This window comes from Amycolatopsis antarctica (assembly GCF_002262875.1).
In the GTDB taxonomy this organism is placed as follows: domain Bacteria; phylum Actinomycetota; class Actinomycetes; order Mycobacteriales; family Pseudonocardiaceae; genus Amycolatopsis; species Amycolatopsis antarctica.
The window spans coordinates 115343-228204 of record NZ_NKYE01000010.1 but is presented as its reverse complement, the minus strand read 5'-3'; the positions used below and the strand labels follow the sequence as shown (position 1 = coordinate 228204).

The 112862-nt window shown below is 71.1% G+C and carries 108 protein-coding genes and 4 pseudogenes (2 of these 112 running past the window's edge); 68 read left to right on the top strand and 44 right to left on the bottom strand.

The window, feature by feature from the left end:
- The 3 genes from CFN78_RS17970 to CFN78_RS17965 all read right to left on the bottom strand — a co-directional run.
- Positions 1-456 carry the start of a cation:proton antiporter gene (locus CFN78_RS17970; RefSeq protein WP_094863974.1) on the bottom strand. It extends 843 nt beyond the left edge of the window, so 456 of the gene's 1299 nt are visible here — the first part of the coding sequence; the start codon lies at positions 454-456; its stop codon lies off the left edge, out of view.
- 70 nt (positions 457-526) lie between these two features.
- The gene (locus CFN78_RS29215; protein WP_165777602.1) at positions 527-679 is read right to left on the bottom strand and encodes a hypothetical protein; all 153 of its coding nucleotides are present in this window, start codon (positions 677-679) and stop codon (positions 527-529) included.
- Positions 676-897, bottom strand: coding sequence for a hypothetical protein (locus CFN78_RS17965; protein WP_133116376.1), 222 nt, complete (start codon positions 895-897; stop codon positions 676-678). Before CFN78_RS17965 ends, CFN78_RS29215 begins: the two co-directional genes overlap by 4 nt.
- A gap of 879 nt (positions 898-1776) precedes the next feature.
- Here CFN78_RS17965 and CFN78_RS17960 point away from each other — a divergent pair.
- From CFN78_RS17960 to CFN78_RS17945, 4 genes are all read left to right on the top strand, one after another.
- Complete coding sequence (locus tag CFN78_RS17960) at positions 1777-4704, top strand: ATP-binding protein (protein ID WP_094863972.1); 2928 nt, start codon at positions 1777-1779, stop codon at positions 4702-4704.
- 101 nt (positions 4705-4805) lie between these two features.
- A complete protein-coding gene (locus CFN78_RS17955) occupies positions 4806-6020 on the top strand; it encodes a S8 family peptidase (protein ID WP_094863971.1) in 1215 nt (404 codons plus the stop codon).
- 118 nt (positions 6021-6138) lie between these two features.
- On the top strand, positions 6139-6729 hold the full coding sequence (locus CFN78_RS17950; RefSeq protein WP_094863970.1) for a DinB family protein: 591 nt from the start codon (positions 6139-6141) through the stop codon (positions 6727-6729).
- A 46-nt stretch (positions 6730-6775) separates the two neighbouring features.
- Positions 6776-7072 carry a hypothetical protein gene (locus CFN78_RS17945; RefSeq protein ID WP_094863969.1) on the top strand — a complete coding sequence of 99 codons (297 nt, stop codon included), beginning with the start codon at positions 6776-6778 and terminating at the stop codon, positions 7070-7072.
- A 63-nt stretch (positions 7073-7135) separates the two neighbouring features.
- On the opposite strand, the gene CFN78_RS29830 is transcribed toward CFN78_RS17945, so the two are convergent.
- The 4 genes and pseudogenes from CFN78_RS29830 to CFN78_RS17930 form a co-directional block, all read right to left on the bottom strand.
- The gene (locus CFN78_RS29830) at positions 7136-7756 is read right to left on the bottom strand and encodes a response regulator (RefSeq protein ID WP_276307339.1); all 621 of its coding nucleotides are present in this window, start codon (positions 7754-7756) and stop codon (positions 7136-7138) included.
- A gap of 23 nt (positions 7757-7779) precedes the next feature.
- Complete coding sequence (locus CFN78_RS29825; protein ID WP_240519522.1) at positions 7780-8397, bottom strand: sensor histidine kinase; 618 nt, start codon at positions 8395-8397, stop codon at positions 7780-7782.
- Between the two features lie 115 nt (positions 8398-8512).
- A pseudogene (locus tag CFN78_RS29820) lies at positions 8513-8977 on the bottom strand (sensor domain-containing protein); the annotation flags it as partial.
- A gap of 36 nt (positions 8978-9013) precedes the next feature.
- Positions 9014-9487 (bottom strand): helix-turn-helix transcriptional regulator, encoded by a 474-nt coding sequence (locus CFN78_RS17930; RefSeq protein WP_094863967.1) that lies wholly within the window; start codon positions 9485-9487, stop codon positions 9014-9016.
- Between the two features lie 75 nt (positions 9488-9562).
- Between CFN78_RS17930 and CFN78_RS17925 the strand changes: the two genes are divergently transcribed.
- The 3 genes from CFN78_RS17925 to CFN78_RS17915 all read left to right on the top strand — a co-directional run bounded on the left by CFN78_RS17925 (position 9563) and on the right by CFN78_RS17915 (position 11611).
- Positions 9563-10180 (top strand): GNAT family N-acetyltransferase, encoded by a 618-nt coding sequence (locus CFN78_RS17925; protein WP_094863966.1) that lies wholly within the window; start codon positions 9563-9565, stop codon positions 10178-10180.
- Between the two features lie 67 nt (positions 10181-10247).
- A complete protein-coding gene (locus CFN78_RS17920) occupies positions 10248-10874 on the top strand; it encodes an ATP-binding protein (protein ID WP_094863965.1) in 627 nt (208 codons plus the stop codon).
- A gap of 137 nt (positions 10875-11011) precedes the next feature.
- Entirely contained in the window at positions 11012-11611 is a 600-nt protein-coding gene (locus tag CFN78_RS17915; RefSeq protein WP_094863964.1) for a DUF6506 family protein, read from the top strand.
- Positions 11612-11618: 7 nt separating this feature from the next.
- On the opposite strand, the gene CFN78_RS17910 is transcribed toward CFN78_RS17915, so the two are convergent.
- A complete protein-coding gene (locus tag CFN78_RS17910; protein ID WP_205660551.1) occupies positions 11619-12113 on the bottom strand; it encodes a MarR family winged helix-turn-helix transcriptional regulator in 495 nt (164 codons plus the stop codon).
- Between the two features lie 188 nt (positions 12114-12301).
- Between CFN78_RS17910 and CFN78_RS17905 the strand changes: the two genes are divergently transcribed.
- Positions 12302-12883 (top strand): dihydrofolate reductase family protein, encoded by a 582-nt coding sequence (locus tag CFN78_RS17905; RefSeq protein ID WP_094863962.1) that lies wholly within the window; start codon positions 12302-12304, stop codon positions 12881-12883.
- Between the two features lie 18 nt (positions 12884-12901).
- Here the strand turns inward: CFN78_RS17905 and CFN78_RS17900 are convergent, their stop codons facing one another.
- Together CFN78_RS17900 and CFN78_RS17895 are read right to left on the bottom strand one after the other, a co-directional pair.
- Positions 12902-13912 (bottom strand): PHP domain-containing protein, encoded by a 1011-nt coding sequence (locus CFN78_RS17900; RefSeq protein ID WP_094863961.1) that lies wholly within the window; start codon positions 13910-13912, stop codon positions 12902-12904.
- Positions 13913-14011: 99 nt separating this feature from the next.
- The gene (locus CFN78_RS17895) at positions 14012-14728 is read right to left on the bottom strand and encodes an NPP1 family protein (protein WP_205660556.1); all 717 of its coding nucleotides are present in this window, start codon (positions 14726-14728) and stop codon (positions 14012-14014) included.
- A gap of 645 nt (positions 14729-15373) precedes the next feature.
- On the opposite strand from CFN78_RS17895, the gene CFN78_RS17890 reads away from it, so the two are divergent.
- Positions 15374-15853: a hypothetical protein gene (locus tag CFN78_RS17890; protein WP_094863959.1), complete on the top strand. Its 480-nt coding sequence runs from the start codon at positions 15374-15376 to the stop codon at positions 15851-15853.
- On the opposite strand, the gene CFN78_RS17885 is transcribed toward CFN78_RS17890, so the two are convergent.
- The 3 genes from CFN78_RS17885 to CFN78_RS17875 all read right to left on the bottom strand — a co-directional run bounded on the left by CFN78_RS17885 (position 15847) and on the right by CFN78_RS17875 (position 19402).
- Entirely contained in the window at positions 15847-17385 is a 1539-nt protein-coding gene (locus CFN78_RS17885; RefSeq protein ID WP_094863958.1) for a hypothetical protein, read from the bottom strand. The two genes, CFN78_RS17890 and CFN78_RS17885, sit on opposite strands and share 7 nt — an antisense overlap.
- Positions 17382-18737: a PQQ-binding-like beta-propeller repeat protein gene (locus tag CFN78_RS17880; RefSeq protein WP_094863957.1), complete on the bottom strand. Its 1356-nt coding sequence runs from the start codon at positions 18735-18737 to the stop codon at positions 17382-17384. The genes CFN78_RS17885 and CFN78_RS17880 overlap by 4 nt, the downstream gene beginning before the upstream one ends.
- 89 nt (positions 18738-18826) lie before the next feature.
- The gene (locus tag CFN78_RS17875; protein ID WP_240519521.1) at positions 18827-19402 is read right to left on the bottom strand and encodes a hypothetical protein; all 576 of its coding nucleotides are present in this window, start codon (positions 19400-19402) and stop codon (positions 18827-18829) included.
- Positions 19403-19833: 431 nt separating this feature from the next.
- On the opposite strand from CFN78_RS17875, the gene CFN78_RS17870 reads away from it, so the two are divergent.
- Both CFN78_RS17870 and CFN78_RS30345 read left to right on the top strand, forming a co-directional pair.
- The gene (locus CFN78_RS17870) at positions 19834-20316 is read left to right on the top strand and encodes a hypothetical protein (RefSeq protein ID WP_094863955.1); all 483 of its coding nucleotides are present in this window, start codon (positions 19834-19836) and stop codon (positions 20314-20316) included.
- A pseudogene (locus CFN78_RS30345) lies at positions 20297-20932 on the top strand (TetR/AcrR family transcriptional regulator); the annotation flags it as partial. The gene CFN78_RS17870 and the pseudogene CFN78_RS30345, both read left to right, overlap by 20 nt.
- 51 nt (positions 20933-20983) lie before the next feature.
- On the opposite strand, the gene CFN78_RS29815 reads toward CFN78_RS30345, so the two are convergent.
- Entirely contained in the window at positions 20984-21790 is an 807-nt protein-coding gene (locus tag CFN78_RS29815) for a nucleotidyltransferase domain-containing protein (protein ID WP_094864009.1), read from the bottom strand.
- A 337-nt stretch (positions 21791-22127) separates the two neighbouring features.
- On the opposite strand from CFN78_RS29815, the gene CFN78_RS17855 reads away from it, so the two are divergent.
- Entirely contained in the window at positions 22128-22607 is a 480-nt protein-coding gene (locus CFN78_RS17855; RefSeq protein WP_094863953.1) for a DUF6194 family protein, read from the top strand.
- Positions 22608-22629: 22 nt separating this feature from the next.
- Here the strand turns inward: CFN78_RS17855 and CFN78_RS17850 are convergent, their stop codons facing one another.
- A complete protein-coding gene (locus CFN78_RS17850; RefSeq protein WP_240519520.1) occupies positions 22630-23298 on the bottom strand; it encodes an anti-sigma factor family protein in 669 nt (222 codons plus the stop codon).
- Entirely contained in the window at positions 23295-23858 is a 564-nt protein-coding gene (locus CFN78_RS17845; protein WP_094863951.1) for a sigma-70 family RNA polymerase sigma factor, read from the bottom strand. The genes CFN78_RS17850 and CFN78_RS17845 overlap by 4 nt, the downstream gene beginning before the upstream one ends.
- 165 nt (positions 23859-24023) lie before the next feature.
- Here CFN78_RS17845 and CFN78_RS17840 point away from each other — a divergent pair, with 165 nt between their 5' ends.
- On the top strand, positions 24024-24905 hold the full coding sequence (locus CFN78_RS17840) for a DUF4394 domain-containing protein (RefSeq protein WP_094863950.1): 882 nt from the start codon (positions 24024-24026) through the stop codon (positions 24903-24905).
- 43 nt (positions 24906-24948) lie between these two features.
- On the opposite strand, the gene CFN78_RS17835 is transcribed toward CFN78_RS17840, so the two are convergent.
- The 4 genes from CFN78_RS17835 to CFN78_RS17825 form a co-directional block, all read right to left on the bottom strand.
- Entirely contained in the window at positions 24949-25521 is a 573-nt protein-coding gene (locus CFN78_RS17835) for a ClpP family protease (protein WP_276307338.1), read from the bottom strand.
- A 283-nt stretch (positions 25522-25804) separates the two neighbouring features.
- Positions 25805-25966 (bottom strand): hypothetical protein, encoded by a 162-nt coding sequence (locus CFN78_RS29210; protein WP_165777600.1) that lies wholly within the window; start codon positions 25964-25966, stop codon positions 25805-25807.
- 2 nt (positions 25967-25968) lie between these two features.
- Positions 25969-26304 (bottom strand): hypothetical protein, encoded by a 336-nt coding sequence (locus CFN78_RS17830; protein WP_094863948.1) that lies wholly within the window; start codon positions 26302-26304, stop codon positions 25969-25971.
- A 61-nt stretch (positions 26305-26365) separates the two neighbouring features.
- Positions 26366-26821, bottom strand: coding sequence for a hypothetical protein (locus CFN78_RS17825; protein WP_094863947.1), 456 nt, complete (start codon positions 26819-26821; stop codon positions 26366-26368).
- Positions 26822-27013: 192 nt separating this feature from the next.
- On the opposite strand from CFN78_RS17825, the gene CFN78_RS17820 reads away from it, so the two are divergent.
- The 3 genes from CFN78_RS17820 to CFN78_RS17810 all read left to right on the top strand — a co-directional run bounded on the left by CFN78_RS17820 (position 27014) and on the right by CFN78_RS17810 (position 29213).
- Positions 27014-27700 (top strand): class I SAM-dependent methyltransferase, encoded by a 687-nt coding sequence (locus tag CFN78_RS17820; protein ID WP_094863946.1) that lies wholly within the window; start codon positions 27014-27016, stop codon positions 27698-27700.
- A gap of 251 nt (positions 27701-27951) precedes the next feature.
- Positions 27952-28452, top strand: a complete 501-nt coding sequence (locus CFN78_RS17815; protein ID WP_094863945.1) for a sigma factor-like helix-turn-helix DNA-binding protein — start codon at positions 27952-27954, stop codon at positions 28450-28452.
- A gap of 230 nt (positions 28453-28682) precedes the next feature.
- Positions 28683-29213 carry a sigma-70 family RNA polymerase sigma factor gene (locus tag CFN78_RS17810; protein ID WP_094864008.1) on the top strand — a complete coding sequence of 177 codons (531 nt, stop codon included), beginning with the start codon at positions 28683-28685 and terminating at the stop codon, positions 29211-29213.
- Positions 29214-29351: 138 nt separating this feature from the next.
- On the opposite strand, the gene CFN78_RS17805 is transcribed toward CFN78_RS17810, so the two are convergent.
- Positions 29352-30698 (bottom strand): FtsX-like permease family protein, encoded by a 1347-nt coding sequence (locus tag CFN78_RS17805; protein ID WP_094863944.1) that lies wholly within the window; start codon positions 30696-30698, stop codon positions 29352-29354.
- The gene (locus CFN78_RS17800; protein ID WP_094863943.1) at positions 30695-31492 is read right to left on the bottom strand and encodes an ABC transporter ATP-binding protein; all 798 of its coding nucleotides are present in this window, start codon (positions 31490-31492) and stop codon (positions 30695-30697) included. The genes CFN78_RS17805 and CFN78_RS17800 overlap by 4 nt, the downstream gene beginning before the upstream one ends.
- A 165-nt stretch (positions 31493-31657) precedes the next feature.
- Between CFN78_RS17800 and CFN78_RS17795 the strand changes: the two genes are divergently transcribed.
- From CFN78_RS17795 to CFN78_RS17760, 8 genes are all read left to right on the top strand, one after another.
- Positions 31658-32452 (top strand): TetR/AcrR family transcriptional regulator, encoded by a 795-nt coding sequence (locus CFN78_RS17795; protein WP_165777599.1) that lies wholly within the window; start codon positions 31658-31660, stop codon positions 32450-32452.
- Between the two features lie 345 nt (positions 32453-32797).
- Positions 32798-33886, top strand: a complete 1089-nt coding sequence (locus CFN78_RS17790) for a helix-turn-helix transcriptional regulator (RefSeq protein WP_165777598.1) — start codon at positions 32798-32800, stop codon at positions 33884-33886.
- 147 nt (positions 33887-34033) lie between these two features.
- The gene (locus tag CFN78_RS17785) at positions 34034-35212 is read left to right on the top strand and encodes a PucR family transcriptional regulator (RefSeq protein ID WP_094863940.1); all 1179 of its coding nucleotides are present in this window, start codon (positions 34034-34036) and stop codon (positions 35210-35212) included.
- Complete coding sequence (locus tag CFN78_RS17780) at positions 35209-36366, top strand: PucR family transcriptional regulator (RefSeq protein ID WP_094863939.1); 1158 nt, start codon at positions 35209-35211, stop codon at positions 36364-36366. Before CFN78_RS17785 ends, CFN78_RS17780 begins: the two co-directional genes overlap by 4 nt.
- 361 nt (positions 36367-36727) lie before the next feature.
- Positions 36728-36919 carry a hypothetical protein gene (locus CFN78_RS17775; protein ID WP_094863938.1) on the top strand — a complete coding sequence of 64 codons (192 nt, stop codon included), beginning with the start codon at positions 36728-36730 and terminating at the stop codon, positions 36917-36919.
- A 46-nt stretch (positions 36920-36965) separates the two neighbouring features.
- The gene (locus CFN78_RS17770; RefSeq protein WP_094863937.1) at positions 36966-37166 is read left to right on the top strand and encodes a hypothetical protein; all 201 of its coding nucleotides are present in this window, start codon (positions 36966-36968) and stop codon (positions 37164-37166) included.
- A 111-nt stretch (positions 37167-37277) separates the two neighbouring features.
- A complete protein-coding gene (locus tag CFN78_RS17765) occupies positions 37278-39137 on the top strand; it encodes an alpha/beta fold hydrolase (RefSeq protein ID WP_094863936.1) in 1860 nt (619 codons plus the stop codon).
- Positions 39118-39684 (top strand): hypothetical protein, encoded by a 567-nt coding sequence (locus CFN78_RS17760; protein WP_094863935.1) that lies wholly within the window; start codon positions 39118-39120, stop codon positions 39682-39684. Before CFN78_RS17765 ends, CFN78_RS17760 begins: the two co-directional genes overlap by 20 nt.
- A gap of 287 nt (positions 39685-39971) precedes the next feature.
- On the opposite strand, the gene CFN78_RS17755 is transcribed toward CFN78_RS17760, so the two are convergent.
- Positions 39972-40844, bottom strand: a complete 873-nt coding sequence (locus CFN78_RS17755; protein ID WP_094864007.1) for a M23 family metallopeptidase — start codon at positions 40842-40844, stop codon at positions 39972-39974.
- Between the two features lie 163 nt (positions 40845-41007).
- Positions 41008-42825 (bottom strand): annotated as a pseudogene (locus CFN78_RS17750) (flavin-containing monooxygenase).
- A 342-nt stretch (positions 42826-43167) separates the two neighbouring features.
- On the opposite strand from CFN78_RS17750, the gene CFN78_RS17745 reads away from it, so the two are divergent.
- Together CFN78_RS17745 and CFN78_RS17740 are read left to right on the top strand one after the other, a co-directional pair.
- Positions 43168-43977, top strand: a complete 810-nt coding sequence (locus tag CFN78_RS17745; protein WP_094863934.1) for an alpha/beta fold hydrolase — start codon at positions 43168-43170, stop codon at positions 43975-43977.
- Positions 43974-44411 (top strand): GbsR/MarR family transcriptional regulator, encoded by a 438-nt coding sequence (locus CFN78_RS17740; RefSeq protein ID WP_094863933.1) that lies wholly within the window; start codon positions 43974-43976, stop codon positions 44409-44411. The genes CFN78_RS17745 and CFN78_RS17740 overlap by 4 nt, the downstream gene beginning before the upstream one ends.
- Before the next feature lie 7 nt (positions 44412-44418).
- On the opposite strand, the gene CFN78_RS17735 is transcribed toward CFN78_RS17740, so the two are convergent.
- On the bottom strand, positions 44419-44910 hold the full coding sequence (locus CFN78_RS17735; protein WP_240519519.1) for a molybdopterin-binding protein: 492 nt from the start codon (positions 44908-44910) through the stop codon (positions 44419-44421).
- 344 nt (positions 44911-45254) lie between these two features.
- On the opposite strand from CFN78_RS17735, the gene CFN78_RS17730 reads away from it, so the two are divergent.
- Positions 45255-45464: a TOBE domain-containing protein gene (locus CFN78_RS17730; RefSeq protein WP_094863932.1), complete on the top strand. Its 210-nt coding sequence runs from the start codon at positions 45255-45257 to the stop codon at positions 45462-45464.
- 124 nt (positions 45465-45588) lie between these two features.
- Positions 45589-46158 carry a GNAT family N-acetyltransferase gene (locus CFN78_RS17725; protein WP_094863931.1) on the top strand — a complete coding sequence of 190 codons (570 nt, stop codon included), beginning with the start codon at positions 45589-45591 and terminating at the stop codon, positions 46156-46158.
- Between the two features lie 28 nt (positions 46159-46186).
- On the opposite strand, the gene CFN78_RS17720 is transcribed toward CFN78_RS17725, so the two are convergent.
- Positions 46187-46384, bottom strand: a complete 198-nt coding sequence (locus CFN78_RS17720) for a DUF397 domain-containing protein (RefSeq protein WP_094863930.1) — start codon at positions 46382-46384, stop codon at positions 46187-46189.
- A gap of 10 nt (positions 46385-46394) precedes the next feature.
- Positions 46395-47222, bottom strand: coding sequence for a helix-turn-helix domain-containing protein (locus CFN78_RS17715; RefSeq protein ID WP_094864005.1), 828 nt, complete (start codon positions 47220-47222; stop codon positions 46395-46397).
- Positions 47223-47338: 116 nt separating this feature from the next.
- Between CFN78_RS17715 and CFN78_RS29205 the strand changes: the two genes are divergently transcribed.
- From CFN78_RS29205 to CFN78_RS17685, 8 genes are all read left to right on the top strand, one after another.
- On the top strand, positions 47339-47737 hold the full coding sequence (locus CFN78_RS29205) for a hypothetical protein (RefSeq protein ID WP_165777597.1): 399 nt from the start codon (positions 47339-47341) through the stop codon (positions 47735-47737).
- Positions 47734-48096 (top strand): hypothetical protein, encoded by a 363-nt coding sequence (locus CFN78_RS29200; RefSeq protein WP_165777596.1) that lies wholly within the window; start codon positions 47734-47736, stop codon positions 48094-48096. The genes CFN78_RS29205 and CFN78_RS29200 overlap by 4 nt, the downstream gene beginning before the upstream one ends.
- Entirely contained in the window at positions 48096-48416 is a 321-nt protein-coding gene (gene tgmA / locus CFN78_RS29195) for a putative ATP-grasp-modified RiPP (protein ID WP_165777595.1), read from the top strand. The genes CFN78_RS29200 and tgmA overlap by 1 nt, the downstream gene beginning before the upstream one ends.
- Positions 48416-49369 carry an ATP-grasp ribosomal peptide maturase gene (gene tgmB, locus CFN78_RS17705; RefSeq protein WP_094863928.1) on the top strand — a complete coding sequence of 318 codons (954 nt, stop codon included), beginning with the start codon at positions 48416-48418 and terminating at the stop codon, positions 49367-49369. Before tgmA ends, tgmB begins: the two co-directional genes overlap by 1 nt.
- Complete coding sequence (locus CFN78_RS17700) at positions 49366-50508, top strand: methyltransferase domain-containing protein (protein ID WP_094863927.1); 1143 nt, start codon at positions 49366-49368, stop codon at positions 50506-50508. Before tgmB ends, CFN78_RS17700 begins: the two co-directional genes overlap by 4 nt.
- A gap of 148 nt (positions 50509-50656) precedes the next feature.
- On the top strand, positions 50657-50971 hold the full coding sequence (locus CFN78_RS17695; RefSeq protein ID WP_094863926.1) for a hypothetical protein: 315 nt from the start codon (positions 50657-50659) through the stop codon (positions 50969-50971).
- Between the two features lie 197 nt (positions 50972-51168).
- Positions 51169-52185, top strand: a complete 1017-nt coding sequence (locus tag CFN78_RS17690) for a cation diffusion facilitator family transporter (protein ID WP_094863925.1) — start codon at positions 51169-51171, stop codon at positions 52183-52185.
- Positions 52186-52456: 271 nt separating this feature from the next.
- On the top strand, positions 52457-52756 hold the full coding sequence (locus tag CFN78_RS17685; protein ID WP_094863924.1) for a hypothetical protein: 300 nt from the start codon (positions 52457-52459) through the stop codon (positions 52754-52756).
- Between the two features lie 169 nt (positions 52757-52925).
- Here CFN78_RS17685 and CFN78_RS17680 read toward each other — a convergent pair whose 3' ends face one another.
- A complete protein-coding gene (locus CFN78_RS17680; protein ID WP_240519518.1) occupies positions 52926-55457 on the bottom strand; it encodes a helix-turn-helix transcriptional regulator in 2532 nt (843 codons plus the stop codon).
- Positions 55454-56644 carry an Hsp70 family protein gene (locus CFN78_RS17675; RefSeq protein WP_094863923.1) on the bottom strand — a complete coding sequence of 397 codons (1191 nt, stop codon included), beginning with the start codon at positions 56642-56644 and terminating at the stop codon, positions 55454-55456. The genes CFN78_RS17680 and CFN78_RS17675 overlap by 4 nt, the downstream gene beginning before the upstream one ends.
- Positions 56645-56963: 319 nt before the next feature.
- On the opposite strand from CFN78_RS17675, the gene CFN78_RS17670 reads away from it, so the two are divergent.
- Positions 56964-57920, top strand: coding sequence for an IniB N-terminal domain-containing protein (locus CFN78_RS17670; protein WP_094863922.1), 957 nt, complete (start codon positions 56964-56966; stop codon positions 57918-57920).
- 107 nt (positions 57921-58027) lie between these two features.
- Here the strand turns inward: CFN78_RS17670 and CFN78_RS17665 are convergent, their stop codons facing one another.
- Positions 58028-58864 carry an SAM-dependent methyltransferase gene (locus CFN78_RS17665; RefSeq protein WP_094863921.1) on the bottom strand — a complete coding sequence of 279 codons (837 nt, stop codon included), beginning with the start codon at positions 58862-58864 and terminating at the stop codon, positions 58028-58030.
- Positions 58865-58974: 110 nt separating this feature from the next.
- On the opposite strand from CFN78_RS17665, the gene CFN78_RS17660 reads away from it, so the two are divergent.
- The 5 genes from CFN78_RS17660 (at position 58975) to CFN78_RS17640 (ending at position 63908) form a co-directional block, all read left to right on the top strand.
- Positions 58975-59742 (top strand): helix-turn-helix domain-containing protein, encoded by a 768-nt coding sequence (locus tag CFN78_RS17660; RefSeq protein WP_094863920.1) that lies wholly within the window; start codon positions 58975-58977, stop codon positions 59740-59742.
- A 290-nt stretch (positions 59743-60032) separates the two neighbouring features.
- Positions 60033-61064, top strand: coding sequence for an iron-siderophore ABC transporter substrate-binding protein (locus tag CFN78_RS17655; protein ID WP_094863919.1), 1032 nt, complete (start codon positions 60033-60035; stop codon positions 61062-61064).
- The gene (locus CFN78_RS17650; protein WP_094863918.1) at positions 61061-62083 is read left to right on the top strand and encodes a FecCD family ABC transporter permease; all 1023 of its coding nucleotides are present in this window, start codon (positions 61061-61063) and stop codon (positions 62081-62083) included. The genes CFN78_RS17655 and CFN78_RS17650 overlap by 4 nt, the downstream gene beginning before the upstream one ends.
- Positions 62080-63114: a FecCD family ABC transporter permease gene (locus CFN78_RS17645; RefSeq protein WP_094863917.1), complete on the top strand. Its 1035-nt coding sequence runs from the start codon at positions 62080-62082 to the stop codon at positions 63112-63114. Before CFN78_RS17650 ends, CFN78_RS17645 begins: the two co-directional genes overlap by 4 nt.
- Positions 63111-63908 carry an ABC transporter ATP-binding protein gene (locus CFN78_RS17640; protein WP_094863916.1) on the top strand — a complete coding sequence of 266 codons (798 nt, stop codon included), beginning with the start codon at positions 63111-63113 and terminating at the stop codon, positions 63906-63908. The genes CFN78_RS17645 and CFN78_RS17640 overlap by 4 nt, the downstream gene beginning before the upstream one ends.
- Positions 63909-63960: 52 nt before the next feature.
- On the opposite strand, the gene CFN78_RS17635 is transcribed toward CFN78_RS17640, so the two are convergent.
- Positions 63961-64368 carry a DnaJ family domain-containing protein gene (locus CFN78_RS17635; RefSeq protein WP_094863915.1) on the bottom strand — a complete coding sequence of 136 codons (408 nt, stop codon included), beginning with the start codon at positions 64366-64368 and terminating at the stop codon, positions 63961-63963.
- A gap of 58 nt (positions 64369-64426) precedes the next feature.
- Between CFN78_RS17635 and CFN78_RS17630 the strand changes: the two genes are divergently transcribed.
- The 4 genes and pseudogenes from CFN78_RS17630 to CFN78_RS17615 all read left to right on the top strand — a co-directional run bounded on the left by CFN78_RS17630 (position 64427) and on the right by CFN78_RS17615 (position 68399).
- Positions 64427-65020, top strand: a complete 594-nt coding sequence (locus CFN78_RS17630; protein WP_094864003.1) for a TetR/AcrR family transcriptional regulator — start codon at positions 64427-64429, stop codon at positions 65018-65020.
- A 157-nt stretch (positions 65021-65177) separates the two neighbouring features.
- Positions 65178-66176 (top strand): glycoside hydrolase family 26 protein, encoded by a 999-nt coding sequence (locus CFN78_RS17625; RefSeq protein WP_094864002.1) that lies wholly within the window; start codon positions 65178-65180, stop codon positions 66174-66176.
- A 440-nt stretch (positions 66177-66616) separates the two neighbouring features.
- Positions 66617-67405, top strand: a pseudogene (locus CFN78_RS17620) (glycoside hydrolase family 16 protein); the annotation flags it as partial.
- A gap of 34 nt (positions 67406-67439) precedes the next feature.
- Positions 67440-68399, top strand: coding sequence for a chitinase (locus CFN78_RS17615; RefSeq protein ID WP_110495009.1), 960 nt, complete (start codon positions 67440-67442; stop codon positions 68397-68399).
- Positions 68400-68468: 69 nt separating this feature from the next.
- Here the strand turns inward: CFN78_RS17615 and CFN78_RS17610 are convergent, their stop codons facing one another.
- Positions 68469-69131 carry a winged helix-turn-helix transcriptional regulator gene (locus tag CFN78_RS17610; protein WP_094863913.1) on the bottom strand — a complete coding sequence of 221 codons (663 nt, stop codon included), beginning with the start codon at positions 69129-69131 and terminating at the stop codon, positions 68469-68471.
- 339 nt (positions 69132-69470) lie between these two features.
- Between CFN78_RS17610 and CFN78_RS29190 the strand changes: the two genes are divergently transcribed.
- Entirely contained in the window at positions 69471-69989 is a 519-nt protein-coding gene (locus CFN78_RS29190; protein ID WP_165777594.1) for an STAS domain-containing protein, read from the top strand.
- A gap of 87 nt (positions 69990-70076) precedes the next feature.
- Here the strand turns inward: CFN78_RS29190 and CFN78_RS17600 are convergent, their stop codons facing one another.
- Positions 70077-70934, bottom strand: a complete 858-nt coding sequence (locus CFN78_RS17600) for an SAM-dependent methyltransferase (RefSeq protein WP_094863912.1) — start codon at positions 70932-70934, stop codon at positions 70077-70079.
- A 620-nt stretch (positions 70935-71554) separates the two neighbouring features.
- Positions 71555-72598 (bottom strand): DNA polymerase IV, encoded by a 1044-nt coding sequence (locus tag CFN78_RS17595; RefSeq protein WP_094863911.1) that lies wholly within the window; start codon positions 72596-72598, stop codon positions 71555-71557.
- A gap of 459 nt (positions 72599-73057) precedes the next feature.
- Here CFN78_RS17595 and CFN78_RS17590 point away from each other — a divergent pair, with 459 nt between their 5' ends.
- Together CFN78_RS17590 and CFN78_RS17585 are read left to right on the top strand one after the other, a co-directional pair.
- Positions 73058-74971: a S9 family peptidase gene (locus CFN78_RS17590; protein ID WP_094863910.1), complete on the top strand. Its 1914-nt coding sequence runs from the start codon at positions 73058-73060 to the stop codon at positions 74969-74971.
- Between the two features lie 69 nt (positions 74972-75040).
- On the top strand, positions 75041-76399 hold the full coding sequence (locus CFN78_RS17585) for an MFS transporter (protein WP_094863909.1): 1359 nt from the start codon (positions 75041-75043) through the stop codon (positions 76397-76399).
- 85 nt (positions 76400-76484) lie between these two features.
- Here CFN78_RS17585 and CFN78_RS17580 read toward each other — a convergent pair whose 3' ends face one another.
- The 3 genes from CFN78_RS17580 to CFN78_RS17570 form a co-directional block, all read right to left on the bottom strand.
- Complete coding sequence (locus tag CFN78_RS17580; protein ID WP_094863908.1) at positions 76485-77747, bottom strand: class I SAM-dependent methyltransferase; 1263 nt, start codon at positions 77745-77747, stop codon at positions 76485-76487.
- Positions 77748-77770: 23 nt separating this feature from the next.
- Positions 77771-79180: an FAD-binding oxidoreductase gene (locus CFN78_RS17575; RefSeq protein ID WP_094863907.1), complete on the bottom strand. Its 1410-nt coding sequence runs from the start codon at positions 79178-79180 to the stop codon at positions 77771-77773.
- A 118-nt stretch (positions 79181-79298) separates the two neighbouring features.
- Positions 79299-80411, bottom strand: a complete 1113-nt coding sequence (locus CFN78_RS17570; protein WP_205660550.1) for an ATP-dependent DNA ligase — start codon at positions 80409-80411, stop codon at positions 79299-79301.
- An 89-nt stretch (positions 80412-80500) separates the two neighbouring features.
- Between CFN78_RS17570 and CFN78_RS17565 the strand changes: the two genes are divergently transcribed.
- The gene (locus tag CFN78_RS17565) at positions 80501-80683 is read left to right on the top strand and encodes a hypothetical protein (RefSeq protein WP_094863906.1); all 183 of its coding nucleotides are present in this window, start codon (positions 80501-80503) and stop codon (positions 80681-80683) included.
- A gap of 15 nt (positions 80684-80698) precedes the next feature.
- Here the strand turns inward: CFN78_RS17565 and CFN78_RS17560 are convergent, their stop codons facing one another.
- On the bottom strand, positions 80699-81775 hold the full coding sequence (locus tag CFN78_RS17560; RefSeq protein WP_094863905.1) for a DNA polymerase ligase N-terminal domain-containing protein: 1077 nt from the start codon (positions 81773-81775) through the stop codon (positions 80699-80701).
- Between the two features lie 338 nt (positions 81776-82113).
- On the opposite strand from CFN78_RS17560, the gene CFN78_RS17555 reads away from it, so the two are divergent.
- The 13 genes from CFN78_RS17555 (at position 82114) to CFN78_RS17495 (ending at position 100641) form a co-directional block, all read left to right on the top strand.
- Positions 82114-83622 carry a sugar ABC transporter ATP-binding protein gene (locus tag CFN78_RS17555; protein WP_094863904.1) on the top strand — a complete coding sequence of 503 codons (1509 nt, stop codon included), beginning with the start codon at positions 82114-82116 and terminating at the stop codon, positions 83620-83622.
- Entirely contained in the window at positions 83619-84641 is a 1023-nt protein-coding gene (locus CFN78_RS17550) for an ABC transporter permease (protein WP_420807899.1), read from the top strand. The genes CFN78_RS17555 and CFN78_RS17550 overlap by 4 nt, the downstream gene beginning before the upstream one ends.
- A 65-nt stretch (positions 84642-84706) precedes the next feature.
- Positions 84707-85765 carry a substrate-binding domain-containing protein gene (locus CFN78_RS17545; RefSeq protein WP_094863903.1) on the top strand — a complete coding sequence of 353 codons (1059 nt, stop codon included), beginning with the start codon at positions 84707-84709 and terminating at the stop codon, positions 85763-85765.
- A 97-nt stretch (positions 85766-85862) separates the two neighbouring features.
- A complete protein-coding gene (locus CFN78_RS17540; RefSeq protein WP_094863902.1) occupies positions 85863-87029 on the top strand; it encodes a Gfo/Idh/MocA family protein in 1167 nt (388 codons plus the stop codon).
- A gap of 158 nt (positions 87030-87187) precedes the next feature.
- The gene (locus CFN78_RS17535) at positions 87188-91696 is read left to right on the top strand and encodes a ThuA domain-containing protein (RefSeq protein WP_094863998.1); all 4509 of its coding nucleotides are present in this window, start codon (positions 87188-87190) and stop codon (positions 91694-91696) included.
- Between the two features lie 82 nt (positions 91697-91778).
- Positions 91779-92954 carry an inositol-3-phosphate synthase gene (locus CFN78_RS17530; protein ID WP_094863901.1) on the top strand — a complete coding sequence of 392 codons (1176 nt, stop codon included), beginning with the start codon at positions 91779-91781 and terminating at the stop codon, positions 92952-92954.
- A complete protein-coding gene (locus CFN78_RS17525; RefSeq protein WP_165777593.1) occupies positions 92936-93805 on the top strand; it encodes an SCO3242 family prenyltransferase in 870 nt (289 codons plus the stop codon). The genes CFN78_RS17530 and CFN78_RS17525 overlap by 19 nt, the downstream gene beginning before the upstream one ends.
- Positions 93802-95253 (top strand): EboA domain-containing protein, encoded by a 1452-nt coding sequence (locus CFN78_RS17520; RefSeq protein WP_094863900.1) that lies wholly within the window; start codon positions 93802-93804, stop codon positions 95251-95253. Before CFN78_RS17525 ends, CFN78_RS17520 begins: the two co-directional genes overlap by 4 nt.
- 5 nt (positions 95254-95258) lie before the next feature.
- Positions 95259-96122 (top strand): TatD family hydrolase, encoded by an 864-nt coding sequence (locus CFN78_RS17515; RefSeq protein ID WP_094863899.1) that lies wholly within the window; start codon positions 95259-95261, stop codon positions 96120-96122.
- Positions 96119-97273 (top strand): metabolite traffic protein EboE, encoded by a 1155-nt coding sequence (eboE, locus tag CFN78_RS17510; RefSeq protein WP_240519517.1) that lies wholly within the window; start codon positions 96119-96121, stop codon positions 97271-97273. Before CFN78_RS17515 ends, eboE begins: the two co-directional genes overlap by 4 nt.
- Positions 97270-98658 (top strand): alkaline phosphatase family protein, encoded by a 1389-nt coding sequence (locus CFN78_RS17505; protein ID WP_094863898.1) that lies wholly within the window; start codon positions 97270-97272, stop codon positions 98656-98658. Before eboE ends, CFN78_RS17505 begins: the two co-directional genes overlap by 4 nt.
- Before the next feature lie 50 nt (positions 98659-98708).
- Positions 98709-99713 carry a sugar phosphate isomerase/epimerase family protein gene (locus tag CFN78_RS17500; protein WP_094863897.1) on the top strand — a complete coding sequence of 335 codons (1005 nt, stop codon included), beginning with the start codon at positions 98709-98711 and terminating at the stop codon, positions 99711-99713.
- Between the two features lie 43 nt (positions 99714-99756).
- On the top strand, positions 99757-100641 hold the full coding sequence (locus CFN78_RS17495; protein WP_094863896.1) for a sugar phosphate isomerase/epimerase family protein: 885 nt from the start codon (positions 99757-99759) through the stop codon (positions 100639-100641).
- Positions 100642-100735: 94 nt separating this feature from the next.
- On the opposite strand, the gene CFN78_RS17490 is transcribed toward CFN78_RS17495, so the two are convergent.
- The 5 genes from CFN78_RS17490 to CFN78_RS17470 all read right to left on the bottom strand — a co-directional run bounded on the left by CFN78_RS17490 (position 100736) and on the right by CFN78_RS17470 (position 105679).
- Positions 100736-101188 (bottom strand): nuclear transport factor 2 family protein, encoded by a 453-nt coding sequence (locus tag CFN78_RS17490; RefSeq protein WP_094863895.1) that lies wholly within the window; start codon positions 101186-101188, stop codon positions 100736-100738.
- Between the two features lie 197 nt (positions 101189-101385).
- Positions 101386-102288, bottom strand: coding sequence for a LysR family transcriptional regulator (locus CFN78_RS17485; protein ID WP_094863894.1), 903 nt, complete (start codon positions 102286-102288; stop codon positions 101386-101388).
- A 48-nt stretch (positions 102289-102336) separates the two neighbouring features.
- A complete protein-coding gene (locus tag CFN78_RS17480) occupies positions 102337-103611 on the bottom strand; it encodes an ROK family transcriptional regulator (RefSeq protein ID WP_094863893.1) in 1275 nt (424 codons plus the stop codon).
- A 253-nt stretch (positions 103612-103864) separates the two neighbouring features.
- Positions 103865-104548 (bottom strand): winged helix-turn-helix transcriptional regulator, encoded by a 684-nt coding sequence (locus CFN78_RS17475; RefSeq protein WP_094863892.1) that lies wholly within the window; start codon positions 104546-104548, stop codon positions 103865-103867.
- Between the two features lie 291 nt (positions 104549-104839).
- A complete protein-coding gene (locus CFN78_RS17470) occupies positions 104840-105679 on the bottom strand; it encodes an AfsR/SARP family transcriptional regulator (RefSeq protein ID WP_094863891.1) in 840 nt (279 codons plus the stop codon).
- 271 nt (positions 105680-105950) lie between these two features.
- Here CFN78_RS17470 and CFN78_RS17465 point away from each other — a divergent pair, with 271 nt between their 5' ends.
- From CFN78_RS17465 to CFN78_RS17450, 4 genes are all read left to right on the top strand, one after another.
- Entirely contained in the window at positions 105951-106130 is a 180-nt protein-coding gene (locus CFN78_RS17465) for a hypothetical protein (RefSeq protein WP_094863890.1), read from the top strand.
- A gap of 1 nt (position 106131) precedes the next feature.
- The gene (locus CFN78_RS17460; protein ID WP_094863889.1) at positions 106132-108408 is read left to right on the top strand and encodes a TOMM precursor leader peptide-binding protein; all 2277 of its coding nucleotides are present in this window, start codon (positions 106132-106134) and stop codon (positions 108406-108408) included.
- A 53-nt stretch (positions 108409-108461) separates the two neighbouring features.
- Positions 108462-109910 (top strand): SagB family peptide dehydrogenase, encoded by a 1449-nt coding sequence (locus CFN78_RS17455; protein ID WP_094863888.1) that lies wholly within the window; start codon positions 108462-108464, stop codon positions 109908-109910.
- A 92-nt stretch (positions 109911-110002) separates the two neighbouring features.
- Positions 110003-111343, top strand: a complete 1341-nt coding sequence (locus CFN78_RS17450) for a sensor histidine kinase (RefSeq protein WP_094863887.1) — start codon at positions 110003-110005, stop codon at positions 111341-111343.
- 7 nt (positions 111344-111350) lie between these two features.
- On the opposite strand, the gene CFN78_RS17445 is transcribed toward CFN78_RS17450, so the two are convergent.
- Positions 111351-111956, bottom strand: coding sequence for a response regulator transcription factor (locus CFN78_RS17445; protein ID WP_094863886.1), 606 nt, complete (start codon positions 111954-111956; stop codon positions 111351-111353).
- Between the two features lie 553 nt (positions 111957-112509).
- Here CFN78_RS17445 and CFN78_RS28755 point away from each other — a divergent pair.
- Positions 112510-112862, top strand: the 5' portion of a protein-coding gene (locus CFN78_RS28755; RefSeq protein WP_133116375.1) for a hypothetical protein. It continues 196 nt past the right edge of the window; the window shows 353 of its 549 coding nt (coding positions 1-353); its start codon is at positions 112510-112512; its stop codon lies off the right edge, out of view.

The following is a 112862-nucleotide window of genomic DNA, read 5'->3' as shown; positions in this document are numbered from 1 at the left end:
TTCGCCCTCCGCGGCGGGTTCGGCCACCTGCACTTCGGTGGCCAGTACCGGGTCGGTCGGCGCGAGCACGGCGGCGAGCAGCACCGAGGCGGCCGCGCCGAGCCCGAGCACCGTCCAGCCGAGCAGGATCACGGCCAGCATGGACAACGGCATCGTGATGCCGAGCAGGCGCCAGGTGGTCGACCAGCTCCGGAGGCCGGGCATCCGGTTGAGCGCGAGACCCGCGCCCATCAGGGAGACGACCACGCACACCTCGGTCAGGTGCAGCGTCGGTTCCGGGTGTGCCAGCGGGTTCGGATCGGGCAGCGGTCCGATCACGGCGAACGTCAGCGCGCCGAGTGCGAGGAACACCATCGGCAACGAGATCGGCAGCCTGCGCACCAGTCTCGGCAACAGTGCGGCGGCGAGGATCGCGATTCCGCTCGCGGTGTAGATCAACGGGCCGGGCTCTGCCACACGGTTCCTCTCCGCCTCACCGGGATCGCGTGCGGGTACCCGGTGCGAACGCTGCCGAAACGGGCAGGTCTCAGTCGATCGGCACGGCGCCGATCTCGGTGATCGGTGGTGGGGGCTGCTCCGGTAACGGCCCCGCGTGCGCCGGGGCGTTCTCGGCGGTGAGCGGACGCCGCCCGGTACGTGCCGCCTCAGCGGCGGGTTCGTCGTCGGTCGAACCGGTCATCCGATCGCCTCTCGCGTGCCGCCGGGGTGCGGCCGGTGTCCGGTCACCGATGGCGCGGCGTCGTGGAATTCGGGATCGGACGCCTCGTCCTCGTTCCACGCCAGTGGGATCCGGGAGCCGTGGATCACGTCGATGGCCCATCGGGTCTCCGGCGCGGTCCACGATCGCGCGCCGGTTTCCTCGACGTCCACACCGTCCGGTCTCGTACTTCCGTGCACCGCGCCTCCCGTGGCCCGTGGCCCTGCCACGGGCCTGTCCGCAATCGATCAACGGTGGGATACCACTCGGCCGATGGCGCGAAACGCGGGCATTCGGGCGATTCCGCCCGGCGCGAGCCGTCCGGTCGGCGGGCGCCGGTTCCGGCCAGGGAAGCCGACCGATGAAACGGAAAACGCCGACGGCCCCGAATGCCGCCGGCGTCCCGTCGCCTGTCCCAGGCGCCGTCGTCCCCGCCCTGGTGCGTGGCTCCCCCGAGTTCCGCTCCGGTCTGGACGAACACCTCGCAGATACCCCGATCCACGGTCTGTACTCATCTTCGTGATCAGGATCACGGTCGCCGGGCGTCAGAGTGGCGCGTTGCCGGCCCTCCGGCGGGCGGGCCGGGCGCGACGGCCTCGGCAGGGGTGACGCCGTACCGGGCCAGCTCCATAATGGACACTACTGCGACCGGCCGTGTGCCCGGGAAAATTCGGCGCGAAGAAACGTATTGTGCAAATTGTTGGTCATTGACATGCTGTACGTACCGGATTCGGTGCGGGGCCGGCGACGGGGAGCGGTGATCAGTCCGCAAGATGCCGCGGTCGTTTTCACCCGAATGTCCGGCGTCGTCGGTAGGTATTCTCCCGCTCACCGTTCGTCACCGAGATTTCTCGTTTTCTCGCGAAGCTGTTTTTCCTCAGGTGATTTTCCTTCCGTACCGCCACTTCATCGCGCACTTTCCGGCGGCGATCCGGGTGCCGGTCACCGTGCGTTGGCGGAACGGAGTTCCGCCGGGCAGGCCTGCGACGGCCGGGTTGTTTACCTGTTGTCGCTGCGCTGCCTAGGCTTCGTTCACCGTGGTGACTGTTCCGGACACCCGCCGCCGAGGAGTGCGCCCCATGGTGTTGCCGGCCCATCGCCCTTTTCGTTCCGGATCCGGCCTTCCCACAGTCTGCGATATCCGTACCAGTTCCCCGGTACTGGTCGGACGCGACCGGGAACTGTCCGCGCTCGCCGAGCTGGTCGCCGAACGCCCGTCCGCGGTGCTGCTGGAGGGCGAGGCCGGGATGGGCAAGACCCGCCTGGTGCAGGAACTGCTGAACCGGCCCGGAATCGCGGGCGGACGGGTGCTCACCGGAGCCTGCCAGCCGTTGCGCGAACCGTTCCCCTACGGACCGGTTCTCGAGGCGCTGGGCGGCGTCGCCGACATCCCGCTCGGTCCGCTGAGCCCGGTCGTGGGTGTGCTCCGTCCGCTGCTGCCGGAGATCGCCGGTCTGCTGCCGGAACAGCCGGAACCGTTGCCGGACAAAGCCGCCGAGCGGCACCGCGAGTTCAGGGCGGTCCGCGAACTGCTCGCCGCCTGCGGTCCCGTCCTACTGGTGATCGACGATCTGCACTGGGCCGACGAACACACCCGCGACCTGCTCTGGTTCGTACTGGCGCGGCCGCCGCGGGACCTCGGTGTCGTCGTCACCTACCGCAGCGAGGATCTCGGCACCCGCGGTCCGCTCGGCATGCCGTATCGCCCGGCGGAAGGTGTCCGTGCCGCGCGGATCCAGCTCGGCCCGCTGGACGTCCCCGCGGTGCGCGAACTCGCCTCGGCGATCCTGGACGCGCCGCGCGTCGCGGAGGACTTCGCCGCCAGGCTGCACGAGGCGGGCGGCGGAATTCCGTTCGTCATCGAGGAGACCCTGCGGGCGCTGCGTGGCCCCGCGGGCGCGGTCGAGGCAGGGCACCGGCTGCTGGACACCCTCGAGGTCCCGGTGTTGCTGCGTGAAGCGATGACCGAGCGGATGAGTTCGCTCAACGGCGCCGCCGTCCGGGTGGCACGCGCGGCGGCGGTACTCGGAGTACCCGCCACCACCGGCCTGCTCGGCGCCCTGTCCGGGCTCCGCGGCAGGCCGCTGGCCACGGCGCTCGACCAGGCGCTCTGCTGCGGCGTGCTCCGGGAGACCGCGCCGGGCAGGTTCGGGTTCCGGCACCCGCTCGCGCGCAAGGCCGGATACGACGCGGTCAGTGGGCCCGAACGTTCCCTGCTGCACGCGCGCGCCATGCGGGCACTGGCCGAGCTCTCACCCGCGCCGCTGATCCAGCTCGCCGGGCACGCCAGGGCCGCGGGCCGGACGGCCGAGTGGCGCCGGTACGCCGAGGCCGCCGCCGGCCAGGCCGTCGAACTGGGGGAGACCTCCCTCGCCATCGACACCCTGCAAGCCGTCCTCGACGAGGGCGCGCCCGGCGACGAGGACGCCGGGCGCATGGCCGTCACGCTGAGCCAGGTCGCCCTGCGCGGGCTCCGCACCGAGGTCACCAGGACCCTGGAGGACGTACTGGGCAGGACCGGGCTGGAGCCGGTCGTCCGCGGGACCATCCGGATGAACACCGGCCTGCTGCTCGTACGCAAGGACGGCGAGCTGACCAGGGGCCGAGCCGAGGTGGAACGTGCCGTCGGCGAGCTCGCCGACCGTCCCGGACTCGCTGCGCGCGGCATCAACCTGCTCGCGCAGCCCCTCGACGGAACCACCCCGCTCGCCTGGCACCGCCGGTGGATGACTCGCGCCCGTGAGGTCTACGAGCTACTCGACGATCAGGAGCTCCGCCTCGCCCTGACCGCCGACCGGGTGGCGAGCCGGGTGCACATCGGTGACGGTTCGGCGTGGGCGGAGTTCGACGCCTTCGACGAACCGGCCGTGACCGCGGGCGAACGGGTGCAGCTCGCCCGGTTCCTGTGCAACGTCGCCGACGCCGGGGCGTGGGCCGGGCATCTCGGCCGCTCCGGCGAGATCCTCAAGGAGGGGCTGCGGGTCGCCACCACGGCCGGTGCGCTGTTCGTCGCGGGAAACGGGCAGTCCACCCGGGTGCGCCTCGACTGGCTCACCGGCAACTGGACCGGCCTCGCCGAGTCCGCCGCCGCGCTGCGCGAGAAGTACCACGACCTGATGTCCATCACCTCGGAGTCGGCGCTGGTTCTGGGCGGGCTGGCCGCGGTGCGCGGCGAATTCGGGGCCGCGGAACGGTATCTGGCCACCACCAAGGTGAGCGTCCCCGGCGAGGGTGTGCTCCCCGTCGTCCTCGGTGCGGCGGCGACGCTCGCCTCGATCCGGCTGGAGAACGGGGACACCGACGGTGCCCGCACGATCGTCGACGGCGCACTGGCGGCCGCACGGCTCAAGGCCGTGTGGGTGTGGGCGGCCGAACTGATACCGGTGGCGGTGGAGACCTACACCCGGGCGCGGCGCCGGGAGGACGCGGTGCACGCCCTGCGGGAGTTCCGTGCGGGCGTCGCGGGCCGGGACGCCCCGGTGACCGCCGCGGCCCTCGCGGCCGCCGAGGCCGTGCTCAGCGCCGCCGGCGGCGAGCACGCCGACGCGGCCGTCCGCTTCGACCTCGCACACGCGCTGTACCGGGAACTGCCGATGCCGTACCGGGCCACCTGGGCGCGCGAGCGGGCGGCGCTGAGCAGGCTGGCGACCGGCGACGCCGGGGCGGTGACCGGACTCGCGGAAGCGGCCGAGGAGTACGAGCGGCTCGGCGCGATCCGGGACGCCGGACGCTGCCGCAACGGTCTGCGCGAACACGGTGCCTGGGTGCCGTCCGGCCGCGGCCGCCGCGGCTACGGCAAACGGCTGTCCCCGCGTGAGGCCGAGATCGCGGCGATGCTCGCGGCCGGTCGCACCAACCGGGAGATCGCGGCCGGCCTGTTCCTCTCGCCCCGCACCGTGGAGCAGCACGTCGCCAACGTGCTGCGCAAACTCGGCGCCCGGTCCCGCACCGAGGTCGCCCATCTCTCCGGCCGCCCGGGTGACCGCGCATTGATTACGTACACCTAGCCGGGCCGTTGCGGATTGTTCCCTCCGGCGGGCAGGCGCAGGCTCGAATCGAGCGTTCGCTCATCGTCGCCTCGCCTACCGGCGGATTCGAACGGAGAACCATGAAGAACCTCACGAGGGCCCGCGACCGCAAGTCCCGCAAGCCTTTCTACACCGGCATCATCGCCGGGGTCACCGGGCTGGGCATCGCGCTCGCCGGCAGCCCCGCCGTCGCCGCGCAGGACGTCCCGGAGGGACAGATCCGCAACGCGGACTCGGCCTCGGCCGTCGCGGGAAGCTACATCGTCGTGCTCAAGGGCCAGGCCGACGCGAACGCGGTGACCACCACCGCGGCGGACCTGCTGGGCAGGCACGGCGGGCGGATCGGTTACACCTACACCGCGAGCGTGCGCGGCTTCTCGGCCTCGTTGAGCGACACCCAGGCCCGCAGGCTGGCCGCGGACCCGAGAGTGGAGTTCGTCGAGCAGGACGCCGTCGCCAGGATCGCCGGCACGCAGACGAATCCGACCTGGGGCCTGGACCGCATCGACCAGCGGGCGCTGCCGCTCAACCGGAGCTACACCTATCCCAACGCCGGCGAGGGCGTCACCGCCTACGTCGTCGACACCGGCGTCGACCTGCGGCACGCCGACTTCGGCGGCCGCGCGAGCAGCGGTTACGACTTCATCGACAACGACCCGAACGCCTCGGACTGCCAGGGCCACGGAACGCACGTCGCGGGCACCGTCGGTGGCACCACCTACGGCGTGGCGAAGAAGACGAACCTGGTGTCGGTGCGGGTGCTGGACTGCCAGGGATCCGGGCAGTACTCGCAGATCATCGCGGGCATCGACTGGGTCGCGGCGAACGCGCGCAAGCCCGCCGTGCTCAACATGAGCCTGGGCGGACCGGCCGATTCCGGCGTCGACACCGCGGTGCGGCGCGCGACCCAGGCGGGGGTGACCAACGTGGTCGCCTCGGGCAACTCCTCGGCCAACGCCTGCGGCACCAGCCCGGCACGGGTCACCGAGGCGATCACGGTGAACGCGACCGACCAGAACGACAACCGGGCGGGCTTCTCCAACTTCGGCACCTGCACGGATCTGTTCGCCCCTGGCGTCAGCATCACCTCCACCCGCAACGGCGGCGGCACCACGTCGATGTCCGGCACCTCGATGGCCTCGCCGCACGTCGCCGGCGCGGCGGCGGTCTACCTGTCGGCGAACCGGTCGGCCACCCCGGCTCAGGTCCAGTCGGCGCTGAAGAACAGCGCGACGAACAACGTCGTGCGCAACCCCGGCAGCGGTTCACCGAACAAGCTGCTCTTCGTGGGCTGAGGCCAGGCCCGCTCCGGACCCGGCGCGACCACCGGCGCCCGTCCCCGCGAGAACCGCGGGGGCGGGCGCCGCGCGGCGTGCCCGCGTCCTGTCGGTGCCGGGTGAGAGGCTGCCGAGCATGACCGGATCGGACCCGAAGTCGGACCTGCATCGCTACCTGCGAACCGCCCGTGAAGCCCTGCTCTGGAAGCTCGACGGGCTGGGTGAGTACGACATCCGCCGCCCGCTCACGCCCACGGGGACCAATCTGCTGGGGCTGGCCAAGCACGTGGCCGGGTGCGAGGTGGGCTACTTCGGCCTCGTCTTCGGCAGGCCGTTCGGCGAACCGCTGCCCTGGCTGGACGACGACGCCGAGCCCAATGTGGACATGTGGGCGGCGCCGGGGGAGTCGCGTTCGGACATCCTCGGGCTGTACGAGCGGGTACGGGCCCACTCGGACGCGACGATCGAGGCGCTGGACCTGGAGGCCAGGGGCACGGTTCCGCACTGGCCCGCCGACCGGAGCGAGGTGACCCTGCACCGGATCCTGGTGCACATGATCGCCGAGACCAACCGGCACGCCGGGCACGCCGACATCGTCCGCGAACTCGTCGACGGGGCAGCGGGCCTGCGGCGCGGCAACGACAACATGGCTCCCGGCGACGAGACCTGGTGGCCCGGCTACCGCGACCGGCTGGAGCGGACGGCGCGTGAGGCCGCCCGGGACTGAGTTCGCCGGTCGCCGCCGCGGCAGCGTCCGCCGTTACCATCCGGGAGTGGATCACTCGTCGGTACTGATGCTCATCCTGATCGTCCTTCTGCTGGCGACCGCGGCGGCCGGTGCGGTGGGGCGCCGGAACCGCGCGGATCGCCGAGTGGCCAGAGTGGAACGGAAACTCGACGCCGTCCTCGCCCACCTCGGCGTCGAACTGCCGGAGCCGGGGATGGATCGGGTACACGCGCTGCTGGCCGAGGGCAAGCGGATCGAGGCGATCAAGGCCTACCGCGAATGCACCGACGCGGACCTCAGGGAGGCGAAGGAGGCCGTCGACCGTCTCGCCGCCGGATCCTGAACCCCCGCAAGGGGTCTGGAGTGTCTACTGTGGACTTGTGGGACGGTGGATTCGGGGCGGTGGCTAGGTGGCGCCCCGGCCGCGCAGGAAGGTCAGCACGGCCAGCACGCGCCGGTGCCCGTCGGTGTCGGTGGGCAGGTCCAGTTTGGTGAAGATGCCGCGGATGTGTTTGTTCACGGCGGCCTCGGTGACGAACAGTTCGGCCGCCATCGAGGTGTTCGAGCGACCCTCGGCCATCAACGCCAGCACCTCACGTTCCCGTGAGCTGAGTCTTTCCAGCGGATCCCTGCGTCTGCGGATGAGCTGGCGCACCACCTCCGGATCCACCACGGTGCCGCCCGCCGCCACCCGCTCCACGGCGTCGATGAACGCGGTGACCGCGCCGACCCGGTCCTTGAGCAGGTAACCCACCCCGCCGCCGTCGTCGAGGTCGAGCAACTGCGCGGCGTAGGACTGCTCGACGTACTGGCTGAGCACGAGGATCCGCAGCGACGGCCGCGCGCGGCGCAGCGCGACCGCCGCGCGCAGCCCGTCGTCGGTGTGCAGTGGCGGCATCCGGACGTCGGTGATGAGCAGGTCCGGCCGCTCCCGTTCGACGGCGGCGGCGACCTCGCCCGCGTCACCGACCGCCGCGACGGTGGTGTGGCCGAAGCGGTCCAGCAGGCCGACCAGACCTTCCCGCATCAGTGCGGAGTCCTCGGCGAGGATCACTCGAAGCGGCACGGTATCTCCACCCGCACCAGGGTAGGCCCGCCGCGCGGGCTGGACAGCCGGAGCCGCCCGTCGACCACGTCCACCCGGTCGGCGAGCCCGGTGAGACCGCTGCCCCCGGCCGGATCCGCGCCGCCCGTGCCGTTGTCGGAGACCTCCAGCACCAGCAGGTCGCAGTGGTGACGGCTGTAGAGCCTCGCCGCGGACGCCCCGCTGTGCCGGGCGATGTTGGCCATCGCCTCGGTGAACACGAAGTAGGCGGCCGACTCGACCTGCGGCGGCAGGTGCCGCGGCAGCCGGAGGTCCACCGTCACCGGGACCGGCGAGCGGGCGGCACTGTCCTCCAGCGCGGCGACGAGGCCGTTGTCGGTCAGCGTCCGGGGAGTGAGCCCGCGGACCAGGTCGCGCAGTTCGGCCAGTGCGGTCGCGAGCTGGTCCTGGGCGTCGTCCAGACGTACGGCGAGCGCGGTCCCGTCCGGCGCGTCGAGCCGGGCGAGGCCGAGTGCCATCCGCAGGGAGACCAGCCGCTGCTGGGCACCGTCGTGCAGATCGCGTTCGATCCTGACGCGTTCCGCCTCGAACGCGGTCACCAGCCGGGCACGGGACTCGTCCACCTCGGTGAGCCGTTCGCCGAGTTCGGCGTCGCGTGGCCCGAGGATCGTGCGCGTCAGCGCCGCGCGCGCCGGCCCAGGCGGTGATCGTGTACGGCGCCGTCACGAGCACCAGCCCGCCGGCGATCGCCCACGGCCAGGCAGGCGGATCGTCGGCCGCCGCCTGGAACGAGACCACCGGGAACCCGAACGCGAACGTCAGCACCGTCAGGTCCAGCAGGCACAGTGAGGTCGCGGTCAGCGTCGCGAAGCCGAGCTCGCGCCAGGTGGCACGCTCGCGCAACCGGGTCGCCAGCCACCCGCGGATCCCCGGCGCGAACGGCGGACGGTGCGGATCGGGCGTCGGATCCCGGTCGACCAGACGCAGGCGTGCGCGTTCCAGCCGCGCCACCGGGATGCCGGACAGCGCGACCAGCACCAGCAGCCCGGCCCCCGCGACGAACGCCAGCAGGACCGTGGCACCGGTGGCCAGCGCGGCCAGGCTCAGCAGCGTCACGCCGCCGAGCAGTACCCCGGACAGCAGGTACGCCAGGCAACGCCACGGCCACGCGGACGTCAGGAACCGCAACGGCTGCTGGTCCATGGCCTGCCAGGCCGTCGCGAGGCGCATCCGGCGATGCTAGGAGCGTGACGCCGGCTTGTCGGTAGTGCCGGTGCTACCGATGCCGCCCTGACCGCCGAACGTGGTCACCAGCTTCGCCAGGGCACTCTGCGCGGTGGCGGAGGTGTACGGGCCGAGGGCGACCAGGGACGCGACCAGCGCGGCGATCTCACCCGGGCTGAACGTCAGCGGCGCGACCGGAGAGGGCACGGCCAGCCGGTAGCCACCGGACGCGCCGCGTTTGACCTCGATCGGGATCCCGGCCGCGCGCAGGCGCGCCACGTCCCGTTCGACGGTGCGCACGGTGGTACCCGTGCGCTCGGCGAGAACCCGGCCGGTGACGAACCGGGGCGCCCTGGCCCGCATCTCCTCGATCAGCGCGTGCTGCCGCTCGACCAGAGGGACCGCCTGGTGCAGTTGGGTCATGCCGGGGTAGCGGCCGGAGCCGATCAGCCGCCGTTCCGTTCCGGCCGTCCGTCGTGACGCGGGCATCGTCAGGGCCCCTTTCGGCGACGGATCAACAAAGCCGACGTCGCTGTGTCGTCAATCGGATCCTACGGTGATCCCATGCCAGCACCTGCCGCGCTCGGACGCTCCGGCGACGCCCCGCGTCTCGACGTCCGTCCCGCCACCGCGGAGCTCTTCGACGACCTCGCGAGCCTGCTCAACCCGAACGGGAACGAGCGCGCCTGCTGGTGTCTGTCCTACCGGATCACCTCGGCCGACTACAGCGCGCTGCGCGGCGAGCAGCGGGCCGGGCGCGTCCGGGAACTCTGCGCCGCCCGGCCCGGCCCCGGCGTGCTCGCCTACTCGGGCGAGCTCCCCGTCGGGTGGTGCGGGCTGGGGCCGCGGTCGTCGCTGGAGCGGCTGAAGCGGTCCCGGACCATGCCGCCCGTCGACGATCTGCCGGTGTGGAGTGTGGTCTGCTTCGTGGTCCGCTCTGGCTACCGTCGCCGGGGCGTCACCCGGGCGCTGCTGGACGGGGCCATCGACTACGCGCGGTCGAACGGGGCCCCGGTGCTGGAGGGCTATCCCGTGGACCCCGGGGGCGTGCGGGTCAGTTCCGGTGCCGCGCACGTCGGCACCACCGGGTTGTTCGAGGCCGCCGGATTCCGCCGGGTCCACGAGACCAAGGCCAGGGCGGACCGGCTCCCCCGCTGGCTGATGCGCCTCGACCTCGCCTGAACCCCGACCGTCCCCTCCGCGCTCGTCGCGTGGTGACGTGGTGCCGGCAACGAGAGACAATCTCCTCGTGGGAGATTCGCGCGAACCCGGGCAGGACACGACGCACGACTGGGCCGCGGACGTCGATATCGAGCACCTGGACGGGATCGGCCGATCTCCGGCCGTGTACGCGCCCGGCGGCGTCGACCACCTGATCCTCGAAGTCCTCGCCTACGCGGCCGAGGAAGCGGAGTGCGGCCCCGGGGGGCGGTGCGTGGTCGTCCTTCACCCGGACGGTTCGGTGTCGGTCGCGGACGACGGACGGGGCACCGAGACGCGGGCGGGAGCCGGTGGCCCGGTCGTGCGAAAGCCCGTGATGGCGACGAGGGACCTCCGGTTCTTCGGCGTTCCCGGCAGGGAAGTGCTACCCGACGGCCACCCCCGGCGTGGCATGTCGGTGGTCGCGGCGCTCAGCGAGTGGCTGGTCCACACCAATCGGCGTCAGGACGGCGCCTGGACCCAGCGGTACGAGCGGGGCATCCCGGTCACCGGCCTGCTCCCGGTCCCCGGCGATGGCACGACCGGTACGACCGTCCGATTCCGCCCGGCCGGCGTGCTGCTGGCGCCGGGGCGATACTCGCCGGCGGTGCGGGAGCGGCTGGCCGGCTTCTGGCCACAGTTGACCGTCGTCATCGAGGACGCGCGCGCGGCCTGACCCCCTGTCGCAGCACCCCAGGTGTCCCGCTCGCCTCCGTGGATCTCGATATGCCGGCGTGTCGCGGGAATGCGGCCAGGGGTGAGGGTGTTGACGTGGTGGTAAGTAGTTCAATGCCAAGCTAAATGGAGGCTATTGTGCACGCGGTCGACACGATGTTCGTTTTCCTTGCCGCGCAGGCGGATCCGGCAGGTCACCGGGTCGACCGCCCGGGACCGGCCGGTGGTACCGCCTACGTCTGGGTGCCCGACGCCGCGGCTGCCGCGCGGGTGGTGGCCGAGCAGGCACGGGTCGGTGCCGGGCTGGTCGAGTTGTACCGGGGTTTCGACCTCCGTGCCGCCGAGCCGGTGCTGCGGGCGGCGGACGGGCGCGTCCCGGTCGGCGTTTCCGGCTGGGGGCCAGCGGGGACGACGGGCCCGGACGCCCCGCGCGATTCGGTGATGATTGTCGGCGCGGGGGAGCGGGAGCTGGAGCTGGGGCCGTTCACCACCGACATCGGCGGCCTGCGCACCACGGTCGTGCCGGTGGGCGACGAGGCCGGGGTGGAGCGCGCCGCCGCGCGGGCGGCGGCCGATGGCGCCGACCTGATCGAACTCTGCGGCGGTACGGAACTGGTGACCGCGGCCCGCGCGCAGCGCGCGGCGGGCGGGGTGCCGGTCGTGCTGGTCGGCTGGCCGTTCGAGTCGATCACCGGCGCCGCCGCGTACCGGGCGGCGTTCGAGGCGCGGGCGAACTGAGGCCTGTCTACGCCCCGTCGAGCGGGGCGAGCACGGTGCGGAGCAGCGCGCCGAGCTGGTCACGGCCCGCCTCGTCCAGGGGTGCGAGCAGCCGTTCGTCGGCGGCGAGCACCGCGTCGAGCGCGGCCGTGGCCAGTTCCTCGCCAGCGGTGGTCAGCCGGACGAGTACCGCTCGCCGGTCCCGGTCGTCCTGCCCGCGTTCGACCAGGCCCGCGGCGGCGAGCCGGTCCAGCCTGGCGGTCATCGCCCCGGAGGTCACCAGCGAGGAGCGGGTCAGCTCGGTGGGGTTCACGCCACCGGGTACCGCGCGGCGGCGCAGCGAGTTGAGTACGTCGAAGTCCCCGTAGCTCAGGCCGAGCGGCCGCAGCGCCGCCACGATCGCCTGCCTGCTGTGCTCGGCGTAGCGGAGAACCCTGCCGACGACGTGCAGCGCTCGCACGTCCAGCGACGGTGCCAGCGCCGCCCACTCGGCGGCCATCCGATCGACGGAATCACCTGTCACCGCGGCAGCATAACGCTCCGCGAGCACCCCGCCCGCCGTTCGCCGGCGGCTCTCGGCGCACCCGCGTGGCCCGAGAGGTGACCGAGTCGCCCGTAGGAGTCCTGAAAAAGTACTTTGCGGTCCTTAATTAGGACCAGTAGTCTGCGTGCACGGTAACCCCGGAACGTCGAACACGAGGAGCCACCGTCATGCGCAAGATCGTCGTCACCGAGAACATCTCCCTCGACGGAGTCATGCAGGCCCCGGCGATGCCGGACGAGGACCTGCGCGACGGCTTCCCGCACGGGGGCTGGGCCAACCGCTACTTCGACCAGGTCATGGCCGACTACATGACCGCGGACGCCGACCAGGAGGGCTGCCTGCTGCTGGGACGCCGCACCTACGAGGGGATGGCGGCCAACTGGCCGCACATGCCCGCGGACAACCCGTTCACCCAGTGGATCAACGCGATGCCCAAGTTCGTCGCCTCCGGCACGCTGACCGGTCCGCTCGACTGGAACGCCACGCTGCTCGACGGCGACCTCGGCGAGGCGGTACGCGAACTGAAGGCGGGTGAAGGGCCGGACCTGACCGTCCTCGGCAGCGGGGTACTCGTGCGCTCCCTGCGCGAACACGGGCTCATCGACGAGTACCTGCTCTCGATCCATCCGCTGCTGCTCGGTACCGGCGTCCGGCTGTTCCCGGACGGTGCCGCGGCGGACCTGGAACTCGTCGACAGCGTGACCACGACGACCGGGGTGCTCATCGCCCGCCTTCGCCGGGTCGGCTGAGCAGGTCGCCCTGACCGGTCACCGCCGCGCTCCGGTCCAGGCGAGCAGTTCGTCCGCGCTCATCGTGTTGACCACGTCGGCCTCCCGGACCCCGAGTTCGGTCGCCCGCACACAGCCGTAGGGCTGCCAGTCCAGTTGCCCCGGCGCGTGCGCGTCGCTGTCGATGGCGAAGCGGCAGCCGAGTTCCACGGCGAGGCCGAGCAGCCGTCGCGGCGGATCGAGCCGCTCCGGCCGGGCGTTGATCTCCACCGCGACCCCGTTCTCCCGGCAGGCACCGAACACGCGCTCGGCGTCGAACTCCGACTCCGGGCGGCCGCGTCCGGTCACCAGCCTGCCGGTGCAGTGACCGAGCACGTTCACCCGCGGATTCGCCACGGCGGCGAGCAGCCGGGCCGTCATTTCCTCCCGTGGCATACGCAGCTTCGAGTGCACGCTGGCGACGACGAGGTCGAGTTCCGCGAGCAGTCCGGGATCCTGGTCGAGTGCTCCGTCGTCCAGGATGTCCACCTCGATGCCGGTCAGGACGCGGAACGGCGCGAGCGCGGAGTTCAGTTCCGCGACCAGGGCGAGCTGCTCGCGCAGCCGCTCGGCGGACAGTCCTCTCGCGACGGTCAGCCGCGGCGAGTGGTCGGTGAGCACCAGCCAGTCGTGCCCGATGTCGCGGGCGGCCTCGGCCATCTCGCTGACCGGGCTGCCGCCGTCGGACCAGTCCGAGTGTGTGTGGCAGTCCCCGCGCAGGGCCGCCCGCAGCGGGCCGCCGTCCGGGACATCACCCCGACCGTCCCGGTCCAGCCGCTCCAGGTACTCCGGGATCCGGCCGGCGACGGCGTCGGCGACCACCGCCGAGGTGGCCTTGCCGATACCGGGCAGCTCGGTCAGCGTGCCCGCCCGGACGCGCCGGTCCAGCTCACCGGTGCCCAGCCCGTCGATCACGCCCGCCGCCCTGCGGAAAGCGCGCACCCGGTACGTCGGCGCGCCCGCACGCTCCAGCAGGAAGGCGATCCGGCGCAGTGCCCGTGTCGCGTCCATGACACCGCATCATCCCCGTGTTTCCGGCCGGCCGCCCGGAAACACCGTCCGGCCGGGTTGGCTGCCCGCGGGGCGCGCCCGGCCCGGTGCCGGTGCGGGTCACTCGTGGGCGTTGAACGGAACCTCGTCCGGCTTCGCCTTCTCGAGGTTGTCCTCGAAGGTCCCGTCCTTGAGCGCCAGGCTGGCGCTGCCGAAGTCGGCCGAGGTGAGCTTGTCGCGGATTCCCTCGGGGAAGTTGTTCCAGCTCACCAGATCCGGGTACTGCCAGGCGCCGTAGTGGTTCTCCGGCGGCTCGTCGCCATCGGAGGCGATACGGAACGCGTGCGTGCTGCCACCGTCCTTGTGGTACACGATCTTCGGGTGCGTGCCCTCCCACGGCACCTCCGAGCTGGGGTGCTTGGAGTAGTTGCCGTGCGCGGACGCGGAGACGAACTGAGCCTGGTCCTGGTTCACCCACACCACGACGTGTTCGAGGTCGTGCCGGTGTCCGAAGGCGTCGGCCCCGGCCACCACCTGATCCTTCTCGAAGTACAGGGCGTACATGTAGGCGCACCAACCATTGGTATTGCACTTCGAGCGGGCGTACGAGTTGGTGTTGTCCAGGTCGGACTGGTCGCGGCAGTTGCCGTTCAGCGCGCCGGAGTTGTTCAGTCCCTCGGCCACGGTCCCGTCCGCGCCGATCGCCGGCGTCGGATAGCAGCCGTCGGTGTCGTAGTCGAACGCGGGCTGCCACTTGCCGTCGGGCTCCGCGACGCTGGACGGAAGCGCGCCGGGCGGTTCGGCGAAGGCCAGCGCCGGGGGCAGCGCGAGCAGCATGACGACGGCACCGAGCACGGCGCGCAGCGTGAACGACAGTGTCCGGAAACGGTGCGACCGTCGCCTGCCTGCTCGCCGCACCGGTCCACGGGCCTGCGGCGGATCGTCCGCGAGCGCTGGGCCGGTCGACGTCTTTCGCGATTGTTCTGACAGGACTGCGGCCATCACGGAGCCTTTCGATTCGCCCTCGATACGACGAATCCGACGTTAGCGCCGCCGGTCCCGTACCGCTGCCGACTTAAGTCGGGAAGCGGATGCCGACGAGGCCCGGTCGCTCGTGCCGGACTCGCCGTGTGGCCGGAAATCGTGCTGACGAGGGTCATTCCGGCCAGTTCGGCGGGACCGTGCGCATCCGCGGGCGCCGCGCAAGGGTGCGGCCGGGTAATTGTCCGGTGGCATTGACAGGAATTAGCGATGCTGACGACGAATTCTCCGGGCAATGAACCGGTTTCCGATTTCACCGGTGAATACGTGGTGACCGGATTGGGAATCGTTGCGCAACGATTCCCGCACGGTGGGCCGGTTGCTGCCACCGTGCGCCGAGCACTCACCGGAGGGCGTTTACTTCGTCCACATGTTGCCGCACCCGTCGCCGGAGGCCCGGGCGACGGGTATGGACACACGATTCGACCGGAGGAAAAGCGGATGTACGGATCCACCGGGCGGGCCCAGGGGCATCGGCCGAGCCGTGTCCCGTTCGCCCTGGCCGTGATCTTCGCCCTGCTGCTCGGCTTGCTCGCACTTCTGGCCGCTTCGGGTTCGCTGGACCTGGGAGACGCCAGGGCAAGCACATTCGGGGTCGTGCTCAGGATCGTGTTCGCCGTCGATGGCGTGTGCTGTCTGGCAGGCGCGGTGCTACTGCTGTTGTCGCGGCCCGCCGGGCGGGTCCTGACCGCGGTGGGCGGTGGTGTCTGTCTCGCCCTGCCCCTGCTGGTGTTCCCGGCGGCCGTGGTGGCCCCGCAGGACTCGGCGTTCGGTGTCCGGCAGGTCGGCGGCGTGGTGCTGCTGCTGGTGGTGGTCCTGCTCGGCCTGTTGACGATGGTGCAGAGCCTGCGCCGTGACACCCGGGACACCATCGCCCATCGCGCCCGGCACGGTGATCCGGCGCGCGGTGCGGTTCAGTAGACGCGCGCCGCGATGTCCTCGGCGATCGCGTCGAGCGCCGGGGCGCGGGAACCGCCGGAGTTCCGTCCGCCGCTGCCGCGCGGCGGGGTGACCTCCACCGACATGTCGAGCCTGGTCGGCGCTTCCTCGTCCTCGACGAGCTGGACGGCGATCCGGTACCCGGCCCCGCCCTCGGACGTCTGCGTCACCGCGGGCCGCCCGGCGACGGTGGTTCTCGCCTGCCCGGCGGAGGTCGTGGAGGTGTCGTCGAGTTCGCCCACCGACACGCCGACCCGGACCCGCACGCTGTGCCGCGGCTCCACGAACAGGCAGCCGTCCACCGGCCGCCGCGTCACCACCGGCCGCAACTCCGGGCCGAGGTGCCTGCCCACCGCCTCGGCGGCGATCGCGCAGGCGACATCCGGATCGGCGCGCACAGCGTCCGACACCTCCCGTGCGCCACGGGGCGCGGGTACCGGCATGTGGGGCTCGCAGGACTCCCTGGCGGGCACGTCGACGCAGGCACCGAGCGCGACGTCCGGTTCCTCCGCCCGGTAGAACAGCGGGGACTGCGCGCCCGGCCGCTCCGGTGGCGGGCCGTCCAGCACCAGCATCACCTCCGCCGCGAGCGCATCGGTTTGCCCGCACGGTGCTTCCAGGACGATCTCCAGCAGGGACGCGGACTCGCCGGATGCGCCGGGCAGGCCGGACGCGGCGTGGTCCCAGACGACGGCGCAGTCGTCGTAGCGCGGCCACACCTGCCTGCCGCCCACCGTTCGCGGCTCCCCGTCGTCGCCGTCGCGTTCCCGCTCGGACGGCCGGTAGCTCAGCTCGAGCGAGGTCCGGTCCTCGAGACCCCGGCCCTCGTCCACGCCGCAACCGTCGATCCCGGACCGGGCCGAGTGCCCGCCCGGGGACAGGGGTGCGTCGCCGCGGGCGTCGCCGAGCGCGGCCCCGAGCACCGTGCAGGCGTCGTGGGCGGCGAACGGCCCCGGCGGTCCGCTCGGCGCGGTGAGGCGTGGCGCGGCAGCCGTCACGAGCGCCAGCGCCTGCTCGCACGCGGACCGGTCCGGCTCCGCCCCGGTCGACCTGATGGAGAACGCGATCGACAGATCGGCACCGACCGGCACGTACGCCTCGCAGCTCATCGAGTCGAGCGTCCTGGTGTAGGTGGTGATGCCCGCCGGGTGCGCGAGCTCGTAGCGAAAACGTTCGTCACGGCTGAGCGGGAGGCCGAGCGTCACGGCCATGTCGCCGTACTTGCCCTGGCCGTCCCCGGTGGAGATCGTGCACTGGTGGGGTGAGCGGGCCCGGACGCGGGACCCCTCGTAGCCGGGAATGCTCGCCGCCGCCGGGTCGATCAGGGCGCACGCGTCGAGTCCGGTCAGTCCGGCGACGACGGCGCCCATCGGCCGTGCCTGCGGCGCGGCGGAGAGCTGGGCGGGCAGCGACACCGGCGTCGGCTCGGTGACCCGGTCCTCGGATTCGGCGCACCCCTGCGCCACGGTGAGGGTCGCCGCGGCAAGCGCGACGGCGGTCAGTGCTCGTCTCATTCCGTCCCCGCTTCCCGCAGGCCGACGACGGACCGCCGGGTCGAGTCCAGCCGGAACCCGATGATCCGGTCGCCCGCACGGTGCAGTTCGCTCCAGCTCTGGGTCGATGCCGTGCGGCCCCGGTCGCCCGTGGGGCCGGAGCCGATGTCGATGCCCGCGTCGGAGCGCAGCGCGCCGGTCTCGAGGTCGTAGGCCGAGAAGACCCGCCCGTCCCCGACGAGCAGGGCGGACTTCCACACCACGGCCGGGCCGTCGCCGCCGCCGCGTTCCGGTCCTTCCTGTGCGCTCCACGCCGTGCGGCCGGTCGAGATGCGGATCGCCGCCGGGAGGCCGGAGGTGGGCAGCAGCACCAGCAGATCGCCCGCGATCACCGCATTGCGCAGTTCCCGGTCGGTGGCGAGGGGGCCGTGCGAGGCGGAGACCCCTGGCGCCCGGTAGGAGGCGACGTGGACGGCGGAGCCGTCGACGAAGTCGACGATCGCACCGCTGGTACCGGGCGAGCCGACCAGGACGGCGCCGGCCCTGGTGGCGTGCACCAGCGTCGCGTCCCCGCCGGGAAACACCGAACCCCGGTGAAGCACGGAACCATCGGCACGGGAGCGGAACTCCAGCACCGTGTCCGAGGTGCCGGCGGCGATCAACGGCCGTTCGCAGCCGATGGTCGTGGCGATGACGTCCGGGCCGACGATCGCGTCGCGAAAGGCGCAGCCGCCGCCGTACTCGCTCTCGCCCCACATGTCCTGTTCGATCGTGGCGGTCCACGCCGTGCTGCCGTCCCGCGCGGCGCGGGCGGTGATCGAGCGCGCACCGACCAGCGCGACATCGCCGGTAGTGGCGCCGATCGCCAGCGGCCCCGCGGTCGAGGACCGCGATCCGGTGTCCGGTTCCGCCGGGCCGAGGTCGGACCGCCACTGCTCCCGGCCGTCCATGCCGACCCGCACCAGCTCCGAACAGGGGCCCGTGGCGGCCGGGGCCTCGTCCGGACGGACGGTGAGATACACGGCGTCCGGCCCGGCCGTCACCCCGCAGTACCGGAGCTGGGGGATCGGGAAGTCCCAGCGGCGGACCCCGTCGCCGGTGCCGAACGCGAACAGTCCACCCGGCCCGGCGACGATCGCCAGATCGCCCACCACCAGACCGGTCGTCTCCCCGGAACGGTCCTCGGCCGGGGCGCCCAGGTCGGACTGGCCGACCGTCCAGGCAGGGTCCAATGAGGACGGCAGGTCGTCGTCCAGCGACCGGACGAACACGAACGCCGAGAGCGCGACGACCACGGTCACGGCGATCAGCCGGACCGGGATCGGCACGCGGCGGCGCACCGGCCGTCCGGGAGTCTCCGCCGGTTCGCTCATCGCCGCTCCTCCGCCGCCCCCGCCTGCCATGGCCGGGCTCCGACAGGACTGACGCCGCGCGGCTGCCGCCGGTTCCGCGAAGCGCCGCCTCACCCGAGGGCGAGGAAAACGACGGCCGACGCGGCGAAGCCCGCCACGGCGCCGGCGCACACCTGGCCGGTGGTGTGGTCCCGCAGCACCACCCGCGACCAGCCGACCAACGCGACGAGACCGGCCAGTGCCAGTGCCGAAGGCCCGTACACACAGGCCAGCATGGCGACACCCCCGCCGGAGACCGCGGTGTGCATCGAGATCTTCCACTTCGCCACCGCGGTGACCGTCGCGGTGACGACCAGGGTCGTCAGCATCGCCACGGTCGTCACGACCATCGTCCACGGCGCGCTGCCCAGCAGCAGGATCACCATTCCGACGGCGGTGGAGCCGAGGCAGACCAGGAAGACGACCGTACGGGCCTCCCGGTTGTTCACGTGGTGCGTGTCGTAGGTGCCACGCCGGGCACCGCGGGCGATGAAGGCCATCGGGACACCCGCCGAGAAGACGGCGACCACCAGTGCCCACAACGGCGTGTGCCAGGCGTGGAACCCGGTGGCCTTCGCCGACATCGCGGTACTGAGCAGGATGATCACCACCCACGGTGCGAGGACCTCGGTGACGATCCCGGCCACGCGAACGGATCCTGCGGCGGTGGGTTTGGCGGGGTTCACGGTGCGGACCTTCCGGGCTTCGAACGGCGGGCCGGGTGATTGTCCCCGGCCGTGGGGTTGCCGGGTCGCGGGGCCTGCCGCCGCCCCGCGGTGTCCGAAGTGGACCGGTGGGCACCGTGCACATCGGACCGTGGCCGGAGCGCCGATCTCCTTGCCGTGCGCCGTCGTCATGCCATTCCGGGTCTACGGTGCGCGGCTTGTCCGGCCGGTCCGCGGCGGCCGCACGGCTCACCTTTCGGTGAACCGTGCACGGCGGACGAGGACCCGACCTTCGTGCCGGTGACCGGCTCGGGGCGACCTCGTTCCGGTGGACCCCGCTGGTCGCGTCCATCCTGGTCGGCCGGTGACTTACCGATTCTTTGGTGGTACGAGTGTGCTGATACCTTGACGGGGTGGAGGCACAGTCGTACCACCAAAAGCAGGGTTTCCCGGTCGCGGTGCGGACGCTCGTGATCACCGTCGCGGTGCTGATCCTTGTCCTGATCGCACTGCCGGTGCAGATGATTCTCGATCCGTCGGGCACCACCGAGTCCGTGGTGCGGAACAACCCGCCGATGAGCCCGGCGGAGCTGGACACCGCGACCACGGCTGCGGTCGTGTTCGCCACCGCCGTGCACGCGGTCTTCGCGGCCGTCGCCGCCTGGCTCACCGTCAAGGTCCGTGCGGGGCGGCAGTGGGCGCGTGTCACCCTCACCGTCCTGATGATCGCGGCGATGCTGAACGGTATCGACTCGGCGACGGCCGGAGGAGAGTTCCTCGGCTGGGCGGTCGGCGGAATCGTGCTCGCGGCCGTGGTCGCGGTCCTGCTGTGGCTGCCGGCCACGATGCGCGAGTTCTTCGCCCGGCACCGCGACGGTGCCCGGCAGACGGCGTGATCGTCCTCGTGGGAGCGCGCGATCCCTTGGGGGAAAGGCAATCCCCGTGCCCCGGCTGATCGATCACGAGGAGCGGCGCGAGCAGATCGCCGAAGCCGCGTGGCGGGTGATCCTGCGCGACGGCGTCGGCGGCACCTCCGTCCGTACCGTCGCGGCGGAGGCCGGGCTGTCCACCGGCGCGCTCCGGCACGTCTTCGGCAGCCAGTCCCGGTTGCTGGTGTTCGCGCTGCGCCTGGTGGTGGAGCGGGCCACGGCGCGAATGGAGGCGCTGCGGCCCCGGGGTTCGGCGGTGAAGACCGTGGAGGCGATCGCCGCACAGATGCTGCCGCTCGACCGGGAGCGCCGGGCCGAGATGGCGGTCTACCTCGCGCTGTGCTCCGCGGCGAACTCCGACCCCGGACTCCGTGGTCCCCGGAACGAGGCGCACGAAACGCTGCGCGGCGCCTGCCGATGGCTGATCGGCCTGCTCGACAACGGCGTCGACCTCGCCCCGGACGCCGACCGGGAGTTCGAAGCGCTCCGCCTGCACGCCGTCATCGACGGCCTCGCCGCGCACGTGATCTACGAGCCGCCCCCGGCAGGCGCACGCTGGGCCCGGCGCGTCCTGGCCGGTCACCTCGCCTCGCTGCGCTGCCCCCCCGGCCACACCGGCTTGGTTGCCTGTTCCTCAGCGGCGGGGTGTCCGCTCGCCGTGTACCGCCGTGTACTCGGTGGCGAGCCAGGGGCCCAGGTCGTCCAGGAGCATCGCGAGAACCGCCGGGTCGGCCGAGGAGACCCGGCCGGCGGCCGCGGTGAGACGCATCTGCCCGGCGCGTTCGGGGTAGTAGTGGCCGAAGAGCTCCGCGGATTCGCCGAGGTCGCTGGTCCAGCCACCCCAGCGGGGCATGATCAGGGTGAATCCGGTACGGACCACGCGGCGGGTGACGCTGCGGCCGAGAGCCCGGCGCTCGTCGTCGGTGGTGGCCTCCTCGGCGCGGGCACGCCAGCGCGGGAGCAGGTCGCCGAGGTCGCCGTTCGTCTCGCGGGCAAGCAGTGAACTGGGACGGTACCGAGGCAGTCGCCCGGCCAGATCGTCGCCGAGCAGGGGTGTGCACAAGCAGGCGAGGAAGAAGCCCCCGTCATGGCGTTCGAGGTCGCCGAGCAGGGCGGGTGCGCTGGACAGTCCGATGCCCGCCCCGTCGATCTGGGGAAAGGCGCGGTCGAGTGCGGTCTCGATCGCCGTGGCGTCGGCGCGGTCGGTGCAGGAGGGCTCCTCGCGCAGGGCGAGCAGAAGGTCGAGGTCGGAGGTTCCGGGGGTCGCGGTGCCGCGCGGGACGCTGCCGTAGAGGTAGGCGCTGTGCAGTCGCGTGGTGCCGAACGTCGCCGTGATGTGGGCGCGGGCGGCGTCGACGACGGGGATGAACGCCGCGGGCACCCGTTCCAGGGCACCTTCGCGTGCGATCGTTCCGTCGTCGTTCAGCCCTCGTACGTTCACGGGATCACTGTGCCCGTCGCCCTCGTTTCCGCCGAGCACTTTTTCGGGTCCCTCCGTCCGTCGTCGAAGAACAGGTGGCTCGGCGCCCGGGTGCCGTACCGCCCGACACGGGGTGCCGTACCGCCCGACACGGGGTGCTGGGGCGCGTGACACGAGCGACGCACGGTCCAGACGCATTGACTCTCCACTGAAACCTTCGAATTGCTGCGGAGGGTTTTGGTGCGGTTTTCGCGTTTTATGTGGCGAAGTTCGGACGAAGTCTCCAGGCGGCTCCAATGAGACACTGGAACACGGCGCCGAGATCTTTCGGCCACCCGCCGAGCAGAGGAGCACCCGAGTGACCGAGGACGAGATCATCCGGTTCGTCGCCGGACTTCCCGGTGTCCGCGTCGAGACCGCGTCGCAGGAGAGCGGGGCACCCGAGGTGGCCTGGGGGGATTCGTTCGTCTACCACGATCCCGGCCAGGGCCCGGACGGGAAACCCGGCACCCCGGCACGGATGCCGTTCGTGACGATCGTGATCAAGGACTACCCGGGTGACACCGTCTCCGGAGTGGATCGTCCCGGGGTGTTCCGGCTGAACATCGCCGTCGGCAGGGAGCGCTTCACCGAACTCCTCGGCTACCCGCCCGCCGGGTACGCCGAGCGAGCCGACAGCGTCGACCATCGGTCGGTGGACCGCATCCACCCGCATCCGGTCTATGCGGCGCAGGGCTGGATCTGTGTCATGAACCCCGGGGAGGCCACGGCCGAGCCGGTGCGTTCCCTGCTGACCGAAGCGCACGCCCGGGCCGCCGGGCGGCACCGGGCGCGCTGAGCAGTCTGTCTACTGTGGACGGTCAGAAGGTGGAGGTGAGTACCGGGGCCCCGGCCGGGTCGGTGATCTCGAAGCCCTGTGCCTGGGCGCGCAGCACCGAGCTGTTGAGGTTGCAGGTCATCTCGGCGGCGCCGGTGCCGATGAACTCGCCCGCCGACATCCGGCGGCCTTCGGCATCGGTGATCGCCACCCGGTACGCCTGCCCCGGATCGAACCCGGACGCGGTCAGCCTGATCTCGACCCCCCAGGTGTGCGGGACGAGCTGAGCCGCGGCAACGATTCCGGGATCGGTGCCGTCGACCTCGACCGTCTCCAACGGGATCTCCGGCGACGCGGGCACGTCCGGGTGTGCCAGCCAGCCGACCGCCGCCCCGGCGGCGAGAACCACCACGGCGGCGGCCGCCGCCACGGCGTTGCGCGGGAACGCGCGGCGCCTGCCCGCCTCGGCTCGCACCCTGGCCGCCACCGTCTCGCCCAGTTCCGGTGGCGGCGCCGGGGACAGGTCCCCGAGCCGGGCGACGTCGACCAGCCGCAGGCTCTCGACCACCGGGGTGAGCTCGTCCAGTTCGGCCCGGCACGCCGGGCAACCCGCGAGATGGGCGTCGAGCGTGAGCCGCTCGCGTTCGTCGAGCTGGTCGAGCGCGTAGGCACCCAGCGACTCGCGCAGGGCGCGATGGGCATTGTCGTTCACGGTTCCACCCCCATTTCCTCCATGATCACCCGCAGCGACTTCAGGCCGTAGAACACCCTGCTGCGCAGCGTTCCGGTGGGTACGCCCTGCTCGACGGCGACCTCGGCGCATGGACGTCCGCGGAAGTAGGTCTCCACGAGTGCGGCTCGGTGCTCGGCGCTGATCCTGCTCAGTGCCTCCTCGATCAGCCAGGCGTTCATCACCTGCTCGTCGAAGCCGCGCGCGGGCGGGCCGTGCGGCTGGTCGGCGACCAGGCCGAAGGTACTCGACGGCCGGCTGACCGCGCGCCGGATCTGGTCGACGACCACGTGCCGGGCGATCGCGAACAGCCACACCCGCAGACTCGCCACCTCCGGATCGAACCGGTCCGCCGACCGCCACGCCCGCAGGAACACCTCCTGCACCACGTCCTGCGCCGCGCCCTCGTCACGCAACTGGCGCAGCGCGAAACGGTAGAGCTCCGGGCCGTGCGCCGTATAGGCCGCTCGCACCGCCTGCTCCGAGCGCAGGTCGGGTTCCGCGGTCCGCGTACCCGCCCGTCTGCTCGTGAACCTGCTCATCCGGATCCCCCTCATGGCCGTCGAGGTGTATTCGGCGCAAGTGGGTCCGGTGTTCACCCGGCGAGCCAGAAATATTTCCGAGCTTTCCGGTGAACGCCGGGGGCGGGCCGGGCGAATGCAGTGGTGCGGTCTCGCCCGGGGCCGCTGGGGAACCCAGGAGGAACCATGCGGAAGACCACAGTCGCCGTCGCCGTCGCAGCCGTACTCGCGAGCACGGCGTTCGGTGCGGGCACAGCCACGGCCGACAACCGGCCCGCCAAGAGCGACCGCGGCGACCTGCTCGTGCTCGGCACCGACGGGAAACTGACCACCTACGATTCCAGGCTGGCCCTGCTGCCCAAGAACAGCGTCCGGGTCACCGGGGTGGCGAAGGGCGACCGGCTCATCGGCATCGACGTCCGCCCCGCGAACGGCGCCCTCTACGCGATGTCGGCGAAGGGGCAGTTGCACACGGTGGACGCGCGAACGGGCAAGGCCACCACCGTCGGCGCTCCGGTGGAGCTTGCCGGTTCTGCGATCGGATTCGACTTCAACCCCACCGTCGACCGGATCCGGGTGGTCACCGACACCGGCCAGAACCTGCGCCTGGTGCCGGACACCGGCGCGCTGGCGGCCGCCGACGGCACCCTGGCCTACGCGCCCGGCGACCCCGCCGAGGGCCGCACACCGAAGGTCGCCGCCTCCGGTTACACCAACAGCGTGGCGGGTGCGACCAGCACCCTGCTCTACAACCTCGACGCCGGCCGGGACACCCTCGTCACCCAGGGCACCGCCCCCGGCGTGGAGCCGGTCGTCTCCCCGAACACCGGCCAGCTCTACACCGTCGGCAAGCTCGGACTGAATATCACCGCCGTCAACGGGTTCGACATCTCCGGAGCGGCCCCCGCGGGTGACTACGACGCGGGTGACTACCGCGGCGTCGCGGCTGTGCGGCTGGACGGGCTGCTCGGCCTGTCCGCGCTGGTCCGGGTCGACCTCGACACCGGCCGCGCGGGCATCGTCGCCCCGCTGCTGAGCGCTCCGGTCGGTATCACCTTCACCAAGTAGCCCGCTCCGGGCCGGGAGGCGGGCACGCCGCCCGGCCCGGCGGTCAGCCCGCGGACCCGGACTCGCTGCCGACGATGTGGTCGACGAATCCGTACTCCAGCGCCTCCTCGGCGTCGAACCAGCGGTCCCGGTCGGCGTCCGCGGTGATCCGCTCCACCGGCTGCCCGGTCTGCCGCGCGGTGATCTCCGCGATCCGCCGCTTCATCCCGCCGAACACCTCGGCCTGGATGGCGATGTCACTGGCCGCGCCGCCGATTCCGGCGGACGGCTGGTGCATCACCACCCTGGTATTGGGCAGCAGATACCGCTTGCCCGGTGTGCCGGAGGACAGCAGGAACTGGCCCATCGAGGCGACGAAACCGAGCCCCCAGGTCGAGACATCGGGCTGGATGAGCCGCATCGTGTCGTGGATGGCCATGCCCGCCGTCACCGATCCGCCTGGCGAGTTGATGTAGAAGGTGATGTCCTTCGCCGGGTCGTCCCCGGCGAGCAGCAGGAACTGGGCGGTGATCCGGTTGGCCACCGCGTCGTCCACCTCGGAGCCGAGGAAGACGATCCGCTCGCGCAGCAGGCGCTCGTAGACCGCGTCGTCGGCGGACGCGCCGGCGGCTCGCATCTCGGGCGCCGGGGATTCGGGGGTCAGCGACAGCGTCATCGGTACCTGCCTCGTTTCGGGCGTTGCTTCGGTGTACGGGTTCGGACAAGGTATGCGCGGGATGTCCGTGGTGGGGACGGTGTTCGCCCTCGGCGTTCCGATTTCGCCGAGGGCGATCCCGGCGGTCGCGTGGTCGCGGCATCCGGGACGGCGACTGTCCACATCAGACGGATTGTGCGATCAGGGACGGTCTTCGCCCCCGATCCCGGTCCGGGCTTTCCCGCGCCGCCCGGCGGTGGCGGGCTCATTCGGCCAGGACCACCGCCAGCTCGATGATGCCGAGCACGAGGAACAGCACACCCTCGCCGGGGCCGGTACCCAGTGCCCCGATGACCAGCCAGACGACACCGACACCGGCGAGGATCAACAGGAGCCCCGGCTCGGTCGCCGGACGTCGTGACGGCACCGTCAGGTCAGGCCGACATGGCGGGAGATGGCGGCCACGGCCCTGTCCCTGGTGGAGGTGTCGCGCGTCCAGACAGGAGTCAACCGGTTCGCCGCGATCATCAGCACGAGTCCGCGGCCGTCCGCGGTCTCGATGGAGAGCCGGGGTGGTGAGTCCGCGAACGCGCGCACCGCGACGATCTGCCGCAGCGGTAGCCGCCGGGTACGGCCGATACCACCGATCGGCTCGAACACCAGCTCCTCGTCCTCCAGCCGGAGCGTGCCACCGAGCCGGCACAGCCGCCCGGGCAGTGTGCGTCGCTGGGAGTACGGGAGGCCCGCGACCCAGACCCCGGTCACCGGCCGGCCCCGGGCGCCCGTGCCTGGATTCCCGTGCCGCCGGGGGCCCGGGTCTCGCCGCTCACGGGACCCGGACGACGGCCCTGCCGTCGCGCAGCGCCTGCTCGTCGACCGTTCCGAGCGAGTTCCCGCCCGTCCTGATCGTGTAGGACCCGTACCTGTCGGCGGTGCCCGGAATGGTGAACTCCAGCACGCATCCCGAGTCGCCCGCGGTGCCCCGGGTGATGGTGCCCGTCCCCGCGCGCAGCCCGGCCGGGTTCCACACCTCAAGGTCGCCGCCGGACCGCAAGGTGTCGCGTTGCCCCACGCCGGCACACGCCGCGTCCGTATCCCGGGTGTGCAGGGTGCCGTCGGTGATGACGATGCGTCCCGAGCCGTCGAAGCGTCCGCGTTCGATCACGCTGTCCTCGTGCCGCACGATCGCCCACACCGTGCCCGCCGCCGCGGCGACCGCCGAGGCCGCGATGATCAGCGGGAGTTGGTTGCGGCGGGTGGGGACCTCGGTCGAGCCGGTCACTGGCGTCTCCTGTCGTTCGGTTGCCGGGATAGTCGACGGGCGGCGCGAAGTGTTACCCCGGGAACGGCGGGCGGCTCGCCGCTGCGGCATAACGCCTGGCAGCGGGTTCTCCCGGCGAGTCGCGTCCGTGGTGGCTTGCCGTTTCGGCAACGGAACGTGCGCGTGGGAGCCTGCCGGGCGCATGCTCGGTCCATGACCGCACACACCCACCCCGGCTCAGGGCCGGACCACGACCACCGGCCGACGGCCGGGGACCACGCCACCAACGAGGAGTTCTGGGAGGCGTTCTACCGCGACCGGGAGCAGGTCTGGAGCGGCGAACCCAACGCCGCGCTGGTGAACGAGACCGCCGGGCTCACCCCCGGCACCGCTCTGGACCTCGGTTGCGGCGAGGGCGGCGACGCGATCTGGCTCGCCGCCAGGGGCTGGACGGTCACCGCCACCGACATCTCCCAGGTCGCGCTCGACCGCGTCGCCCGGCATGCCGGCGAGGCGGGCGTGGCCGAGCGCGTCGAGCTCCGGCGGCACGATCTCGCGGTCTCGTTCCCAGCGGGCACCTTCGACCTGGTGTCCGCGCACTTCCTGCACTCCTACCACGACATCCCCCGGGAGCGGATCCTGCGCAACGCCGCCGCGGCCGTCGCCCCCGGCGGGCACCTGCTGATCGTCGGGCACCTCGGATTCCCGCCGTGGGAGCACAACCCGCACCCGGAGGTGCACTTCCCGACCCCGGACGAGGTTGTCGCCGCGCTCGAACTCCCGTCCGGCGAGTGGGAAGTGCTGGTCAGCCGCGAACACGAGCGGATCCACGACGACCCGGAAGGACGGCCCGCCACCCGGCTGGACTGCACCGTCAAGATCCGGCGCCTGCCCGGCTGACCGTCCGAACCCCGGCACCCGGCCCGGGACCGGCGGCGCGTGAACTCCGCGCGCCCGCCGGTCCCGGGCCGTCCGTCGTGACACCGTCCGCGCCACGCCGTTGCCCAATTGACCGTGGGTGGTGGCGCTCCGGCCCCCGGTTCGGAATGCTGTTGCCGGGGCGCGGCCGGAAAGCGGACGGGTCCCCGCACGCGGGGGCGTGCACACGGCGCGCACAGGTGGGGTTCCGGTATGCCGGGGGGAGGGTCGCGATGCCGGTGAGCGACGACTTCGACGAGTACTTCACCGCGGACTTCCCGCTGCTGGTGGGGTTCCTCTGCAAGCTCGGATTCGAGATCGAAGCGGCCAGGGACGCCGCCACCGAGGCGATGCTGGACGCCTGCCTGCGGTGGGAAGCGGTCGAATCACCCGCCGCCTGGGTGCGCCGGGCCGGTTCCCGCCTCGCGGCGGAGCGGGTGGCCCGGCACGAAACCGGGGACGATCGGGCCGGGCGCGCGGACCGGTCTTGCCCGGACCGGCACGTGGAGGACAAGCTGATCGCGCTGGTCGAGAGCGCGTCGCAGGTGGTCGCGCTGCTGGCCCGGCTGCCCGAACGCCAGCGCGTCGTGCTGGCCTGGTCTCTCGACGGGTTCGGCACTGCCGAGATCGCCGAGCAGATCGATCTCGGGGAAGCCGACGTCCGGTCCGCCCTGCGCGACGCCCGCGCCCGCGTCGGCGAGCTCCACCGGGAGCGTTCCGGGGAGGACGCATGACGGAGGTGCGGGAGATGGACGACGCCGACCGTGAATCCGGCGGATGGCTGCGCGTCGCCGACGCGACCTTCACCGACGCCCTGCGCGACGGCCTGGACACCGAGGCGACGCTGTCCCGGATCAAGCACCGGGCGGGCGGCACCGAGCCTGCCGCCCCCGCCGATCTTTCCCGGCCCGGGCCCCCTGACGTCCCGGAGAACCATTTTCCGGACGAGTCCGTCGCCGCCGCGATGACCGGCGACCGTGCGGCGGTCGAGCGTCTGCTCGCATATGTGCGCCCGCTGGTGATGCGGTACTGCCGCGCTCGAGTTGGCAGGCAGGAGCGGAGTTTCGCTTCGGCCGACGATGTCGCCCAGGAGGTGTGTCTGGCGGTGCTCACGGCATTGCCCTCGTATCGCGATCAGGGCCGCCCGTTCCTGGCGTTCGTCTACGGCATCGCGGCGCACAAGGTCGCTGACGCGCATCGTGCGGCGGCGCGTAATCGTTCTGAGCCGGTGGCCGAGGTTCCCGATGAGGTCGAGGTCGGGGTCGGTCCGGAGCAGCGTGCGTTGCAGAGTGAGCTCAATGAGCGGATGACGCGTCTTCTTCATGTTCTTCCCGACAAGCAGCGCGAGATCGTGGTGTTGCGGGTCGTGGTCGGCCTGTCGGCGGAGGAGACGGCGGATGCGGTCGGTTCCACCCCGGGCGCGGTTCGCGTGGCCCAGCACCGGGCGCTCGCCCGGCTTCGCAGAGTTCTGGATGCCGACGACTCTCCGATGTAGCGGAGGAGAAGTAGCGGGACGGGTCCCGGCGCGGCCGAACGGGTGGTGCACCGTGGCCCCGTCGGGCCGTCCCGCCGGTCCGCACGGTGACGGCCGGAGCATGGACGGTCCACTGTGGATGAACCGTCCGTGCGCCGTTCACGCCGCCAGCGCCGCGATCGGCCGTGTTTCGGTCGCCCGCAGCGTCGTCGTGAACGTGGTGACCACCGCGACGGCACCACTGCCCGCGACGATGGCCAGGTACATCCACAATGGACCGGCGGGAAGAGCCGATCCGGTTTTCACGATGCTGAAGGGAATCGTGGTCGCCGCGGCCGCCACGGTGCCGAGGACGATCGCGATGCCCGCGGAGAGTGCGCTTTCCACCGTCACCATCCGCAGCACCTGACGTCTGGTCGACGCGGTCAGCCGCAGCAGACCGAACTCGCGGCGGCGATGCCAGGTCGCGGCGACCAGCGTGTTCGTGACGGCGATCGTGGAGAAGGTGATGATCATGGCCACCACGAGGTAGTTGGCCGCGGCGAACTGCGGAGCCACCTCCTCGGCGGCCGCGCCCCCGGTGCCGGCGGTGGAGTCCTCGGTGCTCTGCATGTAGAGCGTTCCGGCGGCGATGCCGACGAGCAGCGCCAGCGGGCCGACGATGCTGCCCGAGCGGGCGGCGCGGGCGCCGAGGTTGCGCAGGGCGAGCCTGCCGACCGCGCCCGGCGCGCCGGGCGCCGCCCTGGCGGCAAGTGCGACGACGGCCGGGCTGAGCAGTGCCAGGCCGATCGCCACCGCGATGCAGGCGGGTCCGGCCGCGGCTGCCAGCAGCGGGCCGTTCGCCATGAACAGTGTGCCGATCCCGGACCCCACGCCGAGCAGTACGAACCCGAGGCCCGCGTACCGGGCCGGCCGGGACAGAACGGCGGCGGACACGGGCGCGTCGGCGGCCTCGGCCAGCGCGAGCACCGGGGCGACCTTCCCGGCCCTGCGCCCGGCGAGCAGGGCCGCCGCGACCGCGGACAGCAGGGCCACCGCCGCGCCCGCGGTCAACGGCCGCCAGCCGGCGACGAGTTCGATCGGCCCGCTCACCACGCCGACCGCGCCCATTCGGTCGAGCAGAAAGGAACCGAGCGCGATCCCGGGCAGCACACCGGCCAGCACCGCGGGCAGCGCGACGGTGGTCGTCTCCGCCAGCACCGTCGTCCGGATCTGCGCCGCGGTGGTGCCGATCGAGCGCAGCAGGGCGAGTTCCCGTTCCCGCTGCCGGATGACCAGTGCGATGGTGGACACGACGCCGTACACGACGATCGCCATCGTCCAGCCGCCCATGATCGCCGCGAGGATCGCCAGCGATTCCGTGCCGTCCCCGGTGCCGGCGAGACCGGTCTCCGCCAGCGTGGCGAGCGCGGTGAGCAGGGCCGTCCCGGCGAGGAGCACCCCGGCCGGGGCGAGGTAGGAGACGGGTCGTGCGCGAACCGTCCGCAACGCCAGCCGCCACATCATCGGCGTCCGCCGTTCGTTCCGGCGGGCGCGCCCAGCGTCGCCATCCGGGACGCGACCGCCCCGGCGTCGGGCCGGGGCATGGTCTCGACCACGCGCCCGTCGGCGAAGAACACCACCGCGTCCGCGATCGAGGCCGCCACCGGATCGTGGGTGACCATCACGATCGTCCGACCGGCCGTGTCGACGGCGCCCCGGAGCAGACCCAGTACCTCGGCGGCGGACCGGCTGTCGAGGGCACCGGTCGGCTCGTCGGCGAAGATCACCGCGGGCTCGCTCAGCAGTGCCCTGGCGATCGCGACGCGCTGCTGCTGTCCCCCGGACAGTGTGGCGGGCCGGGAATCGGCGTGCGCGGCGAGCCCGAGCCGGGTGAGCACCCTGGTCACCGCTTCGGCGCCGGTTCGCCTGCCGGCGAGTTCCGCTGGCAGCGTGACGTTCTGCCGCACGGTCAGGGTGGGCACCAGGTTGTAGGACTGGAACACGAAGCCCAGCCGGTCGCGGCGCAGCCGGGTCAGCTCCGTCTCGCCCAGCGCGGTCAGTTCGGCACCGTCGACGTTCACCGAGCCGGACGTGGGCCGGTCCAGCCCGGCCGCGCAGTGCAGCAGCGTGCTCTTTCCCGAGCCGGACGGCCCCATCACGGCGGTCAGGGTGCGGCGCGGGAAGGCCACCGTCACGCCGTCGAGCACGGTCGCGGTGGTGCCACCCGTCCCGTAGACCTTGACGACGTCGCGCAAGACCACGCTGTTCCGTGGCGAGGCGTCTTTCGGCGCCGATGAAAAATACAGTGTACGAGTCATAAATACACCGTACTCGATCGATGCCGCAGATGCCTATCCCGGTATCGAAAGCACTTATAGAGCTGGTAAAAGCCGTATTCGAGGCGTATTTTCGGTCCGGCTGACTCAGTCCGGTAAGCTTTCGTCACAAGCGAACCGTTCGTGACGAAAAGGGAGTGTGGGCCGGTGGGTTGCAGCGTGTGCGGCCGGGCGCTGCCGCCGTCCGGCCGGGGCAGGCCCGCCCGGTACTGCTCGCGCGCCTGCCGTGCCCGCGCGTACCGGGACCGGGTCGCCGAGAGGCAGCAGCTCGACGTGGACCTGCCCGAGGAGGCGGCGGCGCTCACCCCGGAGCGGGTGGTGCGTGCCGCGATCGGGCTCGCCGACCGGGAGGGTGTCGCCGCGCTGTCCATGCGGCGGGTGGCGGCCGAACTCAATGCGGGTCCGATGTCGCTGTACCGCTACGTGCGGGGCAAGGAAGAACTCGGCGGCATGATGATCGACGCCGTCTTCGGCGACCGGCCGCTGCCGGAGCCCGGTCCGGCGGGCTGGCGGAACCGCCTCGAACTGTCCGCGCGCCGCGAGTGGGAGATCTACCTCGACCACGCCTGGGTTCCGCAGTTGGCCACCATCACCACCCGGCCGCCGCTCGCGCCGAGGATGATGGCGTACACCGACTGGCGGATCCGCGCGGTCGACGGGCTGGGGCTCGACTTCGCGACGATGGTGCGCATCGCGATCATGGTGTCCACCCACGTGCAGGGTGCCGCCCAGCCGCTCGCGCGGGAACGCCGCGAGCGCAGCACCCGGGAGGAGTGGCTGCTGGTCCGCCGTGGCCCGATCCGGGAGACCTTCGGCTCCGGTGCGCTGCCGATGATCGAACGTTTCGACGACGACGCCCTGCGGGCCTCCGAGCCGGACAGCGTCTTCGAGTTCGGTCTCCGGTGCCTGCTCGACGGGGTCGAGCGGCTCATTTCGTCCTGAATCATCGGCCTTGCCGCGAACGGGATTATCGACGCTCGGCGATTCGGTCCGAGAAATCGATTACCAGTAAATCCGTAGACGTCGCGAATTGCGCGTGCTCGCTCCGGTTCCCACTGCGCAGGAATTCGCGTACTCGTTCCCGGTGCCGAACTCGGCCGCCTTGCGGACTCTGTAGAACTATGTATCGACCGGGCTTCGGGGGCTGTCCGGTCGACGCGTGTGTCACGGCCAACCCGGTGTCCTACCGGAGGATGACGTGCGTGGTGCCAGCTTCGTGCCAGAATGGGCGGCTCCGAACGCGCAGTAGTGATCGATTCCGACCGTGCCGACGTTGGAGGAATGTTCGTGCCGATCGACGTTTCGCTTTTCGAGGCGATTCCGGGACAGCTCGTACAGGCATTCGGCGAGGATCCCGACTATCTGGGCCGTGTGGCGGGCACATTGCTGGGCCATTCGCCTTCGGTGATAGCGGTAAAAGACCGCCATTTGCACTATCGGTACGCGAATCCCGCGTTCCATCGATATCACGGGACGACACGTGCCGAGATCGTCGGCCGCACCTTCACCGATCTCTTTCCCGGGCACGACGAGGGGGCGCTCGCGGCCGCGGAGGAGTCGGTGCTCGAGACCCGGGCACCGCGCCGGTTCGACTGCCCGCTGCCGCGCCGCATCGGTACCGGCCATGCCACCGGCTGGGTCTTCGCTCTCGATCCCGTCGGTTCGGCGAGCTGGCTGGGCCTCGCCTACGAGGACACCAGCGAACTCGTCGACAGCAGGGTGGCCGCCCGTGCCGCGGAGCGCCGCTACGAGGATCTGTGCCGTCGCGCCGAGGTACCGCTGGTCGCGTTCAGTCCGGTCGGCAGGGTGGTCGGAGCGAATCCCGCCTACTGTGAGCGCTCGGGTTACGCCCTCGACGAGCTGCGGTCGCTGCGCACCGCCGACCTGTTCTCCTCCTCGGCCGTATCGGCCGGTTCCCTACCATGGCGGGACCTGTTGTCCGGTAAAGATTCCTCGTTCCGTTCGCCGGCGAGGATGCGGCGAAGTGACGGCACGCTGACCGCGGTCCACGCCACCGTCACCTACGTTCCGGGGGCCGACACGCAAACGCCCCGGGTGTACTGCGCGCTGGATCCGGTCGATGCCAGGGCGCCGGTGGGCGCACGGCCCGGTGGCCCGCTGCTCGGTCTCGTCCCCGGAGTGCGGCTGGACCGGACCGAACGGCAGGTGATCGAACTTCTGGCGGAGGGCAAGGCGAACACCGCCGTCGCCCGCAGGCTGGCGCTCTCGCGCACCGGGCTGGACTACCGGCTCGCCCAGTTGCGCCGCAAGCTCGAGGCACCGAGCCGCGCGGCGATCCCGAGTCGCGCCTACGCCCTCGGGCTGATCGAGCCCGGGGTCTGGCCGCCGCGCGTGCACCAGCCGCCAGACCGGTGACAAAACTACTGATCAGTTGGTGATTTTCATGCAAACGCACGGTGTACGGCTCTGTACCTGGCGTCGACCGGCCGTAAAATTGCGCGATACCGAAGGTCCGTGACGCCGCAGACCCGGTCCGCGAAGGTGACTGCGAGGACGTGCTTGATGCCCGACATCGAGATCGCCGAACTGACGCGAGAACTAGGCCACCGTGCGCCGTCGATCGCGGCCGAGGCCTACCAGCTCGCGGAGGCCCGGCTGGCCACTTTGCCGCGGATGCCCGTGTCGCTGCGCCGGGACCTGGCCGAGGTGGTGGTGATCGGCACCGAGCGGCATCTCGAACTCGCCGCGACCACCGAGGGCTTCGACGAAGAGGACGTGGACTACTTCCGGGACGTCTGCCGCCGGGCCGCCGCGTACGGCCTGCCCGTGCACGAGTTCCTCGCCCTCTGCGACTCCTGCCACGCCTTCGTCGCCGCGACCCTGTGGGACGGCGCCGATCCGGACAGCTTTCCGGTCGTGGGTGTCGTGCTCGACCGGGTCACCGAGAACCACGCGCAGTTGCTGACCGACGGCGCGAGGGTCTACCTGTCCGCGGTGGCCGACGACGGTGCCGGCGTCGGCGGCGCACTGGTGCAGGCCGCGCTGGACGGTCAGCTCACGCCACTGCTCGCCGGGGGCGCGGGGATCAGCCTGCCCTCCGGCGGTTTCCTGGTCGCCGCGGTCCCGGAGGGGAACGCCGGGGCGGACGAGGTGCGCCCGCCCCGCCCCGGTCGCGGCGGTACCGTCGACGACCCGCTGTGGCGCTCCGGTGATGGGGAACTCTGTGTGCTGGCCCCCCGGCGCGGGCAGGACGACACCCGGGCCGAGGCCGCCGCCTGGGATCGGGTGGCCCGGTTGCTCAAGCGGGCCGGGGCCGAGCTTCCCGCCGTGGCCGTTCCGTGTGCCTCGCTCGACGAGGTGCCCGCGGCGGCCCGCACGGCGCGGGAACTGTCCGCACTGGCCCGCACGGCCAGCCTGCCCGAACGGCTCTACGGCCCGGACGCGCTGCTGGTGGACCAGTGCGTCGCGCGCAGCCCCGAGGTGAGCAGTGGCCTGCGCACACTGCTCGGCACGCTGCGCGAGGGTGCGGGCCTGATCGACACCCTGCGCGTGCTGTACCGGATGGACCTGCACCGGGGCCGTACCGCGCGGACGCTCGGCGTGCACCGGCAGACCCTGAACTACCGGTTGCGGCGGATCGCCGAACTCACCGGCTTCCACCCGGTGTCCGCCCGCGGAATCGCCCTGTTCGCCGCGGCGCTCGCGGCGGACGTGGCCGCGGGCCGGGACGTCGCGGCATGAACACCACCGCGACCCTGCCGCGTCGGCTCGCCGGAATGCGCTCGGCCGTCGTGCGCGACGCGCTGGCCCGGGTGCAGGAACAGTTTCCCGGCCTTGCTCGTCTGTGCACAGTGGACGGTCAGCGGATGGCAGGCATGGCCGCTTCGGTGCTGCGGTCGGGTTTGCGCCCCCTGGACGCCCAGGTCGATCGCGGCTGGCTCGGCCGCTGCGCGGAGCTGGCACGCTGGTGCGCCGGGCACCAGGTCCCGCTGGACGATCTGGTGCGGGCGCACCGGCAGGCGACCAGCACCGTCCTGTCCGCGGTCTGGCGTTCGTGCGGCCCGGGGGAGAACCCGGCGGCGCGGGTGCTCGCCGGCCGACTGCTGGCCGACACCAAACTGGTCACCAAGGTCGTCTCCGACGCCTACCTCGGCAACCTGTGGCTCGGCATGGGCGACGGGGCGCAGCGCAGGCACAACACCGCGGCACTGCTCGCCGGGACGCTGCCGGACAACCAGCCGGACGCGCCCGGCGGCTACCTGGTCGCCGTCCCGGCCGTCCCGGACGCCGCGCCGGGCGAGGAGCCGCCGATCGCGCTGACCGTGGAGGTGGAGCACCGGCTGCGCACGGTGCCCGGGGTGCTGCATCTCGTCTCCGGCCACGAGGTCGCGCTCGTACTGCCGCTGACCGAACCGGGCAACGAGGCACGCCAGCGCGGTGAACGCGCGCTGGCCGAGGCGGTGGGCAAACTCGGTGGCCTCGCCGTCACCCCCGCCGGCTGTGCCTACGCCACGACGGCGACGCGCGTGCCGCAGGCCGCGGGGTCGGCCCGCGATCTTGGCCGCCTCGCCGGCCCGGCCCCCGTCGACGGCCCGCTGGTCTCGACCGGCGATCTGTTGCTGGAGCGCGCTTTCGACCGTTACGACGATCTCGCGGCCAGAATCCGGGGACAACTCGACCCGCTGTGGGGAGAGGTCGACCTGGTGGAGACGCTGCGCCACCTCTACGACCAGGACCTCGACCGCACCCGTACCGCGTCCGCGCTGCACATCCACCGGGCCACGCTGAACCACCGCCTCAACCGTATCCGGGAACTGACGGGCATCAAACCGACCGGTGTGGTCGGTATCCGGCTCTTCTCCGCCGCGCTCACGCTCGCCGACGGGGCCGCCTGACCGTCCGTCCACAATGGCCTGAACAGCCCAAGGGCGGGCCGGAGCCGATGTGACCGTGCACCGGTTTCCCTGCTGTGACGGCGACTTCCCGATTCCGGACTTGACGGTACGGCCGTGCCGCATCGGCCGTCCATGTGTCATCCGGCGCGGTTGTGTGGGCACCGGCCCGGCATTTCGCGCACGGCTCGGTGTGTGCCGGTGGTCGGTTTCACCATTGTGCGCATCGGATGCGGAGAGGATTTCACATCTGTCCAGTAGCCCACCGTGCGCGGCGAACCAAGGATGATGACGTGCTCCCTCGGCCCAGCCGGCGGACACGACTGCAGCGAAGTCTTATTCGACTAGCGAAGGGTCTGTATCGATGGACAAGCTCGTGTCCTACACCAACGCGGTGTCCGAAGACATGTTCGGTGAACTCGAACTGGCGGTCGACGTGCGTGACATGTCGGCGGCGACCCCGTGCATGGCCACGCCCGCGGCTGTCGCAGCAGGCGCCACCCTCGGTGCCGCGGCCTTCGGTGCCGGCTTCGGCATCGGCTACGCCTACGGCTGATCACGCCCCAACCTCGTCTCCCCCCAACTAGCGACTGGAGAAACCCATGTCCAACCTGGCTGACAAGGTCAACGCCGACCGTGAGCTCGCCCGCACCCCGCTGCTGGCGACGGAGCCGCAGCACGTCGGGGCGCTGACCCCGGTCCTCGCCACCCCGGCCGCGTTCGGTGCCGGCCTTGCCGGTGCCGCCGCCGTGGCTGGCACCTTCGGTGCCGGTTACGTCGCGGGCAACGCCATCGGCGGCTGAGTCGTGCCAGGTGGGGGGATCCCGGTCGGGTCTCCCCACCGCGGCCGGTGATCGTCCGATGCTGTCCGGTCCACATTGTCCGGTCGAGGTGGAGTGAGGAAGGCGAGTTCGGTGCGACGGATCTCGAAGCTCGTGAAAGTGGTGACGACGCCGGTACGGATGGACCGCTCCCGGGCGACGACGATGGTGGAGCGGCTGAGTGCGATCACCCACCTGGTGGCCAGCCTGGAATACCTCGCCACCGAACGGGACAGGCGGCACGGCGGCTTCAACAACTGGCGGATCGCGAAACGGACCTTCCATGCCCGTTCGCCGCGACTGGCCAAGGTGTTCGACCTGGCCGCGGAACCCGGCAACACGCGACGACTGCACGGCGCGCGTGCCCTCGCCGCGGCCTCCCTGCAGCTGCCGCTGCCCGCGAAGGCTCGCCTCGCGGCCGACGGCGTGATCACCGCGTCCACGCTCTCGCTCTATCCGCGCCATCACTACGGTACCGACGGTTCCGACCAGGTCTCGTTCCTCTGCCAGGCGGTCGTCACGATCTCCCGTGCGGGCGGGCGCAACTCGCGGATCGTGGACGCCTGCCTCTGGTTCGTCGCGCTCCAGTCGGTGCTGTCCTACGCCGTGTCCGGCTGGGTGAAGGTCGCCAGTTCGACCTGGCGTACCGGCGAGGCGGTCACCGGCGTCATGCGCACCCTGACCTACGGCGACCGTACATTGTGGACTCTTCTGCGCAGGTACCCGCGGGTCGCCAAGGTGCTGGGCACGGGCGTGCTCGCCCTGGAGTGCTCCTTCCCGGCGGTGTTCCTCGGGCGCGGCAGGCTCACCCCGGCGTTCGTCGCCTCGGCGGCCTCCTTCCATCTCGCGAACGCCCGGTTCATGGCGCTGGGCCGGTTCTTCTGGGCGTTCCTCGCGATGCACCCCGCTGTGCTGTACGTGACCGGCCCCCGGCAGGTGTCCGGGCCGCGGCGGGACGACGTCCTCCCGGCCGTCTGCGGTGCTCTCGCCGCCGGTTTCCTCGGCGCCGGTCAGGTCGCCCGCAGCCGGACCCGCGCCGTGGTGCTCGCCGGCCGCCCGGGCGAGGAGCGGTTCACCGCGCCCTCGGGCAACGTGCTGTCCCTGCGGCGCACGGAGGCCTCCGCGGGCGGGGACGCACCGTTGCTGGTGCACTGCAACGGACTCGCCGCCACGGCCGAGCACTGGGAATGGATCGTCCGCGGCCTCGGCGACCGGTACGACACGGTCACCTACCAGCGTGCCGGGTACGGCCGCAGCGTCCGCCACGACGTGGACGAGGACACCCTCGGCACCACCATCGACGATCTGGTCGCTCTCGTACGGCACGTCGCGGGCTCCCGGCCGGTGGTACTGGTCGGGCACAGCCTCGGGGGTTATCTCGCGCTGCGCGCGGTGGAACGGCTCGCCGGCACGGTCACCGGCCTCGCGCTGCTCGACTCCAGTCACCCGGGCGAGCTGAACCGCTCGGACCGTCAGCGGCAGGGCAGCGAGACACTGACGAGCACCCTGCAGCTCATGCCCCGCTCGCTGCACCTCGGGCTCGGTCTGCTGCTGAAGCAGCCGGAGTGGGTCGACCGCATGCCCGAACAGGTCCGGGAACTGGCGCTGGCGCAGTATCGGGACGCGCAGTTGTGGACGGCGGGCCGCCGGGAGTGGCGCGCCACGCTGGCCGACTTCGACGAGTTCGACGGCACCCTCCCGTCGTGTCCGGTGCCCGCACTCGTGCTCACCGCCGGGCGCACGGCCGACACCGACCCGGTGCAGTGCGAGCTGCACGACGAGCTCGCCGCGAACGCCACCGAGTCCGTCCGGCACGTGGTGTCCGGAGTGGACCACGATCAGATCCTGACCGACCAGGACGCCGCCACCCGCGTGGTGGGACTGATGGCGGACTTCCTGCGGGGTCTGTCCGACGATCAGGAGGGAAGCCGCGATGTCGACGCTGCGAGCTGAGAAACGCCGCCGTGGCCTGACGGAGCTGGCGGTACTCGCCGGTCTCGCCGGGTGGTTCGGCGCCACCGCCGCCAGCCAGCACCCGCAGCGGATCTTCGACCGCATGCGCGAGTTCGACCCGACCGGGCTGATCGTGGCCAACTGGCGGTTCTTCGCGCCGGAGCCCGCCCGGCACGACTTCCACCTGCTGCACCGCGTGCAGAGTGCCGACGGGTTCCAGGGGCCGTGGGAGGAGACGACCACGATCGCCCCGCGTGCCGCCGTGCAGACGGTGTGGTTCCCGGGGAGACGGCGGGAGAAGGCGTTGTTCGATCTGTGCAACGAACTCCTGGTGCACCTCGGCACTCCGGGCCTGGACATCACCCGTTCGCCCTCGTTCGCTCTGCTGCGCGACTTCGTCGACGTGACGGTGCGCGAACGGCACCGGGCGGGCCCGGCGCCGAGGGGCTTCCAGTTCCTCATCGCCCGGCACACCGGACACGAGCAGGACCTCGATCCCGACTACCTGCTGGTGTCGCCGTTCGTCCCGCTGGCCGCCGAGGACTGACCCGGCGGGTCCTCTCCGGTCACCCCACTCCCCAAGACGCTGGGCGATCCCCGTTTCCTTGCCTTGTGGAACCGCCCACGACGCGATTCCCTCTCCGGCGAAGGGGCGCACCCCTCTTCTCCCGGAACGTGAATCGCCTTATGTCGACGTATTGCGCTGGCTCCCAGCGCAATACGTCGACATATTGCGGGGATCCGGGACGGTGTGGGACGGGTTGCCTGGAACTGGGTGGCGGGTTGAGCCGGGCCTGCTCGTGGGCTGAACGGGCCGCCCAGCTTCGGTAAGCCTTACGGGGTGCCGGTCATCGTCGAGTCCGTGGCCGGTATGCCGTCGCGGAGTTCACCGCCGTCGATGGAGACGTCGGTGAACACGAACGGCAGGCCCGCGCTCAGCCAGGTGTGCGGCGAATCCATCAGGTGGAAGTGCAGGTGCGGTTCGCTGGAGTTGCCCGAGTTGCCGCACTCGCCGAGTACCTGCCCCGCCTCGACCCGGTCGCCCGCGCGCACGGCAACCGATCCACGGCGCAGGTGGGCCAGCACCGCGTAGACGCCGTCGCCGACGTCGAGCAGCACGTGGTTGCCGACCACACGCCGGGTTCCGAGCAGTTCCCGGACCATCCCCTCGACCATCATGTAGGCGACGGCGGCGTTCCCGGAGCGGGCCCGGTGATCGCGTGCGGAGTCGTGGGTGCGGACCACCGTGCCCGCGCACGGCGCGAGCAGCGGCCTGCCGAACGCGGGATAGTCGCCCGGATCGCGGAACGCAGGCCCGGAGCCGAATTCCGGCCTGCTGCCGTCCTCCGGCGCGTACACCAGGTCGATCGCGAAGGACTGGCCGAGGCTGTGTGTGCCGTGGCTGGGCACGCCGGACTCCGGACTGTTCGCCGCCAGCCACCGGCCGGTCGCCGGCACCCGGACCGGACGCGGTGCGATCGTCGGCCGGTAGGGCAGCAGGGTCAGGACCATCCCGGCGACGAGCAGCGCCACGCCGGTGGTGGTGCCGGTGGCGACGGCCGCGGCGGGCAGGACGTCGCGGGGCAGCAGCACGGAGCCGAGCACGCTCACCGCCAGCAGCGTCAGGCCGATCGCGAGCCCCGCCCCGCGTATCCGGGACGCGCACACGAACCACGCCGGAGGCCGCTGGGTCTGCGTCGCCGTCATCGAACCGCCTTCACCATCGCCGTCACCGCACCGGCCGTCGACCGGCACGTGGGCACTGTCCCATCGCCCGGTGGGTGGATCAACTGTGCGTGTGGCGCGCTCCGGCGGCCGCCGCGCGGCACCTGACCGGGGGCGCCGTCACCGGCGGCGCCCCCGGCGCCGGTCAACTCAGGTGGTGGACCTTCTGCACGCCGTGGACGGGCGTGTCGATCCCCTCGTACCGAGCCTTGAGCTGCAATGCCAGGTACAGCGAGTAGTGCCGGGACTGGTGCAGGTTCCCGCCGTGGAACCACAGCGCCTCCTGCTGGGTGGGCTTCCACATGTTGCGCTGCTCGCCCTCCCACGGGCCGGGATCCTTGGTGGTGGCCGAACCGAGCCCCCACACCTTGCCGACCTTGTCGGCGACCTCCTGTGAGATCAGGTCGGCCGCCCAGCCGTTCATGGAGCCGAACCCGGTCGCGTACACGACGAGGTCCGCGGGCAGTTCGACACCGTTGGAGAGCACGACACCGTTCTCGGTCAGCCGTTCGACGTCCACCCCGGACTGGAGCTTGATGTCGCCGGACGCGACGAGTTCGGAGGCGCCAACGTCGATGTAGTAGCCGGAGCCCCGCCGCAGGTACTTCAGGAACAGGCCGGACTCGTCATCGCCGTAGTCGAGCAGGAACCCGGCACGTTCGAGCCGGTCGTAGAACTCGGCGTCCCGCTTGCGGATCTCGTCGTACACCGGGATCTGGAACTGGTGCATGATCCGGTACGGCAGCGAGGCGAACGTGAGGTCGGCCTTCTGCGTGGTCATTCCCGCCTCGACGGCCTCCTCCGAGTAGAGGTCGCCGAGCGCGATCGTCATCAGCGAGTCCGACTTCACGATGTGCGTCGACGAGCGCTGCACCATCGTCACGTCGGCGCCGTTCTCCCACAACGCGGCGCAAATGTCGTGCGCGGAGTTGTTGGAGCCGATCACCACGGCGTGCTTGCCACGGTAGGCGTCCGGGCCGGGGTGCTGCGAGGAGTGGTGCTGGTCGCCGGTGAACACCTCGGCGCCCTCGAACGCGGGCAGGCTGGGCTTGCCGGACATGCCGGTGGCGAGCACGAGTTGCCTGGGGCGCAGGGTGATCTCGGTTCCGTCGCGTTCGACGACGACCCGTCATTCCCGTGCCGCCTCGTCGTAGCGGGCACCGCGGCACTCGGTGGACCCCCAGTAGTTGATCTCCATGACCTTCGTGTACATCTCCAGCCAGTCGCCGATCTTGTCCTTCGGCGCGAAGACGGGCCAGTTCTTCGGGAAGTCGATGTAGGGCAGGTGGTCGTACCAGACCGGGTCGTGCAGGCACAGCGACTTGTAGCGGTTGCGCCAGGAGTCGCCCGCGCGCGGATTGCGTTCGACGACGATGGTCGGCACGCCGAGCTGGCGCAGCCGCGCGGCCAGCGCGATGCCGCCCTGGCCACCGCCGACGATCACCGTGTCCGGCTGCGTGCCGTGACCGAGGTCCTCCGCCTCGGCCTGCCGCTGTTCCAGCCAGGACTTCCGGTTCGGATCGGCGCCGTGCTCGGCGCCCTTGGCGCGCCGGTGGTTGGCCGGTTCCTCGTGCCCGATCAGCTCGTGCATGGTGGTGAGCAAGGTCCACGCCTTGCCGTCCCGGATCCGCAGGTGGCCGACGCAGCGGCCGACCGAGGTCTCGAAGGCGATCCAGCTTTCGGTCACGCCTTCGCTCTCGGTCGCCTCGCCAAGGTCCCCGGCGATCCGGAGCCCGTGCGGGCGCACCCGGTCCAGGGTGGCGGTGAGCATCTCGTGGATGCCGGATCGCCCCTCGGCGGTGAAGATGTTCCAGGTGAACGCGATCAGGTCACGCCAGTAGCTGTCCTCGGCGAACAGGTTCGCGGTCGCGTCGGCGTCACCGGCCGCGGCGGCCGTCTCGAAATCGGACAGCCAGTCGCGCACGGTCGTGGCGGCCTCGGTGTCCACCAGGTTTGCGGTCATCGGGCGACTCCAGTTCTCGTCGGTGGTGTGGTTGCGTGCGTGCGCGGCTTCCGGAGGTGCGCACGGGTTCCGCGCACCTCTCGCCGTTCGATCCGGCGCGGTGGACCTTCGTGGCGGCTGTGCGTGCGGCGTCTCGCTCGCCAGAGGCGGACGGGCCGTGGGGGTTCCGGGCCGGGGCGGCGGGGCTGGTCACCGGGCATCGTCACCTGACTTCGTCGTCGGGGTTCTGGTCCGCCAGCACAGCCTGTGCCGGTGGCCGGGCCCGGCACAACGGTTGCAAGAGGTTGCAACCGTTGTGGTCGATCGGCGGTCACCCACAGGGTGTTTCGCTATATTCAGAACATGCTGAATCAAGGCCTGTGGTCCGCACCCGGATGCGACATCCGCTTCTGGGACCACCCCGGGGATTCGGCGCCGGTCGTGTTCCTGCACGGGGCCGGTGCCGACCACCTCATGTTCGACGCGCAGGCCCGGCACCTCGCCCGGCAGGGGCACCGGGTGGTGACCTGGGATCTGCGCGGGCACGGGCTCTCCCGCCCGTCGGCCGAACCGTTCACCGCCGAACAGGCGCTCACCGATCTGGCCGGGCTGATCGACCGGCTGGGGCTGGACCGGCCGGTGCTGGCCGGGCAGTCGCTGGGCGGCAACCTCGCGCAGGAGGCGGTGCGGCGGTGGCCCCGCATGGCAAGGGCGCTCGTCGTCATCGACTCGGCCTGGAACGCCGCGCCGCTCTCCGCCACCGACCGGTTGCTGCTGCGTCTCGCGTCCCCGGCGCTGTCGCTCATCCCGGCCGGATCGCTGCCCCGGGTGCTGGCGAACGCGTCCGCCGTGACACCGGGGGCACGCGCCGACGCCCGGCGCGCGTTCGCACTGCTGTCCAAACCGGAGTTCCTGGCGGCATGGCGGGCGACGGCGACCCTGCTCCGTCCGGACCCGGGCTATCGCACCCCGGTGCCGCTGCTGCTGATCCGCGGCGAACGCGACCGCACCGGCGACATCGCCGCCCGGATGCCCCGCTGGGCCGCCACGGACGGCGTGGCCGAGCACGTGATCGCCGGGGCGGGGCACATCGCCAACCAGGACGCGCCGGACGCGGTGAACGAGGTGCTCTCCGCGTTCCTGCACGGCCTGCCGGAGGCGGGGGACCGATGAGCGGGGAGCGCGAGTTCAGCAACACCGTCGGCGACCTGCTGGCGTCGTGGAACCTGCCGCATGCCACCGGCCGCACCTACGGCCTGCTGCTGCTCTCGGAGCAGGCCCTGTCACTGGACGACATCGCCGCGCGACTCGGTATCAGCAAGGCGGCGGTGAGCACGGCCGTGCGGCAGCTCGGATCCTGGGGCCTGGCCAGGGTGTTGCCGCAGCCGGGCAGTCGCAGGCTGCTGATCGAGGCGACCGCGGGCATCGACACGCTGCTGGAAGCCAGTCATGCCAGGGCGCGCACGCTCGTCCGGGCACTCGGACAGGGCCGCGAACTCGTTCCCGGCGGCCCCGCCTCGGAGCGGCTCGAGGACGTCATCGGCCTGTTCGCCGCCTACGTCGACGTCGGCGAGCAACTGCTGGAACGACATCGCCGCGACGGGTAGCGAGGGGTCAGCCCTCGTTCGGCCGGACGACGTGCAGGCGGGACAGGTCGCGGACGTAGCGGCTCGCGCGGGCGTCGTTCGGCAGCACCAGGGTCGGCCGCCGCAGAAGTTCCCCGTTGTACCGGGTCGCCAGCAGGGCCGCGCAGGCCCCGAACTCCGGTGAGACCTCGGCCCAGGACAACAGCACCCGGTAGCCGTCCGCGGAACAGGCCAGCACGGCGAAGCTCAGGTGGTCCATCTTGCGCCGCTCGTCCCGGCGCAGCACCAGAACGTCGAGGACCCGGTGCAACGGCACGCCCTCGACGGAGTGCAGTTCCCGCGAGTGAGTCGTCGAGTACTGCACGGTGAACGAGATGTGGGCGTGCGACCGCAGGTCCGCCGGCGTCACCGTCCGTTCGCCTTCGACGTCGCCGGTGACGGCCACCGTCTCCTCCGGGTGGCGCGGTCGCGGGACCCGGACGGCCCGGTTTCGCGTCTCGGCGACCGGCGGGGGTTCCATCGTTCCAGCGTAGGTTCGACGAGTCGAGGCGGTAAGCCGCCAATCAGGGCGTATGCGCGTATGCGGATGTATTACACGGTTTAATGCGCACCGGCGAAGTATCGGTCGGTTCTGTTCCTGATTCGCGTTCGCTGTTTCCGGTCCGCGACACGCCGATGCCACACGGTGGGCGTGGGCGGCAGACGCCGGGCGCCGGGCGGATTCCCGGGGTGGATGCGGTGCCACGACCTCCTCCCCGCCGTGCCCGCGTCCGGATGGCCGTCGTGCGTCCGGCGGAACATCGCCACGCACCGTAGTCTGCGCCGGTCAACACACCAGCCCGGATCCACGAGGAGTTCACCGCAATGCGCCTGTCCACCCGGAACCAGCTCACCGGCACCATCGCCTCCATCACCGAGGGCTCGGTGATGACCGTGGTGACGCTGGACCTCGATGGCGGCCAGCAGGTCACCGCGTCGATCACGAAGGAAGCCGCCGAGGACCTCGGGCTCGCCGTCGGGATGCCCGCCACCGCACTGGTGAAGTCCACCGAGGTCATGCTCGGCGTCGAATGAGACGAACCGGTACGCCGGTTTCCCTTCACCTGTGGGAAAACCGGCGTACCGGACCGTGCGGTGTCCGAAGTGGACGGTGAGTATTCGGTGTCGTCCCTGGAGGTTCCGCCGGTACGGTCGGTGGATGCGTCCCGTTCTGTTGCCCACCGACCGGCTCCTCCTGCGCCCGCCGCGTCTCGACGACGCGGACGCGATCACCCGCGCCTGCCAGGACCCCGTGCTGCAGCGCAGGATTCCGGTTCCGGTCCCGTACACACGCGCGGACGCTCTGCGCTACGTCACCGATTTCGCCGAGCCGGGCTGGGCCACCGGGACCAGGTGTACCTGGGTGATGGAGCACGGCGGGGAACTCGCAGGATCCATCGGTGTGGACGCGATCGCTGACGGGGCCGCCACCATCGGCTACTGGGTGTCGCCCGAGTGGCGGGGGCAGGGCTTCGTCGTCGAAGCCGGACGTGCCGTGGTGGACTTCGCCTTCCGCCCCGTTCCCGGTGGCCTCGGCCTCCAGCGGCTGGGCTGGCAGGCGTTCGCCGGTAACGCCGCCTCGGCCGCCGTCGCCCGGAAACTCGGCTTTCGCTTCGAGGGAACGGTTCGCCTTGGCTCGATGGGCAGGGCCGGGCGGGAGGACGACTGGATCGCGGGCCTGCTCGCCGGCGATTCCCGGGACGAGCAGACCTGGCCGGACCTCGGCTGAACGCGCCCTCCCGGGTGGAACTCGGGGTTCAGGCCGGTCCGGTGATGTGGGTGCGCAGGGCGGCCCAGGTGGCCGGGGTGAGGGTGAGGTGGCCGGTGTGCGGGGTTTTGCTGTCGCGGATGCCGACGGTGTCTAGCGCGTGTGCGATTTCGACGCAGTTTCCGCCGTTGCCGTTGGAGCGGCTGGACTTGCGCCACCGTGCGCCGGTGAAGTCTGGGGTCGGCATCTCGGCTCTCCTACATGTCTTGTCTCGCCTGCTCGATCAGGTCGATCGTCTCGACGTTGCCGAGGGCAGCGCCGAGTAGCCGATCGAACACCAGGCTATACCCGCGCACGTGCATTTCCTCGTCGAGGTAGTCGGCCGATGCGATGTCTTCGAGATATACGAACCGGACTCCGGCGGGCTCTTCGAGCGCCAGCAGGACGAACGAAGTGCCCATTCCGGCGTGCGCCCCGGCGGTGAACGGCAGGACGTGCAGGCTCACGGTCGGCAGTTCGGCCAGGTCCAGCAGCCTGCCGAGCTGGTCCTGCATGGTTTTGCGGCCGCCCACCACCCGGCGCACCACGGCCTCGTTGACCACGGCGAACAGATGCGGCGGGTTGTCCCCGGTCAGCCTCGCCTGCCGTTCCGCGCGAGCGCCGACCAGCCGGTCGACCTCATCGGCGTCCCGCTGTGGATTCGCCGCCATCGTGACCGCACGGGTGTAGGCGGGAGTCTGCAGAAGCCCAGGCACAAGCTCGGCCTCGTAGGTGCGGATCTCCTTGGAATCCGCTTCCATGCCGACGAAGTCCCGCGCCCAGTCCGGCACCCGATAGGAGGTGCGGCGGCGCGCGTCCCTGGCCATCGCGACGGCCTGCTCGCGCAGATCGTCCCGCTGATACAGCGCGATCAGCAGGTCGACCTCGGGCGTGCGCAGGCTGCCCTTGCCCGCCTCGACGCGACTGATCTTGGAGATATCGCAGTCGATCGTGCGCGCGGCGTCCTCCCGCGTGAGGTCGGACTCCGTGCGCAGGCGGCGCATCAGGCGGCCGAGCTGAATCTTGGCGACAACAGGCGATCCCATGTTCGGCATTCTGCCCGAAACAAGACGCACGAAGTAGACATACACCTAATCGGATGATCCCGAATGTCTTCTGCAAACCGCACGTGCGAGTTATGGTTACTGCGGGAGGTAACCACATGACCACGGAAACGCGCCGCCCGCGCCGCTCGTTGCGGCTCACCGCGCTGGACGGCGTCGAACATCTCGTCGGGCAGGCCGAACACGACCTGGGGATCGCCCGGAGAGCGGGACGCTTCCGGGCGCGCTGCGGGACCGTCTTCCTCGTCGCGCCCATGTGCGCCGGTGGTCTCCGGAGCTGCCCCGGGTGCGCGGCGACCGGCAGGCGAGCGCCGCGCACCCGCCCTACGCAGGCGTTCGGCAGGCACTGTGCCCGGCCGCCGGCTCGGCCGTTCGCCCGGTTGTTCTCCCGCCGGGCTGCCCGCCATGTCCACCCGGCAGGCCCGCCGCCCGAACCCGCGATCACCACCGCACCCCCGCGATACGTCGACGTACCGCGGCCGGGGGTGGGCGGATGATCCGCCGCGACCGGCTCCTGTTCGCCCGCCTTTCCAGCGTGAACACGGCTGTGGGCAGGGAACTCGGCGAGATGTTCGCCTCGTTCCGGCACGGCCTGCCGCCCGCTCCGGCACTGCGGGCGCTCGGCTGCGAACTGCGGGACGTCGCCGAGGACCTGCTCGCCCGTGCCACCGAACTCGACGGCCGGACCGTGGAGCGGCAGATCGTCGCGCCGCGGCCCGTGGTCGTGGAGGCACGGACCGGCCCCGAAGAACTCCCGGCGGGGGCGGGTGGTTTCCCCGTCCGCCCGTTCCCGCCGGGTTCCACCGCGCCGCTCCCGCGCTCCGGCGGGACGGTCCGACCGGAAGGACGGCAGTGATGCCAGCAGCGACCGACCCGAGCGACCCGATCGCTTCGCACAGCGCGCGGTTCCCGCTCGACGGGTTCAGCACCACGCCGCGTCCCGCCGACCTGCCTGCCCCGGCCGGCCTGCGCCCGTTCGGACTGCGCCGCGCCTGCGGCGGCGGGACCACGCGGCGGCTGCCCTCGCACTCCTACGACCCCGTCCGGCAGCTCGCCGTCGACCTCCGCGGGCGGCCGCTCGTGGAGCTGTCACTGATGGGCGACCCGACCGCGGAACGGACCGGCCACGTCGACGGTGAGGATGAACCGAGCAGCACCGACTGGATCAACGACTGATGACGGTCCTGGTCCTCGCGTCCGAACGCGACTTCTCGGCCGACCGCGTGGTGGCCGCGCTCGGGCGGCGCGGCGTCCCGGTCGTCCGGGTGGACACCGCCTGGTTTCCGCGCCACCTCACCGTCGACGCCGAACTGCGTGCCGGACGCTGGACCGGCACCCTGCGCACCGGCGACCGGACGCTGGATCTCACCGGCGTGCGCTCGGTCTGGTACCGCAGACCGCGTGCCTTCGCGTTCCCGGACGGGCTGTCGCCGACCGAACGGGAATGGTCGGCGGGCGAGGCGAAACTCGGCCTCGGCGGGGTGCTGTCGGCGTTGCCCGCACTGTGGGTGAACCATCCCTCGCGCAACGCCGACGCCGCCTACAAGCCGGTGCAACTCGTCACCGCCGCGGCCTGCGGGCTCGCCGTCCCCGACACCCTGGTCACCAACGAACGTCCTGCGGTACAACGATTCTCCTCGGCGGGGGAGACCGTGACGAAGGTCTTCGGCCAGCCGTCGATCGTCGAGGACGGTGCCCGCCGGAGCACGATGACGGCTCTGCTCGGCGAATCCGGGAACGTCGATCTGCGGGGCGTCGAGACGACCGCGCACCAGTTCCAGCGCTGGGTACCGAAAGCGCACGAGTCGCGGGTCATCGTCGTCGGGGACCGGGTGTTCGCGGCGCTGATCGTGGCCGGGTCCGCCGCGAGTCACGTCGACTGGCGGCGCGACCACGACAGCGTCACCTACGAGCGCACCGATCCGCCGGTGTCCGTGGTCGCCGGGGTGCTCGACTACGCCGTCGACCGCGGCCTGATGTTCGGCGCGTTCGACTTCGTCATCCGCCCGGACGGGGAATGGGTCTTCCTGGAATGCAACCCGGGCGGGCAGTACGGCTGGCTGGAGGACGCCGCCGGGCTCCCGGTCACCGGCGCGCTGGCCGAGTTGCTGGCGAGAGGAATCGGATGAGCCCGGTGCACTGGCGCAGGTCCGCCCGCACGCTCGCCGCCACGCTCACCGAGTCCGGGACACTGCGCGACCCGGTCCTGCGCGAGGCCGTGGAGACGACGCCGCGGCACGTGTTCGTCCCCCGTTTCCACACCCAGCGGCCCACCGGGGAATGGGCCGTCACCGACGAGAAATCACCGGCCTGGCTGGACGAGGTCTACCGCGACCAGCCACTGGTGACCGCGCTGGCCGACGGCCTCCCGGTGTCTTCCTCGACGAAACCCGGGCTCATGGTGCGGATGATCGAGGCGCTGCGGCTGGAACCGGCGCACCGGGTGCTGGAGATCGGCACCGGGACCGGGTACAACGCTGCCCTGCTGACCAGGATGCTCGGCGACGACCACGTCGCCTCGATCGACATCGGCACCGACTTCGTCGCCGCCGCCCGTGACCGTCTCGCCGGACTCGGCCTCGCGCCGACGCTGGCCGTCGCGGACGGGGCAGGGGGACTGCCGGACCGCGCACCGTACGACCGGATCATCGCGACCTGCTCGGTGCCCGCCGTGCCCTGGGCGTGGGCGGGTCAAGTCCGCGACGGCGGGCTGGTGCTGGTCGACCTCAAACCGTCGGTCAGCGCCGGAAACCTGGTGGTGCTGCGGCGATACGGCGATCGGCTCGAGGGCCGGTTCCTGCCCCGGTGGGCGGGGTTCATGGCGATGCGCGACCCCAGCACGCCCGCGTCCGTGCCGCCGGTCGCGCACGGCCCGGAAGGCCCGCGGCGCACCACCCGGTTGCCCGCCGAGGTCACCGCGGAACTCGTGCCGTGGTTCCTGGCGCACTGCCGCCTGCCGCGGATCACCGGTATCGGCCACAGTGGACGCGACGAGGACCGTCCGGAGTGGATGGTCCTGCACGCCGCCGACGGTTCCTGGGCGGAGGTCGCCGTCCGTGCGAGCGACGGCGAGCGCGCCGTCCGGCAGGGTGGTCCGGTACGGCTGTGGGATCACATCGAGGCGGTCGTCGACGGCTGGCACAGGCTCGGCAGCCCCGGCTGGGACCGGCTCGGCCTCACCGTCACCCCGGACGGTTTCCACCGCGTCTGGCTGGACGAGCCGGACGGGAAGTACCGCTGGGCCCTGCCACCCCGCGCGGTCACCTGACGTCGCCCGGCCGGCTCCTCCGTTCGGCGGCGCGAACGTGCCCCGGCCGGCGGTTTCATGCGAACGCGACGGTTGTTCCATCGCGGCCGGTTACGTTCGATCACGGAAAGCGAACTCGCGGCCTCGGCCGCGGCGAAGGGAGATTTCCATGAGGACGAAGATCACCGGCGCGGTCGCCGCGATGGCAGGTCTGGCGGCGTTGTCCATGCCGGCCACGGCACAGGCCGCCCCGGAAACGACCGCCGCGGACTGCGGCCTGTCCCGGGTCGAGCAGACGATCAACAACTGCCGTCCCGGCCCGGTCAATGCCACCATCACGTGGATCAGCAGCATCCAGGGTGAGCCGGGCAGCAGCACCATCGTCTGCCTGGCGCCCGGGGTCAATACCGTTTTCCATCTGCTCGGACCGTTCCGGCTGGGCACCTACCTGCTCGAGCACGACACGCCCTGCAAGCCGATCTAGGCCCGTTCACGGCACGTACGCCGTCACCGGTTGTGGCGGCGTACGCGGCCGGACGGACTCGATCGTGCGAGCCTGGACACCTTGCTACGTAAGGAAACCGGCGTAACGCGACATTCCGGGCGCGGCCCCGCCCACCGTTCGGGGACGGCAGGCTGAAGCGCCCGGTGGTACCGCCCTTCCGCCCCTATCATCGGCCGATGGCCGAGGACACGGACCGCGACGGCGGTGCCACGGAAGACAAGGCCGGATCCGGCGGGGAGAGCACCCTGACGGTGCTGCTCGCCGGTGGCGTGAACCTGGCCATCGCCGTGCTGAAGGCGATCGCCGGATTGATCACCGGTTCGGCGGCGATGCTGTCCGAGGCCGCGCACTCGGTGGCGGACACGTTCACCGAGATCCTGCTGCTGACCGCGCTGCGTCGTTCCGGCCGGCCCGCCGACCGGGTACATCCCTTCGGATACGGCAAGGAACGCTACTTCTGGTCCCTGCTCGCGGCGGTGTCGATCTTCGCCTCCGGTGCGATGTTCGCCTTCTACGAGGGTTTCTCCACGGTCTTCGGTGCGGCCGAGGAGCAGACCGACCCGGTCGTCGGCTACGTGGTGCTGGCGATCGCGTTCGTGCTGGAATCGGTCTCCTGGCTGCAGGCGCTGCGCCAGGTGCGCCGCGAGTCCGTGGCCCAGGACCGGTCGATGCGGACGTACCTGCGGCTGATCGACGACCCGGCACCGAAGACCGTCCTGTTCGAGGACTCCGCGGCGCTGATCGGCCTGCTGCTCGCGTTCGCCGGGATCGGCCTGCACCAGCTCACCGGTTCCTCCGTCTGGGACGGGCTGGCCTCGATCGCGATCGGGGTGCTGCTCGCCGGAGTGGCCTACCTGCTGGGGCGCACCAACCGGGGGCTGCTCATCGGCAGGCAGGCCGATCCGGTGCTCGTGCGGGGCGTCCGCCGGACCCTGGACGCCGTTCCGGAGATCGACGCGGTGGTGGACCTGCAGACCATGCTGATGGGCACGGATCAGGTGCTGGTGTGTGCCAGGGTGGATTTCGCCGACACGCTCACGTCCGGCGAACTGGAACACCTCTGCGTCCGGCTCGCCGCCCGGTTGCGCGAGGAGTTCTCCGACGTCACCGAGGTTTTCCTCGAGCCAGTCCCGCGCAACGATCCGGACCTGCGCGCCACCGTGCTCGCCCGGTACGGCGAGCGCACGCCGTGAATTGAGAGTTCTTCGTCGAACGCGAGCCTCGTTCGCCCTGGTACGACGGGTAGAACGTGACCGGCGTCGGTGGGTCACCGGCCAGGGTGACGGCCGTCCCCGCTGGTTTCGCCGCCCGATCAGGGAAAACCTTCCGGAACGGAACGTCGGCAGGCTCACTCCTTGGCCTGTAACGGAATGCGACCACGCCTGGACGATCGGTATCCGGGGAATCCGGTGATGTCCACATGAAGTCCACACGGGACAGCAGCACAACCCAAGGGAGACAACGATGAAGCGCATACTCGCCGGAACGGCCGCCGTGGTGGCGGCGATCGCGATTCCGCTCCTGGGCACCTCCGTCGCCCAGGCGGACACCGGGATCGCGCAGTCCTCGCCCGGTGACGACGGGGTCTGGGTGCTGTACCTGGACCAGGGATACATCGGCTGGTCCGGGGTCGCGAGCTTCGCCGACGCCGACGACTGCGCCGGCTACGGCAAGGACGGCGAGGACGAGGGCTGGTGGTACGACTTCGCCTGCTTCGACATCTCCGACGGTCACGAGGTGCCGTTCGATCCGGGTCACCGCTGACGCTGCGCCGAACGGGTGCCACGACCGGCACGGCCGGCACGGCACCCAGCGAATGCCCGCCCACCACGTGCGCGGTGAGCCCTGGCGGCGCCCCGACCTCATCGGCTAGCCCGCCCGCGTACCGCGACTGGTTGGCCAGCCTCGGCGGGGGAGCGGTGGGAACGGCGGTTCAGGCCGTGGGGCGGGCGTTCTCGCCGAGCAGCTCGCGCAGCATGCCCAGTAGCTCACGCCGGTTGGCCGCGCCCAACTTTCCGCGCATCCGGGCCATGTGGTGCTCGACGGTCTTCGCCGAGATGAACAGCCGCGCACCGACCTGCTTGTAGGTCATGCCATCCAGCACGAGCGCGGCGACCTCCTGTTCCCGGTCGCTCAGCGCGCTGGCATCGGCGACCCCCGTCTGCTGCTGCGCCGGTTCCGGGCCGGGATCCTCGCCGGAGGGCACCTGCCGTGGCTGCCGGGCGACGCCGTGGAACCGCCGCGCGGCGTCCAGCAGCATCACCATCGCCGCACGGTCCGAGGTACGGATCGCGGCCTGCCCGGCCAGGCGCGCGGCGTCCCAGCGCAGGCCGAGCTCGTGCAGTTGTCCCGCGGCCGCGCAGACCTGCTCGGCGTCCGGCGAACCGGCGAGCACCGCGTGCCAGCTCGCCGCCGCCTCGGCCAGCGCCGTGGTGAACGGGCTCAGCCCGGCGAACCGCCCCAGGGTCTCCGCCTGTACGCCAGCCTGATCGCCGTCCTGTGTGGTGACCGCTGCCTGCAACCGGCTCCACGAGACCATTGGAGTCCACAATGGAGGGTCGCCGAGGGTGCTCAGCAGTTCGGACGCCTGCGCGGCGTGCCGGTCCAGCGAATCATGTTCGCCGAGTCGCGCCGCCGCGATCATCAGCTCGCCGAGCGGCAGCAGCATGAACAGGTCCACCTGGTGGCGCATCAGGGCCTCGTAGGCCTGTTGCCAGACACGGCGCATTCCGGCGATGTCGCTGCTCCGCCGGGCGAGCCCGACCTCCAGCGCACGGCGGAACAGTTCGTCGCGCGGTTCCAGCGTCCGGCCGCCGTCCGCGACCTCGCGCACGATCGCCGCCGCGTCCGGCAGTTCGCCCCGGGTCATCGCCACCCAGGCGCGCAGCAGCCGGTGCCGCCCGGCGAGCAGACGTCCGCCCGCCCCGTTGCCCACGGCACGGGTCAGCACCGAATCGGCGAGGGTGAGCTGCCCGGCGTGCAGCGCGGCCAGCGCGGCCAGCGCCGCCGGGCTGTCCGGCATCAACGTCGTGGCACCCGCGGGTTCCAGCATCGCCGCGGCGCTGGTGAGCGGGGGCAGCGCGGTGGCAGGCGCCCCGGTGAGGGAGTCGGCGACGCCTTCCGCCATCCGCTGCGCGGCACCGGCGAGCAGGGTCGGCATCGCCGGTTCACCGGGGGACGCGAGCAGGGAACGGGCCGCCTCCGGACGGCCGGTGCCCGCCAGCCCGACGGCGGCGAACGCCCGCGCCCCACCGATACCGGACCACTGGAAGAGTTCCGCGCTGCGGGCGAGTTCGCCCCGGTGCGCGAGCACGGTGGCCGAGATGCCTGCACCCTCGGCGCGCAGCTCCGGATCCCGGTCACCGAGCAGTGCGTCGCTCAGCCGCAACGCCGTGTCCAGGTCACCCGCCAGCGCCGCCGCCCGCGCCCAGCCCGGCGCCATCGAGGTCACCGGACGGCCCGCGTCCGCCGCGGCGCCGAACAGTCTGGTGGCCAGTGCCGGGTCGGAATCTACGGCCTCACGGGCGGCACACTCGAACGCGGACGCGACGCCGGTACCTCCGGCGCCCGAGCCGAGCAGCGTGCTGGCCGCCCCCAGCACCGGTTTCCCCGCGCGCCCGAGCGCCTCGACCAGTCGCTGCACGGTGCCCGCCCGGCGATCCACCGGGCCGAGCGCCCGGATCGCCAGCCCGACCACCGGTGCCACGGTGCCGTCAGGTCTCAGCAGCGCCGCCGCCCGCGCACTCTCGACGAGTTCGGCGAGGGTGTCCCGATCGGCGTCGAGGACCTCGCCGAGCAGCACGAGATCGTTGCCCGCACCGGCGTCGGCGGCGATCAGCAGCCTGGCCACGCGCTCGTCCAGCCCGTCCAGGTCGGCACGGAACGGTTCGACGGCTTCGCGCGGTATCCGGCGCTGGGCGGCCATCCGCTCGATCCCCTCGGCGTCCGCCGGGGCGAGCACCCGCTCCAGGAAGCGGGGGACCCCGCCGGTGCAGGTGTGCAGGAAGCGGGCCGTGGTGGCGGACGGTGCGGCACCGGTGATCGCGGCGGCGAAGCGTGCCGTCCGCTGCACCGTCAGCGCGGGCAGGGTGAGCACCGGTCTCGGGTCGGTCAGCGTGGCCAGCACCGCGGACAGGGCGGGCGGGCACGGCCACGGCCGGGCGGCGAGTACCACCCGGGGGGCACCCTGTTCGAGCAGCGCCCCGATCGCCGCGATCCGCTCCGGAGTGGCGAGGTGGGCGTCGTCGACCACCAAGGGGGCACCGGCCGTGGCGGCGTCGACATCGCCGGTGGCCTCGGGCCAGCGTTCCCGTACGGCGCGGAGCAGGGTGGACTTGCCGTGGCCGGCCGGGGCGAGCACGGCGAGCCGCAGCGGTGCGCCCGGTTCGGCCGTGAGCGCTTCGAGCAGCCCGGCCTGCTCCGTCCCGCCGAGCGGGGCCGTGCGGTCGGTTCTCGCCGTGATCAACACGTGCTCCCCGAGGTCTGGCCGTCCGCCGGACGGCAGAACGGACGGGCGTCCGCCGTCGCGAGATCTCCGCGCAGCATCAGCATCGTCATCAGCGTGACCAGGGCGACCAAGGCCGAGGCGAGCGTGCCCGGCCGTCGCCGCTCGGGGGCGCGCACCGGACGGGCGACGGTGATCACCGGTGCGTCGATCCGCAGCGGCGGCCGTATCGGACGGCTCGGCACCGGTTCCGCCATGTCCTCCGTGCCGGTGCGCGGCAGCACGGTCGTCACCGCGGCCGCGGTGGAGTCGGCGTGCAGCAGGATCTCGCTCGCCGCCACCGACGCCGCGCCGCAGGCCGCCGTGATCTCGGGGTCGGGCAGCGCCACCGGACGGCAGGGCAGCGATCCGCGCAGCCGTTCCAGCAGTTCGGGGGTCACCGCGGGGCCGTGCACGGCGATGCCGCCGAGTCGCTGGGTGGACGCCGGCACCTGCCTGCCCAGCGCGCGCAGTTCGTCGAGGCAGGCCTCCGCCCGCTCCGCCGGGCCGCCGTCCGCGCCGTCCTCGGCCTGCGCACCCGTGACGATGCCCGGCGCGGCCGGGTCGCCGCAGGCCAGCGGTTCCCAGCCGGCCGTGGACCGGTGCAGCAGGGCAGGCGTCACCTGCTCCGGTCGCGCCTCGAGGACGGCCGCGAGCATGCCTGCCGTGGCGGGCCCGCCCGCCCGGGTGTGCTCGTGCAGGACGGCGACCGGCACCGGTACCAGCACGATGTCGCGCAGCCCCTCGGCGTCCAGCGCGGCCCGCAGGAGACGTCTGCGGTAGGGCCCCCAGCAGCCGGGGTGGGTGACGGCGATCCGTTCCGGTTGCTCCCCGCGCTGGGTGGCGACCTGGCCCGCGCCCCAGGCCACCACCACGGCGCTGAGCGACTGGGCGGCGAAGGTCTCCCCGGCGATGTGGATGGGTACGTCGTCGCCGATCCGCTCGTGGAAACCGCTGATCAACCTGGCGGGATCGGCCGAACCCGCCTCCCGCGCCCCGTCGCCGAACAGGACATACCCCTCGTCGTCGAGGTACAGCGCCCCGGGTACCGAGGCGGTGTGATCGCCGAGCGGGACGACCTCGGCCCGGTCGGCGGTGTCCTCGCGCAGCGTGCAGGTCGCCACGGTGACACGACGGGAACCGACGTCGACTCCGACCGTGTACGGCATGCGGCGACGTCCTCCTGCGGGGTCGGGAAGGCTGACGGGTCGGTGGCCGCGACAGTCCTCGACTGTTCTCGTAGGGGATCCGTAGCCGTCGCCCGTTCGGATCGCTCCTCGTCTCAACTAGGCGAAGAAAAGCGCCAGAACGTGACTCTAGGTCGCCCCTAACCCCCTATCGGGTCGGTGGGTTATCCCCTAATCGTGAGTTCGCCGGGGAACCCGGACCCGGCCCCGATGTGCTGGGGGATCGGCGTCCATAACGTGATCCACATGCACCGGGCCGAGCGCCCGGCATCCCTTCTCGACGATCCACAGGAGAACTTTCATGGCCCAGACGCTTCAGGACTTCGTCCTCAACCTGATGAACGACCCGGGCGCCCGCTCGGCGTTCGACGCCGACCCCGAGGGTGCCCTGGGTGCGGCCGGTCTCGACGACGTCAGCGCGCTGGACGTGCAGGAAGTCATGCCGCTGGTGCTCGACTTCGCCTCGGCCGATGGCCTGGGACAGGGCACGGGCCAGGCCGACCTTACCGGGGCCCTCGACGCCGGCCCGGTCGGCCAGCTCCAGGACTTCACCCAGCAGCTCGGCGCGGTCGGCGACCTGGCGGGCAACCTGGAGAACAACGCGGTCTCCGCCGGTCTCGCGGCCGTCACCGAGGACCTCACCGGAAACCTGGGCACCGCGGGTGACCTGTCCGGCACGATCGACAGCGTCACCGGCATCGGCAACGACGGCGAGAACAACATCACCGACACCGTCGGCGACCTCACCGGCAGCATCACCGGTGGCGACCTCACCGGCGGCGACGTCACCGACAACCTGACCGACACGGTCGGCGACCTCACCGGCAACGTGACCGGCGGTCTCGGCGACGTCTCCGGCGCGGGCGACCTCATGGGCAGTGTCGAGGGCCTGACCGGCGACCTGCAGAACACGATCGGCGACCTGACCGGCAGCATCTCCGGCGGCGACGTGGCGGGCAACCTGACCGACACGGTCGGCGACCTCACCGGCAACGTCACCGGCGCCATCGGCGACGTCTCCGGCACCGGCGACCTGACCGGCCACGTCACCGACAACCTCAACGAGGTCATCGCCGACAACCCGGTCACCACCACGGTCAGCGGCGTCATTCAGGACAGCGGCAACGTCTCCGACGTGATCAGCAACGTCGGCCAGGTCGGCGACATCAACCTCGGTGACGTGGACCTCGGCGGCATCGACCTCGGCGGCATCGCCGAGGGCGGCATCGGCAACGGCAACGACATCGGCGGCGAGTGATCCTCACCCCGTGACAGAGCCGGGAGGGCGCGTGCTCAGCACGCGCCCTCCCGGTTTTTTTCGTCCAGTCGGCCGGCGGTGTCACCACGCCGGGCCGAGCCCCCTGATCAGGGTTTGCGGCCGACGGCTCCGGCGATGCAGCGGGCCGCAGGCGCGACGGGCTTCAGCGCGGGGCCGTCCGACCACCATTCGTCGGCCACCGAGAGCCCCGGGGGTACCAGTTCCAGGCCGGGGAGCATCTCGGTGATCTGCGCGCGGGTGCGGAACCTGCCCGCACCCATCGGCGACTTGACCAGTACCTGCTCGATGCGCTTGCCCAGTTCGGTCAGCTCCGGGATCTCCGGGTCCAGGAAGTGCGAGAAGACGACGTAGGAACCGGGCGGCAGAGCGTCGATGTACTCCCGCATCAGCGCCGGACCGCCGTCGCCCTCCAGGTGGTGGAAGGTGCCGTTCTGGATCAGCGCGACCGGCTCGGTGAAGTCGATGTGCCTGCGGACCGTCTCGTCGTCGAGCACCGCCCTCGGCCGGAAGATGTCGGCCTCGATGAGGTGCGTGTTCTCGTTCTCCACCAGCAGCGCGCGGCCGTGCGCGAGGACCACCGGGTCGTTGTCGACGTAGACGACCTTCGCCTCACGATTGGTGCGCTGCACGATCTGGTGGGTGTTCTCCGCGGTGGGCAGGCCCGAACCGCAGTCGATGAACTGGTTGACGTCGGTCTGCGTGGCGAGAAACCGCAGCGCGCGGTTCAGGAACCGGCGGTTCCCGAGTGCGATCACCGCGGCCTCCGGCACCGCGCTCAGCACCTTGCGCTGCATCTCCCGGTCGACCTCGTAGTTGTCCTTGCCGCCGAGGAAGGCGTCGTAGACCCTGGCGATACTGGGCCGGCTGGGATCCACACCGACGGGGATCTGGCTGGGGGACGACATCGGCGACGCGCCGGGCATGGTTACCTCACAGAACATCTTCGTGGCGAGAACCCCACACACCGTAGTGCCAAGGGGCCCGGGGGTAAACGGACGGTCCCACCGGTGCCGGGCGTGGCTACGATCGCCGGATGCAGGAACGGACGCTTCCGGTCTACCCGGCTGGTTCGGTCGACGTTCCGTACGTGATCGCGGACATGGACGAGCTGGTCGCGGACGACACCCGGTGGGGCGAGCACTCCCATCCCACGCACGAGTTGCTCTGGAACGAGCGCGGTACGTCGACTGCCAGCATCGGCCCGCGCACCTGGACCATCACGCCGATGGTCGGCCTGTGGATCCCGGCAGGCGTACTGCACGCCGGGCTGGCCCGCGCGGGGACCTGGTACCGGGCCGCGCAGTTCGACGTCCGCGACGCACCGGCGCTGGCCGACGAGCCGGTGGCGGTGAAGATCACCCCTCTGCTCGGCCTGCTGCTGGAGCGCCTGCGCGACACCACGCTCACCTCCGCCTCGCGCGGGGTCACCGAGTCGATGGTGCTCGACGTGCTCGCGCCGTCGCCGCATGCGCTGGTGGTGCACGCCCCGAAGGCGGAACTGCTGCGCCCGGTGGTGGACGCGTTGCGGCAGGATCCGGGAGACCAGCGGACCCTGGCCGAGTGGTCACGCGCGCTCGGTGCCAGCACCCGGACGATCTCGCGCGCCTTCCTGGCCGAGACCGGTCTGGGATTCAGCGGCTGGGTGGGCACCCTGCGGGCGCATCGCGCGGTGGAACTGCTGGTGGCGGGGTCCTCCCCGGAGGAGGTCGCGGCCGCCACCGGCTACGCCTCGGTCAGCGCCTTCGGGGCCGCCTTCCGGCGAGTCACCGGGCTCACTCCGGGCTCCTTCCGGCACCGCTGAACCCCGCGGCGCCATCCGACGACGACGTCCCGAGCGCATCCGCCCGGGTCACCGCACCGCGCTCAGGCCACCTGGTCGCCGCCGGCGACGGGCGAGCCGCTGTCCGAAGTGCGACATCGACAGTCTGAATTGCTCGATTGCGCCAATCGCGACCGTCGTTTACCTTGCTTAGGCAAGCCTAGCCTTATCGTTCACGCCATCGCGGAGTCCCTGCCGACCGGTCACCGCCGCCCGGAGCACGGTGCCGGGTCGCCGTCGTCGACCGTTCCCCGAAAGTTGAGTTCGCCCCCATGCGTACACCCCGTCTTCGCACCGCGGCCGCCGCTGTGTCGGTCGCCATACTCGGGCTCACCGCCTGTGCGGCCCCCGCCGAGCCCGGGCCCGCCGCGCCCGCCGGATCTTCGGAGCAGTTCCCGGTCACCATCGAGCACGTGCTCGGCACGACGACGATCCCCAAGAAGCCGGAGCGGGTCGCCACGGTGAACTGGGCGAACCACGAGGTGCCGCTGGCGCTCGGGGTCGTGCCGGTGGGAATGGCGGCGGCCAACTTCGGCGACGACGACGGCGACGGAGTGCTGCCCTGGGTCGAGGAGAAGCTGAACCAGCTCGGGGCCGGGACGCCGGTGCTGTTCGACGAGACCGACGGGATCGACTTCGAGGCCGTCGCCGACACCAATCCGGACGTCATCCTGGCCGCGTACTCGGGGCTGACCAAGGAGGCCTACGAGACCCTGAGCGAGATCGCCCCGGTCGTGGCCTTCCCGGAAGCGCCGTGGGCGACGCCGTGGCGGGAGATGATCGAGCTCAACAGCCAGGCCCTCGGTATGGCCGAGCAGGGCAGGGCGCTCGTCTCCGACCTCGAACGGCAGATGGCGGACGCGGTCGCGCGGAAGCCGCAACTGCGCGGGAAGTCGACGATGTTCCTCACCCACGTCGACGCGACCGATCTGAGCGAGGTCAGCTTCTACACCTCGCACGACACCCGGAGCCTGTTCTTCGGCGACCTCGGACTGGCCACCCCCGGGAGCATCGAGCGCGCCTCGGCGGAGACGGACCAGTTCTCGCGGACCATCAGCGCCGAGCGTGCCGACACCTTCGCCGATGTGGACATCATCGTCACCTACGGCGGCGAGGAACTGTCGAACCTGCTCCGCCAGGACCCCCTGTTGTCGCAGATTCCGGCCGTGGCCAACGGTTCCATCGTCTCGCTGCCCGGCAGCAGTCCGGTGGGGACAGCCGCGAACCCCACCCCGCTGGCGATCTCGTGGGTGCTCGACGACTACGTGTCGATGCTCGCCGACGCCGCCGACAAGAAACGGTGACCACAACCGAGACCGTCGCCGCGCGCCGGAGCCGGACCCGTCTGCCGTGGTTGCTCGCGGTCTCGGCGCTGCTGGTCGTCCTCCTCGTCGTCTCGGTGACGGTGGGGTCCCGGGACGTCGCCTGGGCGGACGTCCTCGCCGCGCTCGACGGGGCGACCGACAACGTCGGCCAGGCCGCGGTCGCGAAGCGCGTTCCGCGCACCCTGCTGGCCGTGCTGGTCGGCGCGGCGCTCGGGGTCGCGGGTGGGGTGATGCAGGGAGTGACCCGCAATCCACTGGCCGACCCGGGAGTGCTCGGCGTGAACATGGGCGCCTCGCTCGCCGTGGTCGCCGGGATCGCCTGGTTCGGCCTCGCCGACGCCACCAGCTACACCTGGGCCGCGATCGGTGGCGCGGGGGTCGCCGCGGTGCTCGTCTACACGCTCGGCTCGATGGGCAGGGGCGGCAGCACCCCGCTGAAACTCGCGCTCGCCGGAGCAGCAACCTCGGCCGCGCTGTCCTCCTTCGTCAGCGCGGTCGTGCTGCCGCGCAACGACATCTCCGGAAACGCGCGTTCCTGGCAGATCGGCGGCGTCGGAGGCGCCACCTTCGACGCCATCGGGCACGTGCTGCCGTTCCTGGCCGTCGGGTTCGCCGTCAGCCTGCTCTCCGCGCGCAGCCTCAACTCCCTGGCACTGGGCGACGATCTCGCCGCGGGGCTGGGGGAACGTGTCGCGATCGCGCGTGCCGCCGCGGCCCTGGGATCGGTGCTGTTGTGCGGCGCCGCCACCGCCGCGGCCGGGCCGATCGCCTTCGTCGGTCTCGTCGTGCCGCATCTGTGCCGGCTGCTGGCCGGAGTCGATCACCGGTGGCTGCTGCCGTTCTCCGCGGTGGCGGGCGCGTGCCTGCTGACCGCGGCCGACATCGCCGGCCGGGTCGTCGCCAGCCCGGGCGAGATCGCCGTCGGCATCATCACCGCGGTGATCGGCGCCCCGTTCTTCATCTACGTCGTCCGCCGGCAGAAGGTGCGTGAACTGTGAGTGTGGCGACCCTCGACGCCGTCGCGGGCGGCCGGGCCCGGCGGGCCCGCAGACGCCGAGCCGTGATCGCCGGGTTGCTCGTGTCGAACGCGGTGATCTTCGCCCTGACATTGATGATCGGGAAGACCTTCTACTCGCCGCAGGAGGTGCTGGAGGTCGTGCTCGGCCACGATCCGCCCGGTGCCTCGTTCACCGTCGGCCGGCTGCGGCTGCCCCGCGCCGTGGTGGCGGTGCTGGCCGGCCTGTGTTTCGGACTGGCCGGAGTCACCTTCCAGACGATGCTGCGCAATCCACTGGCCAGCCCCGACATCATCGGCATCAGCTCCGGGGCGAGTGCCGCCGCCGCGTTCGCGATCGTGGTGCTGTCCGCGGGCGGTGTGACGGTGTCGATCATCGCGATCGCCGCGGGGCTTACGGTCGCGCTGGTCATCTACCTGCTCTCCTTCCGCAACGGTGTCGCGGGCACCCGGCTGATCCTGATCGGCGTCGGCGTCACCGCCATGCTCGACAGCGTCACCTCCTACGTGATCTCCCGGGCGGCCGAATGGGACCGGCAGGAGGCCTCGCGCTGGCTGGCGGGCAGCCTCAACGGCGCCTCCTGGGCCGAGGCCGTCCCGCTGCTGGGAGCCGTGGCGCTGCTCGGCCCGGTGCTGCTGGGGCAGGTCGGCAACCTCGCGGCCATGCGACTCGGCGACGATTCCGCCTCGGCGCTCGGCGTGCGGGTGGAGCGCACCCGGCTCACGGTCATCGTCGCGGCCGTCGGGCTGACCTCCTTCGCCACCGCCGCGGCCGGGCCGATCGCGTTCGTCGCCTTCCTCTCCGGACCGATCGCGGCCAGGATCGTCGGCCCGAACGGATCCCTGCTGATCCCCTCGGCACTCGTCGGCTCGCTGCTCGTGCTCGTCGCCGACCTGTGCGGCCAGTTCGCGTTCAGCTCCCGTTTCCCGGTCGGCGTGATCACCGGCGTGCTGGGTGCCCCGTACCTGATCTACCTGATCATTCGTAGCAATCGGGCAGGAGATTCGCTGTGACCACGGACCACCACCTGATCGCCGAGAACCTCCGGCTCGGCTACAAGGACCACATCGTCGTCGACTCGCTCGACCTCGATGTCCTGCCGGGGCGGATCACCGCGGTCGTCGGTGCGAACGCCTGCGGGAAGTCGACCCTGCTGCGCTCGCTGTCCAGGTTGCTGACCCCGCGCGAGGGACGCGTTCTGCTCGACGGCAAGGACATCCACCGGCTGCCCGCCCGGGAACTGGCGAGAACCCTGGGGCTGCTGCCCCAGTCCCCGCTGGCCCCGGACGGCATCACCGTCGGCGATCTGGTCGGACGCGGACGCCATCCCTACCACAGCGTTTTCTCCCGCTGGAGTGTCGAGGACGACCGTGCGGTCGCGGCCGCACTGGACGCGGCGCGGATCGCGGACCTCGCCGAGCGGACGATCGACGAACTCTCCGGCGGTCAGCGGCAGCGGGTGTGGATCGCGATGGCCCTCGCGCAGACCACGGACCTGCTGCTGCTGGACGAGCCGACGACCTTCCTCGACGTGAGCCACCAGATCGAGGTCCTCGAACTGCTCGCCGAACTCAACCGGGAACGCGGCACGACCATCGTCATGGTCCTGCACGATCTCAATCTCGCGGCACGCTACGCACACCGGCTGGTCGCCCTCGCGGACGGACGCGTCCACTCCGCGGGTGAACCCGCCGAGGTGCTGACCGAGGACACGGTGCGGGCGGTGTTCGGCCTGGAGAGCCGGGTCATCACCGACCCGACCTCGGGAGCCCCGCTGATGCTGCCGCTGGGCGTGGCCCGGGGGTGAGGGCGCACAGCGGTGGGCGGTGTTCCGCCGGTGGTCTGATGTGGACGGACGGTCAGGCTTCGGATCGGGCCTGCCGCCAGGCTCGCACGGTTTCCTCCGGGTCGACCGGGACCGCGCGCAGCGGTGGGCCGACCTGCGGGTTCCGCTGTGCGTAACGGATCCGTTCGTTCAGGTCGGTGACGATCTCCCGGACCCGGCGCTCGGCCCGTTCGCCGGCGAGGGTGCGCGGTAGCTCGTCGAGCTCCTTGGCGAGCGCCAGCGCGGGCGGCAGCAGCGGTGTCGTGTCCAGGTTCTCGCTGCGTACCTTCTGCGCGATCCAGTCCAGCTCGCCCGCCGGGCGCTGGGGGAGGGGCTTGCCGCTGCCGGGCAGGTCGTCGAGTTCACCGCGCTCCTGCGCGGCGAGAATCTGCCGTTCCACCCAACTCTCGACGGACATGCCGAGGGGTTTGCGGTCCGTCATCGTCGCCTCCCGGACTCGTTTCGTCGTACGACGGTACGATAAAACTCGGAGGGTGTCGATGCCGAAGCGGGTGGACCACGATCAGCGCCGGACGGAGCTGGCCGCGGCGCTGGTGCGCTGTGCCCGGGTGCGCGGACTGCACGCGGTCGGGTTCCGGGAGGTCGCCGTCGAGGCGGGTGTCTCGGTGAACCTGGTGCAGTACTACTTCCCCACGAAGGAAAGCCTGCTGCACGGCGGACTGCTGTACGTGCGCGCCCGCGGCGCCGCACGGCTGCGCGCCCGGATCGACGCCGAGTCCGCACCGGTGGCCCGTATGCGCGCCATGCTCGCCGAACTCGTGCCCTACGACGAGGCGAGCACCGAGCTGTACACCGTGCACGCCGCCTACGCCGCGCTCGCCCTCACCGAGCCCGATCTCGCCGCCCAGCCACACGCCGCGGGCCCGGACGAGCTGCATCCGGAACTCACCGGCCTGATCGCCGAGGCCCGGCGGGACGGCCTGGCCGGCGGTGATCGCGCCCCGGAGCGGGAGGCCACCGCGCTGCTCGCGCTGGCGACGGGACTGTCCGCCTACGTCGTGTCCGGGTACCTCGGCCCGGCCGCCGCCACCGAGGTCCTGGGTGCGGCGCTCGACCGGCTCGCCGCGCTCTAGGCACCGGTCGCCGGGTCGGCGTATCGCCGTCACGACAACACTTTCCGTGTTCCCCCGGCTGCTCCTGACGGGTGGCGGAGATGGCCCCGACGGCGGCACCGGTGGGACGGGCCGCGCCCTACAGTTCGCGGTGCCGTCCCCTTCGAAGGAGCGCCGCATGTCCCGACGCCGACCTCCGGCCGCCGTTGTCGTCACCGCGCTGGCCACGGCCGCGACGCTGGCCGCGGGCACGGCACCCGCCACCGCGGGGGACCCCTCCGTCACCGGCACCCTCGACTACCTGCGGTCCATTTCGGGCACCGGCACCATCGCCGGCCAGCACAACAAGGAGCCGAATTCGGACCCGGCCCGGTGGACGCGCCGGGTGCACGAGATCACCGGTGACCACCCCGGACTGTGGGGAGGCGACTTCCTCTTCGCCCAGGACGACGTCGACAACCGGCCGACGATGGTCGATCAGGCCGTGAACGAGTGGGCGAACGGCGCCGTCGTCACCCTGACCTGGCACGTCTGCCCGCCCACCCAGGGGACCTCGTGTACCTGGGAGGACGGCGTGACGAGCTCGCTGTCCGAGGAGCAGTGGGGCGAGCTGATGACCGACGGCAGTCCGCTCAACCAGGCGTGGAAGGCCAGGCTCGACGAGGCCGTCCCTTACCTGCGGGAGCTACGGGACGCCGGGGTCCAGGTGCTGTGGCGGCCCCTGCACGAGATGAACGAGGGCTGGTCCTGGTGGGGTGGCAGGCCGGGACCGGAGGGCAGCGCCGGGCTGTACCGGATCACCCACGATTACCTGACCGGCCGGCAGGGCCTGGACAACCTGATCTGGAACTGGAACGTCAAGGACGTCGAGATCGGCTCGATCGGCGATTACTGGCCCGGCGACGAGCTCGTCGACGTGGCCTCGCTGGACATCTGGGCCAAGGACGAACCGTCCACAGAGGACTACGAGGCCATGCGCGCCGTCGCCGGGGACAGGCCGATCGCGCTCGGTGAGGTGGGCAGGGTCCCGCGGCCGGAGACGCTGGACGCCCAGCCGCTGTGGACGTACTTCATGGTCTGGGCGGAGTACCTCGACACCACCGAGCCCGCCGAACTACAGCGGACATATTGGGACGACCGGGTTCTCGTGCTCGACGAGCTGGATCGCGGGGACTGACCGCGTCGTCCGCACTCCGCGCCGGCAGCCGAAACACGCCGGCGCGGCTTCGCCGTGCCCGGACGCGGCACCGGGCCCCCTGTGTGGGTTGTCCGATTCGGGGCGAGGACAGGACAGATCGGCCGATGGCGCTTCTTTACCACGAAAGTCTGGTTCCCGTCCGGACCTCACCGGCCCAAGAATCGAGGAGCAGGATCGGTCGGTAGTACCACGGTGACCTTCCGTCACAAGGGTCGTCCACTCGCCAGAGCGCCCCGGCGTCTCCGCCGAGCGGACGACAACGATGTCGGCACTACGCGTTCCTGTCGCTTCTTCACCGGAGGACCAGCACAGACCAGTGGGTTCGAGGAAGACCGAGGAAGGGAACTGATGTGAAGGCAACTGCGTCACGACGGCTCGGGCGGGCACGTACCGCGACGATCCTGGCATCGGTAGCGATCATGGCCGCCTCCACCGGTGCGGCGGCGTTCGCCGCGCCCGCCGCCGACTCCGCGGCACCCGCCCCGGCGGCGGCGTTCGAGGACAACTTCGACGGTCCCGCCGGTGCGGCCGTCGACGGCGGCAAATGGAACCTGGAAACCGGCGACAACGTGAACAACCACGAGCGCCAGTGGTACACCTCCGGCACGGACAACGCGGCGCTGGACGGCAACGGCAACCTCGTGATCACCGCGAAGAAGGAGAACATCGGCCAGACCTGCTGGTACGGCCCCTGCGAGTACACCTCGGCGCGGCTGACCACCGCGGGCAAGTTCACCACCTCCTCCGGACGGGTGGAGGCCCGGATCAAGGTCCCCACCGGACAGGGCATGTGGCCCGCGTTCTGGATGCTCGGTGAGGACATCGGCAGCGTCGGCTGGCCGGAGTGCGGCGAGATCGACGTGATGGAGAACGTCGGCTTCGAGCCGGGCACCGTCCACGGCACCCTGCACGGTCCCGGCTACTCCGGTGAGGGCGGCGTCGGCAACTCCTACACCCTGCCCGACGGGCAGGCCTTCACCGACGACTTCCACACCTTCGCCGTCGACTGGTCACCCGAGAAGATCACCTGGTCCGTCGACGGGCAGGAGTTCAGCACCAAGACCCCGGCCGACGTGCCGGGGCGGTGGGCCTTCGACCACCAGTTCTATCTGATCCTCAACCTCGCCGTGGGCGGCTACTGGCCCGGCGATCCCGACGACAGCACGCAGTTCCCGCAGCAGCTCGTCGTCGACTACGTCCGCGTGAGCTGATCGCGTGCACGAGATCGAACGGAGAAAAGGGATGTTCCGGAAGACCGCGGCCGTGCTGGCCGGGGCGGCGATGCTGGCGGCCGCGTCGCCCGCGGCGAGTGCCGACGTGGCCCCCGAGGCGGCGTCACCCGCGTACGCGCCGTACCTCTACAACGGCTGGGGCGACCCGCCGGACCCGGTCACCGTCATGGAGGCCACTGGCACGTCGACGTTCACACTCGCCTTCGTGCTCAGCAACGGCGACTGCGACCCGCAGTGGGACGGCTCGCGGCCGCTGACCGGCGGGGTCGACCAGGGAACCATCGACGCCATCCGTGGCGCGGGCGGCGACGTGGTGCCCTCGTTCGGCGGCTGGAGCGGGAACAAGCTGGAGATCACCTGCACCAGCCCGGAGGCGCTGGCCGGCGCGTATCAGAAGGTGATCGACGCCTACGGGCTCTCGGCGATCGACATCGACATCGAGGGCGATGCGTACGAGGACGACGCGGTGCGCCAGCGCACGGTGGACGCGCTGAAGCAGGTGAAGGAGGCCAACCCGGAGCTGAAGGTGTACGTCACCTTCGGCACCGGGCAGGACGGCCCGGACACCCGGATGATCGACGCCGCGGCGTCGTCCGGGCTGACCGTCGACGCGTGGACGATCATGCCGTTCAACTTCGGCGGCAACGGGCAGAACATGGGTGAGCTCACCGTCCGCGCCACCGACGGCCTCAAGAACGCCGTCAAGAACGCGTACGGCTACAGCGACGAGGATGCCTACCGGCACAGCGGGATCTCGTCGATGAACGGCAACACCGACGTCGGCGAGGTGGTGAACCAGGGCGACTTCCAGTCCATTGTGGACTACGCCAATGCCAACCATCTCGGCAGGCTGGCCTACTGGTCGGTGAACCGGGACCGTCCGTGCGCCGGTGGCGGTGCGGACTCCTGCTCGGGGATTCCCCAGCAGGAATGGGAGTTCACCGGGCTGCTGGCCCAGTTCCAGGGCTGAGCTGCGTGACGGGGGGCGGGATCCGGACAGGCCCGGTCCCGCCCCCCGTCCGCACCCGGCACGGTGCGATCACGGCGAGGTGGCCGGCGTCGGCCGGGGGAACAGGCCCAGGAAGCGCTTCACCGCCCGCCGGTCGCCGGTGACGCGGACCCCCTCGTCCCGGGTCGCCTCGGACAACCGCCGCCCGCCGAACACCAATGACCGGAACGTCTCGGCCGAGCACTCAACCGTGCCCGTCGGCGTCTCGGCGGCCCCGCGGTCCAGGGTGAGGCCCTCGGTGGCCACGGTCGCCCGGAAGGTGTCCTCGTCCAGTCGGAGGGTGAACACTCCCTCGATTCCGGCGGCGGCGTTCGCGTCGAAAGTCGTCCGCAGGGCGAGCATCAGCGCGTCGGTGCCCAGCGGGGACGCCGAGGTCATCGGTGTGCGGCTGCCCCAGCGCGCCAGGTGGAACAGCGTTGGTTCGAGTTCGCGGCCGTGGGCGGTCAGTTCGTAGACCCATGCGCTCGCGGGCGGGCCGAGCCTGCGGCGGTGGACCACCCCGGCGTCCTCCAGGCCGCGAAGGCGCTGGGAGAGCACGTTCTGACCCGCGGCGGGCAGTCCGGCCCGCAGGTCGGTGAAACGTTTGGGGCCGAGCAGCAGTTCCCGCACCACCAGCAACGCCCAGCGCTCGCCGACGAGGTCGAGTGCGCGGGCGACCCCGCACGGGTCGTCGTAGTGTCGGATTCCTGGCACAGGGTCACGGTACCCGCACCTCGTTGTCGCTCAAAGACATCGAATGGTACTGATTCAGGACCTCTAGTCGATGTGGTCGTGTACCGGGGATGCGGAGCCCGTGCGGGTGATGACTCGTGGTCCGCACCACGCCGTCGCACAAGTCGTTCTGTACAGACGGCCCTTTTCTTTGCTACAAACATTCCTGCGACGCGGTTGAGTCCCCAGCCCGCGCACTGCCCGTCCTCGGCCGGACCGCGAAGGCCCGGCCACCAGGCCGGTGTGGTCCCGCCGCCCGGCCGGACCCGCGGCCCGCGAGGCCGCCGCGCCGGTGGACGCCTCGACTCAGGAAGGCCCTACGTGCCCGCTACCCCCCAGCACGACGCCGGTCCGGTACCGGCCGGATCGACTCCCCGGGACCGGGGTGAACCAAGAGCGCTGGGATGCCGCCCCGCCGTGCCGGTCCGGTGCGGCTCACTCAGCCTGACGGTGACCCGCCCTGGCCGCGGAACCGCCGCGGTCGTCGTGCATGTCGCCGGCGAGCTCGACGTCCTCACCGCTCCCGCACTGCGCGCCCTGCTGTGGCCCCGTCTCGTCTGTGCGGCGCGCACCGTCGTGGTCGATCTGTCCCAGGTCACCTTCCTGGGGCTGGCCGGGGTGCGCGTGCTCGACGCCGCACTGCTGCGGGCCTCGGCCGGTGAGGTGGACTTGCGGGTGGTGACCGGGCCGAGGTGTGTCGAGCGGGCACTGGAGCTCACCGGTGCGGCTTCGCGCCTCGACTGTCATGGTGACGTCGCCACGGCCCTGCGTGTCGCGCCCCGGCCGGCCGGCCGGCGGATGCGCTGGTGGCACGGCGAGACCTGCCCGACCGTGCGCTGAACCCAGGCGAACCCGATCGCCTGGGTCTCTGGTGGACTGTCCGTTGTGGACGCTCTCGGCGTACAGCTGTGGCGAGAGCGGGCCGGCTCAGGCCGGCTTTTCGGCGACGCCGCACCAGGCATACGGCTTCGCGGCCAGTTCCCGCGGCGGCAGGGTCGATGAGTCGACCTCGGGCCGCCAGTCGGCCTGGTGGGTGATGCCGGGTTCGAGCAGGTTCCAGCCGTCGAACCAGGAGGTGATCTCCTCGCGTTCACGCAGCCATACCGGATTGCTCGTCGACTTGTAGTGCTCGGCGAAGCGTGCCACGCCGGCTGCTTCCTCGGGGTCGTCCGGCACGGTCATGTGCGAGAGCGCGAGCCAGCTTCCGGGGCGCAGGGGGTCGATGTAGGAGTGGATGAGGGCGGACGGGTTGTCGTCCGGGCCGACGAAGTGCAGGACGGCGAGCATCAGTACGCACACGGGCTGGTCGAAGTCGATCAGCCGTTGGGTCTCGGGGTGTTCCAGGATCGCCTTCGAGTTTCGCATGTCCTCCTGTACGAGCGCGGCCCACTCGGTGGCCTCCTCGCGTTCCAGGATGACGCGGGCGTGTGCAGCGGCGACGGCCTCGTAGTCGACGTAGATCACCGCGGCGTGCTCGCCGGGATCCAGGTGCTCGCGGACGACCTCGTGCACGTTGCCGACGGTGGGCACACCGGAACCGAGGTCGATGAACTGCCGGATGCCCGCGTCGAGCGCGGCACGTACCGCGCGGTTCATGAACTGCCGGTTGTGCCGCGAGCCGTGCTTGGCGTGCGGCCAGAAGGCTTCCATCCGGCGGCCGAACTCGCGGTCCACGGCCCAGTTCTGGGTGCCGCCGAGATACCAGTCGTAGACCCGGGCGGCGGAGGGATTGTCGACATCGACGCCGGGGGGTGCATCGGGTGCGGTGTCGTTGCCCTCGGTCATGCTCGGCTCCCTCTGCCCCACGGTTGCGCTCCCACTCAAGGGTAACGCGCGACGGTCGCGACCTGCCATGGTGTCCGCGAGGCTGGCCGCGACCTGTCGACGTGCCATTGTCACGCTCGGTCACATTCATCATACGCTTTGGCGGATGACGACGGAACCGGCAGGCCACCACAGCGGATGGACCTACCGGCCGGGTGGGGAGCTCGGTGTCGCCAGGATCGGTGGACGAGTCTGCCGGTGCCGGGAAGGGGCCGGTCGAGCTCGCCCGTGCTCGGCGACCGAGTGGACCGCACTCGGCCCATCGGCGGACCTCGCGCGTGGGCATGGTCCGGTGGTGGCCCCGCGCGACGATCGCGTTTCGGCGCGATTGGTGGTGCTCCGGTGACGTGGCAGAACGGTGCCGGTGCGCCGTCGTTGTCCGGCGGGCAAAGGGTTTCCGGCCGACTGCGGTGACGCGCCCCGGTGGGGTGGTGATGTGCGGGGTTGCGGTGGTGTCGTCGGCGGAGGCTGGTCAGGTTGGTGGCTTTGGTTTCGCCGCCGCTCCCGAGGCCTGACCGTCAGCCACCCGCCCGGTCACGCCGGCCCGCTCCGAAGCCGCACCGCATGTTCCGAGGCCGTACCTACTCCGCCGGCGCGAACTCCGCCCGAACGCCCAGCAGGCGTACCGGCCGGTCGAGGTCGAAGCGGTCCAGCACGGCCAGCGCCGCCCGTTCGAGTTCGACCCCGTCGATGGTGGCGGCCGCGAGCGTGACGCTGCGGGTGCGGGTGAGGAACGGCCGGAAGCGTACTTTCACCGCGACGCGGACGACGGCCCTGCCCTCCTCGGCCACGTCCCGGGCCACGCGCCGGGCCAGCAGCGCGACCTGCCGGTCCAGTTCGGCCCGTTCGCTCACGTCCTGCTGGAACGTCGTTTCCCGGCTGCGCGAACGTGGAACGTAGGCGGTGCCGACGACCTCGGTGTCCCCGTAGCCGTGGGCGAGCACGCGGTACCAGGGGCCCATCGTCGGACCGAACCGGGCGGCGAGCTCGGCGGGGTCGGCGGCCGCGAGTTCGGCGACGGTGTGCAAGCCCTCGGCCGCGAGCTTCCGGGCCGTTTTGGGTCCGATTCCCCACAAGGAGCCGGTTTCCCGGGTGGCCATGACCTCCACCCAGTTGGCCGCGGTCAGCCGGTACACCCCGGCGGGCTTGGCGAAGCCGGTGGCGAGTTTGGCGCGCAGCTTGTTGTCCCCGATGCCGATCGAGCAGGACAGTCCGGTCTGCTCGGTGACGAGCCGGCGGATCCGAACAGCCAGTGCTTCCGGATCGTCGGTGTCGGCGCCGAGGAAAGCCTCGTCCCAACCGGCTACCTCGACGACGACGGGCAGCCCCCGCAGAACGTCCATGACGCGCGCGGACACCTCCTCGTAGGCGGCGTTATCGGCGGGCAGGAACACCGCGTCGGGACAGCGTTTCGCCGCCGTCCGCAGCGGCATTCCGGAGTGGACGCCGAACTCGCGTGCCTCGTAGGAGGCGGTGGCCACGACGGCGCGCTGAGCCGGGTCGCCGGCCCCGCCGACGACCACGGGGAGGCCGCGCAGTTCGGGGTGCCTTGCCACCTCGACCGCGGCGACGAACTGGTCGAGGTCGACGTGCAGCACCCAGCCCGCGGCGGACGTGGTGGACACCCGATCAGTATGCCGCCGCGACGAACAGCGGGCGCCTCGGAGACTCGCCGAACTGCCGAGGACCGCCCCGGCAGGACCCGCCGCGACGTGCTGCCGGAGGTGGGGGCGCCCGCCACCCGCCGGGGCGTCCACCGAGACGGCCGCCGCGGACCTGCCGGAGGCACCCGCCGAGTCGGAAGAGCCTGGCGGTCCACTGAGGACTCCACGCCGAGTGTGGTGCTCGGAAGGGGAGATCCGGCCGCGCCTCACGGCCGCTCGCCAAGTACACACCGTGCCGTAGCGGCAGGGTCAAGTCACGAGCCGACGATGGGTGATCTTTCCGGCGGAAAGCCTCGCCGCGCGGTGGCGCGAGTCACATGAGCTTGAGTGTGCCGCAGCGGCCACGTGTCTGCTTCTTCTCGGGTCCGGTTCACGACCCTCCCGGCGCCGAACGGTGCCGGCCAGCGAAAGGAGCGGACAATGGCATTGCCCGAACCCATCTCGGTCGAGGAGTTCTTCGAGGCACCGGAGCGTGCCCGCGCCGAGATCTCGCCCGACGGCACCATGATCGCCTACCTCGCGCCGTGGAAGAACCGGCTGAACGTGTGGGTGGGCAGTGTCGACTCGATCGACGACGCACGGTGCGTGACCGCCGACGAGAACCGCGGCGTGGCCGGTTACCGATGGACCGACGACCCGCGCTGGCTGCTCTACACCCAGGATGGTGACGGCGACGAGAACTGGCACCTGTACCGGGTGGACCTGGACGATCCGGACGCCCCTGTGGTGGACCTGACGCCCTTCCCCGGAGCGACCGTCACCCGGTACGACCTTCCCATCGGCCGGCCCGGGACGGCGATCCTGCAGATCAACAACCGCAATATCGACGAGTTCGACCTGCTCGAACTCGACATCGCCACCGGCGAGATCACGATGCTGGCCGAGAATCCCGGCCAGGTCAACGGATGGCTGTACGGCAGCGACGACGAACTGTTCGCCCACACCCAGAATTCCGACGGCGACATGGAACTGTCCCGCTGGGACGCTGCGACCGCAACCCCGAGCCGGATCGCGGTGTTCGACGGCAAGGACTATCCGCTGGGCATCCACCCGATCGAACTGACCCCGGACGGCACCGGCGTGTGGCTCGGTTCCAACCGTGGCACCGACCGGACCCGGTTGGTCCGGCTCGACCTGAGAACCGGCCGGGAGACCGAGGTCGACAGCCACCCGTCCTTCGACATCGACGCGCGTGCCCTGGTCTTTTCCACCTTGCCCTCGCCGCTGATCCGGAGCAGGAAAACGGGAGAACTGCTCGGTGTCCGTTACCTCGGGCAGCGGCAGGTGATCCAGCCGCTGGACGCGCACTTCGCCGCGGTGCTGGCGAAGCTGCAGACCCTGTCCGACGGTGACGTCGGCGCCATCTCCTCCGACGAGAACGAACAGCGCTGGATCGTCACCTTCACCCACGACCGCGATCCGGGCGTCACCTACTTCTACGACCACGCCACCGGGGAGAGCAGGTTGCTGTTCCGCCCGTACCCGCACCTCGACCCCGAGGTGATGGCACCGATGACACCGGTCACCATCACCGCGCGCGACGGGTTAGAACTGCCGTCCTACCTGACGCTGCCGGTCGGCATCGAGCCTTCAGGCCTGCCGATGGTGCTGATGGTGCACGGCGGGCCGTGGAGCCGGGACAGTTGGGGCTTCAACGCGCCTGCGCAGTTGCTGGCCAACCGTGGCTACGCGGTGCTGCAGGTCAACTTCCGTGGCTCCAGCGGGTTCGGCAAGGCACACACCAGGGCCGCGATCGGCGAGTTCGCCGGGAAAATGCACGACGACCTGATCGACGCCGTGGACTGGGCCGTCGAACAGGGCTACGCGGACCGCGAGCGGGTCGCCATCTTCGGCGGCTCCTACGGCGGTTACGCCACCCTGGTCGGCGTCACCTTCACCCCGGACGTCTTCGCCGCGGCGATCGACTACGTCGGCGTCTCCGACCTGGCGAACTTCATGCGGACGGTTCCGTCGTTCGCCCGGTCGCAGTTGACCAACAACTGGCACCAGTTCGTCGGCGATCCGGATGTCCCCGAGCAGGAAGCCGACATGCTCGCCCGGTCGCCGATCACCCGGGTGGACCAGATCACCACACCGCTGATGGTGTTCCAGGGAGCCAACGACGTCCGGGTGGTGCAGGCGGAGTCGGACAACCTCGTCGAAGCCCTGCGCGCGCGCCAGGTGGAGGTCGAGTACGTCGTCTTCGACGACGAGGGCCACATGTTCGCGAACCCGGAGAACCTGATCGCCATGTTCCGCGGTGCCGAGCGCTTCCTCGGCAGGCATCTGGGCGTCGGCGAACACCGGGGCGAGTCGTCGGCCGCCCGTTCGTGACGACCGGACACGAGGACGGGTGACACCCCGTCCGGGGAAACGAACGATCGCGCGATCAGTGGAGGAACGATGGGTAGGGCGAACGTACGCAGCAGCGCCCTGGTGTACCTGGGCTCGTACGGAATGTCGTTGCTGGGTAAGGGAATTGCCAGCGTCCTGATGCCGCTGCTGGTGCTGGAGCGCACCGGGGACGTGCTGGCCGCCGGCCTGCTGGCGACGGTGACGACGGCGGCCTCCGCGGTGGTGGGTGTCCTTTCCGGACTGCTCGTCGACCGGATCGACCGCAGGCTCGTGTCGAGCGCCGCCGACGTGCTCGCCGCGATGTCGGTGGCGGTGCTGCCGATCGTGGACTCCCTGTGGGGACTGAACATGACCTGGTTCGTGGTCATGGCGGTCATCGGCGCACTGGTCAGGGTGCCGGGCATGACGGCGCACGAAACCCTGCTCCCGGTGATGGCGCGGTTGCGGGGCGGACAGAAGCAGGCGCTGGACAGTCTGGTGGCCACCCGCGAGACGCTGAGCAACGTCCTGCTGCTCGCGGGACCGGGGCTCGGCGGGGCGCTGGTCTCGCTGTTCGGCCTGACCTCGGCGCTGCTGTACCTGACCGCGGCGACGAGTCTGTGCGCCGCGCTGCTGACGCTGGTGATCGATCCGCGCGCCGGCCACATCGCGCCTCGCACCCCGGACGAGACCGCACCCGCGAAGGGTGCGGTCCGCCGGGCGGTGGCCGACCTGGCGGTGTCCTGGAAGTTCCTCGCCAAGAGCCGGATCGTGCTCGGCGCCACGCTGATCAGCGCGATGTTCGTGGCGGCCATCAGTTCGCTGCAGACGACGCTGATGCCCGCGTACTTCACCCAGGAGAACCTGCCGAGCCTGGCGGGACTGACCCTGAGCGCGTTCGGCGGGGGCAGCGTGGTCGGCTCCGCGCTCTACGCCGCGTCCGCGGGCCGCGTCCGGCGCCGGACCTGGTTCGTGATCGGCATGATCGGCACCCTGGTCGGCTTCGCGGCGATCGGCAGCATGGCCGCGCCGTGGCTGGTGCTCGGGGCGGCGGCGCTGATCGGTTTCACCAATGCGCCTGCCACCGCGATCCTGGGCGTGCTGACCATCGAAGCCACCCCGGACGACATGCGTGGCCGGGTGCTCGGCGCGCAGAACGCTCTCCTGCTCGGTGCGCCCGCGCTCACCAGCGCACCGCTGGCGGCGGTGGCCTCCGGTGCCGGGCTGCCCCTGGCGGGGATCATCCTGGCGGTACTCGCCGCGGGTACGGCGATCGTGGCACTGGGCGTGCCCACGTTCCGCTCGCTGGAGAGTCCGGCGGACGAGGACCCGACCTCGCAGGCCCACCCGCACCTCGACGTCACCGAGGCCGGCATCGTCACCGCGGACACCGTCCGCCCGGAACCGGTTCCGGCCAGTGGCCGGTGAGGCCGGGGGACGGTCAACGCGGGACCGGCGCCCGAGGGGTGCGTGCCCGCCCCGATCCGGGGCGGGCACACACCGCGGACGGCCCTCAGCCGTCCCAGTCCGGCCGGGCCGGCATCCCGGAACTCCCGTCCGGGCCGATCTTCGCGCCGATCACCTGGTGCAGTTCGATCTGATGCCGTTCGAACGACAACCGGGACGCCGCCATGTAGAGCGCCCACACTCGCGCCCGCCCGGCTCCCGCCTCGCGCACGGCCTCGTCCCAGTTGGCGTCGAGGTTCGCGCACCAGGCCGCCAGCGTGCGGGCGTAGTGCTCGCGCAGGTTCTCGCTGTGCCGCACCTCGAAACCGTTGTCGTGCATGGCCGACACGATCTCGCCCACGCCCTCCAACTCGCCGTCCGGGAAGACGTAACGGTCGATGAACCGGCCGACCCTGTGCGGTTCCCTGGAGTTGGTGCGGGTGATGCAGTGGTTGAGCAGCCTGCCCTCCGGCCGCAGCCGTGAGGCCAGGAAACGGAAGTACGACGGCAGGTTGCGCGCGCCGATGTGCTCGGTGAGCCCGATGGAGGAGACGGCGTCAAAGCCGGACTCGCTGACGTCCCGGTAGTCGAGGTGCCGGATCTCGGCGACCTCGGTGAGGCCCTGCGCCACGATCTCCTTCTGCCCCCAGGTCGCCTGCTCCCTGGAGAGCGTGACGCCGAGCGCGCGTACGCCGTACTCGCGCGCAGCGTGCACCACCATCCCGCCCCATCCGCAACCGACGTCGAGCAGCCGCATTCCCGGCCGCAGCCCGAGTTTGCGGCAGGCCAGGTCGAACTTGTGTTCCTGCGCCTGTTCCAGCGATGCCTCCGGGGAAGGGAAACACGCGCAGGTGTAGGCCATCGACGGGCCGAGCACCATCTCGTAGAACCGGTTCGACACGTCGTAGTGCCGCGAGATCGCCTGCCTGTCGCGGGTGCGGGAGTGCCGCAGGCCGTTCACCGCACGCCGGGACCGGCCGGGCAGTTCCTCCGGCGGGAGCGGCATCCGGTGCAGATGTCCCACCCCGAGATCGCGGAGCAGCCGCACGGTGTCCTGCGGACGGGCCCGTTCCTGCTGGGCGGTCAGCGTGTTCAGGGTGGAGTAGAGGTCGCCGCTCACCTTGAGGTGACCGGTGACGTAGGCCCGGGCGAGGCCGAGTTCGCCGGGGGCGGACATCAGGTAGCTCAGGGCGTCCGGCGAACTCACCTCGATTCCCGCCGGCGCGTCCGCCGGGCCGCTTCTCGTCCCGTCGAAGGCGGTGATCGCCAGCGGAATGCCGGGGCCGAGAAAGCGGTCGAAGACCTGCGCGATACCAGGGCGCGTGCTCATGTGTCTCCTCGTCTCACGGATGGTCACCGTTCACGCACGCACTTGTCGTAGAGATCGAGCAGCCGGCGGTCGGGGTCGTAGCGCCGCTTCAGCGCTCCGTACGCCTTCCCGTCGTAGAGCCGCCAGAACGTGTCCTCGTCGTAGAAACTGTTCGAGTACAAGGACTTCCGTCCGCCCAGCTCGTCCACCTTCCGTTCGATCATCCGATTGTGCGTGCCCTCGGCCTCGCCGGGATCCAACGGAACCGCCGACCAGAAACCGAAGTTGACGTACAACGCGCCCGGATCGAGCTGGTACAACGGCCATCGACGCCGCGGATCGCGCTGCCGCACCGGGCAGATCCACACCGGACTGATGGGAATCTCGCGCCGGAAGAAGTCGAGGAACTCGGCGGCCCGGTCCAGCGGCACCTCGATGTCCTGCACCACGGTCTCCTCAGGGGGTTGCCCGCGCAGCCGCCCGATCCGTGCCGCGACACCGAAACGTCGTTCCAGCGCGACGATCCGCCAGTAGACATCGGAACGGAGCAGCCGCCTGCCGAGCAGTGCCCGGACTGGCCGGTGTTGCACGCCCAGCGCGCGCGAGCACCAGAACCAGTCGGTGTCCCAGCGCCACAGGTAGTCCCGGACGGTCAGGTGGTCGGCGGTGCGCTCCCGGATGGACCGGTAGTAGACATCGAGCCAGGTGTAGTCACTGACGGCCGCGGCGTCCCCGGTGAACGAGCCGAGGGTCAGGTACAGCTCGTCCGGCGCGAAGACGGTGCCGTCGACGAAGTCGACCTTCGTCCCTTCGTGGAAGCCGTCGCGGCAGACCCGGTCCAGCTCGGCGAAGCAGGCGTCCGCGTCGTGGAACCGCACGTGCCGCAGCGCGACGTGGGACGCGACCGGTTCCAGCTCGATCCGCAGGCGCAGGGCGTACCCGAGGGTGCCGTAGGAGTTCGGGAAGCCGTGGAAGAGTTCGGCGTGCTGGTTGTCCGGCCGGGCGCGGACCACGGTCCCGTCCCCGGTGAGTACGTCCATCTCCAGCACCGACTCGTGCGGCATGCCGTTGCGGAACGACGAGGACTCGATGCCCAGTCCGGTCACGGCCCCACCGAGGGTGATCGTCTTGAGCTGTGGCACCACCAAGGGCATCAGCCCGTGCGGCAACGTGGCGTCGACGAGCTGCTCGTAGGTGACCATGCCCTCGACGTCGGCCGTCCGGTTCGCCACGTCCACGTCGAGCACGTGGGTCAGCTCCGAGACGTCCAACCTCGGTACCCCGCCGCCACCGTTGCGGCCACGGAACAGGTTCGAGGTGCGTTTGCCCAGCCGTACCGTCGCGCCCGGTGGTATCCCGGCGAGGTCGTCGCGCAGCCGCGACACCCTGGCGGCGTGTTCGGTTCGCGTCGCCGTGCCGTTACCGGATCCGGAGTCTGACCGTGTCGTCGGCATACCTCCACTGTTCTCGGACCCGGCCGGTTTCGCCAGCCGTACCGATCACCCGACAGGTCCGGCCGGGACGCGCGCCGTCGTCACCGACCCCCGTCGTACCAGTACTTACCGTCGAAGGTCACCGGGGCGCGGGCCCCGCCTGCTCGCCGAACAGGGTGGCGAGTTCGGCGGGTGCCACCTCGTCGAGCTGCGCGTAGGTGCAGGAGGCGGGTAGCCGGTCCGGGCGGAAGCGCACCAGTCTGCCGCCGTGCCGGAACCGTCCCGACTGGACGTGCTCGTAGCGGACCTCGGCGACCAGCTCCGGACGGACCGGTTCCCAGGACAGGTCCTTGGTGCCGGTCCACCGGCTCACGCCGCCGGGCAGCCGGGTCGATCCGGCCTGCGCGCTCGCCTCGGCCCAGTCCCGCCACGGGTGGCCTTCGAGCGCATTCTCCCGTAGCGGCGCCAGCTCGTCGACCAGCTCGCGGCGCCGGGCCGCGGTGAAACTGCTGGCGACACCGACGTGGTGCAGAGCGCCGTTCTCGTCGAACAGGCCGAGCAGCATCGAACCGACGCCCGCACCGTCGGCGTGCGTGCGGAATCCGGCGACCACGCAGTCGGCGGTGCGCTCGTGCTTGACCTTCAGCATCACGCGCTTGTCCCGCTCGTACGTGCCGTCCCCGCGTTTGACCATGACGCCGTCGAACCCGGCGCCCTCGAAGCGGGTGAACCAGTCCTGCGCCACGTCGGGGTCGGTGGTCACCGGGGTGAGGTGCAGCCGGGAGACCGCCCCTGCCTGTCTTGCCTGTCCGGCCGGGAGCACGGTCTCCAGCAGCCGCCTGCGCTCGTCGAACCGCTCGCCGGTGAGATCCCGGTCGTCCAGTGCCAGCAGATCGAAGGCCACGAAACTCGCCGGGGTCTCGGCCGCGAGCTTGCGCACCCGGGACGCGGCCGGGTGCAGGCGGTTCTGCAACGTGTCGAAGTCGAGTCCCTCCCCGGTCACGACCACGATCTCGCCGTCGAGGACGCACCGCGGCGGCAGGGTCGCCCGCAGCAGCTCGACCAGTTCCGGGAAGTACCGCGTCAGCGGGCGATCGTTGCGCGAGCCCAGTTCCAGCTCGTCACCGTCCCGGAAGACGACACAGCGGAAGCCGTCCCACTTGGGTTCGTAGTGCAGGCCCTCGGTGCGGGGCACCTCGCGCACCGCCTTGGCGAGCATCGGTTTGACCGGTGGCATGACGGGTAGGTCCACCTGGTGATGGTAGGCCGCCGAGGCCGTTCGCTGCATCTTCCGCGAAGCTCCTGACCTCGGTGGACGTCTCGACAACGGAAAGGAGCCGCATGGCAGCCGCACGCGGACACGAGGCCGTACCGGAGTCCGAGCAGCCGGTGGACGACGTCCGGGAACAGAACTGGCCGGACGAGTCCGGTACCGCCGTGCCCGATGGCGAGGTGCCGGTCGAGGTGGACGAGGCCGATCTGGCGGACCAGCTCGTCGAGGTCGATCTCGACGACGTCGAGTAGGGCCGGGGCGGCCGGTCAGCCGTCGGCGGGCACGGCGATCCAGTCGTCCCCGTCCGGCCGGTATTCGCCGTCCAGGCGCTTGCGGACGACGCCGGGAAGGCCGTGCTCGGTGGCCGCCGCCAGTACCGCGGGCCCGTCGCCCGTGTAGTCCTCCGGCACTGTCCAGTTCGGACCTTCCAGGCCGAGTGAGCCGAGCAGTTCGCGGCGTTGCCGGTAGGGCAGGCCGAGGCAGGAACGGCCCTCGTGGTGCAGCACGTCGTAGATCACGTACACCACCGGGAACCGGCCGACCAGCCGCTTCGCCTGGGCGGGCGAGGCGTGTGCCCGGCGGTGCAGGCCAGCCGCGCTGGGCCTGCCCTGGTCGAAGACGAGCAGTTCACCGTCGAGCAGGAGTTCGGTCGAGCCGAGGGTCGCGCCCAGGGCCTTCACCTCGTGGTACCGGCCGGAGACGTCCACGCCGTCCCGATCGTGCAGCGTGACCCGCCCGCCCTGCACCCGCGCCTGGGCGCGCAGACCGCCCCAGTCGAAGGAGTAGGCCCACTCGTTCTCGGTGCGCGTGCCCGCCATCCGGCCGGGCCGGGTGCGTGCTGGCGGCACGAAACCGGGAAGGCCGGTCCAGCCGTCCGGTGCCGGGTCGATCCGCCGCACCAGCCAGCCGGGCGAGTCCTCGTCGTGCCGGTTGACGAAGGCGTAGCGTCCGCTGATCCGCGCACCGTGCAGGACGACCTCGACCATGTGGTCGTTCCAGTGCAGCGTCTCGTAGGTCCCGGTGTCCCAGATGGTCATCACCCCGGCCCCGTACTCGCCTGCCGGGATCTCGCCCTCGAAGGTCGCGTACTCGCGGGGGTGGTCCTCGGTGTGCACGGCGAGGCGGGCGGTCTCCGGCAGTACGGGCAGTCCCAGCGGCACGGCCCAGGACACCAGCACACCGCCGCGTTCGAACCGGACGTCCCAGTGAAGCTGGGAGGCGTGGTGCTCCTGGATGACGTACAGCGAGTCGTCCCCATCGATGGCGGTCGGTCCCTCGGGGACCGGTTCCGGGGTGCGGCTGCCGTCGCGCTTGCGGCGATACTCGTCCAGCGGATCGCTCATGGTGACCGGGCGGCTCCTCTCGGTGGACGCCGGTGACTGTGCCGCTCGTCGCGTTGCCGAGTGAATCACGTGCCTGCCCGAAAGCGCTCAAATCCAGCACGACCAGGCAATCTTTGGTGTTCGGCAACCAGAAGTCACCGGCGGGCGGGTCGGCTGTTCGGGTGTACCGCAGAATTTAGGCTCGTTTGTCACCTTGACGGGTGAACTGGGTCACCCTACTTTTGCATCACACACACAAAAGTAGGGGACATCGTGGACGTTAGATTTTCTCCGCTGACTCGCTCGGTTGGTCACCTCGTCACCTCCCGGGTCCGCGGCGCCGGGCGGGGGACAGGGGCATGACGGCACCGCTGCTGAGCGTCCGCGGCATCGTCAAGACGTTCCCGGGTGTGCGGGCGCTCGACGGTGTGGACTTCGAGGTGCTGCCCGGCGAGGTGCACTGCCTGCTCGGCCAGAACGGCGCGGGCAAGTCGACGATGATCAAGGTGCTGGCCGGAGCGCACCAGCCGGACGAGGGCGAGATCCACTGGCGGGGCGAGCGGCACACGCTCGGTTCCCCGGTCGCCGCGCTGCGGCTCGGCATCGCCACCATGTACCAGGAACTCGACCTGGTCCCCGGTCTTTCCGTGGCGGAGAACATCTTCCTCGGCCGCGAACTCGACCGCTTCGGCTTCTCCCGCGTGGCCGAGTCCCGCGTCGAGGCGGCCCGGCTGATGGCCCGGCTGGGTCACCCGGAGATCCGGCCCGGCGACGAGGTGGGCGGACTCTCCGCCGCGGGCCAGCAGCTCGTCTCCATGGCACGGGCGCTCGCGCACGACGCTCGGCTGCTGGTGATGGACGAGCCGACCGCCGCCCTCGCCGGCGAGGAGGTGGACAACCTGTTCCGCATCGTCGGCGAGCTCACCGCCGACGGCGTCGCCATCGTCTACATCTCCCACCGCCTCGAGGAACTGCGGCGCATCGGCGACCGGGTGTCCGTGCTCAAGGACGGCGCGACCGTCGCCACCGGACTCGACGCCAAGACCACGCCGACCGCCGATCTGGTGCAGCTCATGGCCGGACGGCGGGTGGAGACCGTGTTCGGGCCGCGGCACGAGAACCACGTCGACGCCTCGACCGAGGTGCTGCGCGTCGACGGCCTGCACCGCGACGGCGAGTTCGACGAGGTCGACTTCACCGTCCACGCCGGCGAGGTCCTCGGCATCGCCGGTCTCGTCGGCGCGGGCCGCAGCGAACTGCTGGAGACGATCTTCGGCGCCCGCAGGCCGGACGGCGGGACGGTCACCGTGGACGGCAGCCGGGTCCGGCCCGGCAGCGTCCGCGCCGCCGTGCGCGCCGGGATCGGCCTGGCCCCTGAGGAGCGCAAGAGCCAGGGCCTGCTGCTCGACCTGCCGGTGTCGGAGAACGTGACGCTGGCCAGCCTCGGCCGGTACTCGACCCTCGGTTTCTCCGACCACGCAAGGGAACTGCGCGACGCGGGCGCCGCCCTGCGCAGGCTCGACCTGCGTCCAGCCGACCCGCGCCGCATCGTCCGGACGCTCTCCGGTGGCAACCAGCAGAAGGCGGTGCTGGCCCGCTGGCTGGTACGCGGCTGCCGGGTGCTGCTGCTCGACGAGCCGACCCGCGGCGTCGACGTCGGGGCGCGGGCCGAGCTGTACCGGCTGATCGCCGACCTCGCCTCGACCGGCGTCGCGATCGTGCTGGTCTCCAGCGAGATCCCGGAAGTGCTCGGCCTCGCGGACCGGGTTGTCGTACTGCGCGAGGGCAGGGTGCTCGCCGACCGGCCCTCGGCCGACCTCACCGAAGAAGGCGTGCTGGACATGATCATGGAAGGAAGTGCGGCGTGACCGAACAGACCGTGCGTACCACCGACCCCGAGGCGGCCCCCGAGCCGCCGGGGGAGCAACGGCCACGTGGCGGGTTCGCGCTCAAGGTCGACGCCAGGCTGCTGGGGCTCGCCGGCGTGCTCGTCGCGCTGTGCGTCGTCGGCTACATCACCCGCCCGGAGACCTTTCTGACCGAGGGCAACATGTCCACGATCCTGCGGCTCGCCGCGGCGATCGGCGTGGTCAGCGTCGGCATGACCTTCGTGATCATCAGTGGCGGCATCGACCTGTCCGTCGGCTCCATCGTGGCGCTGTCCAGCGTCTGGATGACCACGCTGGCGACACAGTCCTTCGGGCCGCTGGTGATGGTGCTCTGCGCACTGCTGGTTGGCCTCGGCTGCGGCCTGGTCAACGGCATGCTGGTCTCCTACGGCAAGGTCGTCCCGTTCATCACCACACTGGCGATGATGGCCTCGGCCCGCGGTCTCGCCGAACGCCTCAGTGGCCGCAACACGCAGGTCGTCGCCGAGACCGCGTTCCTCGACTTCTTCCGCGGTGACCTGCTCGGCATCCCGGTACTCATCTGGATCTTCGCGCTCGTCTTCGCCGCGGGGTGGGTGCTGCTCAACCGCACCACCTTCGGCAGGCGCACCTTCGCCGTCGGCGGCAATCCCGAGGCGTCCCGGCTGGCCGGTATCAACGTCAAGCGGCACACGGCGATCGTCTACGGCATCGCCGGCCTGTGCTGTGGCATCGCGGCACTGATGGTCGTCGCCCGCACCACCGCGGGCGCCTCCACCAACGGCCTGTTCTACGAGCTCGACGCCATCGCGGCCGTCGTCATCGGCGGCACGCTGCTCACCGGTGGGCGCGGCTCGCTGATCGGCACCCTGATCGGCGTGCTCATTTTCACCGTGCTGTCCAACATCTTCACGCTCAACAACCTCGACACCGACATCCAGAACATCGCGAAGGGCGCGATCATCGTGCTCGCTGTCCTGCTGCAGTTCCGGACGAACCGCGGACGCCGTAGTCCGTGACCGACGACCCGCCCCGCCGCTCCACCCGCTTCACGTTCTCGTCCAATGCCGAACGGAGAATTGCCATGCCCGCTGACAACTTCCTGGCCCGCAGAGGGTTCCTGCTCGGGGCCGGTGCGCTCGGTGCCGGGGCGCTGGTCGCCGGCTGCACGTCCAACGAAAGCCCGCAGGAGCCCACGAACCAGGCGGTCGCCGCGGGCAGCGGGGACAATGCGCAGCCGGGCACGCCGGTGACGGTCGGGTTCTCCGCACCGGCCGCCGACCACGGCTGGATGGCGGCCATGACGAAGAACGCCCGTGCTCAGGCGGAGAAGTTCTCCGACGTCACCTTCAGCGCCACCGAGGGGAGCAACGACGTCAACCAGCAGATCGCCCAGGTCGAGACGCTGATCAACCAGAAGGTCAACGTGCTGGTGATCCTGCCCTTCGACGGCAAGGCGCTCACCGGCGTCGGCCAGCAGGCGATGGACGCCGGAATCCCGGTGATCAACGTGGACCGTGTCTTCGACACCCCGCTGGCGTACCGGATGTGGATTGGCGGGGACAACTACCGGATGGGTGTCAACGCCGCGAACTACATCGCCTCCCAGCTCAAGGCGAAGAACGTGACGAACCCGGTGATCGGTGAGGTGGCCGGGATCGACTCGCTGCCGCTGACCCAGGACCGCAGCCGCGGGTTCAAGGACGCCTTGGCGCGCCAGGGTTTCCAGCTTGGGCCGAGGGTCTCGGCGCAGTTCACTCCGGAGTCCGGTGAGCAGCAGACCGCGAACCTGCTCCAGTCCGCTCCCAAGCTGGACGCGTTGTGGAACCACGACGACGACCAGGGTGTCGGTGTGGTCGCCGCGATCCAGAACGCGAGCCGCAGCGAGTTCATGATGGTCGGCGGTGCCGGTTCGAAGAACATGATGGACCTGATCCGCAACGACTCCGGCCCGGTCAAGGCGACGGTGCTCTACAGCCCGTCGATGGCCTCGTCCGCGGTCGCGCTGGCCCGCCTGCTCGGCCAGAGCAAGGGCCCCGGTGACCTGGCCGAGCACGAGATCCCGTCCGAGCTGACCACCTACTCCGCCGTGGTCACCAAGGAGAACGTCGACCAGTACACCGACGTCGGCTTCGACTCCTGAGCCAGCGCGTGGACTCCGGTGGTGCCCGGAATCGGGGCACCACCGGGATCCGTGCGCGCTCCGGGCGCGAAACGGCGAGGGCGAGACGAGGAGAGTCATGAGCAAGGCGGCAGGCGAGAACATCGGGGTCGGCATGGTCGGCCACGCCTTCATGGGGGCGGTGCACTCGCAGGCGTGGCGTACGGTCCACCGGTTCTTCGACGTGCCCTACGTCCCGGTGCTGGCGGCGCTCGGCGGGCGCGACGAGGTACGGGCGAAGGCCGCGGCCGTGCGCCTGGGCTGGGCGGCGGTGGAGACCGACTGGCGGGACCTGATCGCCAGGGAGGACGTCGGCATCGTCGACATCTGCACGCCCGGCGACAGTCACGCGGAGATCGCCATCGCCGCGCTGGCCGCCGGAAAGCACGTGCTGTGCGAGAAGCCGCTCGCCAACACGGTCGCCGAGGCCGAGGCGATGGCCGAGGCCGCACGGGCCGCCTCGGAACGCGGGGTACGGGCGATGGTGGCCTTCAACTACCGCCGGGTGCCCGCGCTCGCGCACGCCCGCAGGCTCGTCGCCGACGGGGTGCTCGGCGAGATCCGGCACGTGCGCGCGGCCTACCTGCAGGACTGGCTCTCCGACGCGGAGGCGCCGATGACCTGGCGGCTGCGCAAGGAGTTCGCCGGATCCGGCGCACTGGGCGACCTCGGCGCGCACATCGTCGACGCCGCTCAGTTCGTCACCGGCGAGCACATCACCGGTGTTTCCGCGCTGACCCAGACCTTCGTCCGGGACCGGCCCGAGGGGGAAGGGCGCGGCGAGGTGACCGTGGACGACTGCGCGCTGTTCACCGCGCGGCTCTCCGGTGGCGCGGTGGCGAGCTTCGAGGCCACCCGGTACGCACTCGGGCGCAAGAACGCGATGCGGCTGGAGATCAACGGCTCCCGGGGCAGCGTGGCGTTCGACTTCGAGTCGATGAATGAACTGTCCTATTTCGACGGTACCGATCCCGGCACCGAGTCCGGATTCCGCCGGATCGTGGTGACCGAGCCCGAACACCCCTACCTGTCCGCGTGGTGGCCGCCCGGCCACGGCCTCGGCTACGAGCACACCTTCACCCACGAGGTCGCGGACCTGCTGCGCGCCATCGGTTCCGGCGCCGACCCCGCCCCCGGATTCGACGACGGGCTGCGCGTTCAGCGTGTGCTCGACGCGGTCTCCGCCAGCGCCGAGGACGGCTCCCGCTGGACTCCGGTGCCCGACACCCCCGTCGAAGGGAGGTGAGCCGCCGCCCCGTCCGTCTCCCCACATCCCCCCGGTGACACCTGAGGAGAACAACTCCAGTGCACGGTAACCGAAGAACCCCCACCGCAGCGGGTCCCGGCCGGGTAGCCACCCGGCTCGGCGTACTCGCGCTCGCCGCGGGCACCGCGTTCGGCGGCATGAGCGCCTCCGCCGCCGCGCAGCCCCCCGACACCGGCATCGCCCCGATGCACGAAGAGGCGAGCGTGCTCGTCTTCTCGAAGACCGCGGAGTTCCGGCACGACTCCATCCCGGCGGGGATCGCCGCCATCGAGAAACTCGGCGCGGAGAACCACATCGCCGTCACGGCGACCGAGGACGCCGCCGCGTTCACCACCGACAACCTCGCGAAGTACGACGCGGTGATCTGGCTGTCCACCACCGGCGACGTTCTCGACGACACCCAGCAGGCCGCGTTCGAGTCCTATGTCGCCCGCGGCGGCGGTTACGCCGGCGTGCACGCCGCCTCGGACACCGAGTACGAGTGGCCCTGGTACGGCGAGCTCGTCGGCGCCTACTTCGACTCCCACCCCGAGATCCAGCCGGCGACGGTCAACGTCGAGGACCACCAGCACCCGTCGACGGCAGGACTTCCGTATCAGTGGGACCGCACCGACGAGTGGTACAACTTCCAGGCCAATCCGCGCGCGGACGTGCGTGTGCTCGCCTCGCTCGACGAGGAGAGCTACGCGCCCGGCGACGGCGCGATGGGTGACCACCCGATCGCCTGGTGCCACGACAACGCCGGCGGCCGCGCCTGGTACACCGGCGGCGGGCACACCGAGGAGTCCTTCGCCGAACCCGAGTTCCTCCAGCATCTGACCGGCGGCATCCGCTACGTCACCGGACTCGAGGACGGCGACTGCGCCGCCGAGCCGGACAACCCCGACAACCCCGGCGACAGCGACTTCGACCAGATCACCCTGGCCAAGGGCGAGGAGGTCACCGGCGAGCCGATCGCCATGGCCGTGCTGCCCGACCGCCGGGTCCTGCACACCTCGCGGGCCGGCGAGGTCTGGCTGACCACGCCGGAGGCCACCACCTCGCTGGCAGGCCAGATCCCCGTCTACAACCACGACGAGGACGGCCTGCAGGGCGTCGCGATCGACCCCGACTTCGCGAACAACCAGTGGGTGTACCTGTACTACGCCCCGCCACTGGACACCCCGACCGGTGACGCGCCGGAGACCGGGACCGAGGCGGACTTCGCACCGTACAAGGGATACAACCAGCTCTCCCGGTACAAGCTGACCGAGGAGGGTGTGCTCGACGCGGCCAGCGAGCAGCAGATCCTGCAGGTGCCCGCGGAACGCGGCATCTGCTGCCACGCCGGCGGTGAGATCGACTTCGACGCCGAGGGCAACCTGCTGCTCTCCACCGGCGACGACAGCAACCCGTTCGCCTCGGACGGGTACACCCCGATCGACGAGCGTTCCGACCGCAACCCCGTCTTCGACGCCCGGCGTACCTCCGCCAACACCAACGACCTGCGCGGAAAGCTGCTGCGTATCACCGTCGGTGCGGACGGCTCGTACACCGTGCCCGAGGGCAACCTGTTCGCCGAGGGCACCGAGAAGACCTTGCCCGAGATCTACGCGATGGGCTTCCGTAACCCGTTCCGCTTCTCCGTGGACAAGGAGACCGGCTGGGTCTACCTGGGCGACTACGGCCCGGACGCCGGTTCGGCGGACCCGGAGCGCGGCCCCGGTGGCACGGTCGAGTTCAACCTGATCAAGGAGCCGGGCAACTACGGCTGGCCGCTCTGCGTCGGGGACAACGAGGCGTACCGGGACTACGACTTCGCCACCGGCACCTCCGGCGACGCTTTCGACTGCGCCGCACCGAAGAACACCAGCAGGCACAACACCGGCCTGGTGGATCTGCCGCCGGCACAGAAGGCGTGGCTGCCCTACGACGGCGGATCGGTGCCGGAACTGGGCACCGGCGGCGAGTCGCCGATGGGTGGCCCGACGTACCGGTTCGATCCGGAACTGGACGTGCCGACGAAGTTCCCCGAGGCCTACGACGGCAAGAACTTCTCCTACGAATGGGATCGTGGCTGGATCCACGAGTTCACCGTCGGCGAGAACGGGGAGCGCGGCGAGATCAAGCCGTTCTTCGAGTCGATGGAGCTGACCCGGCCGATGAACGTCGAGTTCGGCCCGGACGGGTCGATGTACGTACTCGACTACGGCAGCGGCTACTTCGGTGGCGCCGAGGACTCGGCCGTCTACCGGATCGACTACACACAGGGAAAGAAGACGCCGATCGCGAAGATGACGGCGGACCGGACGAACGGCCCGCTGCCACTGACGGTGAACTTCGACCCGGCGGGCACCAACGACCCGGACAGCGGTGAACTGAGCTACGCCTGGGACTTCGACGGTGACGGCACCACGGACTCGACCGAGGCCGGGCCGGTGTCGCACACCTACGAGACCGGGGGCCGTTTCAACGCGAAGCTGTCGGTGACCGACCCGGACGGGCTCACCGGAGCGTCCAGCGTGGTGATCACGGCAGGGAACACGGCGCCACAGGTGAGCCTGGACGCGCCGGTCGACGGTGGGTTCTTCGGTTTCGGCGACACGGTTCCGTTCACGGTCTCCGTCACCGACCCGGAGGACGGGCAGATCGACTGCTCCAAGGTGACCGTGGAGTACATCCTCGGCCACGACAACCACGGCCACCCGCTCAGCAGGGCCACCGGTTGCGAGGGGGTGCTGGAGACCCCGGCTGACGAGGGCCACGGCCTGGACGCGAACGTCTTCGGCGTCATCAACGCGAGCTACACCGACAACGGTGCCGGTGACGCTCCGGCACTGTCGGCCTCGGCCGAGTCGTTGCTGCAGCCCAAGGTGAAGCAGGCGGAGTTCTTCTCCGACACCAGCGGGGTCGAGGTCGTCGAGGCCGAGGGCGCGCAGGGCGGCAAGCGGATCGGGTACATCGAGGCGGGCGACTGGGTCGAGTTCGACCCGGCCAACCTGACCGGGATCACCGGGCTCGGTTACCGCGTCTCCGCGGGCGGTAACGGCGGCACCATCGAGGTCCGTTCCGGTGCGCCGGACGGTCCGGTGCTGCAGACCGCCACCGTCGAGCCGACGGGCAGTCCCGACACCTATGCCGACATCCCGGTCGCGCCCATCACCGACCCCGGCGGCACCACGCCGCTGTACCTGGTCTTCCAGGGCGAGGGGGAGGGCATCCTCGATGTCGACGAACTGCGGTTCGACGGCCCGGGGGTGGCGCAGCCGCAGGCACCGGTGTGTGAGCCCGCCCAGCCCGAGCAGGGCTACCGGATGGTCTACGACGGCACCGCGGCCAGCCTCGACGGGTGGACGCAGTCCGGGCCGGGATCGTTCGAGCAGCAGGAGGATTGCACCATCCGGTCGACCGGCGGGATGGGCCTGCTGAGCCTGGACGAGGAGCTCGGCTCGTACAGCCTCAAGCTGGACTGGAAGATGGCGGGAGACGACAACTCCGGCATCTTCGTCGGGTATCCCGACCCGGAGGGCGACCCGTGGGTCGCGGTGGACAACGGCTACGAGATCCAGATCGACGCCACGGACGCCGACGATCGCACCACCGGTGCGGTCTACACGTTCCAGTCGGCCGATCTCGCCGCCCGTGACGCCGCGCTGAAGCCACCGGGTGAGTGGAACTCCTACGAGATCGTGGTGCAGGGCCAGACGATCAAGGTCCTGCTGAACGGCGTGCTGATCAACGACTTCACCAGCACCGACCCGAACCGCGATCTCACCGAGGGGTTCGTCGGCATCCAGAACCACGGTGACGGCGACGACGTGTCCTTCCGCAACATCCAGCTCAAGGACATCGACGGGGTCGCACCGGTCACCGAGGCGACGTTCGCGCAGCCCGGTGACTCCGGCTGGCACACCGACGCTGTCGGGGTGACCCTGGAGGCGACCGACGACGACTCCGGCGTCGAGCGCACCGAGTACCGCCTCGACGACGGCGACTGGACGCCGTACACCGAGACGGTGTCGGTCACCGGCGACGGGGAGCACACGCTGCTCTACCGGTCGGTGGACACCGCGGGCAACGTGGAGCCGGACAAGGCGGCGACGGTACGCATCGACGCCACCAAGCCGACTCTGATGCTCGCCGGGGTTGCCGACGGCCGGGTCTACGGCGACGCGACCGATCTGGTCGTGTCCTGGCAGGCGGGTGACGCCACCTCCGGGCTGGCGTCGGAGTCCGCGTCGATGAACGGCGCGGCGATCGAGTCCGGCAGGCTGGTGCCCCTGCACCAGCTCCCGCTCGGACTGCACTCGCTGACGGTGTCGGCGACCGACGTCGCGGGCAACACCGCGGAGCAGACGGTCTCCTTCGCCACCACCACGTCCCTGCGCGACATCGGGCAGCTCGTGGACAGGTTCCGGGCGACCAGCAGGCTCTCGCTGGCCGCGCACGGGGAACTGGCGGGTGTGCTGGCCAAGGCCCGCAACGCCGAGGCCAAGGGACAGGACGCGAAGGCAGTGCGCGAGTTGCGCACCTTCGCCGAGCGGGCGGGTGACGCGAGTCTGGTCACCGATGCCGGGGTGCGCGCCACCCTCGCCCGTGACGCGGGAGCCGTCGCCGACTCCATCGAGGGAGTCGCGGTTCTCGCGGCGGTGAACGCGACAAGTTAGGTCCGTGACCGGGTGGGCGTTCGCGCGGTGCGGACGCCCACCCGGCCCGGAGCGTCGTGACGAAAGGTCAGGTGCTGGGCAGATGAGTGAGCGCAATGGGCCGGGAACCGGACAGGGCGTGGGTGTGTGGTTCGTCGGTGCGCGCGGATCGGTGGCCACCACGGCCATCGTCGGCCTGCTGGCGCTGCGGGCGCGCATCGTCGCCCCCGTGGGCTGTGTCAGTGAACTGGAACCGTTCGCGGACGCCGCACTCCCCGGCTGGGACGATCTCGTCGTCGGTGGCCACGACATCGTGCACACTTCGCTGGAGAAGCGCGCCGAACAGCTCGCCGAGGCGGGTGTCGTGCCCCACCGGGTACTCGCATCCGTCCGTGGTGGACTGTCCGAAGTGGATGCTGAGATCCGCTGTGGCTACCACCCCGCCACACACGGTGGCGCGCAGGCTCCCGCGGCGGAACGGCTCGCCGAGGACATCCGCGACTTCGCCCGCAGGCACGGGCTCGCCCGCGTCGTCGTGGTGAACCTCGCCTCGACGGAGGCGCCACTGCCGCACGATCCGGCCCACGACTCCCTCGCCGCGCTGGAGGAGTCGATGGCGGATCCGGCGCGCACCGTGCTGCCGCCCAGTTCGCTGTCCGCCTACGCCGCGCTGCGCGCGGGGTGCGCGTACGTCGAGTTCACCCCGTCACCTGGCATCACCCTGCCGGCGCTGACCGAACTCGCATCCCGCGAAGGACTTCCCTACGCGGGATGCGACGGCAAGACCGGCGAGACGTTGCTGCGCACCGTGCTCGCCCCGATGTTCTCCGCCCGCGCGCTGCGGGTGCGTTCCTGGGCCGGCACCAATCTGCTCGGCGGCGGCGACGGGGAGACCCTCGCCGACCCGGCGCACGCGGGAAGCAAACTGGAGTCGAAGGCACGCGGACTCGCCGCGTTGCTCGGCGACGAGGTCACCGCACCCCTGCACATCGACAACGTGCCGGACCTCGGCGAGACGAAAACCGCCTGGGACAACGTCTCCTTCGAGGGTTTCCTCGGCGCACGGATGAGCCTGCAGTTCACCTGGACCGGTTACGACTCGGCACTCGCGGCTCCGCTGGTGCTGGACCTGACCCGGCTGACCTCGGCCGCGCACGCGGCCGGGCGCACCGGTCCGATCGGCGAGCTCGCGTTCTTCTTCAAGGATCCCTACGGCAGCGAGGAGCACCGCTTCGCCGAGCAGGCCAGGACCCTGTTCGAGTGGGCGGCGACCCTGTGAGCGCCCCCGCCGACTACGTCGAACTGGTGCGCGCGCCCGCCGCGCTGACCGTATGGGGCGACACGGTCGCCGGCGCCGCGGCGGCCGGGACGCCCTTGCGCGGCAGGCGAATGCTGCTGCCGCTGTCCTCGGTCGCGTTCTACTGGGCCGGGATGGCGATCAACGACTGGGCCGATCGCGAACTGGACGCGGTGGAACGGCCGGAGCGGCCGATTCCGTCCGGACGGGTCAGCCCGGCCGCGGCGCTGGGAACCGGGGCGGCGCTCACCGCGACCGGCCTCGGAGTGGCCGCCTTCGCGGGCGGCCGTCGTGCGCTGCGGTTCGCCGCGCCGCTCGCGGCGACGCTGTGGGCGTACGACACGGTGCTGAAGAAGACCCCGGCGGGACCGTTCGGCATGGCGGCCTGCCGGGCGCTGGACGTGCTGCTCGGTGCGCCGGACCCCGGCCGGGCCGCCGGGGCGGCGGCCGCACTGGGCGTGCACACGCTCGGGGTGACGGCGCTGTCCACCGGCGAGGTGCACGGCGCGGCACCGTCGACCGCCCGGGCCGCGCTCACCGGCACGGCAGTCGCGACGGCCGTGGCGCTGGGCGCACCCGTGCGCACTCCCGCCCGGCGGATCGCCGGCCTGGCGGCCGGAGCGGTGTACGCCCGGTTCGTCGGCTCGGCACAACTCGCCGCCGTGCGCGATCCCTCGGCGACGATCGTCCGCAGGGCGACCGGGGCCGGAATCCACGGCATGGTCCCGCTCCAGTCCGCGCTCACGGCGCGGGGCTCGCTGTCCGCCGCCGTGGCGGTCGCGGCCGCGCTGCCCCTTGCCAGGGCGCTCTCGCGGAAGGTCAGCCCCACATGAGCACGTTCACGCTCGGCTACGGCACCAACGGCTTCGCCAACCACCGGCTGCACGACGCGCTGGCGGTGATCGCCGACCTCGGCTACACCGGCGTGGCGCTGACCCTCGACCACGCCCACCTCGACCCGTGGGCGGACGAGCTGGCGCGCGAGGTGGACCTGGTCCGCGCCCGGCTCGGCGAACTGGGGCTGGACCGGGTGGTGATCGAGACCGGCGCGCGGTACCTGCTCGACCCCCGGCACAAGCACGCGCCGACTCTGCTCGACGCGGAGCCCGGGCCACGGCTCGACTTCCTCGCCAGGGCGGTGCGGATCGCCGCCGACCTCGGCGCCGACTGCGTGTCCTTCTGGTCCGGGGTGCCGCAGAAGGAACTCGGGCCCGAGGAGGCCTGGCGGCGGTTGCGCGAGAACGTCGGCCGTGCGGCGGACGACGCCGCGAGCCGGGGAGTGCGGCTGGGCATGGAACCCGAACCCGGCCATCTCGTACAGCACCTGGAACAGGTGCTCGGACTGCGCGACGAGCTGGGTTCACCGGCCGCCCTCGGGGTGACCCTGGACGTCGGGCACTGCGTGGCGGTGGAGCCGGTGGACGCGGCCGCCTGCGTTCGGCGGGCCGGACCCCTGCTGTGCAACGTCCAGCTCGACGACATGCTCCCGGGCGTGCACGAGCACCTCGAGTTCGGTGAGGGCAAGCTCGACCTGCGGGCCACCCTCGCCGCACTGGCCGACATCGGCTACGGCGGGCTCGCCGCCGTGGAGCTGCCCCGGCACAGTCACGCCGCCCCGGCCGTCGCCGAACGCGCGCTCACCGCGCTGCGCGCCGCGATGCCGGAACCGGCCCCGGCCGTGACGGCGGGACACCACTGGCTGGGCGACGCGCTGCGGAGGGTGCAGGCGGTCCCGTCCTCGATCGGCGGCCTGTTCCCCGCGGTGGGGCGGCAGGTCGGCAGGCAGCCGGTGGACCAGGCGGGCGATCCGCACGGCCTGGTCCGCGGAACCGTCGACGACCGGGCCCGGTCCCGGCTGATCGCGGCACTGGCCGTCGCGGTGGACGACACCGAACTGGCCGCGGAACTCGGCAAGCTCTACCGCTACGGCGACGACGCCGAACGCCGCGGTGTGCTGCACGGCCTCGCCGAGCTCACCGAACCCGGCCCCGCCACCGTCCAGACAGGACTGGAACTGGTCCGGGACGCCCTGCGCACCAACGACATCCGTCTCGTCGCCGCCGCGATGGGCGGGTTCGCTTCGCGGAGTCTCGACCGGCACGCCTGGCGGCACGGGGTGCTCAAGTGCCTGTTCGTCGGGGTGCCGCTGGCCGCGGTCGCCGGGCTCGACGCCGGTGCCGACGGTGAACTGCTGCGGATGATCGGTGACTACGCGGCGGAACGGAGCGCGGCGGGCCGGGACGTGCCCGCCGACGCGCTGGAACTACTCGGGAAGGCGTGACGGCAGTGCGAATCTTCGATCCCCACATCCACATGACCTCGCGGACCACCGGCGACTACGAGGCGATGTACGCGGCCGGGGTGCGCGCGCTGGTCGAACCCGCGTTCTGGCTCGGCCAGCCGCGCACCAGTGTCGGCTCGTTCACCGACTACTTCGACGCGCTGATCGGCTGGGAACGCTTCCGCGCCTCGCAGTTCGGCATCCGGCACCACTGCACGATCGCGTTGAACCCGAAGGAGGCCAACGATCCGCGGTGCACCGGGGTGCTCGACGTGCTGCCCCGCTACCTCGCCAAGGACGGCGTGGTAGCGGTCGGGGAGGTCGGCTACGACTCGATGACCCCGGAGGAGGACCACGCCTTCGCCCGGCAGCTCGAACTCGCCAGGGAACACGAGCTGCCCGTACTGGTGCACACCCCGCACCGGGACAAGCTCTCCGGCACCAAGCGCACCCTCGACGTCGTCCGTGAGTCGGGCCTCGCGCCGGAGCGTGTCGTTGTCGACCACCTCAACGAGGTCACCGCCGGCCTGGTCGCCGATTCCGGCTGCTGGATGGGCTTCTCCATCTACCCGGACACGAAGATGGACGAGACGCGGATGGTGGCGATCCTGCGTGAGTACGGGCTCGACCGCATGATCGTCAACTCGGCGGCGGACTGGGGCCGGTCCGACCCGCTGAAGACCCTCTACACCGGGCAGGCCATGCTCGCCGCCGGATACACCGAGTCCGATGTGGACACCGTGCTGTGGGGCAACCCGGTCGCCTTCTACGGGCAGAGCGGGCGGCTCACCCTCGACCCGCTGCCCGGGTTCACCGGCGAGGCCCAGACGTATCAGGGAAACTCGGTGCTGCGGGGTGCCCGGCCGTGACGCTGTCGTACTGCACCAACGTTCACCCCGCCGAGGACCTCGCCGGGATCGTCGCCCAGCTCGACCGGTACGCGGTGCCGGTCCGCGACCGGCTGGGCGCCGATCGGCTCGGCGTCGGACTGTGGCTGGCCGCGCCGGTCGCCAGGGCACTGGCCGCCGACCGCGCGGCGCGCGCCCGGATGCGTGCCGAACTCGACGCCCGCGGTCTCGCGGTGTACACCCTCAACGCCTTTCCCTACGGCGGTTTCCACGCCGAGGTCGTCAAGCACGCGGTCTACCACCCGACCTGGTCGGAGACCGCCCGAGCGGCCTACACCCTGGACTGCGTGACCGTGCTGGCCGACCTGCTCGCCGACGACGCCGCCTACGGCAGCATCTCCACACTGCCGCTGGCCTGGCGTACACCGTGGACGGGTTCCGACGACGTCCGCGCCACGATGGCGCTGGACGAGATCACCCGGACGCTACGGGCCTCGGCGGCCCGTGACGGCAGGCCGATCCGGCTGGCCGTGGAGCCCGAACCCGGCTGCGTGCTGGACACCGTGGACGACGCGGTGCGCTGGCTGGCCGGCCGGGTCGATCCGAAGTACGTCGGGCTGTGCCTGGACACCTGCCACCTCGCCGTCTCCTTCGCCGACCCGGCGGCCGCCCTCGCCGGGATCGCCGACGCGGGCCTGGACGTGGTGAAGGTGCAGGCCTCGGCCGCCCTGCACGTCGCGGACCCGCGAGCGCCCGCGGACCGCGAGGCACTGGCCGCCTTCGCCGAACCCCGGTACCTGCATCAGGTACGCGAGCTCGCCGAGGACGGCCGGGTGCTGCGCGCCGACGACCTCCCGGCTGAGGGCCTGACGGCCGGCGATCACCCGGCCGGGGACCTGCCGGGTGCGGGGCCGTGGCGGGTGCACTTCCACATGCCGCTGCACGCCGACCCGCCCGCCCCGCTGACCACCACGACCGGCGACCTGCGAGCCGTCTTCGCGCACCTGCGCGGCGATCCGCACATCGAGGTGGAGACCTACACCTGGTCCGTGCTGCCCGGCGGGCACGACCTGGTGGACGGCATCGCTGCCGAACTCCGCTGGGCGGAGCGCGCACTCGCCCAGTCCCGTACACCCGCCGGAATGCCGGTACCGGAAGGAATCGCGCGATGAACCCGCTGCTCGTCCTCGACGTAGTCGGACTGACCCCGTCGACCCTGCGGCACATGCCGAGACTGTCCGCACTGGCCCAGCAGGGCTGGCAGGCCGAACTCGGGACCGTGCTGCCCGCCGTCACCTGCAGTGCACAGTCGACCCTGCTCACCGGCCTGATGCCGGCCGAGCACGGGATCGTCGGCAACGGCTGGTACTTCCGGGATCTCGGCGAGATCCACCTGTGGCGTCAGCACAACCGGCTCGTCGGCGGGCGGAAGCTGTGGGAGGCCGCGCGGGCGGCCGAACCCGGCCACACCTCGGCGAACGTCTGCTGGTGGTACGCGATGGGCATGACCACCGACATCACGGTCACCCCCCGGCCGATCTATCACGCCGACGGGCGCAAGTCCCCGGACTGCTACGTCCGCCCACCCGAACTGCACGACCGGCTCACCGCCGACCTCGGCGACTTCCCGCTGTTCCAGTACTGGGGCCCGACGGCGTCGATCGCCTCCAGTCGCTGGGTGATCGGCGCGACCCGGAAGATCCTGCGTGAGCAGCGGCCCGACCTGACGCTGGCCTACGTTCCGCACCTCGACTACGACCTGCAGCGCTTCGGTCCGCACGGCGCCGAGGCGGCCGCCGCCGCACGGGAACTCGACGCCGCGCTGGCACCGTTGCTCGACGACGCAGCCGACTCCGGGACGACGGTGGTGGCGCTGTCGGAGTACGGGATCACCCCGGCGAGCAGGCCCGTCGACATCAACCGCGCCCTGCGCAGGGAAGGCCTGCTGGAGGTGTACACGCAGGCGGGCATGGAGTACCTCGACCCGTGGACCTCGCGTGCCTTCGCCGTCGCCGACCACCAGGTCGCGCACGTCTACGTCGCCGACCCGGCCGATCTGCCGAGGGCACGGGCCGTGGTCGCCGAGCTGACCGGCGTCGACGAGGTGCTCGACCGCGCCGCCCAGGCCCGCTACGGCCTCGACCACGCGCGCGCCGGGGAACTGGTCGCGGTGGCCGAACCGGACGCCTGGTTCACCTACTACTACTGGACCGACCCGGCGGCCGCGCCCGACTTCGCGCGCGGTGTCGAGATCCACCGCAAACCCGGATACGACCCGGCGGAACTGTTCTTCGACCCCGCCGACAAGCTGGCCAAGGCGAAGGCGGGCCTCAACCTCGCCCGCAAGAAGGCAGGCCTGCGCTACGCGATGAACGTCGTTCCGACCGACCCCGGCTGGGTGCGCGGTTCGCACGGAAGACTGCCCGACTCGCCCGCCGACGGGCCGGTCCTGCTCTGTTCCACTCCGGTCGCCGAACCCGCGGGCAGACTCGGCGCCACCGAGGTGCACGACCTGCTGCTCACCCTGCAGGGCGTGCGGGCCGGTACCCGCCACTGACGCCGTACGGCACCGGCGTCTGCCAACCGTTTCACCGAAGGAGCCAGAGAATGAGCCGTCCGATCACGCTGTTCACCGGCCAGTGGGCCGACCTCCCGTTCACCCGGGTGTGCGAGCTCGCGGCCGAGTGGGGCTACGACGGGCTGGAGATCGCCTGCTCCGGCGATCACTTCGAGGTGGACCGCGCGCTCGCCGAACCCGGATACGTGGCGGACCGGCTGCGGCTGCTCGGCGAGTACGGGCTCAGCGTGCACGCGATCTCCAACCACCTCGTCGGGCAGGCCGTCTGCGACGACCCGATCGACTTCCGGCACCAGGCGATCGTGCCGGGTCGTATCTGGGGCGACGGCGAGGCGGAGGGCGTCCGGCAGCGGGCCGCCACCGAGCTGGCCGACACCGCGCGGGCCGCTGCGAAGCTCGGCGTCGACACCGTGGTCGGGTTCACCGGCTCGAAGATCTGGAAGTACGTGGCGATGTTCCCGCCGGTGCCGCAGGAGGTCATCGACGACGGCTACGCCGACTTCGCGCAGCGCTGGAACCCGATCCTCGACGTGTTCGACGCCGAGGGCGTTCGGTTCGCGCACGAGGTGCACCCCTCGGAGATCGCCTACGACTACTGGACCACGAAGCGGGCGCTGGCGGCGGTCGGCAACCGGCCCGCGTTCGGACTGAACTGGGACCCCTCGCACTTCGTCTGGCAGGACCTCGACCCGGTCGGCTTCATCCTCGATTTCGCCGACCGCATCTACCACGTCGACTGCAAGGACACCCGCAAGCGGTTCGACGGCCGCAACGGCAGGCTCGGCTCGCACCTCGCATGGTCGGATCCCCGTCGTGGCTGGGACTTCGTCTCGACCGGGCACGGGGACGTGCCGTGGGAGGACTGCTTCCGGGCGCTCAACTCCATCGGCTACAGCGGGCCGATCTCGGTGGAGTGGGAGGACGCCGGGATGGATCGGGAGCGCGGCGCGGCCGAGGCCGTCCACCGGATCCGCGAGCTCGTCTTCGACAAGCCCACCGCGGCGTTCGATGCCGCGTTCAGTAACCAGAAATGACGTCACCACAACGAATCCAGTCAGCACGGAGAGGTTGAACCCCATGGTCAACGACGACAGATTCCTGTCCCGCCGCGCCGCCCTGCGTGGCGCCGCCGGTGCCGCCGCTGTTCTCGGCGCGACGGCCGCGCTCAGTGGCACCGCCGCGGCCGCCCCCGCGGCGGAATCCGCCACACAGAAGAGTTTCTGGCCGGGTCTTCGGGTGCCGAAGGACAGCATCAGCGTTCAGCTCTACACTCTGCGCTCGCTGCTGGAGAACGATGTGGACGGCACGCTGTCGGCACTGGCCGACATCGGCTACCGCAAGGTGGAGATGGCGGGCACCTACGGCCGCAGCGCCAAGGAGTTCCGTGGCCTGCTGCGCAAGCACCGGCTCACCGCCACCTCCAGCCACATCGGTATCGACGGCGACGTGGACGCGGCGATCGCCGACGCGAAGACCCTCGGGCACACCTACGCCGCGGTGCCGTACGCCGCGTACGAGACGATCGCCGAGTGGGAGGACTTCGCCGACCGGCTGGACACCGCGGCCCGGGCGTTCGCGAAGGCCGGCATCAAGTTCGGTTACCACAACCACGACCACGAGTTCGCCGCGATCGACGGCGTGCGGCCGTACGACATCATCACCCGGCGCACCAGCAGGCGGCACGTACACCTGGAACTGGACCTGTTCTGGGTGGTCGACGCCGGAATCGACCCGGTGGAACTGTACTGGCGGAACTTCCCCCGCGCCCTGCAGTACCACGTCAAGGACCGCAGCACTTCCGGCGAGTGGGCCGACCCTGGCACCGGCACGATCGACTTCAAGCGGATCTTCCGTTCGACCTGGTTCGGTATCAAGGAGTTCGTCGTGGAGCACGACGATCCGTCCGACCCGCTGAACACCGCCGTCGTCGGTTACAACTACCTGCGCGACCTCCGCTTCTGACCCGCTCTCCTCGCCACGTATCCGTCGACGGGTTTCCTTTGTCAGCAGCACAAGGGAAACCCGTCGACGAATTCGGCCTACCGAGCCGGACGGGTTACCTCGCCCGGTGAACCGACCGGGCCGGCTGACGGGTACCGGGCCGGTGTGCAGGCGATCCGGCCCTGGCGGACGGGATCGCCGGTACGGTCTCCGGCTGCCGGTGGAGCTGCACGTTGACGATCGTCCACCGGTCCTGCCTGCTGATCGCGACGACCGTGCACAGGAAGTCGCCGCTCCAGTCCATCCCCCGGTATCGGGCGACCTGTGACTGGACGCCGATGCCGATCGCGGTGTGCTGGTGTTCCCGCGCCTCGAGAATCTGCCAGTCGAACCGTTCGACCACGTACACGCCGTCCGAGTGCCTGGCGAGCCAGGAGCGCTTGTCCAGCAGCGAACAGCCAGGACCGTCGCCGAGGAAGTCCTCGTCCAGCAACCGGTCGAGCACGTCCGTCGCCCCGCGGGCCTCCGCGGTGCACCACAGACTCAGCAGCTCGTCGAACGTCTCCATGGCCATCGACGTTCGCAGCCGTCCCGGATTCCCGGCATCGGCCACCTGGCCGATGCCGGACGCCGGAAGGACGGTCCTGCCCGGGCCCCGTCCGGCGATCGGCGTGGTCGCGGTGTTCGCGCCGAGGTGGTGGCCGGCGCCTTGCCTGTCACAGCATCGATCACGAATCCCATCGACCGAGAATCGTCAGACGCGTCCTAGCCGGGTAGGCGCCGGACGGCCAGCGCCAGCAGCGCGGCTGCCGGGCCGACCAGCTTCCGCCCGGCGGGCCAGACCGCGCGCAGCACCCGGCCGAGTTCGATGCCCTCCAACGGGATCCGGACCAGTCGCCCGTCCCCGAGATCACGGGCCACGGCGAGTTCGCTGATCACGGCGGGCCCCGCCCCGGTGGTCACCGCGTTGCGGACCGCCGAGGCGGAACCCAGCTCCAGCAACGGTTCCACGGCCGGGAATCCGGCACGGCGCAGCGCGGCGTCCATCGTCTCCCGCGTGCCGGAGCCGCGCTCGCGCACGACCAGCGGGGTGGCGACGAGGTCGGCGGGGGTCAGCGGACGCCTGCGCCGCGTCCACGGATGGCCTGGCGGCGCCACCACGACCAGCAGATCGGTGGCCACCTTGCGTGCGACGAGGTCGCGTGGCCTGCCCGGCGACTCGATGAAGCCGAGGTCGACCTCGCCGCTGCGGGCGAGTTCGGACACCTGTTCCGAGTTGGCGACCTCGAGACCGACGTAGAGCTTGGGCAGCGAGCGCTTCAGCTCGCCGATCCAGCCGGGCACCAGGTGCTCGGCCAGTGTCATGCTCGCCCCGATGCGGAGCTGTGCCTCCTGCTGGCTGCGCAGGGCCTCGGCACCGGTGAGCAGCCCGTCCAGTTCGTCCAGCACGCGCAGCGCCCAGCCGGCGACGGCATGCCCGTCCGGGGTGAGGACGGAACCGCGCCGCGTGCGGTCCACCAGTACCAGGCCGAGCCTTCGTTCCAATGTGGACAGACGCTTGCTCGCCGAGGGCTGGGCGATGCCGAGCGAGGTGGCCGCCTGCCCGATGCTGCCGAACTCGCCGACGAGCACCAGCAGCCGCAAGGATTCCAGATCGGGTGGGGCCATAGCCCAAGGGTATGACGACGGGTCCGGTCGCGGTACGGGGGTGCGCGGTCAGCCGGTCAGGTGTGGCATGCCCGCCGGCGAGCCCGCGGGCAACCAGTCGCCGAAGTAGTGGACGGCGAACAGCTCGTCGAGCACCATGTAGGCCGCGCCGATCAGTCCGCCCTCGTCGCCGAGGCGGGCCCGGTCGATGCGCAGTTCCCTGGTGGACAGGGGGAGCGAGCGCCGGTAGATGGTTTCCCGGATGCTGGCTAGGAACAGGTCGCCCGCGTCGGATACCCGGCCGCCGAGCAGGATGACCTGCGGGTTGTAGAAGTTGACCAGCGTGGCCAGCATCGCGCCGATGCGTTTGCCCGCCTGGGTCAGAAGCTGCACCGCCTGGTGGTCGCCCGCCTGCGCGGCCGCGGCGACGTCGATGCTGGTGAGCGAGCCGTTCTCGCGCAGGATACGGGCGAGCGGTTCGCTGTGCCCGCCTCCGGCCAGCGCCTCGGCGTCCCGCGCCAGCGCCGCCCCGCCCGCCAGCGCCTCCAGGCAGCCGGTCTTGCCGCAGCGGCAGATGACGGCGCTGTCGTCGGAGACGGCGGCGTGGCCGATGTCGCCGGCGCAGCCCTGCGCGCCGCGGTGGAGCTGCCCGGCACTGCTGATCCCGGCCCCGATGCCGGTGCCGATCTTGATGTAGAGGAGTTCGCCGCCGACCGACGCGCCGGGAGTGCGGAGTTCGCCGAGGCAGAGCAGGTTCACCTCGTTGTCCACCCACACCGGCGCCTGGAATCGCGCACCGAGACGCTCGCGGACGCCGAAGTTGTTCCAGCCGGGCATGATCGGTGGTTCCGAGGGGCGGCCGGTGGCGAACTCGACCGGTCCCGGAACACCGACGCCGACGCCCCAGACGTCTTCCGGTGCGCAGCCCTCGGTGGCCAGCAGTTCGTCCAGGATCTTCTCGACCTCGTCCAGCACGAGCTCGGGGCCCTGCGCGATCGCGCACTCGACGTGCCGGGACGCCAGGACGGAGCCGGTCAGGTCGGTGATGCCGGCGGTGAAGCCGGTGGCGCCCAGTTCGGCGCAGAGGATCCGGCCCGCGTCCTTGGCGAAGCGCAGCGACCGTGCCTGCCTGCCGCCGGTGGAGGCGTTGAGCTCGCCCTCCTCCAGCAGTCCGGCGTCGAGCAGGACGGTGGTGCGCTGGGTGATCGCGGTCCGGCCGAGGCCGGTGCGACTGCTCAGTTCGGGTCTGGTCACGGCCTCGCGGGTGCGCACGAGATCGAGCAGCCGTCCGTAGCTGTCGAGCAGCTCGACGTTCGGCAGATCGGCGGTCAACCGCGTTGCCATGGTCCCCTTCTTTCGTGGTCGTGAGGAGTTCCTAAGCATAGAATGTCTCAACTTGTGTTTGTTGGCGACATTAGATGGCTTAAGTGACGACGAAAGGACCCAGCGTACGACGTCGGTGTTAACGCTGAGTCCGGAACGGCGAAAATGGCTCCGGGCCGATGACGGACGGTGTGCGTCGTCATCGGCCCGGAGCTCGCCCGCGAGGCGGGCACGGCGGGACTGGCACGGCGGGGCGGACGCGCCGCCCCGCCGATCAGCGCACGGCCAGCCCCTCGACCGGCAGCGGGGCGGGCGGGATGTGGAACAGGTCGCCGAACCGGTCCAGCAGGGCGCTGTCACCGGTCACCCGCAGCAGGCCCATCGCCACGGCGTCACCCGGGCTCAGGTCACCGGTCAGCACCTGCTTGAACGGCCCCATCGCCTCGATCACGACATCGGCGTCGGGATGCGCGCCCTCCGAGACCTTCAGCACGCCGTCGTCGACCATCGCGTGCACGACGATGCCGGGCCCGTAGTGCACCTGGTACGTCGCGCGCAGCCCGATGGCGGCCTCCGGCCGGAAGATCGTGTACAGCGACAGGATCGCCGAGTCGACGGTGAAGATATCGTCCGCACCGGGCTCGCCGAGGGAGCGGGCGCCCCACAGGCCGAGCTGGAGCACGATCGTCTCCAGTTCACTGCCGTATTCCGTCAGCTCGTAGACGACCGCGGCGTCGAGGTTGGCGAGTACGCGGCGGCGGACCACCCCGGCCTGTTCCAGCTCGTTCAACCGGGCCGAGAGCATGCTGGGTGGAATCCGGTGCAGCGTTTCCCGCAGATCGGTGTAGCGCTTGGGACCGAGAACGAGATCCCGGACGACGAGCATCGCCCAGCGCTCACCGACCAGCTCCAGGGCGCGGGCGAGGCCGCAATACTGTCCGTACGTTCGACCAGTCATACGTCAATCCTCACTTTTCCATGCGAGAGCATCGTTGTATCGGTGTGTTTCGGGGTACGGAGGCGATGCGAGGTGCCGCGCGGGTTCCGCGTCTCGACGCGGACAGCGTGTGCGTGTCCGCTCGAGCGCCACTCGATTCCCGCACGGCGGGCGCTCAAGGGGCGCGCGGACGGTGTGGCCGGGACGGCCGGGGTGGGCTCGCCGCGGGGCGGACGTCCCCGCCGGACGGTGTACGGGTTCCGGGCATCTGCGCCTCACCTGCTCCCTCTCCGCCGATCGCCGGACGGCACGTCAGGCCGCGGGTTCGCCCGCGGAGAGCAGATCGTGGTGCAACGACTGGAGTTCGTCGCAGGGATCCACCCCGAGTTCGGAGTTGAGCCGGGCGCGCAGCGCGCGATAGGTGGCCATCGCGTCGGAGCGGCGGCCGCTTCTGCCCAGCACGCGCATGAGCTGGCCGTGCAGCCCCTCGTCGAGCGGATTGGCGGTGACCAGTGAACGGAGCTCGCCGATCAGGTCGCGGTGCATCCCGCCCTCGATCTCGGCCTGGATGCGCAGGTGCTGCGCGTTGCGCCTGCGCTCCTGCAGTTCGACCGCGTACGCGGACAGCACCGGCCCGCAGCTCACGTTCGCCATCGGCGGGCCGGACCACAGCGACAGCGCGGAACGGAACGACTGTGCGGCCTCGGCGTACCGGCCCGCGTCAAGTGAACGGCGGCCCAGTTCGCAGAGCCGGTTGAAGGTGAACACGTCCACCTGGGCCGGTTCCACCCGGAAGACGTAGCCGGGCGTCCTGGTGACCAGCAGGGCGTCGCCGTCCGGGGCGAGACCGTTCTGCTCGATGCACTTGCGCAACTGGTAGACGTAGGTCTGCATGGTGGTCCGGACGCTGCGCGGGGGCTCGTTCGCCCAGAGCTCCTGGATGATGGAGTCGATCTGCACGATCCGGCCGGGCCGGAGCAGCAGCATCGCCAGCAACTGCAGCATCTTCGGTGCGGTGGGCGCGAAATCCTGCCCGTTCTTGAGCACTTCCAGCGGGCCGAGGAGGGTGAACGACACCGTGCCCGGCGCCGGTCCGTCGTACTGGGGCGCGGTACTTCCCGTTCCGTCCCAGCCTGCGATCTCGGTGTGCATGACAGGCGCCTCCCAGTTCGACTCGCATCCCGACCCGATTCCGCCGGGCCCGATTCGGCTCTTTTCCGGCGACGGTCGTGCGTTGGTCGAAGATTGGCAGAATGTGCCTGGTAGTGGCAGTGACAGTGGCACCAGAAGCGACGTGTATTAATCCGTACCCGATATGAAGAACACATACGGCACCCATGATCCGCGCACTGGTCGCAGGGCGGGAGAACCCAGAGGATTCGAGAACCCAATCAACACCAGCCCTCCACCTCTGGGAGTTCTGATGAACAACGACGGCAAGGTCATCAACATCACGGACTTCGTTGCCACGTCCCGTGAATCGGAAACCACTTCGAATTCCGTCGAGCTTATTATCAACACATTCGACAACTGGTGCAACCCCGAGAATCTGACTTCCGTGTGCAGTTGCACCTGGAGCCGTCTGGACGAGGTGGCGGCCTAACATGTCCACGGGTGCCGAAACGGCGGAGCTGCTCGGTTTCAAGCGTCATCTGCGCGCCGAGATACGTGAGGGCGAGGGCGCGTTCCTGTTCTCCGAGCGGGGCGTCACCGCGCTGCGCGGATCGCGGATCGCGGCGCTGGCCGCACTGCTCGACGGCACCCGGGATCTGGACGGCCTGCTCCGGGCCAGGCCGGGTGGCCTGGCGCCGGAGCAGGTCGCGGCACTGGTGGCGCAGCTCGTCGACGCCGGCCTGGTCACCCCCCGCGCCCCGGCCGTGCATGGGATCGACGACCGCGCCCTCGCCTACTGGGACGCCTGCGGAGTGGACTCCGGCGCCGTCGCCACCCGCAACGCCACCGGCCGGGTCGCCCTGCGGACCCTGGGCAGGCACACCGACACCGTTTCGGTGCGCAAGGCACTGGACCAGGCCGGGCTGGAGGTGGCCGAGGGTGCGGCCCCCGGCGACGCCCGGGTCTCGGTGGTCCTCTGCGACGACTACCTCGACCCGCGGCTGGCCGAGATCGACACGGCGCATCGCGCGGCGGGCCGTCCCTGGCTGCTTGCCAAGCCGGTCGGAGCCCAGGTGTGGATCGGCCCGATGTTCCAGCAGGAGGGTGCCGGCTGCTGGCACTGCCTGAGCCACCGGTTGTGGGAGCACCGCAACGCCGAGGCCTGTGTGCAGGCCGCGCTCGGCCACGTGGGCCCCGCGCCGAGGCCCGCGATCTCGGTGCCCTCGCTGACTTCCGGTGCCGCGCACCTCATCGCGCTGGAGGCGTCGAAGTGGCTGGCGGGCCATCGCTATCGCGGGCAGCGCTGTGTCTGGACCCTCGACACCCTCGATCTCAACGGTCAGCTCCACGAACTCCGCGCCCGCCCGCAGTGTTCCGAGTGCGGCGATCCCGGTCTGGTCGCGGCGTCCACCCTCCGGCCCGTTCGCCTGCTGCCCGCGGCGAAGGTCCCGGTCCGCGACGGGGGTGGCCACCGGACGATGACCCCGGGAGAGGTGCTGGAGCGCTACCGGCACCTGGTCAGTCCGGTCACCGGGATCATCAAGGAGATCACCAGGGACCCGTCGGTGCCGCCGTTCGTCAACTCGTACTACTCCGGCCCGAACCTGACTCGCGGGGTCACCGGTCTGGACAACCTCACGGCGAGCCTGCGTTCGTCCAACGGTGGCAAGGGAACCACCCCGCTCGACGCCGAGGTCGGCGCGCTCTGCGAGGCGGTGGAACGGTACTCCGGGAACTTCCACGGCGATGAGCACCGCGTTCGGGGAAGTGTGCGTTCCCTTGGCGCGCAGGCGATCCATCCGAACGAGTGCATGCTGTTCGACCCGCGCCAGTACGCCGGGCGGGAGCGCTGGAACCCGGAGCACTCCCCGTTCAACCACGTTCCGGACCCGGTGGACGAGGACCAGGAGATGGACTGGACGCCGGTCTGGTCGCTCACCGGCGGACGGCACCGGCTGCTGCCCACCGGCCTGCTGTACTTCGGCGCCCCCTCCGGCGGCCCGGCCCGGTGCGTGCACGCCGACTCCAACGGCAACGCCGCCGGGAGCAGCCTGGAGGACGCGGTCCTGCAGGGCGCACTGGAACTCGTCGAGCGGGACGCGGTCGCGCTGTGGTGGTACAACCGGACGATCGCGCCCGCGGTGGACATCGCGGCGTTCGGCGACCCGTGGATGAACGAACTGCGAGCGCACTATGCCGGGATGTGCCGCGAGATATGGGTGCTGGACGTGACCTCGGACCTCGGGATCCCGGTGATGGCGGCGATCTCCCGGGACACCCGCTCGCCACGGGAACGGATCGTCCTCGGCTTCGGCGCGCACCTCGACCCGCACACGGCGCTGCGCCGCGCCCTGACCGAACTGAACCAGCTCCTGCCCGGCGTACTGCCCGGTGCCACCCCCGCCGAGGACCCGGACACCAGGCGCTGGCTGGCCGAGGCGACCGTGGCCAACCAGCCCTACCTGCTCCCGGACCGGCGTCTGCGTGCGAGGGTTCCGGCCGACTACCGCCACGTCCGGCGGCCGGACGTGCGCGACGACGTCGACGCCCTCGTCCGCGCGTTCGCCGGGCACGGCCTGGAGACCCTGGTGCTGGACCAGACCCGCCCGGACGTCGGGCTTCCGGTGGTGAAGGTGATCGTGCCGGGCCTGCGCTCGTTCTGGGCGCGGTTCGCCCCCGGCAGGCTTTACGACGTGCCTGTCGCGCTGGGCAGACTGGTCGAACCCCGCGCCTACGGCGACCTCAACCCGATCCCCCTGTTCCTGTGAGGCCCGGCCCCGGGCCTCAGGTGACCGACGACGGACGTGCCGGAGGAGCCGCCATGGAAACCGATGACGCGCAGGCGGCGACGATCCGCCTGTGGTCACTCCGGCAGGACGTGCTGGTCGAGGTCGGAGCCGGCGACGAGTCCCTGGTGGTCGTCACCCGCTGGGGCGAGTTCGACCTCGGCGGTGCGGACCGGGTGGTCCGTGAGGCCCTGCGGCGCATGCGACTCGGGCCGATCTCCCTGGAGAACGTCACCGCCGGCACCGGGAACGCCGAGGACACCGACGTCGCGTACCCGGGACGTGCCGAGCTGGAGAAGGTGCTCGACCAGCTCAGCGGATCGGTGGTGCACTCGCTCGGCCTCCGCGACGGCCAGGCGCCGCTGCTGTCGCTGATCCCGGTGGTGAAAGCACCGGAGTTCCGGCCGGAACCGGTGCCCGGCGGTGCGCCCGTCCGGCTGTCCCGCTTCGCGACCATCCGCCCGGACGGTGGCGCTCTGGTGCTTGAATCGCCCGCGTCCCGGTTCACCGTCTCGCTCGGCGGGCAGGCGGCCGTGCGGGTGGTCACCGCGCTGGCGGCACCGGTGTCGATCGCCGAGATCGGTGCGCGGTCCGGGATCGACGGCCGGGTGGTCGCCGACATCGTCGCGTACCTGACGGCCGCCGGGGTGGCACTGGTCGGCGACGGCCGGGCCGGCTTCGCCGAGGACGAGGACCCCGCGTTGCGCTCCTGGTCGCACCACGAACTCGCGTTCCACCGCAAGAGCCGCACCCGGCAGGGCGACGGTCCGGTGGACATGGCGCCGGCGACGGATGCCCAGCCGCCGATCGTCAAGCCGGTACCCCCCGGCCGGACGGTGGCGCTGCCCCGTCCCGCGCCCGGCCGGACCGGGCACGGTGAACCGGGGCTGACCGCCCTGCTCGAGACCGACCACACCTGCCCGGAGTTCTCCGGGGACGGCCTGTCTCTGCGAGAACTGGGCGAGCTGCTGTTCCGGGCCGCGCGGATCCGTTCGATCGGGCCGGGGCACCTGCCGTTCGGGCCGGGACACGAGGCCTCGCAGCGGCCGTACTTCAACGTCGCGTGTCTCTACGAACTCGAGGTGTACCTCAGCATCGACCGGTGCACCGGGCTGGATCGCGGCATTTACCACTACGATCCGCTGGGTCATGCGCTCACCCTCGTCAACGACGACCGTACCGATCTGGCCGAGATGCTGGACATGGCGAAGGTCGCCGCGGGCAGCGTGCCGCGACCGGCGGCGCTGCTGTCGGTGACCGCACGGCCCGGCCGGACGTCGTGGGCACTGGGTGGTGCCGCCTACGCGACCGCGCTGGCGCATTTCGGCGCGTTGCAGCAGACGCTCTACCTCGTCGCGAAGGCGATGGGACTGGCGGTGCACGCCGTTCCGGTGGACGACTGCGACACCGTCGGACGGGCACTCGGGCTGGACTGGCCCGCGGAGATAGGAGTCGGCGAGTGCGTCCTCGATCGGGAATCGTGACCTTCGGCCAATTCGACGATTGCTCGTAGCGAAATGCTTGCGTATGGTCGAATTTCGCGTGTCGTGACCGTGCGCCTGCGAGGGGACGAACGATGAGTTCAGTGCACGAGGTGCAAAATGCGCAGGAAACCGGCGGGGAACGGGAAGAACTGAAATCCACCGATTCCGCACACCGATCCGGTGATCGTTCCACCGCGTTTCCGCAGAGCCTGCTGAGCCCGATGGCACCACGGCTGGCGATGCTGGTCACGACCGTGGTCTTCGGTGGGATCGCCGTGCTCGCACTGGCCAGGGTGCTGTTCGACATGGAACAGCCGTGGCCGGACGCGCTCGGTGCCGTCTACCTCGTTGCCTTCATGGCGTTGCAACTGGGTTATTTCAGCAGCCCGAAGGCCTCGTTGCGACCGCCGGTCACCTACGCCGCGCTGGTCGTGCAGGCCTGCCTCGCCTATCTGCCCATGCTGCAGTTCGGAGTGATCTGGCTGGGCATGCCCGGGTTCCTGGCTGGCAGCGTGCTGCTCAGCCTGCGGCCGCGCGTGTCGGTGCCGCTGTACGTGCTGATCGCCGGAAGTGTCGGCCTGCTCGACAGCAACTTCGGTCCGTCCACGCTGCCCCCCGCGTACGTCGCTCTGTTCTCGTTCGTCTCCACCACCATCACCGCGCTGGTCGTCTTCGGTCTCACCCGATTGGCCCGGCTGGTGACCAAATTGAATGCGAACCGGGAGGAATTGGCGCGCCTCGCGGTCGCGGATGAACGTCTCCGTTTTTCCCGCGATCTGCACGATCTGCTCGGATTGAGTTTGTCGGCGATCACGCTGAAAAGTGAACTCGCGAAACGGTTGATGGAGGAAAATCCCCAACGGGCGGCGCAGGAGATCGACGAGATCCTGCTGATGTCCCGGAAGGCCCTCGGTGACGTCCGATCCGTCGCCAGTGGATACCGCAAACTGTCATTGGACGAGGAGTGTCGCTCCGCGCGGGGCGTGCTGATGGCCGCCGACGTGGAGGTCAGTATCGAGCGGACCGACGGTGTCCTGCCCGATTCGGTGGGTACCGTGCTCGCCACGGTGCTGCGCGAAGGGGTCACCAACGTGCTGCGGCACAGTTCCGCCCGCTGGTGCGCGATCACGGTGCGGACCGGGAACGACGAGGCCCGCATGGAGGTCGTCAACGACGGCGTCCCCGGAAGCGCCGACACACTGGACGACACCGACGGCGGCAACGGCATCCGGAACCTCTCGCACCGCGTCGCACTGCTCGGGGGCAGGCTCGCCGCGCACGAGGTGCCCGACGGCAGGCACCTGCTGCTGGCCGTCATCCCGCTCGGCGCCACCCCGGGCGGGGCGGATCGCACCGTCGCGAACGGTGTCCCGGCCGGTTCGCGCACGCCGTGGCGGCCCCGGCGGCGCACCCCGGAGCGCACCGCCGGTTGAGGCCGGGTCAGAGCCAGCCGGACTCGGTGGCGATCCGGATCGCGTCCACCCGGTTGCGCGCGTTGAGTTTCGTGACCGCCGTCGTGAGGTAGTTGCGCACCGTTCCGGGCGAGAGGAACAGTTCGGCGGCGATGTCGCCGACGTTGCGTCCCGCCGCGGCGAGCCGCAGGATCTCCACCTCCCGCGTGGTCAACGGGCAGTCGTCGGTGTCCCAGGCCGCCAGCGCGAGTTCGCTGTCGATCACCCGTCGTCCCACCGCGACCTGGCGGACGGCGTTGGCCAGCTTCGCGGAGGGCGCGTCCTTCAGGATGAAGCCGTTCACCTTCGCGTCCAGCGCCCGGCGGACGGTGCCGGGGCGGCCGAGGCTGGTCAGGATCAGGGTGCGGCAGCGGGGGAGCGTCTCGTGCAGTTCGGCCGCGGCGGTCAGCCCGTCGACGCCGGGCAGGTCGATGTCGATGATGGCGACGTCCGGCAGGTGCTTGTGCGCGGCGGGCAGGATGGCGTCGCCCGAGGCCACCTCGGCGACCACCTCGATATCGCGCTCGAGGTCGAGCAGGGCGACCAGCGCGCCGCGGACCATGTGCATGTCCTCGGCCAGCAACACCTTGATCACGTTCGCCCCCAGTCACGTCCGGCGTGTCAATCGTCCCTCTGAGCGATCTGGATTCGGGAACAGACCGTTACATCCACGGGATCCCCGCGCCGGGAATCAGCTGTCTCCGGAGCATTTCCGGTGCCGTCGGCGGAACGAACCTCGCATTCGGGTGACCGCCGCCGATTCCGTGACCCTCCGCACGGCGTGATCACAGTGTAGGCCTTGTCGGGCAATTCCCGGTCGCGACCACGGAATCGCGCACAGGACTGGTCCCCGTCTTCCCGGCGAAGCCGCCGAATGGCGCAACACGGTGGTTCCGTCGCCACTCGTGCCGAGGCAGATCCTCGCGGGAAGCCGGCCGCCGGCGGCTCGGCCGGCGCGCGACGCGGAAGCTCGAACCCGCTTCGACTTCGATTCGAGCAGACGAGGGAATCCTTACTCGTGTGGGTGAGAAGTAGGTAGTCGCAACGTGATGATCCGGCCGAATGCGGGAGGGACGATGGCAAGTCTCTGCGAAGCAACCAACTGTCGAGTCGGTACCGACTCCGGAACGTCATCGTCCTCGCGGCCCATGGTGCGCCCCCGGCTGTGCCTGGCGTGCCGGGTGCGGGCGGCCCGCGATCTGCGCCTGCTGAGCGAACCGCACCCATTGCCCGGCCCGCCCCCAGGCGTTCCGAGTGCGGTGCGCGCTGCCACGCCCCGGCGCGGAGCGACGGACGCGACCGGGATTCTCGCTGCCTGGTGCGCACTGGTGGCCACCGAGCGGAGGACGGCCGGGCCGGTGGGGGAGGGATGGTCACCGCACGCCGCATACCTGCTCGCGCACCTCGACTGGCTGACCGCCCACCCAGCGGCGAGCGAATTCGCCGACGAGCTCACCGCGCTCGTCGCGGCGCTGCCGGAGGCCGAGCGCAGGGTGGAACT

Coding starts and splice junctions, on each gene's coding strand:
- CFN78_RS29215 (WP_165777602.1), bottom strand. CDS start 679: ATGACCGGTTCGACCGACGACGAACCCGCCGCTGAGGCGGCACGTACC.
- CFN78_RS17960 (WP_094863972.1), top strand. CDS start 1,777: ATGGTGTTGCCGGCCCATCGCCCTTTTCGTTCCGGATCCGGCCTTCCC.
- CFN78_RS17955 (WP_094863971.1), top strand. CDS start 4,806: ATGAAGAACCTCACGAGGGCCCGCGACCGCAAGTCCCGCAAGCCTTTC.
- CFN78_RS17950 (WP_094863970.1), top strand. CDS start 6,139: ATGACCGGATCGGACCCGAAGTCGGACCTGCATCGCTACCTGCGAACC.
- CFN78_RS29830 (WP_276307339.1), bottom strand. CDS start 7,756: ATGCGGGAAGGTCTGGTCGGCCTGCTGGACCGCTTCGGCCACACCACC.
- CFN78_RS17930 (WP_094863967.1), bottom strand. CDS start 9,487: ATGCCCGCGTCACGACGGACGGCCGGAACGGAACGGCGGCTGATCGGC.
- CFN78_RS17925 (WP_094863966.1), top strand. CDS start 9,563: ATGCCAGCACCTGCCGCGCTCGGACGCTCCGGCGACGCCCCGCGTCTC.
- CFN78_RS17905 (WP_094863962.1), top strand. CDS start 12,302: ATGCGCAAGATCGTCGTCACCGAGAACATCTCCCTCGACGGAGTCATG.
- CFN78_RS17900 (WP_094863961.1), bottom strand. CDS start 13,912: ATGGACGCGACACGGGCACTGCGCCGGATCGCCTTCCTGCTGGAGCGT.
- CFN78_RS17895 (WP_205660556.1), bottom strand. CDS start 14,728: ATGCTGCTCGCGCTGCCCCCGGCGCTGGCCTTCGCCGAACCGCCCGGC.
- CFN78_RS17890 (WP_094863959.1), top strand. CDS start 15,374: ATGTACGGATCCACCGGGCGGGCCCAGGGGCATCGGCCGAGCCGTGTC.
- CFN78_RS17885 (WP_094863958.1), bottom strand. CDS start 17,385: ATGAGACGAGCACTGACCGCCGTCGCGCTTGCCGCGGCGACCCTCACC.
- CFN78_RS17880 (WP_094863957.1), bottom strand. CDS start 18,737: ATGAGCGAACCGGCGGAGACTCCCGGACGGCCGGTGCGCCGCCGCGTG.
- CFN78_RS17845 (WP_094863951.1), bottom strand. CDS start 23,858: ATGAGCAGGTTCACGAGCAGACGGGCGGGTACGCGGACCGCGGAACCC.
- CFN78_RS17840 (WP_094863950.1), top strand. CDS start 24,024: ATGCGGAAGACCACAGTCGCCGTCGCCGTCGCAGCCGTACTCGCGAGC.
- CFN78_RS17835 (WP_276307338.1), bottom strand. CDS start 25,521: ATGCGAGCCGCCGGCGCGTCCGCCGACGACGCGGTCTACGAGCGCCTG.
- CFN78_RS17820 (WP_094863946.1), top strand. CDS start 27,014: ATGACCGCACACACCCACCCCGGCTCAGGGCCGGACCACGACCACCGG.
- CFN78_RS17815 (WP_094863945.1), top strand. CDS start 27,952: ATGCCGGTGAGCGACGACTTCGACGAGTACTTCACCGCGGACTTCCCG.
- CFN78_RS17810 (WP_094864008.1), top strand. CDS start 28,683: ATGACCGGCGACCGTGCGGCGGTCGAGCGTCTGCTCGCATATGTGCGC.
- CFN78_RS17805 (WP_094863944.1), bottom strand. CDS start 30,698: ATGATGTGGCGGCTGGCGTTGCGGACGGTTCGCGCACGACCCGTCTCC.
- CFN78_RS17800 (WP_094863943.1), bottom strand. CDS start 31,492: ATGACTCGTACACTGTATTTTTCATCGGCGCCGAAAGACGCCTCGCCA.
- CFN78_RS17785 (WP_094863940.1), top strand. CDS start 34,034: ATGCCCGACATCGAGATCGCCGAACTGACGCGAGAACTAGGCCACCGT.
- CFN78_RS17780 (WP_094863939.1), top strand. CDS start 35,209: ATGAACACCACCGCGACCCTGCCGCGTCGGCTCGCCGGAATGCGCTCG.
- CFN78_RS17775 (WP_094863938.1), top strand. CDS start 36,728: ATGGACAAGCTCGTGTCCTACACCAACGCGGTGTCCGAAGACATGTTC.
- CFN78_RS17770 (WP_094863937.1), top strand. CDS start 36,966: ATGTCCAACCTGGCTGACAAGGTCAACGCCGACCGTGAGCTCGCCCGC.
- CFN78_RS17760 (WP_094863935.1), top strand. CDS start 39,118: ATGTCGACGCTGCGAGCTGAGAAACGCCGCCGTGGCCTGACGGAGCTG.
- CFN78_RS17755 (WP_094864007.1), bottom strand. CDS start 40,844: ATGACGGCGACGCAGACCCAGCGGCCTCCGGCGTGGTTCGTGTGCGCG.
- CFN78_RS17745 (WP_094863934.1), top strand. CDS start 43,168: ATGCTGAATCAAGGCCTGTGGTCCGCACCCGGATGCGACATCCGCTTC.
- CFN78_RS17740 (WP_094863933.1), top strand. CDS start 43,974: ATGAGCGGGGAGCGCGAGTTCAGCAACACCGTCGGCGACCTGCTGGCG.
- CFN78_RS17735 (WP_240519519.1), bottom strand. CDS start 44,910: ATGGAACCCCCGCCGGTCGCCGAGACGCGAAACCGGGCCGTCCGGGTC.
- CFN78_RS17730 (WP_094863932.1), top strand. CDS start 45,255: ATGCGCCTGTCCACCCGGAACCAGCTCACCGGCACCATCGCCTCCATC.
- CFN78_RS17725 (WP_094863931.1), top strand. CDS start 45,589: ATGCGTCCCGTTCTGTTGCCCACCGACCGGCTCCTCCTGCGCCCGCCG.
- CFN78_RS17720 (WP_094863930.1), bottom strand. CDS start 46,384: ATGCCGACCCCAGACTTCACCGGCGCACGGTGGCGCAAGTCCAGCCGC.
- CFN78_RS17715 (WP_094864005.1), bottom strand. CDS start 47,222: ATGGGATCGCCTGTTGTCGCCAAGATTCAGCTCGGCCGCCTGATGCGC.
- CFN78_RS29205 (WP_165777597.1), top strand. CDS start 47,339: ATGACCACGGAAACGCGCCGCCCGCGCCGCTCGTTGCGGCTCACCGCG.
- CFN78_RS29200 (WP_165777596.1), top strand. CDS start 47,734: ATGATCCGCCGCGACCGGCTCCTGTTCGCCCGCCTTTCCAGCGTGAAC.
- tgmA (WP_165777595.1), top strand. CDS start 48,096: ATGCCAGCAGCGACCGACCCGAGCGACCCGATCGCTTCGCACAGCGCG.
- tgmB (WP_094863928.1), top strand. CDS start 48,416: ATGACGGTCCTGGTCCTCGCGTCCGAACGCGACTTCTCGGCCGACCGC.
- CFN78_RS17700 (WP_094863927.1), top strand. CDS start 49,366: ATGAGCCCGGTGCACTGGCGCAGGTCCGCCCGCACGCTCGCCGCCACG.
- CFN78_RS17695 (WP_094863926.1), top strand. CDS start 50,657: ATGAGGACGAAGATCACCGGCGCGGTCGCCGCGATGGCAGGTCTGGCG.
- CFN78_RS17690 (WP_094863925.1), top strand. CDS start 51,169: ATGGCCGAGGACACGGACCGCGACGGCGGTGCCACGGAAGACAAGGCC.
- CFN78_RS17685 (WP_094863924.1), top strand. CDS start 52,457: ATGAAGCGCATACTCGCCGGAACGGCCGCCGTGGTGGCGGCGATCGCG.
- CFN78_RS17675 (WP_094863923.1), bottom strand. CDS start 56,644: ATGCCGTACACGGTCGGAGTCGACGTCGGTTCCCGTCGTGTCACCGTG.
- CFN78_RS17670 (WP_094863922.1), top strand. CDS start 56,964: ATGGCCCAGACGCTTCAGGACTTCGTCCTCAACCTGATGAACGACCCG.
- CFN78_RS17665 (WP_094863921.1), bottom strand. CDS start 58,864: ATGCCCGGCGCGTCGCCGATGTCGTCCCCCAGCCAGATCCCCGTCGGT.
- CFN78_RS17660 (WP_094863920.1), top strand. CDS start 58,975: ATGCAGGAACGGACGCTTCCGGTCTACCCGGCTGGTTCGGTCGACGTT.
- CFN78_RS17655 (WP_094863919.1), top strand. CDS start 60,033: ATGCGTACACCCCGTCTTCGCACCGCGGCCGCCGCTGTGTCGGTCGCC.
- CFN78_RS17635 (WP_094863915.1), bottom strand. CDS start 64,368: ATGACGGACCGCAAACCCCTCGGCATGTCCGTCGAGAGTTGGGTGGAA.
- CFN78_RS17630 (WP_094864003.1), top strand. CDS start 64,427: ATGCCGAAGCGGGTGGACCACGATCAGCGCCGGACGGAGCTGGCCGCG.
- CFN78_RS17625 (WP_094864002.1), top strand. CDS start 65,178: ATGTCCCGACGCCGACCTCCGGCCGCCGTTGTCGTCACCGCGCTGGCC.
- CFN78_RS17615 (WP_110495009.1), top strand. CDS start 67,440: ATGTTCCGGAAGACCGCGGCCGTGCTGGCCGGGGCGGCGATGCTGGCG.
- CFN78_RS17600 (WP_094863912.1), bottom strand. CDS start 70,934: ATGACCGAGGGCAACGACACCGCACCCGATGCACCCCCCGGCGTCGAT.
- CFN78_RS17590 (WP_094863910.1), top strand. CDS start 73,058: ATGGCATTGCCCGAACCCATCTCGGTCGAGGAGTTCTTCGAGGCACCG.
- CFN78_RS17585 (WP_094863909.1), top strand. CDS start 75,041: ATGGGTAGGGCGAACGTACGCAGCAGCGCCCTGGTGTACCTGGGCTCG.
- CFN78_RS17580 (WP_094863908.1), bottom strand. CDS start 77,747: ATGAGCACGCGCCCTGGTATCGCGCAGGTCTTCGACCGCTTTCTCGGC.
- CFN78_RS17575 (WP_094863907.1), bottom strand. CDS start 79,180: ATGCCGACGACACGGTCAGACTCCGGATCCGGTAACGGCACGGCGACG.
- CFN78_RS17565 (WP_094863906.1), top strand. CDS start 80,501: ATGGCAGCCGCACGCGGACACGAGGCCGTACCGGAGTCCGAGCAGCCG.
- CFN78_RS17560 (WP_094863905.1), bottom strand. CDS start 81,775: ATGAGCGATCCGCTGGACGAGTATCGCCGCAAGCGCGACGGCAGCCGC.
- CFN78_RS17555 (WP_094863904.1), top strand. CDS start 82,114: ATGACGGCACCGCTGCTGAGCGTCCGCGGCATCGTCAAGACGTTCCCG.
- CFN78_RS17545 (WP_094863903.1), top strand. CDS start 84,707: ATGCCCGCTGACAACTTCCTGGCCCGCAGAGGGTTCCTGCTCGGGGCC.
- CFN78_RS17540 (WP_094863902.1), top strand. CDS start 85,863: ATGAGCAAGGCGGCAGGCGAGAACATCGGGGTCGGCATGGTCGGCCAC.
- CFN78_RS17535 (WP_094863998.1), top strand. CDS start 87,188: ATGAGCGCCTCCGCCGCCGCGCAGCCCCCCGACACCGGCATCGCCCCG.
- CFN78_RS17530 (WP_094863901.1), top strand. CDS start 91,779: ATGAGTGAGCGCAATGGGCCGGGAACCGGACAGGGCGTGGGTGTGTGG.
- CFN78_RS17520 (WP_094863900.1), top strand. CDS start 93,802: ATGAGCACGTTCACGCTCGGCTACGGCACCAACGGCTTCGCCAACCAC.
- CFN78_RS17505 (WP_094863898.1), top strand. CDS start 97,270: ATGAACCCGCTGCTCGTCCTCGACGTAGTCGGACTGACCCCGTCGACC.
- CFN78_RS17500 (WP_094863897.1), top strand. CDS start 98,709: ATGAGCCGTCCGATCACGCTGTTCACCGGCCAGTGGGCCGACCTCCCG.
- CFN78_RS17495 (WP_094863896.1), top strand. CDS start 99,757: ATGGTCAACGACGACAGATTCCTGTCCCGCCGCGCCGCCCTGCGTGGC.
- CFN78_RS17490 (WP_094863895.1), bottom strand. CDS start 101,188: ATGGAGACGTTCGACGAGCTGCTGAGTCTGTGGTGCACCGCGGAGGCC.
- CFN78_RS17485 (WP_094863894.1), bottom strand. CDS start 102,288: ATGGCCCCACCCGATCTGGAATCCTTGCGGCTGCTGGTGCTCGTCGGC.
- CFN78_RS17480 (WP_094863893.1), bottom strand. CDS start 103,611: ATGGCAACGCGGTTGACCGCCGATCTGCCGAACGTCGAGCTGCTCGAC.
- CFN78_RS17475 (WP_094863892.1), bottom strand. CDS start 104,548: ATGACTGGTCGAACGTACGGACAGTATTGCGGCCTCGCCCGCGCCCTG.
- CFN78_RS17470 (WP_094863891.1), bottom strand. CDS start 105,679: ATGCACACCGAGATCGCAGGCTGGGACGGAACGGGAAGTACCGCGCCC.
- CFN78_RS17465 (WP_094863890.1), top strand. CDS start 105,951: ATGAACAACGACGGCAAGGTCATCAACATCACGGACTTCGTTGCCACG.
- CFN78_RS17460 (WP_094863889.1), top strand. CDS start 106,132: ATGTCCACGGGTGCCGAAACGGCGGAGCTGCTCGGTTTCAAGCGTCAT.
- CFN78_RS17455 (WP_094863888.1), top strand. CDS start 108,462: ATGGAAACCGATGACGCGCAGGCGGCGACGATCCGCCTGTGGTCACTC.
- CFN78_RS17450 (WP_094863887.1), top strand. CDS start 110,003: ATGAGTTCAGTGCACGAGGTGCAAAATGCGCAGGAAACCGGCGGGGAA.